The organism is Streptacidiphilus jiangxiensis (assembly GCF_900109465.1).
GTDB classification, from domain to species: domain Bacteria; phylum Actinomycetota; class Actinomycetes; order Streptomycetales; family Streptomycetaceae; genus Streptacidiphilus; species Streptacidiphilus jiangxiensis.
In genome coordinates this window covers 111,859-226,529 of record NZ_FOAZ01000008.1, presented here as the reverse complement: position 1 = coordinate 226,529, position 114,671 = coordinate 111,859, and the positions used below count along the sequence as shown (strand labels likewise).

102 protein-coding genes, 1 tRNA gene and 1 pseudogene (2 of these 104 only partly in view) are annotated in these 114,671 nt (G+C 72.6%); 37 read left to right on the top strand and 67 right to left on the bottom strand.

The genetic code is table 11. The features are described from left to right. The 7 genes from BMY61_RS17625 to BMY61_RS17595 form a co-directional block, all read right to left on the bottom strand. A protein-coding gene (locus BMY61_RS17625) for a type III pantothenate kinase (protein WP_042426914.1) crosses the window boundary here: on the bottom strand, positions 1-288 show its 5' portion. Its footprint begins 498 nt before the window's first position; only the first 288 of its 786 coding nucleotides appear in the window; the start codon lies at positions 286-288; the stop codon falls past the left edge of the window. Between the two features lie 52 nt (positions 289-340). After that, positions 341-1,291, bottom strand: coding sequence for a carboxylating nicotinate-nucleotide diphosphorylase (gene nadC / locus BMY61_RS17620; RefSeq protein ID WP_042452145.1), 951 nt, complete (start codon positions 1,289-1,291; stop codon positions 341-343). A gap of 158 nt (positions 1,292-1,449) precedes the next feature. Continuing rightward, positions 1,450-3,108 carry an L-aspartate oxidase gene (locus BMY61_RS17615; protein WP_042452146.1) on the bottom strand — a complete coding sequence of 553 codons (1,659 nt, stop codon included), beginning with the start codon at positions 3,106-3,108 and terminating at the stop codon, positions 1,450-1,452. Next, positions 3,105-3,551 carry an aspartate 1-decarboxylase gene (panD, locus tag BMY61_RS17610; protein WP_042452148.1) on the bottom strand — a complete coding sequence of 149 codons (447 nt, stop codon included), beginning with the start codon at positions 3,549-3,551 and terminating at the stop codon, positions 3,105-3,107. The genes BMY61_RS17615 and panD overlap by 4 nt, the downstream gene beginning before the upstream one ends. A gap of 50 nt (positions 3,552-3,601) precedes the next feature. Beyond that, the gene (gene panC / locus BMY61_RS17605; protein ID WP_042452150.1) at positions 3,602-4,453 is read right to left on the bottom strand and encodes a pantoate--beta-alanine ligase; all 852 of its coding nucleotides are present in this window, start codon (positions 4,451-4,453) and stop codon (positions 3,602-3,604) included. Further along, complete coding sequence (locus BMY61_RS17600) at positions 4,450-5,385, bottom strand: Rossmann-like and DUF2520 domain-containing protein (RefSeq protein ID WP_042452153.1); 936 nt, start codon at positions 5,383-5,385, stop codon at positions 4,450-4,452. Before BMY61_RS17600 ends, panC begins: the two co-directional genes overlap by 4 nt. Before the next feature lie 228 nt (positions 5,386-5,613). After that, positions 5,614-6,285, bottom strand: coding sequence for a lysophospholipid acyltransferase family protein (locus tag BMY61_RS17595; RefSeq protein WP_236656226.1), 672 nt, complete (start codon positions 6,283-6,285; stop codon positions 5,614-5,616). Between the two features lie 112 nt (positions 6,286-6,397). Here BMY61_RS17595 and BMY61_RS17590 point away from each other — a divergent pair, with 112 nt between their 5' ends. Next, on the top strand, positions 6,398-7,525 hold the full coding sequence (locus BMY61_RS17590; RefSeq protein ID WP_042452156.1) for a threonine aldolase family protein: 1,128 nt from the start codon (positions 6,398-6,400) through the stop codon (positions 7,523-7,525). Between the two features lie 29 nt (positions 7,526-7,554). On the opposite strand, the gene BMY61_RS17585 is transcribed toward BMY61_RS17590, so the two are convergent. After that, on the bottom strand, positions 7,555-8,232 hold the full coding sequence (locus BMY61_RS17585; protein ID WP_042452158.1) for a response regulator: 678 nt from the start codon (positions 8,230-8,232) through the stop codon (positions 7,555-7,557). Between the two features lie 29 nt (positions 8,233-8,261). Further along, the gene (locus BMY61_RS17580; RefSeq protein ID WP_042452161.1) at positions 8,262-9,437 is read right to left on the bottom strand and encodes a sensor histidine kinase; all 1,176 of its coding nucleotides are present in this window, start codon (positions 9,435-9,437) and stop codon (positions 8,262-8,264) included. A gap of 145 nt (positions 9,438-9,582) precedes the next feature. Here BMY61_RS17580 and BMY61_RS17575 point away from each other — a divergent pair, with 145 nt between their 5' ends. Together BMY61_RS17575 and BMY61_RS17570 are read left to right on the top strand one after the other, a co-directional pair. Next, positions 9,583-10,614: an SAM-dependent methyltransferase gene (locus BMY61_RS17575; protein WP_042452164.1), complete on the top strand. Its 1,032-nt coding sequence runs from the start codon at positions 9,583-9,585 to the stop codon at positions 10,612-10,614. Then, positions 10,611-11,780 carry an NADH-quinone oxidoreductase subunit D gene (locus BMY61_RS17570; RefSeq protein WP_042452167.1) on the top strand — a complete coding sequence of 390 codons (1,170 nt, stop codon included), beginning with the start codon at positions 10,611-10,613 and terminating at the stop codon, positions 11,778-11,780. The genes BMY61_RS17575 and BMY61_RS17570 overlap by 4 nt, the downstream gene beginning before the upstream one ends. Positions 11,781-11,842: 62 nt before the next feature. On the opposite strand, the gene BMY61_RS17565 is transcribed toward BMY61_RS17570, so the two are convergent. The 7 genes from BMY61_RS17565 to BMY61_RS17535 all read right to left on the bottom strand — a co-directional run bounded on the left by BMY61_RS17565 (position 11,843) and on the right by BMY61_RS17535 (position 18,029). After that, positions 11,843-13,060, bottom strand: a complete 1,218-nt coding sequence (locus BMY61_RS17565) for a hypothetical protein (protein ID WP_075003951.1) — start codon at positions 13,058-13,060, stop codon at positions 11,843-11,845. A gap of 80 nt (positions 13,061-13,140) precedes the next feature. Then, entirely contained in the window at positions 13,141-13,632 is a 492-nt protein-coding gene (locus tag BMY61_RS17560; RefSeq protein ID WP_042452170.1) for a DUF3180 domain-containing protein, read from the bottom strand. A 62-nt stretch (positions 13,633-13,694) separates the two neighbouring features. Continuing rightward, complete coding sequence (folK, locus tag BMY61_RS17555; RefSeq protein WP_042452173.1) at positions 13,695-14,282, bottom strand: 2-amino-4-hydroxy-6-hydroxymethyldihydropteridine diphosphokinase; 588 nt, start codon at positions 14,280-14,282, stop codon at positions 13,695-13,697. Positions 14,283-14,287: 5 nt separating this feature from the next. Next, positions 14,288-14,650 (bottom strand): dihydroneopterin aldolase, encoded by a 363-nt coding sequence (folB, locus tag BMY61_RS17550; RefSeq protein WP_042452176.1) that lies wholly within the window; start codon positions 14,648-14,650, stop codon positions 14,288-14,290. A gap of 190 nt (positions 14,651-14,840) precedes the next feature. Further along, positions 14,841-15,302: a nuclear transport factor 2 family protein gene (locus tag BMY61_RS17545; RefSeq protein WP_042452179.1), complete on the bottom strand. Its 462-nt coding sequence runs from the start codon at positions 15,300-15,302 to the stop codon at positions 14,841-14,843. A gap of 5 nt (positions 15,303-15,307) precedes the next feature. Continuing rightward, positions 15,308-16,174, bottom strand: coding sequence for a dihydropteroate synthase (gene folP, locus BMY61_RS17540; protein WP_236656228.1), 867 nt, complete (start codon positions 16,172-16,174; stop codon positions 15,308-15,310). 46 nt (positions 16,175-16,220) lie between these two features. Continuing rightward, a complete protein-coding gene (locus BMY61_RS17535) occupies positions 16,221-18,029 on the bottom strand; it encodes a phosphatidylglycerol lysyltransferase domain-containing protein (RefSeq protein ID WP_042452184.1) in 1,809 nt (602 codons plus the stop codon). 217 nt (positions 18,030-18,246) lie between these two features. On the opposite strand from BMY61_RS17535, the gene BMY61_RS17530 reads away from it, so the two are divergent. Together BMY61_RS17530 and BMY61_RS17525 are read left to right on the top strand one after the other, a co-directional pair. Further along, complete coding sequence (locus tag BMY61_RS17530; protein WP_042452186.1) at positions 18,247-19,404, top strand: alpha/beta hydrolase; 1,158 nt, start codon at positions 18,247-18,249, stop codon at positions 19,402-19,404. A gap of 27 nt (positions 19,405-19,431) precedes the next feature. Further along, the gene (locus tag BMY61_RS17525) at positions 19,432-20,619 is read left to right on the top strand and encodes an alpha/beta hydrolase (protein ID WP_143094400.1); all 1,188 of its coding nucleotides are present in this window, start codon (positions 19,432-19,434) and stop codon (positions 20,617-20,619) included. A 139-nt stretch (positions 20,620-20,758) separates the two neighbouring features. Here BMY61_RS17525 and folE read toward each other — a convergent pair whose 3' ends face one another. From folE to dacB, 6 genes are all read right to left on the bottom strand, one after another. Next, complete coding sequence (gene folE, locus BMY61_RS17520) at positions 20,759-21,367, bottom strand: GTP cyclohydrolase I FolE (RefSeq protein WP_042452190.1); 609 nt, start codon at positions 21,365-21,367, stop codon at positions 20,759-20,761. 92 nt (positions 21,368-21,459) lie between these two features. Continuing rightward, entirely contained in the window at positions 21,460-23,463 is a 2,004-nt protein-coding gene (gene ftsH, locus BMY61_RS17515) for an ATP-dependent zinc metalloprotease FtsH (RefSeq protein WP_042452193.1), read from the bottom strand. A gap of 239 nt (positions 23,464-23,702) precedes the next feature. Then, positions 23,703-24,257: a hypoxanthine phosphoribosyltransferase gene (gene hpt / locus BMY61_RS17510; protein ID WP_042452196.1), complete on the bottom strand. Its 555-nt coding sequence runs from the start codon at positions 24,255-24,257 to the stop codon at positions 23,703-23,705. A 98-nt stretch (positions 24,258-24,355) separates the two neighbouring features. Continuing rightward, the gene (gene tilS, locus BMY61_RS17505; protein ID WP_042452197.1) at positions 24,356-25,450 is read right to left on the bottom strand and encodes a tRNA lysidine(34) synthetase TilS; all 1,095 of its coding nucleotides are present in this window, start codon (positions 25,448-25,450) and stop codon (positions 24,356-24,358) included. A 166-nt stretch (positions 25,451-25,616) separates the two neighbouring features. Beyond that, positions 25,617-26,735, bottom strand: coding sequence for a zinc-dependent metalloprotease (locus tag BMY61_RS17500; protein ID WP_042452199.1), 1,119 nt, complete (start codon positions 26,733-26,735; stop codon positions 25,617-25,619). Between the two features lie 90 nt (positions 26,736-26,825). Then, positions 26,826-28,472, bottom strand: a complete 1,647-nt coding sequence (gene dacB, locus BMY61_RS17495) for a D-alanyl-D-alanine carboxypeptidase/D-alanyl-D-alanine endopeptidase (protein ID WP_143094399.1) — start codon at positions 28,470-28,472, stop codon at positions 26,826-26,828. Between the two features lie 63 nt (positions 28,473-28,535). On the opposite strand from dacB, the gene BMY61_RS17490 reads away from it, so the two are divergent. Then, positions 28,536-29,030 (top strand): inorganic diphosphatase, encoded by a 495-nt coding sequence (locus BMY61_RS17490; protein ID WP_042452205.1) that lies wholly within the window; start codon positions 28,536-28,538, stop codon positions 29,028-29,030. Between the two features lie 61 nt (positions 29,031-29,091). On the opposite strand, the gene BMY61_RS17485 is transcribed toward BMY61_RS17490, so the two are convergent. Together BMY61_RS17485 and BMY61_RS17480 are read right to left on the bottom strand one after the other, a co-directional pair. Further along, positions 29,092-29,310, bottom strand: a complete 219-nt coding sequence (locus BMY61_RS17485) for a hypothetical protein (protein WP_042452210.1) — start codon at positions 29,308-29,310, stop codon at positions 29,092-29,094. A 33-nt stretch (positions 29,311-29,343) separates the two neighbouring features. Next, positions 29,344-30,663, bottom strand: a complete 1,320-nt coding sequence (locus tag BMY61_RS17480; protein ID WP_042452214.1) for a UDP-glucose dehydrogenase family protein — start codon at positions 30,661-30,663, stop codon at positions 29,344-29,346. 224 nt (positions 30,664-30,887) lie between these two features. Here BMY61_RS17480 and BMY61_RS17475 point away from each other — a divergent pair, with 224 nt between their 5' ends. The 5 genes from BMY61_RS17475 (at position 30,888) to BMY61_RS17455 (ending at position 36,097) form a co-directional block, all read left to right on the top strand. Then, a complete protein-coding gene (locus BMY61_RS17475; protein WP_042452218.1) occupies positions 30,888-32,207 on the top strand; it encodes a glycosyltransferase family 2 protein in 1,320 nt (439 codons plus the stop codon). Further along, on the top strand, positions 32,200-33,438 hold the full coding sequence (locus BMY61_RS17470; RefSeq protein WP_075003949.1) for a glycoside hydrolase family 26 protein: 1,239 nt from the start codon (positions 32,200-32,202) through the stop codon (positions 33,436-33,438). The genes BMY61_RS17475 and BMY61_RS17470 overlap by 8 nt, the downstream gene beginning before the upstream one ends. Further along, on the top strand, positions 33,438-35,000 hold the full coding sequence (locus tag BMY61_RS17465; protein WP_143094398.1) for a glycosyltransferase family 39 protein: 1,563 nt from the start codon (positions 33,438-33,440) through the stop codon (positions 34,998-35,000). The genes BMY61_RS17470 and BMY61_RS17465 overlap by 1 nt, the downstream gene beginning before the upstream one ends. A 129-nt stretch (positions 35,001-35,129) precedes the next feature. After that, positions 35,130-35,579 carry a hypothetical protein gene (locus tag BMY61_RS17460; protein ID WP_236656237.1) on the top strand — a complete coding sequence of 150 codons (450 nt, stop codon included), beginning with the start codon at positions 35,130-35,132 and terminating at the stop codon, positions 35,577-35,579. 11 nt (positions 35,580-35,590) lie between these two features. Next, a complete protein-coding gene (locus tag BMY61_RS17455) occupies positions 35,591-36,097 on the top strand; it encodes an NUDIX domain-containing protein (RefSeq protein WP_042452221.1) in 507 nt (168 codons plus the stop codon). Here BMY61_RS17455 and BMY61_RS17450 read toward each other — a convergent pair. From BMY61_RS17450 to BMY61_RS17420, 7 genes are all read right to left on the bottom strand, one after another. Beyond that, the gene (locus BMY61_RS17450) at positions 36,063-37,214 is read right to left on the bottom strand and encodes a C40 family peptidase (RefSeq protein WP_075003948.1); all 1,152 of its coding nucleotides are present in this window, start codon (positions 37,212-37,214) and stop codon (positions 36,063-36,065) included. The two genes, BMY61_RS17455 and BMY61_RS17450, sit on opposite strands and share 35 nt — an antisense overlap. Positions 37,215-37,409: 195 nt before the next feature. Continuing rightward, positions 37,410-38,396, bottom strand: coding sequence for a hypothetical protein (locus BMY61_RS17445; protein WP_042448015.1), 987 nt, complete (start codon positions 38,394-38,396; stop codon positions 37,410-37,412). Beyond that, positions 38,396-40,060 (bottom strand): threonine/serine exporter family protein, encoded by a 1,665-nt coding sequence (locus tag BMY61_RS17440; RefSeq protein ID WP_052438721.1) that lies wholly within the window; start codon positions 40,058-40,060, stop codon positions 38,396-38,398. The genes BMY61_RS17445 and BMY61_RS17440 overlap by 1 nt, the downstream gene beginning before the upstream one ends. A 91-nt stretch (positions 40,061-40,151) precedes the next feature. Next, on the bottom strand, positions 40,152-41,465 hold the full coding sequence (gene efeB / locus BMY61_RS17435) for an iron uptake transporter deferrochelatase/peroxidase subunit (protein ID WP_042448014.1): 1,314 nt from the start codon (positions 41,463-41,465) through the stop codon (positions 40,152-40,154). Then, positions 41,465-43,534 carry an iron uptake transporter permease EfeU gene (efeU, locus tag BMY61_RS17430; RefSeq protein WP_042448012.1) on the bottom strand — a complete coding sequence of 690 codons (2,070 nt, stop codon included), beginning with the start codon at positions 43,532-43,534 and terminating at the stop codon, positions 41,465-41,467. Before efeU ends, efeB begins: the two co-directional genes overlap by 1 nt. Before the next feature lie 141 nt (positions 43,535-43,675). Then, on the bottom strand, positions 43,676-44,065 hold the full coding sequence (locus BMY61_RS17425) for a hypothetical protein (RefSeq protein ID WP_042448010.1): 390 nt from the start codon (positions 44,063-44,065) through the stop codon (positions 43,676-43,678). Between the two features lie 141 nt (positions 44,066-44,206). Then, entirely contained in the window at positions 44,207-44,590 is a 384-nt protein-coding gene (locus BMY61_RS17420) for a Zn-ribbon domain-containing OB-fold protein (RefSeq protein ID WP_042448009.1), read from the bottom strand. A gap of 134 nt (positions 44,591-44,724) precedes the next feature. Here BMY61_RS17420 and BMY61_RS17415 point away from each other — a divergent pair, with 134 nt between their 5' ends. Further along, positions 44,725-45,342, top strand: a complete 618-nt coding sequence (locus BMY61_RS17415) for a TetR/AcrR family transcriptional regulator (protein ID WP_042448006.1) — start codon at positions 44,725-44,727, stop codon at positions 45,340-45,342. 6 nt (positions 45,343-45,348) lie between these two features. Here the strand turns inward: BMY61_RS17415 and trxA are convergent, their stop codons facing one another. Together trxA and BMY61_RS17405 are read right to left on the bottom strand one after the other, a co-directional pair. Further along, entirely contained in the window at positions 45,349-45,906 is a 558-nt protein-coding gene (gene trxA, locus BMY61_RS17410; protein WP_082015039.1) for a thioredoxin, read from the bottom strand. Between the two features lie 115 nt (positions 45,907-46,021). Continuing rightward, entirely contained in the window at positions 46,022-48,856 is a 2,835-nt protein-coding gene (locus BMY61_RS17405; RefSeq protein ID WP_052438720.1) for an ATP-binding protein, read from the bottom strand. 258 nt (positions 48,857-49,114) lie between these two features. Between BMY61_RS17405 and BMY61_RS17400 the strand changes: the two genes are divergently transcribed. From BMY61_RS17400 to BMY61_RS17365, 8 genes are all read left to right on the top strand, one after another. Further along, entirely contained in the window at positions 49,115-50,140 is a 1,026-nt protein-coding gene (locus BMY61_RS17400; protein ID WP_042447998.1) for a terpene synthase family protein, read from the top strand. Between the two features lie 456 nt (positions 50,141-50,596). Beyond that, positions 50,597-51,535 carry an ABC transporter ATP-binding protein gene (locus BMY61_RS17395; RefSeq protein WP_042448188.1) on the top strand — a complete coding sequence of 313 codons (939 nt, stop codon included), beginning with the start codon at positions 50,597-50,599 and terminating at the stop codon, positions 51,533-51,535. Next, the gene (locus BMY61_RS17390) at positions 51,532-52,374 is read left to right on the top strand and encodes an ABC transporter permease family protein (RefSeq protein WP_042447993.1); all 843 of its coding nucleotides are present in this window, start codon (positions 51,532-51,534) and stop codon (positions 52,372-52,374) included. Before BMY61_RS17395 ends, BMY61_RS17390 begins: the two co-directional genes overlap by 4 nt. A 25-nt stretch (positions 52,375-52,399) precedes the next feature. Then, the gene (locus BMY61_RS17385) at positions 52,400-53,776 is read left to right on the top strand and encodes a sensor histidine kinase (RefSeq protein WP_042447989.1); all 1,377 of its coding nucleotides are present in this window, start codon (positions 52,400-52,402) and stop codon (positions 53,774-53,776) included. After that, positions 53,773-54,429 (top strand): response regulator, encoded by a 657-nt coding sequence (locus BMY61_RS17380; protein WP_042447986.1) that lies wholly within the window; start codon positions 53,773-53,775, stop codon positions 54,427-54,429. The genes BMY61_RS17385 and BMY61_RS17380 overlap by 4 nt, the downstream gene beginning before the upstream one ends. A gap of 97 nt (positions 54,430-54,526) precedes the next feature. Then, on the top strand, positions 54,527-55,192 hold the full coding sequence (locus BMY61_RS17375) for an ABC transporter ATP-binding protein (RefSeq protein WP_042447983.1): 666 nt from the start codon (positions 54,527-54,529) through the stop codon (positions 55,190-55,192). Continuing rightward, positions 55,185-57,254 (top strand): YhgE/Pip domain-containing protein, encoded by a 2,070-nt coding sequence (locus BMY61_RS17370; protein ID WP_236656022.1) that lies wholly within the window; start codon positions 55,185-55,187, stop codon positions 57,252-57,254. The genes BMY61_RS17375 and BMY61_RS17370 overlap by 8 nt, the downstream gene beginning before the upstream one ends. A 22-nt stretch (positions 57,255-57,276) precedes the next feature. Beyond that, positions 57,277-57,888 (top strand): TetR/AcrR family transcriptional regulator, encoded by a 612-nt coding sequence (locus BMY61_RS17365; RefSeq protein WP_042447980.1) that lies wholly within the window; start codon positions 57,277-57,279, stop codon positions 57,886-57,888. A gap of 225 nt (positions 57,889-58,113) precedes the next feature. On the opposite strand, the gene BMY61_RS48405 is transcribed toward BMY61_RS17365, so the two are convergent. Beyond that, positions 58,114-59,133, bottom strand: a complete 1,020-nt coding sequence (locus tag BMY61_RS48405) for a M56 family metallopeptidase (protein WP_052438719.1) — start codon at positions 59,131-59,133, stop codon at positions 58,114-58,116. Positions 59,134-59,144: 11 nt separating this feature from the next. Beyond that, positions 59,145-59,519 (bottom strand): BlaI/MecI/CopY family transcriptional regulator, encoded by a 375-nt coding sequence (locus tag BMY61_RS17355; protein ID WP_042447977.1) that lies wholly within the window; start codon positions 59,517-59,519, stop codon positions 59,145-59,147. Between the two features lie 114 nt (positions 59,520-59,633). Between BMY61_RS17355 and BMY61_RS17350 the strand changes: the two genes are divergently transcribed. The 3 genes from BMY61_RS17350 to BMY61_RS17340 all read left to right on the top strand — a co-directional run bounded on the left by BMY61_RS17350 (position 59,634) and on the right by BMY61_RS17340 (position 61,560). Beyond that, positions 59,634-60,266 (top strand): phosphatase PAP2 family protein, encoded by a 633-nt coding sequence (locus BMY61_RS17350; RefSeq protein WP_052438718.1) that lies wholly within the window; start codon positions 59,634-59,636, stop codon positions 60,264-60,266. Between the two features lie 128 nt (positions 60,267-60,394). Further along, entirely contained in the window at positions 60,395-60,907 is a 513-nt protein-coding gene (locus BMY61_RS17345) for a hypothetical protein (RefSeq protein ID WP_052438717.1), read from the top strand. Between the two features lie 89 nt (positions 60,908-60,996). Further along, positions 60,997-61,560 (top strand): TetR/AcrR family transcriptional regulator, encoded by a 564-nt coding sequence (locus BMY61_RS17340; protein WP_042447971.1) that lies wholly within the window; start codon positions 60,997-60,999, stop codon positions 61,558-61,560. A gap of 300 nt (positions 61,561-61,860) precedes the next feature. Here BMY61_RS17340 and BMY61_RS17335 read toward each other — a convergent pair whose 3' ends face one another. Then, positions 61,861-62,433, bottom strand: a complete 573-nt coding sequence (locus tag BMY61_RS17335; RefSeq protein WP_042447969.1) for a hypothetical protein — start codon at positions 62,431-62,433, stop codon at positions 61,861-61,863. Between the two features lie 254 nt (positions 62,434-62,687). Here BMY61_RS17335 and BMY61_RS17330 point away from each other — a divergent pair, with 254 nt between their 5' ends. Further along, on the top strand, positions 62,688-63,026 hold the full coding sequence (locus BMY61_RS17330) for a carboxymuconolactone decarboxylase family protein (protein ID WP_042447966.1): 339 nt from the start codon (positions 62,688-62,690) through the stop codon (positions 63,024-63,026). 58 nt (positions 63,027-63,084) lie between these two features. Here the strand turns inward: BMY61_RS17330 and BMY61_RS46260 are convergent, their stop codons facing one another. The 11 genes from BMY61_RS46260 to BMY61_RS17270 form a co-directional block, all read right to left on the bottom strand. Then, positions 63,085-63,231, bottom strand: coding sequence for a hypothetical protein (locus tag BMY61_RS46260; protein ID WP_161791256.1), 147 nt, complete (start codon positions 63,229-63,231; stop codon positions 63,085-63,087). Positions 63,232-63,510: 279 nt separating this feature from the next. Continuing rightward, a tRNA-Thr gene (locus tag BMY61_RS17320) sits at positions 63,511-63,584 on the bottom strand. 96 nt (positions 63,585-63,680) lie between these two features. After that, positions 63,681-64,376, bottom strand: a complete 696-nt coding sequence (leuE, locus tag BMY61_RS17315; RefSeq protein WP_042447960.1) for a leucine efflux protein LeuE — start codon at positions 64,374-64,376, stop codon at positions 63,681-63,683. A gap of 121 nt (positions 64,377-64,497) precedes the next feature. Beyond that, entirely contained in the window at positions 64,498-66,144 is a 1,647-nt protein-coding gene (locus tag BMY61_RS17310; RefSeq protein WP_042447957.1) for an alpha/beta hydrolase, read from the bottom strand. 107 nt (positions 66,145-66,251) lie between these two features. After that, positions 66,252-67,244: a hypothetical protein gene (locus tag BMY61_RS17305; protein ID WP_143094397.1), complete on the bottom strand. Its 993-nt coding sequence runs from the start codon at positions 67,242-67,244 to the stop codon at positions 66,252-66,254. A gap of 210 nt (positions 67,245-67,454) precedes the next feature. Beyond that, complete coding sequence (locus BMY61_RS17300) at positions 67,455-68,657, bottom strand: DNA polymerase III subunit delta' (protein WP_042447949.1); 1,203 nt, start codon at positions 68,655-68,657, stop codon at positions 67,455-67,457. A gap of 209 nt (positions 68,658-68,866) precedes the next feature. Continuing rightward, entirely contained in the window at positions 68,867-72,682 is a 3,816-nt protein-coding gene (tmk, locus tag BMY61_RS48400; protein WP_143094396.1) for a dTMP kinase, read from the bottom strand. A gap of 332 nt (positions 72,683-73,014) precedes the next feature. Further along, positions 73,015-75,801, bottom strand: a complete 2,787-nt coding sequence (topA, locus tag BMY61_RS17285) for a type I DNA topoisomerase (protein ID WP_042447944.1) — start codon at positions 75,799-75,801, stop codon at positions 73,015-73,017. Between the two features lie 515 nt (positions 75,802-76,316). Further along, positions 76,317-76,733 carry a DUF3592 domain-containing protein gene (locus tag BMY61_RS17280; RefSeq protein WP_143094395.1) on the bottom strand — a complete coding sequence of 139 codons (417 nt, stop codon included), beginning with the start codon at positions 76,731-76,733 and terminating at the stop codon, positions 76,317-76,319. A gap of 251 nt (positions 76,734-76,984) precedes the next feature. Next, positions 76,985-78,577, bottom strand: coding sequence for a DUF7059 domain-containing protein (locus tag BMY61_RS17275; protein WP_042448176.1), 1,593 nt, complete (start codon positions 78,575-78,577; stop codon positions 76,985-76,987). Between the two features lie 505 nt (positions 78,578-79,082). Continuing rightward, the gene (locus tag BMY61_RS17270; RefSeq protein WP_042447938.1) at positions 79,083-79,886 is read right to left on the bottom strand and encodes a hypothetical protein; all 804 of its coding nucleotides are present in this window, start codon (positions 79,884-79,886) and stop codon (positions 79,083-79,085) included. Between the two features lie 136 nt (positions 79,887-80,022). On the opposite strand from BMY61_RS17270, the gene BMY61_RS17265 reads away from it, so the two are divergent. After that, on the top strand, positions 80,023-80,910 hold the full coding sequence (locus BMY61_RS17265; protein WP_042447935.1) for an alpha/beta fold hydrolase: 888 nt from the start codon (positions 80,023-80,025) through the stop codon (positions 80,908-80,910). A 188-nt stretch (positions 80,911-81,098) separates the two neighbouring features. Here BMY61_RS17265 and BMY61_RS17260 read toward each other — a convergent pair whose 3' ends face one another. Further along, positions 81,099-83,555, bottom strand: coding sequence for a sodium-translocating pyrophosphatase (locus tag BMY61_RS17260; RefSeq protein ID WP_425314692.1), 2,457 nt, complete (start codon positions 83,553-83,555; stop codon positions 81,099-81,101). A gap of 216 nt (positions 83,556-83,771) precedes the next feature. On the opposite strand from BMY61_RS17260, the gene BMY61_RS17255 reads away from it, so the two are divergent. Continuing rightward, a complete protein-coding gene (locus BMY61_RS17255; RefSeq protein ID WP_042447932.1) occupies positions 83,772-84,197 on the top strand; it encodes a hypothetical protein in 426 nt (141 codons plus the stop codon). Between the two features lie 109 nt (positions 84,198-84,306). Here BMY61_RS17255 and BMY61_RS17250 read toward each other — a convergent pair whose 3' ends face one another. After that, positions 84,307-84,771, bottom strand: coding sequence for an ATP-binding protein (locus BMY61_RS17250; protein WP_042447929.1), 465 nt, complete (start codon positions 84,769-84,771; stop codon positions 84,307-84,309). Between the two features lie 118 nt (positions 84,772-84,889). Next, positions 84,890-85,231 (bottom strand): STAS domain-containing protein, encoded by a 342-nt coding sequence (locus tag BMY61_RS17245; RefSeq protein ID WP_042373473.1) that lies wholly within the window; start codon positions 85,229-85,231, stop codon positions 84,890-84,892. A gap of 131 nt (positions 85,232-85,362) precedes the next feature. Between BMY61_RS17245 and BMY61_RS17240 the strand changes: the two genes are divergently transcribed. Next, entirely contained in the window at positions 85,363-87,816 is a 2,454-nt protein-coding gene (locus BMY61_RS17240) for a DEAD/DEAH box helicase (protein ID WP_236656020.1), read from the top strand. After that, positions 87,813-88,682 (top strand): class I SAM-dependent methyltransferase, encoded by an 870-nt coding sequence (locus BMY61_RS17235; protein ID WP_042447927.1) that lies wholly within the window; start codon positions 87,813-87,815, stop codon positions 88,680-88,682. The genes BMY61_RS17240 and BMY61_RS17235 overlap by 4 nt, the downstream gene beginning before the upstream one ends. Positions 88,683-88,702: 20 nt before the next feature. Here BMY61_RS17235 and BMY61_RS17230 read toward each other — a convergent pair whose 3' ends face one another. The 7 genes from BMY61_RS17230 to ssd all read right to left on the bottom strand — a co-directional run bounded on the left by BMY61_RS17230 (position 88,703) and on the right by ssd (position 94,678). Further along, positions 88,703-89,149: an Rv3654c family TadE-like protein gene (locus BMY61_RS17230; RefSeq protein WP_052438716.1), complete on the bottom strand. Its 447-nt coding sequence runs from the start codon at positions 89,147-89,149 to the stop codon at positions 88,703-88,705. Continuing rightward, the gene (locus tag BMY61_RS17225) at positions 89,146-89,535 is read right to left on the bottom strand and encodes a TadE family type IV pilus minor pilin (RefSeq protein ID WP_042447924.1); all 390 of its coding nucleotides are present in this window, start codon (positions 89,533-89,535) and stop codon (positions 89,146-89,148) included. The genes BMY61_RS17230 and BMY61_RS17225 overlap by 4 nt, the downstream gene beginning before the upstream one ends. Beyond that, entirely contained in the window at positions 89,525-89,728 is a 204-nt protein-coding gene (locus BMY61_RS17220; protein WP_042448165.1) for a DUF4244 domain-containing protein, read from the bottom strand. Before BMY61_RS17220 ends, BMY61_RS17225 begins: the two co-directional genes overlap by 11 nt. 529 nt (positions 89,729-90,257) lie before the next feature. Next, on the bottom strand, positions 90,258-91,037 hold the full coding sequence (locus BMY61_RS17215; protein WP_042447921.1) for a type II secretion system F family protein: 780 nt from the start codon (positions 91,035-91,037) through the stop codon (positions 90,258-90,260). 64 nt (positions 91,038-91,101) lie between these two features. Further along, the gene (locus tag BMY61_RS17210) at positions 91,102-92,049 is read right to left on the bottom strand and encodes a type II secretion system F family protein (RefSeq protein WP_052438715.1); all 948 of its coding nucleotides are present in this window, start codon (positions 92,047-92,049) and stop codon (positions 91,102-91,104) included. A gap of 197 nt (positions 92,050-92,246) precedes the next feature. Then, a complete protein-coding gene (locus BMY61_RS17205; protein WP_082015037.1) occupies positions 92,247-93,512 on the bottom strand; it encodes a TadA family conjugal transfer-associated ATPase in 1,266 nt (421 codons plus the stop codon). Then, complete coding sequence (ssd, locus tag BMY61_RS17200) at positions 93,509-94,678, bottom strand: septum site-determining protein Ssd (RefSeq protein WP_082015036.1); 1,170 nt, start codon at positions 94,676-94,678, stop codon at positions 93,509-93,511. Before ssd ends, BMY61_RS17205 begins: the two co-directional genes overlap by 4 nt. Positions 94,679-95,067: 389 nt before the next feature. Here ssd and BMY61_RS17195 point away from each other — a divergent pair, with 389 nt between their 5' ends. Continuing rightward, positions 95,068-95,916 carry an HAD family hydrolase gene (locus BMY61_RS17195; RefSeq protein ID WP_042448158.1) on the top strand — a complete coding sequence of 283 codons (849 nt, stop codon included), beginning with the start codon at positions 95,068-95,070 and terminating at the stop codon, positions 95,914-95,916. A gap of 424 nt (positions 95,917-96,340) precedes the next feature. On the opposite strand, the gene BMY61_RS17190 is transcribed toward BMY61_RS17195, so the two are convergent. After that, positions 96,341-97,348: a Fic family protein gene (locus tag BMY61_RS17190; protein WP_042447917.1), complete on the bottom strand. Its 1,008-nt coding sequence runs from the start codon at positions 97,346-97,348 to the stop codon at positions 96,341-96,343. 291 nt (positions 97,349-97,639) lie between these two features. On the opposite strand from BMY61_RS17190, the gene BMY61_RS17185 reads away from it, so the two are divergent. From BMY61_RS17185 to BMY61_RS48395, 7 genes are all read left to right on the top strand, one after another. Then, positions 97,640-98,635 carry an ATP-binding protein gene (locus BMY61_RS17185; RefSeq protein WP_042447915.1) on the top strand — a complete coding sequence of 332 codons (996 nt, stop codon included), beginning with the start codon at positions 97,640-97,642 and terminating at the stop codon, positions 98,633-98,635. Between the two features lie 158 nt (positions 98,636-98,793). After that, positions 98,794-99,627, top strand: a complete 834-nt coding sequence (locus BMY61_RS17180; RefSeq protein ID WP_042447912.1) for a carbonic anhydrase — start codon at positions 98,794-98,796, stop codon at positions 99,625-99,627. A gap of 197 nt (positions 99,628-99,824) precedes the next feature. After that, on the top strand, positions 99,825-101,783 hold the full coding sequence (acs, locus tag BMY61_RS17175) for an acetate--CoA ligase (RefSeq protein WP_236656019.1): 1,959 nt from the start codon (positions 99,825-99,827) through the stop codon (positions 101,781-101,783). A gap of 193 nt (positions 101,784-101,976) precedes the next feature. Beyond that, on the top strand, positions 101,977-103,278 hold the full coding sequence (gene nhaA, locus BMY61_RS17170; RefSeq protein WP_052438714.1) for a Na+/H+ antiporter NhaA: 1,302 nt from the start codon (positions 101,977-101,979) through the stop codon (positions 103,276-103,278). A gap of 73 nt (positions 103,279-103,351) precedes the next feature. Then, on the top strand, positions 103,352-103,810 hold the full coding sequence (locus BMY61_RS17165) for a phage holin family protein (RefSeq protein WP_042447908.1): 459 nt from the start codon (positions 103,352-103,354) through the stop codon (positions 103,808-103,810). 144 nt (positions 103,811-103,954) lie between these two features. Beyond that, positions 103,955-104,890: an alpha/beta fold hydrolase gene (locus tag BMY61_RS17160; RefSeq protein WP_042447905.1), complete on the top strand. Its 936-nt coding sequence runs from the start codon at positions 103,955-103,957 to the stop codon at positions 104,888-104,890. A 184-nt stretch (positions 104,891-105,074) separates the two neighbouring features. After that, positions 105,075-105,206: a hypothetical protein gene (locus BMY61_RS48395; RefSeq protein ID WP_269083966.1), complete on the top strand. Its 132-nt coding sequence runs from the start codon at positions 105,075-105,077 to the stop codon at positions 105,204-105,206. Positions 105,207-105,368: 162 nt separating this feature from the next. On the opposite strand, the gene BMY61_RS17155 is transcribed toward BMY61_RS48395, so the two are convergent. The 9 genes and pseudogenes from BMY61_RS17155 to BMY61_RS17115 form a co-directional block, all read right to left on the bottom strand. Further along, entirely contained in the window at positions 105,369-106,067 is a 699-nt protein-coding gene (locus BMY61_RS17155; protein ID WP_042447901.1) for a metal-dependent hydrolase, read from the bottom strand. Positions 106,068-106,222: 155 nt separating this feature from the next. Next, the gene (locus BMY61_RS17150) at positions 106,223-107,401 is read right to left on the bottom strand and encodes a MarP family serine protease (RefSeq protein WP_042447899.1); all 1,179 of its coding nucleotides are present in this window, start codon (positions 107,399-107,401) and stop codon (positions 106,223-106,225) included. A gap of 410 nt (positions 107,402-107,811) precedes the next feature. Beyond that, positions 107,812-108,480: pseudogene (locus tag BMY61_RS17145) on the bottom strand (NUDIX hydrolase); the annotation flags it as partial. Next, a complete protein-coding gene (nth, locus tag BMY61_RS17140; protein ID WP_082015033.1) occupies positions 108,477-109,400 on the bottom strand; it encodes an endonuclease III in 924 nt (307 codons plus the stop codon). The gene nth and the pseudogene BMY61_RS17145, both read right to left, overlap by 4 nt. Before the next feature lie 141 nt (positions 109,401-109,541). After that, positions 109,542-110,204 carry an SDR family NAD(P)-dependent oxidoreductase gene (locus tag BMY61_RS17135; protein WP_042448147.1) on the bottom strand — a complete coding sequence of 221 codons (663 nt, stop codon included), beginning with the start codon at positions 110,202-110,204 and terminating at the stop codon, positions 109,542-109,544. A 91-nt stretch (positions 110,205-110,295) separates the two neighbouring features. Further along, positions 110,296-111,147: a metal ABC transporter permease gene (locus BMY61_RS17130; protein WP_042447896.1), complete on the bottom strand. Its 852-nt coding sequence runs from the start codon at positions 111,145-111,147 to the stop codon at positions 110,296-110,298. Between the two features lie 80 nt (positions 111,148-111,227). Continuing rightward, entirely contained in the window at positions 111,228-112,136 is a 909-nt protein-coding gene (locus tag BMY61_RS17125; protein ID WP_042447894.1) for a metal ABC transporter permease, read from the bottom strand. Between the two features lie 6 nt (positions 112,137-112,142). Further along, complete coding sequence (locus BMY61_RS17120; RefSeq protein WP_236656018.1) at positions 112,143-113,039, bottom strand: metal ABC transporter ATP-binding protein; 897 nt, start codon at positions 113,037-113,039, stop codon at positions 112,143-112,145. A gap of 8 nt (positions 113,040-113,047) precedes the next feature. Continuing rightward, a complete protein-coding gene (locus tag BMY61_RS17115; protein WP_042447891.1) occupies positions 113,048-114,034 on the bottom strand; it encodes a metal ABC transporter solute-binding protein, Zn/Mn family in 987 nt (328 codons plus the stop codon). A gap of 212 nt (positions 114,035-114,246) precedes the next feature. Here BMY61_RS17115 and BMY61_RS17110 point away from each other — a divergent pair, with 212 nt between their 5' ends. Continuing rightward, on the top strand, positions 114,247-114,671 hold the 5' portion of the coding sequence (locus BMY61_RS17110) for an HhH-GPD-type base excision DNA repair protein (protein ID WP_042447889.1). It continues 181 nt past the right edge of the window; the window shows 425 of its 606 coding nt (coding positions 1-425); its start codon is at positions 114,247-114,249; the stop codon falls past the right edge of the window.

Below are 114,671 nucleotides of genomic sequence, written 5' to 3'. Positions count from 1 at the left end.
GGTCTTGACGCCCGGCTCGACCAGCACGGCCGGGACGTCGCCGTAGTAACGCCGCGTCACCTCACGCAGCTCGTGCAGGACGGTGGGGACGGTGCAGCAGATCGCCAGACCGTCCACCTCCTCGTTCTTCAGCACCGGGTGCGCGCCCATCAGCCCCTGCATCAGCACCGCCAGCTCGTCGGCGGTCCGGCGCGGGTCGGTGGAGACGCGCCAGTGCTCGACGATCTCCTCGCCGTCGAAGATGCCGAGGACCGTCTGGGTGTTGCCGACGTCGATCGTGAGCAGCATGGGCGCGCGCCTTCTCTGGGTGTCGCAGCTTGGGGTCGTTGGGAAGGTGTGGCTAGCCGCGCAGGTCGAGGCCGATGTCGAGAACCGGCGAGGAGTGCGTGAGGGCACCGACGGCCAGGTAGTCGACACCGGTCTCGCCGACGGCGCGGGCCGTCTCCAGGGTCAGCCCGCCGGAGGCCTCCAGCTTGGCGCGGCCCGCGACCAGCGCGACGGCCTCGCGCAGCTCCTCGACGGTGAAGTTGTCCAGCAGGATCAGGTCCGCGCCGGCCTCCAGCACCGGCGGGATCTGCGCCAGGGTGTCCACCTCGACCTCGACCTCAAGCTCCGGGTAGGCGGCACGCACAGCCTTGAACGCCTCGGCGACACCGCCCGCGGCGACGACGTGGTTGTCCTTGACCAGCGCGGCGTCCGACAGCGCCATGCGGTGGTTGGCGCCACCGCCGCAGCGGACCGCGTACTTCTCCAGCGCGCGCAGGCCCGGCGTGGTCTTGCGGGTGTCGCGGACGACGGCGCCGGTGCCGTCCAGGGCCTTGGCCCAGGCGTTGGTGGCGGTGGCGATGCCGGACAGGTGGCACAGCAGGTTGAGCGCGGAGCGCTCCGCCGTGAGCAGGTCACGGGTCCGGGTGGTCACGCTGAGCAGGACGGTGCCCGGCTCCACGTGCGCGCCGTCCTCGACGTGCCGCTCGACGGAGAACTCCTCCTCGGCGACGAGGGAGATCACCGCCTCGGCGACCCGCAGGCCCGCGACGACGCCGGCCTGCCGCGCGACGAAGTCCGCGGTGGCGACGGCCTCGGCGGGCACGGTCGCGACGGACGTCACGTCCTCCCCACCGGCGAGGTCCTCGGTGAGGGCCATCATGGCGATGTCCTCCACCTCGACCGGGTCCAGGTCGGCGGCTTCGAGCAGCGCCGCGAGCTCCGGGTCGAGCCCGGTCTCGTACTCGCCGCAGGCGCAGTCGTCGCCGCAGCCGTCTTCGATGAGGGGCAGGTCTTCGTGGGACACGGTCCAACAATCCTTTCGTTGCACTACTCAGGGGCGCGAGGCTCTGCTTGTTAACTGCGTGCGCGACAAGCCACCCAGGGAGGGATTTCGCCGAACGAGCAGGGCCATCCGCACTGGGTGGTTGCTCGCGCAGTTCCCCGCGCCCCTGGGTGGTGCATTCATCCGACCTGCAGACGTCCTTCGTCCAAGGTCGTGGTCAGGTGCCTGCGCCAGTTCACGTCGTCGCGGTCCGGCGCGTCCTCGCGCCAGTGGCAGCCGCGCGTCTCCTCACGGAGCAGCGCCGCAGCGGCCAGGGCCGAGGCGACCAGGTGGAGGTTGGTGGCCTCCCACGTCTCGACCTGGGGGAACTCGTGCTTCTCGGGGTCCGGCTCCGACAGTGCGGCCAGTCCCTCCACGGCGGTGGCCATGCTCTCCGCCGACCGCAGCACGCCGACACCCCGCGTCATGACCCGCTGGATCTCCGCCCGCGCCTCCGCGGCCAGCAGCGGGACGACCTCGATCGGGCGGGTGGTGTCCTCGTGGCGCGGGGCGAGCTTGCCGAGACGGTCGCGCTCGATGATGTCCGCCGCGATCCGCTCCGCGAAGACCAGGCCCTCCAGCAGCGAGTTGGAGGCGAGCCGGTTCGCGCCGTGGACGCCGGTGCAGGCGGCCTCGCCGCAGGCGTAGAGGCCGGAGACGGAGGTGTGGCCGCGCAGATCGGTCCGCACGCCGCCCGAGGCGTAGTGCGCGGCCGGGGCGACCGGGATCAGCTCGGTGACCGGGTCGATGCCGTGGGAGCGGCAGGAGGCGAGGATGGTCGGGAACCGCTCCTCCCACATCGCCGCGCCGAAGTGGCGGCCGTCGAGGAACATGTGCTCCGCGCCGGTCTCGTGCATCCGCCGCATGATGCCCTTGGCGACGATGTCACGCGGCGCGAGCTCGGCCAGCTCGTGCTGGCCGACCATGAAGCGGACGCCCTCGGCATCGACCAGGTGGGCGCCCTCACCGCGGACCGCCTCGGAGATCAGCGGCTGCTGGCCCTCCGCGTCCGGGCCGAGCCACAGCACCGTCGGGTGGAACTGCACGAACTCCAGGTCGGCGACCTCCGCGCCCGCGCGCAGCGCCAGCGCGACGCCGTCGCCGGTGGAGACCGCCGGGTTGGTGGTGGCGGAGAAGACCTGGCCGAGGCCGCCGGTGGCGAGCACGACGGCCCGCGCGTGGACCGCGCCGACGCCGTCGCGCTGGCCCTCGCCCATCACGTGCAGGGTCAGGCCCGCGGTGCGGCCCTCGGCGTCCGTCAACAGGTCCAGCACCAGGGCGTGCTCGATCAGCTCCACGCCCTCGTCGTCGCGCACGTCGCGCACCGCGGCGACCAGCGCACGCGATATCTCCGCGCCGGTGGCGTCGCCGCCCGCGTGGGCGATGCGGCGGCGGTGGTGGCCGCCCTCGCGGGTCAGCAGGATCTCGCCCTCGTCGTCGCGGTCGAAGGCCGCGCCCGTGTCGATCAGGCGGCGCACCGCGCCCGGACCCTCGGTGACGAGCATCCGGACGGCGTCCTCGTCGCACAGGCCGGCGCCGGCGACGAGGGTGTCCTCCAGGTGCTGCTCGGGGGTGTCCCCCTCCCCCAGCGCGGCGGCGATGCCGCCCTGCGCCCAGCGGGTGGAGCCGTCGTCGAGCATCGCCTTGGTGACGACCAGCACGCGCAGACCCGCGGCGCGCACGCGCAGGGCCGTGGTCAGGCCCGCGATGCCCGAGCCGACGACGACCACGTCGGTGGTCGTCGTCCAACCCGGCGCCGGGGCGGCGAGTCTGCGCACAGAAGCGGTGCTGCTGCTCATTCGTGACTCCGTACAGCGAGGGCGGGGGCCGCGGCGATCGCGTCACCCCGCATCAGGCCGCTGCCCTCTGGAGCAGCGGCGGCGTCCGCGCCGGTGTGGGTGATCCGGTTGTCGCGGTCGACGAAGACGATACGCGGCGTGAAGGCACGCGCCTCGGCGTCCTCCATCTGACCGTAGGCGATGAGGATCACCAGGTCACCAGGGTGGACGAGCCGGGCTGCCGCGCCGTTGATGCCGATCACGCCGGTGCCGCGCCCGCCCGCGATGGTGTAGGTCTCCAGGCGCGCGCCGTTGTCGATGTCGACGATGTGGACCAGCTCGCCGGGCAGGATGTCGGCGGCGTCGAGCAGGTCCTCGTCCACCGTGACCGAGCCGACGTAGTGCAGGTCGGCCTGGGTGACGGTGGCGCGGTGGATCTTGGACTTCATCATCGTGCGGATCATGCTTGGTCACGTCTCCTGGTCGGGGTACATGCCGTGGGCGCTGACGGGCGTCAGAACCGGATGCGGACGTTGTCGATGAGGCGGGTGGACCCCACCTTGGCGGCGACGGCCAGAACCGCCTCGCCGGTGAAGTCCTCCCGGTCGATCTCGGTGAAGTCGGACGGGTCGATCAGGCCGAGGTAGTCGAGGGCGATACCGCTCCCCGCCGCCTCCAGAACAGCCTGGGCCGCCTTCTTCACCGCCGACGGGGCCGCGCCCGCCGCCCGGGCGTCACGCCCGGCGAAGAGCGCGCGGGAGAGCGCGAGGGCGCGCTCCCGCTCCTCGGCGGCGAGGAAGCGGTTGCGGCTGGACAGCGCCAGCCCGTCCGCCTCGCGGACGGTCGGCACGCCCGCGATCTCCACCGGGAAGTTCAGGTCGGCGACCATGCGCCGGATCAGCGCCAGCTGCTGGCCGTCCTTCTCACCGAAGAAGGCCACGTCGGGCCCGGTGAGGTGGAGCAGCTTGGCGACGACGGTCAGCATGCCGTCGAAGTGGCCCGGGCGCGAGGCGCCCTCGTAGCCGGTGCCCATCGGCCCGCCGGACAGCCGCACCTGCGGCTCGCCGCCCGGGTAGACCTCGTCGACGCCCGGCGCGAACACCACGTCGGCGCCGGCCTCGCTGGCCAGCATCAGGTCGGCGTCGAGGGTGCGCGGGTAGCGGTCCAGGTCCTCGCCCGCGCCGAACTGCAGCGGGTTGACGAAGACGGTGACGACGACCGTGCCGTCGGCCCCGGCACGCTCACGCGCGGTGCGGATCAGCGTGGCGTGGCCCTCGTGCAGGGCGCCCATCGTCATCACGACGGCGCGCAGGCCCGCCTTCGGCTGGGCTTCCAGCTCGCGCTTGGTGTGCACCAGGACGGTCATCGGTTGTTCTCCTCGGCGAGGGCGTCCAGCAGGGCCTCGGCGGCCTCGGGCTTGAGCGTTCCGTTGGCCAGCGCGCGGTCCGCGGTGGCCCGGGCCATGGCCCGGTAGGCCTCCAGCAGCTGCGGCGTGGTGCCGCGCAGCTGCTCGATGTGGGTGCGCACGGTGCCCGCGTCGCCGCGCGCGACGGGACCGGTCAGGGCGAGGTCCCCGGCGCGGAGCGTGTTGTCGAGCGCGGCGCCGAGCAGCGGGCCGAGCATCTGCCCCGGCTCGGCGACCCCGGCGCGCGACAGCAGCTCCATCGCCTGCGCGACAAGGGTGACCAGGTGGTTCGAGCCGTGGGCGAGCGCGGTGTGGTAGAGCGGTCGCCGCTCCTCGGGGATCCACTCGGGCTCACCGCCCATCTCGACGACCAACGCCTCCGCGACCGGTCGCAGCTCCTCCGGTGCGGTCACCCCGAAGGGGCAGCCGGCGAGACGGGCGACGTCGACGGCGGTGCCGGTGAAGGTCATCGCCGGGTGCAGCGCGAGCGGCAGCGCGCCCGCGCGGGTCGCGGGCTCCAGCACGGCGATGCCCTTGGCACCGGAGGTGTGCACGAGGATCTGTCCGGGCCGCACGGCGCCGGTCGCGGCCAGGCCGGCCACGAGGTCCTCGAGTGCGTCGTCCGGGACGGTGAGCAGGACCAGGTCGGCGGCGGCCATCACCTGCGGCGGGCTGACCAGCCGCACGCCCGGCAGCAGCGTGCTCGCGCGGCGCTGGGACGCGAGGGAGACGCCGGAGGCGGCGACGACCTTGTGCCCGGCGTACTGCAGCGCGGCGCCCAGGGCGGGGCCGACGCGCCCCGTCCCGACGACGCCGACGGCAAGGCGCCCGGGCCGGTTGTCCGGCGCGGTGGGGTCGGGATCGCCGAAGGCGGGCAGCCCGAGGTCGTCCATGGTGCGGTTTCCGTTCCAGTCCTCAGCAGGTACCAGACGTTCCCGGCAAGTTTACGGCCCCGAGGCGAGCACTCGCTGTGGCGCCAGCCACTATCAGGGAGGCGCAGCCTCCAGGGGCGCGAGGAACTGCGCGAGAAACCCACCCGAGGCGGACGGCCCTGCTCGCTCGGGATCTGACGGCACAGGGTGGCTTGTCGCGCAGTTCCCCGCGCCCCCAGCGTGTGCCGCCTACTCGTCTGCCTTCTGGTGCTCGTTGTAGACACCCGAAAGAGGCTGCGCCGACATCGCGTGGATCGCCTCCATGATCTCGTCCGTGATCGCCCGGCGGACCGGGCCCACCGGGGAGATCCCGATGCGGTCGGAGAAGTCCAACGGCTTGCCGAACTGCACCCTGATCCGCCGGATCCGCGGCATCAGCTTGCCCACGGGCTGGATCCGCTCGGTGCCGGTCAGCGCCACCGGGACCACCGGCGCGCCCGAGGCCAGCGCGAGCCAGGCGACACCGGTACGGCCCTTGTACAGGCGGCCGTCGCGCGAGCGCGTGCCCTCGGGATAGATGCCGAACGCGCCACCCTCCTGGAGCACGGACAGGCCCGCGTCCAGCGCGGCCTGGGCCGCCCTGTGCGTACCGCGCTCGACCGGGATGGAGCCCATGGAGGAGAAGAAGACCTTGTTGGCCCTGCCCTTCACACCCGCCCCGGTGAAGTACTCCGCCTTCGCCAGGAACGCCACCGGGCGCGGGGCGACCAGCGGGATGACCGCGCTGTCGATCGCGGCGAGGTGGTTGCTGGCGATGATCACCGGCCCGGTGCGCGGGACGTTCTCGCGGCCGATCACGACCGGGCGGTAGACGACCCGGGTCATGGGGGACAGCACCAGCTTGGCGAGCGCTTGGGACACGTGCGTTCCTTTGGTGCGTGGAAGGACGGGCGCTGCGGATCGTACGTCATCGGACCGGACGGATGAACTCACGTCCGGCGACGTGCGGGCCCGCGTCTGCGAGGCTGACGTCATGGCAAACGAACACTCGACCCCGATCGATCCCGCCTCCCGCCGCTTCGCGGCGCTGCGCGGCGCGGAGCGGCTGCTGTCGGGGCCTCGGCCGCGCAGCGTCGCGGAGCGCCTCGCCGAGCTGTCCGGCGAGGCCGGACACGCGGCCTACGACCTGGACGGTCGGCCCGACGTCTACTGCGACGGGATCGTCGCCGCCCTCGAGCAGTCGGTCGCCGGGCTGCTCGGCATGGAGGCGGCCGCGTTCTTCCCCACCGGCACGATGGCCCAGCAGGTGGCGCTGCGCTGCTGGACCGAGCGGACCGGCAACCCGCTGGTGGCCATGCACCCGCTGGCCCACCCCGAGGTGCACGAGCGGCACGCGTACGCCCAGCTGAGCGGGTTGCGCAGCGTGTGGCCGACCCAGGAGCCGCGGCTGCCGAACGCGGACGAGGTGGAGGGCTGCGCCGAGCCGTTCGGCACGCTGATGCTGGAGCTGCCGCTCCGGGACGCCGGATTCGTCCTGCCGAGCTGGGAGGAGTTGACCGACGCCGTCGCCGCCGCCCGCGAGCGTGACGCGGTCGTGCACTTCGACGGCGCGCGGCTGTGGGAGACGACCGCTCACTTCGGGCGCACCCTGCCGGAGATCGCGGACCTGGCGGACTCCGTCTACGTCTCCTTCTACAAGACCCTCGGCGGTGTCAGCGGCGCGGCCGTGGCCGGGCCGGCCGAGTTCGTGGCGCAGGCCAAGGCGTGGCGGCACCGCTACGGCGGCCAGCTGTGGCAGCAGTGGCCGGCCGCGCTGGCCGCGCTGATCGGGCTGGAGCAGGAGCTGCCGCGGCTGGACGCGTACGTCGCGCACGCCAAGGTGGTGGCGAAGGCGCTGGCCGCGGTGCCGGGCAGCCGGGTGCATCCGGGGGTGCCGCAGACGCACCAGTTCCAGTACTGGCTGCCCTACGCGGCCGACGCGCTCAACGAGACGACGCTGCGTCAGGCGGAGGAGACCCGGCAGGCGCTGTTCAGCGGCTGGCGCGCGGCGCCGGTGCCGGGCCACTCCTTCACCGAGATCACCGTCGCCGCTCCGGCGCTGGAGTGGTCGCCCGAGGAGATCGAGGACGCGCTCGGGCAGTTCCTGAAGATGCTGCGCTGACCGACCGTGCCGCGGTGGCGGCCCGGGAGTCAGCGCGACGCGCGGACCAGGCCGGTCTCGTAGGCGAGGACCACGGCCTGGACGCGGTCGCGCAGCTCCAGCTTGGTGAGGATGCGGCCCACGTGCGTCTTCACCGTGGCCTCGGACAGGCCCAGGCGCTCGGCGATCTCGCCGTTGGACAGGCCCTGGGCCACCAGCAGCAGCACCTCGCGTTCGCGCTCGGTCAGCCGCTCGAGCTCGGGGGTGAGCTTGGGCTCGGCCGCGGCCGGGAGCACGGCCGTGAAGCGGTCGATCATGCGGCGGGTGGTGGTCGGCGCGACGACCGCCTCCCCGCTGCTGACGGCGCGGATCGCGGCGACCAGCTCGGGCGGCGGGACGTCCTTGAGCAGGAAGCCGCTCGCGCCCGCCTTGAGCGCGGAGAAGGCGTACTCGTCCAGGTCGAAGGTGGTCAGGATGAGCACCCTGGGGCGGGAGGCCAGCGGCGTCGCCTCGTCGCAGATGCGGCGGGTCGCCTCGACTCCGTCCAGCCGGGGCATCCGCACGTCCATCAGCACCACGTCGACCTCGACGGTGGCGAGCACCTCCAGCGCCTGCGCGCCGTCGCCCGCCTCCGCGACGATCTCGATGTCCGGCTGGGACTGCAGCACCATCCGGAAACCGGTGCGCAGCAGCTCCTGGTCGTCGACGAGCATGATCCGGACGGTCACGCGGCTCTCCCTGCGGTGGTGGTGGGTGGCTAGCGGACGGAGCCGAGCGGCAGGACGGCCTCGATGCGGAACCCGCCGCCGACGCGGGGGCCGGCGTCGAGACTGCCGCCGACCATGCCGACGCGCTCGCGCATACCGATCAGACCATGACCGAAGCCGTCCTCGCCGCCGGTGGTGACCAGCTCGGCGCTGGCGCCGCGGCCGTCGTCCTCGATGACCATGGCCAGGTCGCTGTCATGGAAGCGGATCTTGACGGTGGCGCTGGCCTCCGGGCCACCGTGCTTGCGGGCGTTGGTCAGCGCCTCCTGCACGATCCGATAGGCCGTCAGCTCCACGCCGCGCGGCAGCGGTCGCGGGTCGCCCTCGACGCTGAACTCGACCGGCAGGCCGGCGCTGCGCACCTGCTCCAGCAGGTCCGGGAGCTGCTCGACGCCGGGCTGCGGCACGTACTCGCCGGTGGTCTCCTCGCTGCGCAGCAGGCCCAGCAGGCGGCGCATCTCGGCGAGCGCCTGACGGCCGGTGGCGGCGATGGTGCCCAGCGCCTCCTTGGCCTGCTCCGGGGAGGCGTCCATGACGTAGGAGGCGCCGTCGGCCTGGACGATCATCACCGAGACGTTGTGGGCGACGACGTCGTGCAGCTCCCGCGCGATCCGGGCGCGCTCGGCGGCGACGGCCACCTTGGCCTGGGCGTCGCGCTCGCGCTCCAGCCGGGCGGCGCGGTCCTCCAGCTCCAGGTAGTAGGCGCGGCGGATGCTGGTGAAGCGGCCCAGCACCCAGCTGAGCACGAACGGCGTGGAGGCGACGACGGAGAAGAACATCACCGACGGCTTGTCGATCCACGCGTTGGAGAACGCGACGAACGCCAGCGGCCCGGAGACCAGGCCGAGCGCCAGGGCCGCTCGGGACGTCCACTTGTTGCCGAACGCCGCCGCACCGTAGCCGAGGACCAGCAGGGCCATGTCGGAGACGTAGACGTTGTGCGCGAACCCGAGCTGCAGGAAGGCCAGCAGCGCGCCCGCCCACAGCGCGAAGTCGGGGTGGCGCCGGCGGAACGCCAGCAGCGTGCAGAGGGCGAGCGCGAGCAGCACCTGGCCGGGGCTGCGTTCGGCGTAGGCCTCCAGCAACGACAGCAGGAACAGCAGCACGGCCCACAAGGTGTCGGACACCAGGGGGCGGCTGCGGAACCAGCTGTAGAGGAGTTGCACGCTTCCAGGTTAGGCAGCGCGGAGAGGTCCGCCCTCCGTCGCCGGAGTGAGTCCGCTCTCCTCCGGAAGTCGGAGTTGGTTGCCGGGGCCAATCGTTCGTCGTGCCGACTGGTTCGGCCGTGATCCCCGCTGGAAGAGTGGGGCCATGAGCTATCTGCCCTGGCGGGACGCCATGGAGCGGGCCCTGTACGGCCCGGAGGGGTTCTTCGTGCGGGAGGGCGGCGGACCGGCCGCGCACTTCCGCACCTCCGTGCACGCCTCCCCGCTCTTCGCCGGGGCGGTCCTGGAGCTGGCCCGGCGGGTGGACGAGGCGCTCGACCGCCCGGAGCGGCTGACCGTCTGCGACGTCGGCGCGGGCCGCGGCGAGCTGCTGGTGGCGCTCGGCGCGCAGGCCCGCGCCGTCGATCCGGAGCTCGCGGACCGGCTGCGGCTCGTCGCGGTGGAGCGGGCCGCGCGTCCCGAGGGACTGCCGGCGTGGGTGTCCTGGGCGGACCGGATCGAGCCGGTGCCGGCCGGGCTGCTCTTCGCCAACGAGTGGCTCGACAACGTGCCCTGCGAGGTCGCCGAGGTGGACGAGGAGGGCGTCGCCCGCTACGTCCTGGTCGACCCGGCGTCGGGCGCGGAGCGGCCGGGCGAGCCGCTGGACGCCGCGGACGCGGCGTGGCTGCGGGACGCCTTCCCGCACCCGGTCGAGCGGGCCGAGCTGGGACGGTGGCGGGAGCAGGCCTGGTCGCAGGCGGTCGCCGCGGTCGGCGACGGCCTGGCCGTGGCCGTCGACTACGCGCACACGCGCACCGACCGCCCGCCGTTCGGCACGCTCACGGGATACCAGGGCGGCCGCCAGGTGGACCCCGTCCCCGACGGCTCCTGCGACCTGACCGCGCACGTCGCCCTCGACTCCTGCCTGGCCGCGGCGGCGCGGGCGAACCCGCGCGTCACCCACAGCCTGTGGACGACGCAGCGCGCCGCCCTGCACGAGCTCGGCGTGAGCGGCTCCCGGCCGCCCCTGGCGCTGGCGTCGAGTGATCCGGTCGGCTACCTGCGCGCCCTGGCGGGCGCGGGCGAGGCTGCGGAGCTGACCGCGACGGGCGGACTGGGCTCGTTCCTGTGGGGTGTCCAGGCCGTGGGATCGCTGCGAATGGTGTGGCCACAGGGATGGCAGACTCTGATGTCATGACGGAGACGACGGTCGGCATCGGAGCGGGCGCGGGCCTGGCGGGCAGCGGCACCGAGCTGGGCACCAGCGACATGGTGCTGAACATCGGCCCCCAGCACCCCAGCACCCACGGCGTGCTCCGGCTGCGCCTGCGCCTCGACGGCGAACGCATCAGCGAGGCCGAGCCGATCATCGGCTACATGCACCGCGGCGCGGAGAAGCTCTTCGAGGCGCGCGACTACCGCCAGATCATCATGCTGGCCAACCGGCACGACTGGCTCTCGGCGTTCTCCAACGAGCTGGGCGTGGTACTGGCCGTCGAGCGGATGCTCGGCATGGAGGTCCCTGAGCGTGCGACCTGGACGCGGACCCTGCTCGCCGAGCTGAACCGGGTGCTCAACCACCTGATGTTCCTCGGCTCCTACCCGCTGGAGCTGGGCGGGATCACCCCGATCTTCCACGCCTTCGACGAACGCGAGCGGCTCCAGTCGGTGTTGGAGGAGGCCTCCGGCGGCCGCATGCACTACATGTTCAACCGCGTCGGCGGCCTGAAGGAGGACCTTCCGGCGGGCTGGTACGAGCGCGTGCGGGGCGCGGTCGCGGCGGTGCGCGCCCGCGCCGACGTCTTCGACCGGCTCGTCACCGGCAACGAGATCTTCCGCGCCCGCACGTCGGGCGTCGGTGTGCTCGCCCCCGAGCTGGTGCACGCCTACGGCGTCAGCGGCCCGATCGCCCGCGCCTCCGGCGTCGACTTCGACCTCCGCCGCGACGAGCCGTACCTCGCCTACGGGGAGCTCGCCGAGGTCCTGCGGGTGCCGGTCCGTCAGACCGGCGACTGCCTGGCCCGCTTCGAGGTCCTGCTGGAGCAGCTCCATGTCAGCCTGGACCTCGCCGATGCGTGCCTGGACCGCCTCGCGTCCCTCCCGCAGGGGCCGGTGAACGTGCGGCTGCCGAAGGTGCTGAAGGCGCCGGAGGGCGCCACGTACGCCTGGACCGAGAACCCGCTCGGCATCAACGGCTACTACCTGGTCTCCCGCGGCGACAAGACGCCGTGGCGGCTGAAGCTGCGCTCCGCGTCGTTCAACAACCTGCAGGTCCTGAGCGAGATCCTGCCGGGCCAGCTGGTCCCGGACATGGTGGCGATCCTGGGGTCGATGTTCTTCGTCGTCGGAGACGTCGACAAGTAGCACGGGCTCGAGGACCATCGGCCCGTCCGTGGCTCGTCGCGCAGTTCCTCGCGCCCGTGAGGTCAGACCGCGCGGACGGCTCGCACGTCGATCGGCTCGGTCTCGTCCTCTGCCGTGAGGTCCACGATGGCGTGTTCCGTGCGCTCGTGGGCGTGCGTCGGGAGGACGGACGGGGCCTCGGGCGCGGCCACGTACCGGGCCTGGGCCGCGGCCGCCTCGTCGCCGATGACGTCCGCCGGGTCGTGGCCGATCGCGGCCTCCTGGCGGGAGAAGAAGTTGAACGCGCCCATGGTGCGCCCGGTGCCCTGGCGCGGCAGCGCCGGCGGGGGGACCGCCGCGGCCGGCCGCAGCGGCGGGAGCGCGGCGCGGGCCCACGCGGGGGCGCTCGCCGCGGCCTCCGCGGCCTGCGGCTGGGCCGAGGGCTGCATGTAGGGGGCCACCAGCCCGCGCTCCCGCGAGACCGCCACTGCGGCGCCACGGGCCTCCTGACGGGCCGGCAGCGCGGCCTCGGCGGGCTTCTCCGCCTCCGGCGCCGACTCTGCCTCCGCCTCCGCGGGGGCCTCCGCCTCCGCAGGGGCCTGCGCCTCGGGCTTCGCGGGCTTGACGAAGAACGAGCCCGCCTGCGCCTCGGGCTGACGCTCCTTGGGTTCCCCCTCCGCCTCGGCGACCGGCGGGGCCGGCTCCGGCACCGCCGGCAGCGCGGGCACCTGGGGCTGACGCAGGCTCAGCGTACGGCCGGACTCCGCCTGCTCGGCCTGCCGCTCCAGCGAGCGCAGCGTGTTCGCGGCCTTGAGGTAGGCGGCCGGAGTCGGCCGGACACCGCGCTTCGCGACCTCCAGGGCCTGCGCGGCGTCCGCCTCGCGCAGGGCCTGCTCGGCGGCGATGCGGGCGCGGTCGCGCAGGAGTTGGGCGTGCGCGGCCTCCGCGTGGGCGAGCTGGCTGCGCTGGGCGAGCACCCGCCGCTCCAGGCGCTTGACCTGCTCCTCGGCCATCTCGGCCTGGTACTCGAGCTCGGCGACCCGCTCCTCGAAGCGGGCCTCGTCGCGCCCGCGCGCGGCCTGCTCGGAGGCGAGCGCGGCCTGCGTGGCGCTCTCGCGCTGGCGCAGCAGCACCGCGGCGGCGCAGGCGCCGACGCTGACCGCCGCCACCAGGATTCGCAGCACCCCGAGACTGCTGGTCAGCATCGCTGCGGCGAGCGCGGCGACGGCCAGGACCGCACAGGCGAGCGAGGGGAGCGCCCGGCCGAGGCGCGAGGCTTGACGGTGGCGACCACGAGACATGGCCAGAAATCTAGCGTGATCGTCCGACTTATGTCAGGCGAGGGGTCAAGAACACCCTTGACAGATCAAAAATCAGCGCGTCAGCGGCGCTGCGTGGCCCGCTCGCGGTCCTCGTCCTCGTCGTCGGGCAGGCGACAGATGTGCTGGAGCCAGAGCCCGGCGGCCATCACGGCGATACCCGCGAGGACCGCGAACAGGGCCGTGAGGGCTTGGCCGCGGCGGGCCGGGGAGGCGTCGGAGAGGGTGAGCAGGAAGACGCCCATGCCGCCGTAGACGCCCGTCACCAGCGCCGCGACCAGCGCGCTGGCCTGGCCCAGCACCAGGGCCCGGGCGGCGAACAGCGGATCGACGGCCTTGGCGCCGGGCCGGCGTTCGCGCTGGGCCTGGAGCCGGCTGCGCAGCGTGATCGCGGCGGCGGCGAGCACCACCGCGATCACTGCGAGCACGATCGGGGCCGCGGCCGGGACGCCCGGCAGCGAACCGACCGAGTTCCACAGCCGGGCGCCGGCCCAGGACAGCAGCCCGGCGACGAGCGTTGTCACGGCCAGCACGAGCGGGCGAAGCGGCTTCACAGCAGTCCCTCCAAGCAGGATCTGATCCACCGTACCCGGCGCGGCGCCCGCCGTGCCGGTGGTCAGCGGGGCAGGTGCAGCGTGAGATCCTCGCGACGGCGCACACCCTGCTCGCTGACGGTGGTCAGCAACTCGGCGACCTTGCCGTGGCCCGGCAGCTCCGCGTCCGGGTCGGCGTCGTGCCAGGGCGCCAGCACGAAGCCGCGCTCGTGGGCGCGCGGGTGCGGCAGGATCAGCTCGGGGACGTCCTGTTCGACGCCCTCGTAGGCGACGATGTCGAGGTCCAGCGTGCGCGGACCCCAACGGACCTCGCGGACCCGGCCGAAGGCGTCCTCGATGGCGTTGGCGCGTTCCAGCAGCGACTGCGGCGGCAGGGTGGTCTTCAGCACCAGCACCGCGTTGAGGTAGGCGGGCTGCCCCTCCGGGCCGCCGACGCCGTCCGTCTCGAAGACGGCCGAGACGGCCTTGACCCGGACGCCGGGGGTGTCCTCCAGCAGGTCGACCGCCCCCTGGAGGGTCTCCAGGCGGTTGCCGAGGTTGCTGCCGAGGGCGATGACCGCGCGGCGGGGGTTGTGCAGGGTGGTGTCGGCCGAGTCCACCGTCTCCTTGATCTGGGACGGGACCGGCGTGGCGATGGGATCGGGAGACATGGGGCTCATCCGCGACTCCGAACGATAGTGATGGTGACGTCGTCGAACGGGACGGTGATCGGAGCATCCGGCTTGTGCACGGTGACCTCCACCTCCTGGACGGCTGCGTGGGTGAGGCACTGGTCGGCGATGCGCTGGGCGAGAGTCTCGATCAGGTCGACCGGATCGCCCGTGACGATGCCCACGACCTCTTCGGCGATGACGCCGTAGTGGGCCGTCGCCTCCAGGTCGTCGCCGGAGGCCGCAGGGCGGGTGTCGAGCCCGAGCACCACGTCGACCACGAACGTCTGGCCGAGCTCGCGCTCGCGCGGGAAGACGCCGTGATGTCCGCGGGCACGCAGGCCCTTGATCGCGATTCGGTCGAGCATGTGGCGAACACTCCCTGAGGGTCCTGCTCTCCAACTGCGTACCGGTACGGCGTACCGGGGCGGACGCACGGGGGAGCGGCGCAGGCATCATTGCCCACGGGCACCAAGCTACCTTGCATTACTGACAATCCCGTACGGCACCCTTTTGATTCCCAGGCGCCCTGACCTTCACCGGATGTTCCCCAAAAGATCACCCTTCCTCGTCGTCACCGCCGGTCAGCACCGGCGAACCGTGGTGGGACCACAGGCGCCAGCCGTCACCCGTCCGTCGGAACAGGTTCGTGGCGACCACCTTTCCCCCGACCAGGGGACCGAGCTGCCCCTCCTCCTCGGCCTCGCCGCCGGAGAGGATGTTCTCGGTGCAGGTGACGAGCGCCACGTCACCGAGGACCTCGACCTCGACGTCGGTCAGGAAGAACTGGATGTAGTCGGTGTGGGCCATGATCAGCGCGTAGGAGCGCAGCACGGAGGCGCGCCCGCGCAGCACCGGCCAGCCCGGGTGCACGCACACGCAGCCGTGCACGTCGTCCGCGTCCGCGCCGGAGACCCAGACGTCCGTCAAGGCGTCCAGGTCGCCCGCCTCCAGGGCGGCGTACAGGGCGCCGTTGGCGTCCAGCACCGCGGCGACCTCGGCCTCGCTCCCCTTCGGCACCCCCGTCACCGCTCCTCCCGCGCGGCCCGCAGCGCGGCCTCGACGCGCACGGCGTCCGCCGTGGCGCCGACCTCGTGCACCCGCACCGCCCAGGCCCCGGTGGCGGCCGCCAGCGCGGAGACCGCGGCGGTCGCGGCGTCACGCTCGCGCGCCGGGCGCAGCTCACCGGTCCGCTCGTCGGCCAACAGCGTCCCGAGGAAGCGCTTGCGCGAAGCGGCGACCAGGAGCGGGTGCCCGAGGCGGTTCCAGGCGTCCAGCCGGGCCAGCAGTGCCCAGTCGTCCTCGCGGGTCTTGGCGAAGCCGAGCCCCGGGTCGACGATCAGTTGCTCCGGCTTCACACCGGCCGCGACGACGGCCTCGGCCTGCGCCTCGACCTCCGCGACGACCTCACGGACCACGTCCTCGTAGCGGGCGAGCGACTCCATCTCCGTCGACTGACCGCGCCAGTGCATCACCACAAAGGGGACACCCGTCCCGGCCGCGACCTTGACCATGTCGGCGTCGGCCCGTCCACCGCTCACGTCGTTGATCACCTTCGCCCCCGCGGCGACGGACGCCTCCGCGACGGCGGCCCGCATGGTGTCCACGCTCACGACGACACCCGCGGCGGTGAGCCCGGTGATCACCGGGATGACGCGGCGCAGCTCCTCCTCCTCGGTGACCCGCTGGGCCCCCGGCCGGGTGGACTCCCCACCCACGTCGACGAGGTCGGCGCCCTGCCGCGTGAGCTCGATCCCGTGGGCGACCGCCTTGTCCGGATCGAGCCACAGCCCACCGTCGGAAAAGGAGTCCGGGGTCACGTTCACGATGCCCATGACCCCGCAGCGGCCCCAGTCGGGCAGTCCGGGAAGGTGTCGGTGCGGAGTAGCCATGCCCCGATTATCTCGCCGGGGGAAGTCGGGGTCCCCAGGGGCGCGACTACCGCTGGGCGGGCACCGTGATGGCGGCGTTCGGCTCCGGAGCCGCCTTCTGGAAGCGCCGCAGGAACTTCGGCAGCTCCATCACCAGGAACGCCTCCGCCTGCAGCGCGGCGATGCCGATCCGCGGCAGGTCCGTGCTGCTCGGGTAGACCAGGAACCGCGGCTCCCAGATCGGCCGGAACTTGGCGTTGAACTTGTACAGGGACTCGATCTGGAACCACCGCGACAGGAAGACCAGCAACCCGCGCCACGCCCGCAGCACCGGACCGGCGCCGATGCGCTCACCACGCGCCAACGCCGAACGGAACATCGCGAAGTTCAGCGAGACGCGGTTGACGCCCAGCTCGGGGCAGGCCTGCAGGGCCTTGACGATGAGCAGCTCGTTCAGGCCCGGGTCGGCGTCGCGGTCGCGGCGCATCAGGTCCAGCGAGATGCCGTCCTTGCCCCACGGCACGAAGTGCAGCACCGCGCGGATGTCCGAGGTCCCCTCGGGCGCGCCCTCGATGGCCTTGTGGGCGGTCACGACCACACAGCCCTCGTCGCGGATGTCGCCGAAACGGCCCAGCGCCATGGAGAAGCCACGCTCGGTCTCGGTGCCGCGCCAGGCGTCCGCCGCGTTGCGGATCGCGTCGCGCTCGCGGGCGTCGAGGTCCTCCACCCGGCGGACCCGGCACTCGTAGCCGGCCCGCTCGATGCGCTTGACCATCTGGCGGACGTTGCGCATCGCGCGGCCCTCCAGGGTGAAGTCGGCCACCTCGACGATCGCCTCGTCGCCGATCTCCAGCGCGTCCAGGCCCGCCTCGCGGGTCCAGACCTCACCACCCTGCTCGCTGCAGCCCATGACGGCCGGCACCCAGGCGTGCTTGTGGGCCTCCTCCATGAAGACCTTGATCGCGCCGGGCCAGGCCTCGACGTCGCCGATCGGGTCGCCGGAGGCGAGCATCACGCCGGAGACGACGCGGTAGGCGATGGCGGCCTTGCCGGTCGGCGAGAAGAGGACGCTCTTGTCGCGGCGCAGCGCGAAGTAGCCGAGGGAGTCACGGGCGCCGTGTTTGCCCAGCAGCTCGCGGACCTGCTGCTCCTCCGAGGCGTCGAGCACCGCGAAGGGCTTGGACGGGCGCAGGGCCAGCCAGATCGTGCTGACGGCGGTGAAGAAACCGAGGCCGGCCAGCGAGTAGTAGACCAGGTCGCCGGTGCGGTCCCCGGTGTAGTGGATCGGGCCGCCGATGCCGACCAGGCCCCAGAAGACCTCCCAGAACCGCTCGCGCAGCGTCGGGTCGCCGACGGTGGTCTTCGCGTGCGCGCTGACGATGATCATGCCGAGACCGAAGCTCAGCGCCAGCATCACCACGGCGTTGGCCGCCGCGCGCCAGCGGGTGCGCGGGTCGGAGAGGGCGTAGAACTCGCGGTGGTTGATCAGCAGCACGGCCCAGACCACCAGGGTGATCACCGCGGTGCCGGTGTGGTGCCAGCGCAGCAGCTCCATCACGAAGCCGACCGGCAGCAGCACCGCGACCGCGCGGAACGCGCGGGCCTTACGGCGGCGCAGCGCGTGCGCCAGCATGATCAGCACGATGCCGATGACGAGGGAGAGCGCGGTGGCGACCGTGGTGACGGTGCCCGGCAGCAGCGTCGCGAGCTTGTGGACCTTGCTCTCACGGATGTGCGGGGCGACGCCGGCGATGATGTCGAAGAGACCGATGAGCGCCGTGGCGTAGCCGACCGCTCGTGGCACCCAGGGACGGGAGACCTTGGGGATCGGCAGGCCCTTGCGGGTCGGTCGCTCGGTGGCCACGGGTTCACTCATGGGAGGACAGCGTAGACGTACTGGTAAGGACTTCGTTCCACGCGTGCGGCCCCCAGTGATGAAGCGAGCATGAATGGATCACACATACGACCGCTGATGCTGCTTCTCAGGCAACCCTCAGGCATGCTGGTACGTCGGACCCGGGCCACCACCCTCGGGCCCGCCCGTGCCGGTACCCCGGGGCGGGACGCAGGCACGAAGGCATAGGCAACGGGGCATGGGACTCACCAGCAAGAAACTGGAGCTGCTGATCGCGCTCCTGGCGCTCGCGAGCTTCGTCGGCACGGTCTACCTCTGGCCGCGTCTGAGCGGGCGCAACTGGAAGGCCATCCTCGGACGGGTGGGCACGCTGCTGGTGAGCCAGCTGCTCAGCCTGATGGCGCTCGCGCTGGTCGCGAACAACTGGGGCGGTTTCTACAGCTCCTTCAGCGACCTGTTCGGCACCGACCAGGGCCCGACCCCGACCATCGTCGACCACACCAAGCCGACCTCCGACGGCAAGGGCGGCGGCAGCGTCAGCATCCAGAACAGCAAGCCGGTCGCGCTGCAGCTGGGCGGCGCGGCGGCGGGCGCCGGCGGCGGAACGGTTCAGCAGGTCACCATCCACGGCGGCACCACGAACCTGACCGAGGACGGCTACGTCTACCTCCCGGCCGCCTACAAGGACCCGGCGTACAAGAACAAGAAGTTCCCGGTGGTGGTGGTGTTCACCGGGTACCCGGGCACCCCGGAGAACCTGATCTCCCGGATGAAGTACCCGACCATCGCCGCGCAGTCCATCTACCAGAAGAAGATGCCGCCGACGGTCATGGTGCTGCTGCGCCCCTCCGTCGCGATGCCGCGTGACAACGAGTGCCAGGACATACCCGGTGGCCCGCAGGCGCAGACCTTCTTCTCCAAGGACCTGCCGAGCGCCATGGCCTCCGCCTACAACGTCTCCACCGACGGCAAGGCCTGGGGCCTGATCGGCGACTCCACCGGCGGCTACTGCGCCCTGTCCCTGGCCATGCGCGAGCCGAACTCCTTCGGCGCCGCGGCCTCCCTCTCCGGCTACTACAAGGCCGCCGAGGACTCCACCACCGGTGACCTGTTCGGCGGCAGCCAGGACCTGCGCAACCAGGCCGACCTGATGTGGCGGGTCAAGAACCTCCCGGCCGTCCCGGTCTCCCTGCTGGTCACCAGCAGCAAGACGGAGGCGGACTACAAGGCCACCCAGGCCTTCATCAAGGCGGTCCAGGCCAAGCCCCCGTTCCAGATCTCCTCGCTCTACCTGCAGAGCGGCGGCCACAACTTCAACACCTGGAACCAGGAGACGCCGCTGGCGCTCCCGTGGGTCGCCGGCAAGCTGAGCGTCCCGGGCAACGCCTCCGCCTGACGCCGCTCCCGTTCCCCGCGTCCGTCGTTGAACTGGACGACGGACCGGCGCGACGGGAACGAGGGCCAGGCGCAGATGGAGCTGACCAGCGGAGCGCTGCTCTGGACGGTCCTCGGGCTCACCGTGCTGGTCACGGGCGCGACGGTGTGGCAGTGGCCGCGCCTGGCCCGGCCCGGCTGGACGTCCGTCCTGGCCCGGCTCGGCGCGCTGCTGACGGCCCAGCTGGGCCTGGTCCTGGTCGCGGCGCTGCTGATCAACGGTTACGGCGACTTCTACCCCACCTGGGACGACCTGCTCGGCTCCGACCAGCAGGTCACCTTCGGTCCCTCCACCGGCAACGCCGGTGACGCCCTCCCGACGGCCCACGGCTCCCGCCTGGTCCGTCCCGACGGCTCCTCCCCCGCGTGGCCGGCAGGCCGGCCGGCGTCCGTCGGCGCGCTGGCCTCCGTCCGCGTTCTCGGCCCGCGCACCGGCCTGCACCAGCAGGCGTACGTCTACCTGCCCCCGCAGTACTTCCAGCCGGCCTACGCGCGCACGCGCTTCCCGGTCCTGGTGATGATGACCGGTTACCCCGGCACCATCGCGACCACGCTGGACCGGCTGAACCCCCCACGGGAGGCTTCCCGCCTGATCACCGAGGGCCGGATGCAGCCGACGGTGCTGGTCCTGGTCTCGCAGAACGTGGCACTGCCACGCGACACCAACTGCGTCGACTCGGTGGGCGGACCGGCCGTGGAGACGTACTTCACCGACGAGCTCCCCACCGCCCTGCGCAGCGCGTACCGGCTGGCGCCGGGGCCCGACTCATGGGCGGTGGAGGGCTACTCCGAGGGCGGCACGTGCGCGCTCGCCTTCGGCCTGCGCCATCCGTCCGTCTACGGCGTCGTGGCCGATCTCGGGGGCGACTACGGCCTCTACGAGAACCGCCAGACGGGCACGCTGTTCGGCCCTCCCGGCCCGGACCGCGAGCACCTGCTCCAGCAGGCGGACTTCAACTGGCGGCTCACCCACCTGCCGCAGCCCTCGATCCGCGTCCTCCTCGGCACGGCGGTCAAGGACCGCGACTACCCGGCGACGAAGCGTTTCCTCGCCGAGGTGCGCGCTCCGCTGCGGGCGACCCCGATGCTGCTGCAGACCGGCGGCCACAACTTCGGCACCTGGGCCGTGGAACAGGGCCCCATGCTGGAGTGGATCAGCGGACAGCTGGCGCACTGAGGGTGCGTTGCAACCCCCAGGGGCGCGAGGAACTGCGCGACGAGCCACCGGTGAGCAGATGGTCCCCACCGAACAGGGCCATCCGCACAGGGGGGTTTCTCGCGCAGTTCCCCGCGCCCCTGGAGGGTGCAGCGAGCTGTCAGCGGCTGACGATCAGGGACATCGCCTCGGCGCGGGTCTTGCCGTCGCGGAGCTGGCCGCGGACCGCGGAGGTCATGGTCTTCGCGCCCGGCTTCCGGATGCCGCGCACCGACATGCACATGTGCTCCGCCTCGACGACCACGATCACGCCGCGGGCCTCGAGTATCCGCATCAGGGAGTCCGCGATCTGCGTCGTCAGACGCTCCTGCACCTGCGGTCGCCGTGCGAACACGTCCACCAGACGGGCCAGCTTCGACAGACCGGTGATCTTCCCGCTCTCGGCGGGGATGTAGCCGACGTGCGCCACGCCGTGGAACGGCAGCAGGTGGTGCTCGCAGCAGGAGACCAGCTCGATGTCCTTGACCAGGACCAGCTCGTCGTGGCCGAGGTCGAAGACCGTGGTGAGGACGTCCTCCGGCTCCTGGTAGAGCCCGGCGAAGATCTCCTTGTAGGCGCGGGCCACCCGCGCCGGCGTGTCCCGCAGGCCCTCGCGGTCGGGGTTCTCGCCGACGGCGATGAGCAGCTCACGGACCGCGTCCTCCGCGCGCTTCTGGTCGAACTCCCGGACAGCTCCGGTCGAACCCTCGACGGTCACCGGATCGATCATGAGTAGAGCTCCTCGAAGAAGTACGACAAAAAGACGCTGCCCCAAGGCTAAAGCCTTGGGGCAGCGTGCAATGTTTCAGGACCACGCAGCGGTCACAGCTCCGGCTGGTCCAGCGGGGACGGCGAGGCGTCCAGCGAGCCCACGGCGTCGGAGACGCCGTTGGTGAGGGCCAGCTCGCGCGGCGACTGCACCGGCGGGCGGGTGGACGGGGTGCGCCGGGGCGAACCCGTCCAGGCCGGACGCGGCGGACGCTTCACGATCGGGGCGAAGATCTCGGCGAGCTGCTCCTTGTTCAGGGTCTCCTTGTCGAGGAGCTCCAGCACCAGGTTGTCCAGCACGTCGCGGTTCTCGACCAGGATCTCCCACGCCTCGTTGTGGGCGTTCTCGATCAGCTTCTTGACCTCCTCGTCCACCAGGGCGGCGACCTCTTCCGAGTAGTCGCGCTGGTGGCCCATCTCGCGGCCCAGGAAGGGCTCGGAGGCGTCGGTCCCGAACTTGATCGCACCGAGGCGCTCGGTCATGCCGTACTGGGTGACCATCGCCCGCGCGGTGGCGGTCGCCTTCTCGATGTCGTTCGACGCGCCGGTGGTCGGGTCGTGGAAGACCAGCTCCTCCGCCGCGCGCCCGCCCATCATGTAGCCGAGCTGGTCGAGCATCTCGTTGCGCGTGGTCGAGTACTTGTCCTCGTCCGGCAGCACCATCGTGTAACCGAGGGCGCGGCCGCGGGAGAGGATCGTGACCTTGTGCACCGGGTCACTGTTCGGCGAGGCCGCCGCGACCAGGGCGTGACCGCCCTCGTGGTACGCGGTGATCTTCTTCTCCTTGTCGGACATGATCCGCGTGCGCTTCTGCGGACCCGCCACGACGCGGTCGATCGCCTCGTCCAGGGTGCTGTTGTCGATCAGCTTCTTGTCACCGCGGGCGGTGAGCAGCGCGGCCTCGTTGAGGACGTTGCTCAGGTCGGCGCCGGTGAAGCCGGGGGTGCGACGGGCGACGGCCATCAGGTCGACGTCCGGGGCGACCGGCTTGCCCTTCTGGTGGACCTTGAGGATCTCCAGACGGCCGGTGAGGTCCGGGCGGTCGACGGCGATCTGCCGGTCGAAACGGCCCGGGCGCAGCAGCGCCGGGTCGAGGATGTCCGGACGGTTGGTCGCCGCGATCAGGATCACGCCGCCCTTCACGTCGAAGCCGTCCATCTCGACCAGCAGCTGGTTGAGGGTCTGCTCGCGCTCGTCGTGACCACCGCCGAGGCCGGCGCCGCGGTGGCGGCCGACCGCGTCGATCTCGTCGACGAAGACGATCGCCGGGGCGTTCGCCTTGGCCTGCTCGAACAGGTCGCGGACACGGCTGGCGCCGACACCCACGAACATCTCGACGAAGTCGGAGCCGGAGATCGAGTAGAACGGCACACCCGCCTCGCCGGCCACGGCACGGGCCAGCAGGGTCTTACCGGTTCCGGGCGGGCCGTAGAGCAGCACACCCTTGGGGATCTTGGCGCCCACGGCCTGGAACTTGGCCGGCTCCTGCAGGAACTCCTTGATCTCCTGGAGCTCCTCCACCGCCTCGTCCGCACCGGCGACGTCCGCGAAGGTCGTCTTCGGGGTGTCCTTGGTGATCAGCTTGGCCTTGGACTTGCCGAACTGCATCACCCGGGAGCCGCCGCCCTGCATCTGGTTCATCAGCAGCAGGAACACGCCGACGATCAGAACGAAGGGCAGCAGGGAGATCAGAATGCTGAAGAAGGCATTCTGCTTGTCCACCTTGACCGTGTAGCTCTTCAGCTTGCCGTTGTCGACGGCCTGCTGGAGGTCGGTCTGCAGCGTCGCCGCGAACTGGTCGGAGGCGTAGGGGGCCTGGATCTGGTTCGTGCCGTCGACCTGCTGGCCGTCCTTCAGCTGAACCTTGATCATCTGGCTGTCGCCGGTCGTGACCTGGACCGACTGGGCCTGACCCGCATTGATCGCGCTGATGACTGCGCTGGTGTCCTCGGTCTTGTAACCCTGAGCCGAAGACACCACCTGCATCAGCACGACGATGGCGAGGACAGCCAGCACGATCCACATCACCGGCGCACGGAAGTATCGCTTCACGTCCATCCATGCGGGGCGACCCTGGCCGCCCCGTCCCTCCTGCCACTAAGTGCGGCACCTCCGGCCTCGCGACCGACGGTGCGTCCTATGTCTGTGTTTGTCCTCGACCGTCCCGATAGGAACAGCGAATTATTGGACGGTACCGCAGCCATTCTCCATGTGAACGGTTGCGTTCCCGTGTCAAACGGCTCTTCCCAGGGTCCAACGGAGGGAAACCGGGTGCTGTTCCCACCGCAGTGGACCAATCAGCCGCCGTAGACGTGCGGGGCGAGCGTGCCGACGAAGGGCAGGTTGCGGAACTTCTCCGCGTAGTCCAGCCCGTAGCCGACGACGAACTCGTTGGGGATGTCGAAACCGACGTACTTGACGTCGATCGACACCTTGGCCGCGTCCGGCTTGCGCAGCAGCGTGCAGACCTCCAGCGAGGCCGGGTTGCGCGACTGCAGGTTGCTGAGCAGCCAGGACAACGTCAGACCGGAGTCGATGATGTCCTCGACGATCAGCACGTCGCGGCCGGAGATGTCGGTGTCCAGGTCCTTGAGGATGCGGACCACGCCGGAGGACTTGGTGCCCATCCCGTAGGAGGAGACGGCCATCCAGTCCATGGTCACGTCGGAGTGCAGGGTCCGGGCCAGGTCGGCCATCACCATGACCGCGCCCTTCAGCACACCCACGATGAGCAGATCCTTGCCCGCGTAGTCGCGGTCGATCTGCGCACCGAGCTCGGCCAGCTTGGCGTCGATCTCGTCCTTGCTGATGAGCACCTTGGCAAGATCGGTGCCCATGTCCTTCTCGTCCACCCGCGCTACTTCCTCGAAGCTGGATTCCCGCAGAGTCGTCGTCCGTCGCCCCTGCGTCTGCGTCTGCGTTCCTCAACCTTACGGGAGGCGCGACGACGTCAGCTGCGGCGGAAGGCCAGGCGGCCCGCCTGGCGCCGCAGCCGGACGTTTCCGGGCAGATGGACCGGGCCCTGCCCGTGCCAGGCGGTCACCAGTTGGTCCATGGCCTCGACGTGCCGGGCGAACAGTTCGCCGCCCGGTGACCCGGCGGCCAGCGCGGCCCGGCGCAACACCCGGCGGCGGACCGCGGCGGGCAGCTCGGCGAGGCGGGCCGGGTCGAGTCCGTCCGGATGAGTGACTTCCGTCTCCACCTGCGCGGCCCAGACGTCGAGGGCGTCGGCGTCGTCACGGAAGAGCCGGGCGGTGCGGGCGAGGGCCTCGACCACGCCGCCGCCGAGGTGCTTCTCCAGCACCGGCAGCACCTCGTGGCGGACCCGGGCGCGGGTGTAGGCGGGGTCGGTGTTGTGCGGGTCGTCCCAGACGGGCAGGTCCAGCACGTGGCAGGCGGCGCGGGTGGTGGCCCGGTCCAGCTCCAGGAACGGGCGGCGGTAGCGGCCGGCGGTGGCCGCCATGCCGCTGAGCGAGCGGGTGCCGCTGCCGCGGGCGAGGCCGAGCAGGACCGTCTCGGCCTGGTCGTCGCGGGTGTGGCCGAGCAGCACGGCGCGGGCGCCGTGGCGTTCGGCGGCGGCCTCCAGGGCGGCGTAGCGGGCGTCCCGGGCGGCGGCCTCCGGGCCGCCGTGGCCGCGGGCGGCAGGAACGTTCACGCCGAGCGCGTCGACGGGGTCCAGCCCGAGGTCCCGCAGGCGCGTGGCGACCTCCACGGCGCGGGTGGTGGAACCCGTCTGCAGCCCGTGGTCGACGGTCACCGCACCGGCGCGGATGCCGAGCTTGGCGGCCTCGAAGACGGTGGCGGCGGCCAGGGCCATCGAGTCGGCCCCGCCGGAACAGGCCACCAGCACCAGTGGCGCGGAGGGCGCGGGCCTCGGACGGGGCCTGCGGAACTTCGCGTGCCGCGGGTCGACGTCACCCACGGAGCGGATGAACTGCGGGGGCACGGCGGGATTGGCGAACGTAGGCGGAACCTCGTCGGAGAACTCGGCGAGCACCCGGCGCACCGCCAGGCGTATCGCTGCTACCGCGGGATGGGGGCCCATGACCGATCACTCCTCAGGGCGGGTGGACTGCCGCATCGTCTCACACCCAGAGTGACCGTCAGGTTGCACATCGTCGCAGAAGACATGGACGACACGCGGGTGCGTCGTCGTCCCGCAGCAGCGCGTCCACCGGACGGGTGAACCGCGGTGAACCGCGGTCGACCGCTCAGCGGTGCATCCGGGCCACCCATGCGGCCGGGTTGTGGATCTCCTCCTTGGTGGGGAGCGTGTTCGGGGACGTCCAGACCTTGTTGAGGCCCTCCATGCCGACGGCGTCCAGCACCGCGTTCACGAAGACCGCCCCGTCCTGGTACTGACGCAGCTTCGCGTCCATGCCGAGCAGTCGGCGCAGCAGCTGGTCCATCCGGCTCGCGCCCTTGGCCCGGCGCTGCTGGAACTTCTCCCGGATCTCCGCGACGGACGGCACCACCTGCGGCCCGACCCCGTCCATCACCACGTCCGCGTGGCCCTCCAGCAGCGACATGACGGCCGTGAGCCGCCCGAGGATCTCCCGCTGCGCGGGCGTCTGCACCACCTCGGCGATGTTCTCCGGGGTGGCTCCCCCGCCGGTCACCGTCTCGCGCAGGCGCTCGAAGAGCGTGGCCGGGTCGATCTCGGTCTCGGCGAGGAAGGCCTGGATCTCCCCCTCGATGTGGTCGCGCAGCCAGGGCACCGCGGTGAACTGGGTCCGGTGGGTCTCCTCGTGCAGGCACACCCAGAGCCGGAAGTCGTGCGGGTCCACGTCCAGCTCCCGCTCGACGGAGACGATGTTCGGCGCGACCAGCAGCAGGCGTCCCGGCGGGGTGGCCGGCTCGCCCATCGCGGATAGGTCGGCGGGCACCTCCGCCGGGGCGAAGGTCTCGTACTGGCCGAGCACCTTGGTGGACAGGAAGGAGAGGACGAGCCCGAGCTCGACCCCCGTCATCTTGCTGCCGACCGCACTCATCGCGGCGCCGCCCGGGACGTTCGCCCGGCGGGCGGCGAGCTTGCCCGTCAACGGACTGATGACGGTGCGGAAGCCGGCCACGTTCGCCTTGATCCAGCCCGGCCGGTCCACGACCAGCACCGGGGTCCCGCCCGAGGGCGCGCCCATGCGGGTGTACTCGCGCACGTGCCCCTCCGCCTCGCGGGCGTGCACCCGCAGCTCGGCGACGACGGCGCGGGCCTCCTCGCGGGTCACCTCCGGGCCCGGCCGCACGAAACGCGTCGCCGTCGCGACCGCGAGGTCCCAGTCGATCATGTCCGTGCCGCTGCCGTTGCTGCTGCTCCCGCTGGCGCTCGTCATGCGCTCAACCGTACGTTGCACCACCCGGGGGCGCGAGGCTCTTCCCATATGCGGCTCCGCCGCGTCGGCGCGAGAAACCCGGCCACGGCACTAGCTGCAGCCGCAGGTGGCCAGTCGGCTCGCCAGGACGTCCAGGGCCGCGCGCGCCGCGTTCTGGTCGGAGCTGCCGTTGGACATGAAGGCGAAGGCGAGCAGCCGTCCGCTGCGGTCGACGACCAGGCCCGCCAGGGTGTTGACGGTCTGCAGGGAGCCCGTCTTGGCGCGGACCACGCCGAGGCCGGCCTCGCTGCCGGGGCCGCCGTAGCGGTTGTCCAGGGTGCCCGTGAAGCCCGCGATCGGCAGGCCGGAGAGGACGCTGCGCAGCTCCGGATGGGCGGCCGAGGAGTCCAGCACCAGCAGTTGGGTCAGCACGGCGGCAGGCAGCTCGTCCGCGTCACCGAGGCCGCTGGAGTCGGCCAGGTGCGTCGCGCCCAGCTGGATGCCGAGACGTGTCAGCTGCGCCTGGACGGCCTGCGCGGCCCCGGTGAACGTCGCCGGTCGGCCTGCGGCGATCGCGACGGCGTGGCCGACGGCCTCCGCGATGTCGTTGTCGCTGTCGGTCAGCATCCGCTCGACGACGTCGCTCAGCGGCGCGCTCCGGATCTGTGCGAGGAGCGGGGCGCCCGCGGGCGCGGTGCCGGTGACCGGGGAGGTGTCGACGTTCACGCCGTCCGCGGCCAGCGCGGCGGCGAAGACCGAGGCGGCGTGGGCGGCCGGGTCGGAGTAGCGCGGGGCGTTCTCGGTGCTGGTCGGGTCGAGGCGGCCCTCGTCCGCGGTGAGGGCCTGGACGAGGGCGATGTTGTCGTTGACGCCTATCGGGTGAAGCGCGGGCAGGGAGAAGAGCGACAGGTCGTAGTGGAGCGCGACCCGGTGGGCGGTGGCCGCAGGCGTCGCGCTCGGACTGGTGGTGCCGGGGCTCGCTGCCGCGGCCTTCAGCGCGGCCGCGGTCGCCGCGGCGAGCGCGGTGAGACTGTCCGCCCCGGTGGCGGCGGTGACCGTCGGATCGCCGCCGCCGACCAGGGTGAGGCCGGTGGTGGCGTCGCCGACGACCTTCGTGGTGAAGCGGTGGTCGGGACCGAGCAGGCTCAGCGCCGCGGTCGCCGTGGCGATCTTGTTGGTGGAGGCCGGCTGCTGGTCCTGGTCCGCGCCGGACGCGTAGAGGGTGTGCCCGTCGGCGACGTCCACCACCGAGGCGGTGACCCGGCCGAGCGCGGTCGCGCCGAGCGGGCCGGCCAGCGCGCCGGCGAGGCCCTGGGGGGTGGGCGCGGTGCCGGAGCCGCCCGCCGGGTCCAGCACGTCCGCCACGTCGTGCCAGGCGGGTCCGGCGGGCTTCGGCGTCGGCCTGCCGTGGTGGCCCGTGCCCGCGACGGCGTGGCCGCGGGCCAGGGCGGCGTCGCTCGCGCGTTGCCCACCCTCCCAGGGGCCGGCCGCCGCGATCGAGACGACGGCGAGCACCAGCCCGCTGCCGGCGGCGACGCCCACGACCCATCGGGTCGGCGCGTACGCGTAGGCGCGCCCGGCGCGCCTGGCCGAGCGCAGCGCGGACACCCGCGTCGGCTCGGCCCGCCGCGCCGCGGCCTCGGCTGCCTGCCGCGCGACCTGCACCGACTTCCGGGTCACGCGCAGCGCGGCCACCCTCGCCGCCGCGACCGACCGACTCCCCCGGTCCGCCCAGTTGCCCATCCGGCCCTTCCCCATTCCTGAGCACTCCACGCCGTAGGAGACACTATTGGCTGCAAGCACTGATATTGGAGGAGAGCTGTGGAGTTCGACGTCACGATCGAGATCCCGAAGGGTTCGCGGAACAAGTACGAGGTCGACCACGAGTCTGGTCGCATCTACCTCGACCGCATGCTCTTCACCTCGACCCGCTACCCGGCCGACTACGGCTTCGTCGACGGGACGCTCGGCGAGGACGGCGACCCGCTGGACGCGCTCGTCATCCTGGAGGAGCCCACCTTCCCCGGCTGCGTCATCAAGTGCCGCGCCATCGGGATGTTCCACATGACCGACGAGGCGGGCGGCGACGACAAGCTGCTCTGCGTCCCGGCCTCGGACCCGCGCTGGGAGCACCTGCGCGACATCCACCACGTCTCGGAGTTCGACCGCCTCGAGATCCAGCACTTCTTCGAGGTCTACAAGGACCTCGAGCCCGGCAAGTCCGTCGAGGGCGCGCACTGGGTCGGCCGCCAGGAGGCGGAGGAGGAGATCACCAACTCCATCAAGCGCCTGGCCGAGTCCGGCAAGTCGCACTGACCGCACCAGCGGCACCCCTGAGCCCGGCGGACCTCGGTCCGCCGGGCTCGGTTCTTGTGTGTCAGGCCTTGTACAGCCCGAGGTCGTCGTTGGTGAACAGGTGCACGTAGCCGCAGTTCCAGCAGATCAACCCGGTGGCCGACTCGTTCGCCCAGCCGAGGTTCATCACCTCCATGCCGGAGCTGTTCAGCTTCACCTCACGGTCGCGAAAGACATCGCCCCCGCAGAACAGGCAAGTGATCCACTTGTCCCCTATCGCCGCACGCACGGGCTTTGCCACGTCTTTCCGTCCTTCCTGGAGCGGGACCCCCGGTCAGGGCCTGCCGAGAGCACGGTAGGTCCAGCCGGCGGCACGCCAGACGTCGGGGTCCAGCGCGTTGCGGCCGTCGACCACGCACGGCCGCGCGACGACGCGGGCCAGCTCGGCCGGGTCGACCGTGCGGAACTCCGCCCACTCCGTGAGGTGCAGGACGAGGTCGGCGTCGGTCGCCGCGTCGACCGCCGAGGCGGCGAAGCCGAGGGCGGGGTGGGCCTTGCGGGCGTTGTCCAGCGCCTGGGGGTCGTAGACGGTGACGTCGGCGCCCTCGCGGTGCAGCCGGGCCGCGACGTCGAGGGCCGGCGAGTCGCGGATGTCGTCGGAGTTCGGCTTGAATGCCGCGCCCCACACCGCGATCCGGCGGCCGGCCAGCTCGCCGCCGGTCAGCTCGCGGGCCAGCTCGACGGTCCGCTCACGACGGCGGAGGTTGATCGCGTCGACCTCGCGCAGGAAGCCCAGCGCCTGCCCCGCGCCGATCTCCTCGGCGCGGGCGGCGAAGGCGCGGATGTCCTTGGGCAGGCAGCCGCCGCCGAAGCCGAGACCGGCGGAGAGGAACCGGCCGCCGATGCGGGTGTCGTGGGAGAGCGCCTGCGCGAGCAGGGTGACGTCCGCGCCGGAGGCCTCACACACCTCGGCCATGGCGTTGATGAACGAGATCTTGGTGGCCAGGAAGGCGTTGGCGGCGGTCTTCACCAGCTCCGCGGTCGGGAAGTCGGTGGTGACCAGCGGGACGCCGGCGTCCAGCACGGCCGCGTAGACGCGGCGCAGCAGTTCCTCGGCCGGTCCGCCGGTTCGGTCGAGGCCGAGAACGAGGCGGTCGGGGCGCAGGGTGTCCTCGACGGCGAAACCCTCGCGCAGGAACTCGGGGTTCCAGGCGAGGCGCGCCTCGGCGCCGACGGGCGCGAGCTCGACGAGGCGACGGGCGAGGCGTTCGGCTGTGCCGACCGGGACGGTGGACTTGCCCACGACCAGGGCCGGGCGCTCCAGGTGGGGCGCGAGCGAGTCGATGACGGCCTCGACGTAGCGCAGGTCGGCGGCCTGGGCGCCGGGCTGCTGCGGGGTGCCGACACAGGAGAAGTGGATCTCCCCGAATGCGGCAACCTCGGCGTAGGAGGTGGTGAACCTCAGCCTGCCGGACGCGACATGGGTGGTGATCAGCTCGTCCAGGCCGGGTTCGTAGAAGGGGAGCCGACCGGCCGCCAGCGCCGCGATCCGGTCCGGGTCGACGTCGAGACCGAGCACCTCGTGGCCGAGTTCGGCCATGCAGGCAGCGTGGGTGGCGCCGAGATAGCCGGTGCCTATGACGGTGACCCTCATGCGCGCGCTCCTCCTGACAGTCGGGTGGGCGCATCCTTCCAGGTAGTGAACAAAACGTGAAATGGCCTTCACCAGACCTTGTCACACATGCATAACAACTACTCATTGATGTCTGATTCGTGGACTTTTGGCCACGTCTGGGCCTGGCACCTGATCGCTAGCATCGATCGCCATCGGCACTCGTTCGAGCCACTGCCGATCCCTCAGCGATCAGGTGATAGCACTTGCTGGCTTTCTTGTTGGAGTGCCGACAGTGGTGGCGGGTGGGGACGGTCTACCCCTTCGCCGTCTTCATGGCCTCGATATGGCTCCTCTGGGTGGTCCGGATCATCCTGGCCCGGCGCTACCGGCCGTGGCTGCGGCCGTACGACACCACGACCTCGGTCATCATCCCCGTGGTGGACGAGCCGGAGGACCTCTTCCGCGACGTGCTCGGCCGGATCAGGGCGCAGCAGCCGACCGAGATCATCGTGGTGATCAACGGACCGCGTAACCCCGACCTGGAACGGATCTGCGACGACCTCGGGGTCTTCTGGAGCTGGACCGAGATCCCCGGCAAGCGCAACGCGCTGAAGGTGGGCCTGGACGCGTCCACCGGCGAGATCGCCGTCCTGGTCGACTCCGACACGGTGTGGACCGCGAACACCCTCTCCGAGCTGGTCAAGCCGTTCCGCGATCCCGAGGTCGGCGGTGTGACCACCCGTCAGCGGATCCTCGACCCGGGTCGCTCGGTGCTGACCCGCTGGGCCGACTGGCTGGAGAGCGTGCGCTGCCAGTACTCCATGCCCGCCATGAGCGCGCTCGGCACCGTCGGCTGCCTTCCCGGGCGCACCATCGCCTTCCGCAGCTCGATCCTCGCCGACTGCATGGACCGCTTCCTGGGCGAGAAGTTCCTCGGCGTCTTCCTCGAGGTCAGCGACGACCGTACGCTCACCAACTACACGCTGATGGCCGGGTACAAGACGGTCTACCAGTCCACCTCGCTGGTCTACACCGACGCGCCGCTGCAGCTGAAGAAGCTGACCAAGCAGCAGTACCGCTGGGCCCGCGGCTCGCAGTACAACACCCTGCGCATGCTCGGCTGGATGCTCGTGCACGCCCGGATGCTCTGCCTGTTCTACGTGGCCGACATCGCCGTGCCGTTCGTGCTGCTGGGCACCTTCGGCGCCTGGATCGGCGCCTTCTTCCAGGGCTCCCGTCCCGGTCTGTACGACCAGCTGCCGCTCCCGCACACCCCGTGGCAGGCGAGCCTGGTCATCGTCGGGCTCGCGGCGCTGATGTCGCTGCTGTCGATCGCCATCCGCTTCGGCCGCCACTTCGCCTACCGGCCCAGGGACATGGTCTTCCTGCCGGTCTTCATGCTGATCAACACGCTGCTGCTGCTCCCGGTGCGGCTCTTCGGCTTCTTCCGCTGCGCGCACAACGCCGGTTGGGGCACCCGGGCCGACAGCTTCGCCGGCGAGCGGACCCGCAGCCCCCTGGTCGCCGTCCCCTACGTGATCGGAGCGCTCATGCTGGCGGGCTCGGTGATGATGAGTGTCTGACTCGAATCTGACGCACCGCAGGGTGTGGGCGCCGTTCCGGCGCGGCAACGGCGTCCGGCTGCGGCTCTGGATGATCGTCAACGTGACCGCGCTCGCCCTGATCAGCTACGCGGTCTCCGTCGCCGTCACCCACAGCGCGGTCGCCGGCCCGGCCGGCAGCAGTTCGGACGCCGCGCATTCCACGCACGGCGTCCCGGCCGCCCACCGTGCGCCGATCTCGGTCATCCCCACCAAGCAGCAGCTGCTGAACCCCGGCGGCCTGTACTACGGCGTGGCCACCCCGAGCGCCCCGTGGTCGGGCGCCGAGGTGAAGAAGGTGACCGCGGAGAGCGGCGCCGCGCCGGACATGACCGAGTACTTCGTCAAGTGGACGCAGGACTTCGACCCGGCGGCCGTCGCCTCGGCCTACCGCCACGGCACCGTGCCGGTGCTGAGCTGGGAGCCGTGGAAGGGCCTGCCTGCCAGGAACGGCAGGAAGGGCACGCCGTCGTTCGACACCGACCAGCCCGCCTACCGCCTCGCCCGCATCGCCGGCGGCTCCTACGACGCCTACATCACCCGGTTCGCCCGCGCCGTCGCAGCGAGCAGGATGCCCCTGGTGCTGCGCTTCGCGCACGAGATGAACGGCAACTGGTACCCGTGGTCGGAGCAGACCAACGGCAACCACCGCGGCGACTACGTCAAGGCCTGGCGCCACGTGCACGACCTGTTCACGCAGGCCGGCGCCGACAACGTGATCTGGCTCTGGAGCCCGAACATCGTCCGGGCCCTCCCGGACGTCAGGCTCGCGCCGCTCTACCCCGGCAACGCCTACGTCGACTGGGTCGGCCTGGTCGGCTACGGCGCCGAGACCAAGGCCAAGGCCACCTTCGGCACGACGCTGACCCAGCTGCGCAAGGTCGCTCCGCACAAGCCCATCCTCATCACCGAGACCGGGGCGCTGCCGTCGGTCAAGTCCCGGTGGATCACCGACTTCCTGTCCTGGCTGCCGAAGAACAAGGACATCATCGGCTTCATCTGGTTCGAGAAGGACCCCTCGTCGGGCGGCACCGGCAACTGGCGCTTCGACGCCGACCCGGCGAGCCTGCGGGCGTTCCGGGCCGGGATCAAGGCCGACCTGCCCCGCCTGGCCCGGCCCACCACGGCATGGCCGCCCGCGGGCGCGAACCAGGACCCGGTCCCCGGCTCGACCCCGACACCGGCCTCGACCTCGACCCAGAAGGCGCCCTGATGGCCGAGACGCACGCCCGGGGCCACGAGCTGACGGACCACGAGCTGATGGACGAGGTCGTGGTCCGCCCTCGGTCACGGCGCCGCGGACACGACGAGGAACCCTCCCGCGAGCCCCTTCCGACGGTCTACTGGCTCACGCCGACCGTGCTCACGCTCGCCCTCGGCCTGATCGGCGTCGGCCACCGGCAGCCCTGGGAGGACGAGTACGCCAGCTGGTGGGCGGCCACCCTCTCCTGGAGCGACCTGGGCCACCTGCTCGACAACGTCGACATCGTGCTGGCGCCGTACTACGTCCTGCTGCACCTGTGGATCTCCGCGTTCGGCGACTCCGCCGCCGCGCTGCGCATCCCCTCGGTGCTGGCGATGGCCGGGGCGGCGGGACTGCTCGTCGCCCTGGGGCGCCGGATGTTCGACAAGCGGGTCGGCCTGGCGGCCGGGCTGCTCTTCGCCGTGATCCCCATGGTGACGCGCTACGCGCAGGAGGCCCGTCCCTACGCCTTCGCCGTCCTCGCCGCCCTGGCCGCGACGCTGCTGCTCCTCCGCGCACTGGACCGCTCCTCCGTGGCCCGCTGGGCCGGCTACGCGGTGCTGGTGACCTGTATGGGCGCCGTCCACCTGGTCACCCTGACGATCCTCGCGGCCCACCTCGCACTCGTGCTCACCACGCGGGGCGGGGGTGCGCGCCGCCTGCTGTCCTGGGCGGGTGCCGCGGCCGTCGGACTGCTGCCGGTGCTGCCGCTCCTGGTGCTCGGTCACGCGCAGAGCAGTCAGATCGCCTGGATCAAGGGCGGGCAGGAGACCCTGCCCGGTTACCCCCCGGACCTGTTCCACTCGGCGGTGGCCGCATGGGCGGTGATCGGCCTCGGGCTGGTCGGGCTGCTCCTCGTCCGCCGCGGCGGGAGCGGGACCGCCGTGGTGCTGCTGTGCTGGGCCGCGCTTCCGCCGGTGCTGCTCGCCGCCACGCAGAGCGTGCTGAACCTCTTCATCAGCCGCTACCTGCTCTTCACGCTGCCCGCGTGGTCCCTGCTGGCCGCGGCGGGCCTGTGTGCGCTGCTCGCCAAGCTGCCCGGCTTCGACACCTCGTCGGCGGCCTGGCGGGTGCCGCTCGCCGCGACCCTGGCGGCCGGTGCGCTCGCGCTCGGCACTCTCGGCGACGCCGGCACCGTCCGCGCCAACCCCCTGCCCGGCGAGCCGGACTGGCAGGCGGCCACCGCCTGGATGCTCAAGCACGTCGCCCCGGGCGACGGCATGGCCTTCAACGGCTACCGGGAACCCCGCCTCGCCCTCGCCTACCAGCTGCGCCACGACCCCACGCCCCCGCACGACGTGTTCGCGGCCCAGAGCGCGGTGTCGAAGGGCTGGTTCGACCCCTCGAACTGCCAGGTCCCGGCGGTGTGCGCGGCGGGCGTGACACGCATCTGGCTCTTCTCCACGACCCCGCAGGGGCACAGCTTCGACCAGATGCCGCCCGCCATCCGCGACCTGCTGGCCGGGCACTACCGGGTGAAGGAGGCTCAGGACTTCGCCCACGTGCGCGTACTGCTGCTGATCGCGCGCTGAGCCGCCCTGTCATGGCCCGGGTATGACAAATGTCCTGCCCGAGTCAGGATCGATGATTCTGCCGGGCCACCCCCTGGGCGCGAGAGGCTCGACCTGTTCGAGACGGACACTCTCAGGGGGACCACCACCATGGCGCTCAGCATCAGCACCGCGATCGGCTCCACGTTCGGCTCCAAGCAGCAGCCCGCCCTGCAGCAGGAGGACATCAGGCCTCTCTCCCCGTGGTTCTTCGCCTTCGAGGGACTGATGGGCGCGGCGTACGACGTGACCAGGCTCCACCCCGACGCGTGGATGGTGCTGACCGGGCTGGGCCTGGTCAACATGGTCGTCGGGTTCACCGTCTTCGGCCGACGCCGCAAGCTGCTGCGGGCGATGCTGAAGAACGGACGCAGCCGGAAGATCCTCGTCGGCCTCATCGCCCTCCGGGTCGGCGTCCACGGCCTGCTGGCGGCGCTCGGCACCCAGGTCGAGGGAACCGCCGGACACCTCGCGATGGCGGCCCTGATGACGGCCGCGACGGTCGGCCTGCTCTGGTACGACCAGCGCGTGACCTTCCGTGCGCTGGGCCTGGCCCAGTAGGTTCGCCCCCCATGGGGGAACAGGTGGAGCGGGTCGACGAGCACGACGAGGTCCTGGGGGTCGTCGACCGCGACGAGGCGATCCGCCGACGCTGGCTCCACCGGGTCGCGACCGTCGTCTGCCACGACCCCGCCGGACTGGTCCTCGTCCACCGCCGCCCCGAGGACGACATCCGCTTCCCGGGCCGGCTCAACTGGCTGCTCGGCGGGGCGGTCGGCGCGGGCGAGTCCTACGAGGCCGCCGCCGCGAGGGAACTGGCGGAGGAACTCGGCGTCGACGCCCGCCCGGGGTTCGTTCTGAAGTTCCGGTGCGACGGCGCCGTCAGCCCGTACTGGCTGGGCCTGCACGAAGCCCTCGTCAGCGGCGCCATCCACCCCGACCCGGCCGAGATCGCCTGGCACGCCTGGGTGACCGTGGACGAGCTCGACGCCCTGGTCCGCCGGCCGGACTTCCTCCCCGACGGCCGCGAGGCGTACGAGCGCTTCAGGGACGTGCGTAGAAGTCCGGGGTGCCCATGATCCACAAGGAGGCGGTCTTCACGACGTCGCCGGTGCGCGGGGCCTCGATGATGGAGTCGTCGCCGGTGTAGAGGGCGACGTGGTAGATGCCCTGCGGGCTGCCGTCGTGGGACCAGAAGACCAGATCGCCCGGCTGGAGCTGGCGGTAGGTCACCGGGTGGGAGTCCGCGTACTGGTCCGCCGCGTAGTGCGGGAGCTGGACGCCCGCCCGCTGCCAGGCGCGCATGGTCAGACCCGAGCAGTCGTAGTCCTGCGGACCCGCCCCACCCCAGACGTACGGCAGGCCGAGGGCCGCGCGGGCGAAGGCGAGGACGCCGCGGGTGTCGCCCGGCCGAGGCGCGGGCGGCTGCGGCGGCTGCTTGGCCAGCGCCGCCAGCCGGGCGGCCTCGGCGGCGAGCGCCTGGGCGTGGGCCTCCTCCAACCGCAGGGCGACGCGCTGGGCCTCGACGAGGCCGCCGAGCAGCGCGGTGTGCTGCGCGTCCAGCGCCGCGACCTGCGCCTGCTGGGCGGTCAGCTGCTGCTGCGCGGCCGTCCTGGCGGCGGCGAGCTTCGCGGTCGCCGCCGCGGCGGCCGCGGCGGCCCGCTGCGCGGCCCCGTCCGCGAGCGCCGCCTGCGTCGCGGTGGCGACCGCCTGCTGGAGCGCGCTCCGCGCGTCCTCGGCCGCGCCCAGGGCGGCCTGGGCCGCGAGTTCGGCGGCGTGCGGATCGTGCGCCGCGAGCAGGCCCGCGAAGCCGGCCAGCTGCGGCGAGCCCCCGTCCCGGTACTGCTGTGCGGCCAGCACGCCCACGACGTCCCGCGCGGCCCCCTCCGCGGCGTCCGCCCGGACGGACTGCGCCGCGGTCCCCGCGGCGAGGGCGGTGGCCCGCTGCTGGGCGACGGCGGCGCCGTCGTACGCCTCCACGGCGGTCTCCACGCGCACGTCCATCGCCGCCTCGGCGCTGCGCGCGGCGACGAGCTGCGCCTCGACCGCGTCGACCTGCGCCTGCGCGGCGCTCGTGGCGCTCTGCGCCGCCGCGAGCCGTCCTGCGGACGGCCCGGGCGGATTGTCAGCGGCCGCCTGCGGCGCGGCGAGCAGGACCACGACGGCGGCGACAAGGGTGGCGGTACGGCGGTTCACACTCCCCAGTCTGGCCCTCCGTCAGACGGCCGCACCGCCGGGAGAGCCACTGGAGTGACGGAGGGTCAGGTGCAACCCCCAGGGGCGCGAGGAACTGCGCGAGAAACCACCCTGTACGGATGGCCCTGCTCGTTGAGGACCATCGGCACGCCGGTGGCTTGTCGCGCAGTTCCTCGCGCCCCTGAGGTGGTGCAACTACAGGTGGCCCTTTGACCTTCCCGCCGCCACCGCGCGTCTGCGCTTCGCCGCGGCCCTGCGGCGCGCGGACTCGGCGGTGCCGGTGGAGGGTTTGGGGCCCCGCTTCGCGGCCAGGCGGTTGAGGTGGGCGAGTTTCTGGACGCGGGCCTGGTCCAGCGGGGTGTACGCCGCGTGTTCGAGGCGGGCCGCCATGCGGTGCGCCCAGCGTTCCGCGAACAGGTGGGCGCGGGAGGGGGCCTGGCCGGGGGACGTGGGCTTGCCGGCGATCAGGTCGAAGAACCACGTGCGGGCCACATCGTAGCGGCGGTGCCAGCGGGCGTCCCGGCGCCTCGCGCGAGCGAACTTGCGGGGGCGGCGGGTGTAGCGCCACCGGGCCCAGGGACTGCGCGGACGCGCCAGGCGGATGGCGGCGATCCACGACAGGCCCGGCACCATGATGCCGAGCATGCCGCTCCAGAACTTGCCCTTGAGCAGCGCCACGACCGTGAAGCACGCGTTGACCGAGATGACCCCGATCGCGCCCCAGCGGATCGGCGTGCCGGGGGTGACGCCCAGTGGCAGGTAGCCGACCAGCAGCAGCCCCGCGAAGAGGATGCCGACGATCACCGCGTCGACGGACTTGCGGCCCTGCTCGCTCCAGTAGACGTCCTCCAGATGCAGCAGCAGCGCGAACTCGTCCAGGACCAGCCCGCAGCCGATGCCGAACAGCAGTCCGGCGGCGTCGATCCACGGATGGGTGCCGTCCGTCGCGAACACGGTGAAGCCGGCCACGAGGAGGAAGAAGACCCCGAAGACCACGTGGTGGATGTGCAGGCCGCCGGGGGTGACGTTGCCGGGCCACCACCGCACGCCGCGCCGGATCATCCGCACGCTGAAGCGGATGAACAGGAACGAGCCGATGAACCCGACGAGCAGGAGGAAGAGCGGCTGCTTGCCCGGGTCCTGGATGTGGTGGACGTAGTAGCCCCAGCCGTGCTCGCGCATCAGAAGCCTCTGGTGCGCTTCGCCGCGCCGCGGACCGGCTTCGGCCCCTCGCCCTGAGGGATCTTCAGGAAGAGACGGGCCAGCTCCCCGCCGAGGTTGACGCCGACGGCCAGCGCGAGGGCCAGCGCGGCCGCGCGGATGACCGAGAGCAGGCCGGGGATCGGCTCGTTCTGGGTGAACGAGAGCAGGCCGAGGTAGATCACCGACCCGGGCAGCAGCGGGCCGAGCGCGGCGGTGACGTAGGGCAGCGAGGACGCGTAGCGGTAACGCGACGCCATCTGGCCGAAGAGGCCGACGAGGGTCGCGGCCACCGCCGTGGCGACGATCGCGGAGATGTTCGCCTCCCGCAGCACCCCGTAGGTGACCCAGCCGACGCCGCCCAGCACGGTGACGACCGGCAGCACCCGGCGCGAGGTCTGCAGCAGCACCGCGAAGCAGAGCGTCAGCGCCATCGCCGCCGGCAGCTGGACCAGCGGGGCCGCCTTCTGGGCGAAGGTCTGCTCGGGGTGGAGGCTGGCGCCGAAGTTGACCCCGATGTAGAGCACCAGCGTGACGCCCAGCACGATGCCGACGACGAGGTAGAGGACCTCCAGGAGGCGGGCCGCGGCGGTGATGTAGAAGCCGGTCAGCCCGTCGGCGACGGCCGCGACCAGGGCGCGGCCGGGCAGCAGCGCGTACAGGCCGCCGGTGATGACGACGGAGCCGCGCAGGCCGGAGCCGATCAGGGTGAGGCCGACGCCGAGGGCCGCGGCCGGGGTGGCGGCGACGACGAACTGGTAGAACTCCGGCAGGCCGCGGGTGGAGATCAGCCAGGCGAGCCGGTCGCCGATCACGGAGGCGACGAACGCGCAGAGCAGCACCAGCCAGGCCTGCCCGTCGACCCTGCCGCCGACCAGCAGCGTCGCCGCCCCGGCGAGCGCACCGGTGGCGATCGAGAGCAGCCAGGTCGGGTAGGGGTGCCGGTTGCGGCGGATCTCGGCAAGGCGGCCGTAGGCCTCCTCGACGCCGACCTTCTCGGACGTTATGTCGGCGACGAGCCGGTAGACGGAGGCCAGCCGGGTGTAGTCGGAGCCGCGGCGCCGCACCACGCGGGCGGAGGTGACGGGCGGCTCGACCAGCGAGGGCTGGTAGGTGATGGAGATCAGCGTGAAGGTGACCTGCGGCTCGCAACGGTCCAGGCCCAGCGCGTGCGAGACGCCCAGCATGGCCGCCTCGACGTCCTCGGCGGCCTCGCCGCTGGCCAGCAGGAGTTCGCCGATGCGGAGCGTCAGGTCCAGGACGCGTGCCACCTTGGGCGCGGTGACCTCGGCGGCCTGTTCCTCGGTCTCGGTGCGCTCGAACGCGGGCCGCTCGGACATCGGGGTGCGCAGCAGCGTCCGCATCCGGTCCGGCCAGGGCGCCTCGCCCGGACGACCGCGCCGCAGGTCGCGGCGGAGCGCCTCGACGGGGATGCCGGTGGTCGGGGTGTAGCCGAAGTGCGCCCAGTCGGCGTCGGAGCCCTCGTCGTCGAAGCCCGCAGTCTCCTCGTCGGAGGCCTCCAGTGAGGAGGGCGTGGTGCCGACCGGTTCGGAGGGACCGAGCAGCCCGGGGGTGACCGTCCGCTCCTCCTCGGCCTCCTTGGCTGGTTCCTGCTCCGGCTCTCCTGGCCGCACGCCCTCGGGCACCTACTGCTCCCCTCGTACTTCTGGCTCTTACCTTGCCTGATCACGAGGGGAGACGCACACTTCCGGCCACTTCCAGCCGCTTCCGGCCGGTTCAGGCCGACAGCAGGCCGCGGCCGAGCCAGTCCTTGTCGTCCTTGACGCCCGGTAGCGCGAAGAAGTACCCGCCGCCGGTCGGCGAGATGTAGTCGACCAGCGGCTCGTCGATCAGCCGGGTCTGGGTGCCCTCGAACTGGCGCACGACGTCCTGCTGGTAGCAGCAGAAGGCGAGGCCCATGTCGAGGTTGCCGACGCTGTCGACGCCGCGGTCGTAGTTGAAGCCGCGGCGCAGGATCCGGGAGTCGTCGGTCTTCGCCGTGCGCGGGTTGGCCAGGCGGATGTGGGCGTCCAGCGGGATCGCGTTGCCCTGGGGGTCCTTGGCGTAGTCGGGGATGTCGGTCTCGTTCGCGCCGTCCAGCGGGGCGCCGGTGTCCTTGCGGCGGCCGAACATCTTCTCCTGCTCGGTGAGCGAGACCCGGTCCCAGAACTCCACGAGCATCCGGATGATCCGGATCACCTGGTAGCTGCCGCCGACGGCCCAGGCCGGCTCACCGGCGCCGGGCTGCACCCAGACCAGCCGGTCCATCTCGCGGCCGGAGGCCACGTCGGGGTTGGCGATGCCGTCCTTGAAGCCGAGCAGGTTGCGCTGCGCGCCGGTGGGACGCGGCGCGGACTGGAAACCGTCGATGCGCCACTTGACCTGCATCAGGCCGCGGGTGTGCTTGGCGATGTCTCGCATCGCGTGCAGCACGGTGTCCTGGCGGGAGGCGCAGATCTGCAGGCTGAGGTCGCCGTGGCACTCGGCCGGGTTCAGGTTGTCGTTCGGGAACGTCCGCATCGGCGTCAGCTTGGCCGGGCGCTGCTTGGCCAGGCCGAAGCGGCCGTCGAAGAGCGAGGCGCCGACGCCGACGGTGACGGTCAGGTCGTCCGCGGGGACCTCCGGGCCGAGGATGCCGTTGTCGGAGGGCGGCGCGCCGACGCCGAGGTCCGGCGGGGTGCCGCCGGAGGTGAGGAAGCGGATCCGGTCGGTCAGGGTGCGCAGGAGCTGCTCCAGCCCGGCCTTGTCCGCGGCGATGACGGTGAGCGAGAGGAACGCCGCGAAGGCGGGCGCGGGAGTGGTGATGCCCGCCTGGTGCGCGCCCTGGAAGGTGACGGTTCCGGTGCTGAAGCCGTCGGAGGAGTCGGCGGCGGCCGGGGTGGCGGCGGCGCCGGTCAGCGTCAGCGCGCCGCCCGCGATCGCGGCACCGGCCGCGCCCGCGCCGAGCGCGGTCTTGACGAAGCTGCGGCGGGAGGAGCCGGGGTGGTCGCCCGCCGTGTAGCCGAACGGGCAGGAGCCGGTCACAGTCTGGTGGTCGGTCATGTCGCTCATCAGGCGGACTTCCGGATCTCGAGCAGGTCGGGAATGGGCGAGAGGTCTTCGAGCAGCTGGCCGAGCGAGCCGTTGAGCTGCGCGCGCAGCGTCGGGTCGAGCTGCTGCACCGGCGTCCACGAGCCGTTCGGCTGCTGGGCCTGCTTGAGCAGGCCCAGGAAGCGGGCCGTCTCGGCGTCGACGATGCCGAGCAGGTCGGGGCTGCGCTTGGCGATCAGCGGGCGGAGCAGCGTGAGCAGCTCCTGCGTGCCGGCGACGTTGGCCTGCGCGGTGGCCAGGTTGGTGCCGCTGCCCTCGTCGGTGTCGGCGGTGAGCTCGAACTGGAGGGTGTTCTCCAGGATCTCGTGGGTGCGCAGCGGCAGGTCCGAGGGGTCGAAGTCCTGGCTCGGGAAGGCCTTGCGCAGCCCGGTCACGTCGGTGGCCAGCTGGTCGGCGATCGGTGCCAGCACCGCCGCCGCCTGCCCGTGCCACAGGCCGTACTCGATGCGGTGGAAGCCGTGGAAGTCCGGGTCGTTCACGCCCTGCGGCAGGCCGTCGGCACGTCCGTTGATCCGCTTGTCGAAGTCCTGGAAGGTGCCGTACGCCGCGCCCAGCGAGGAGTACTGCAGGTGGGCGGTCAGCCAGTCCGCCTTGGCGGCGTCGAGTTTGCCGGCGTGCAGGTCGGCGGCGAGCCGGGCGGTCTGCCCCTGCAGTGTCGCGAGGCCCGCGTCGACGTAGCTCTTGTAGGCGGCGAGCGGCCCGGCCAGGTCCTGTTCGGAGACGGGCAGCACGGCGGCCACCGAGCCGCCGCCGGAGACGCTGACGGCCGCGGAGGTGACGGCCTTTCCGCCGGTCGGCACGCAGCGCCAGGCGTACTGGCCGGAGCCGATGGTGGCGACCAGCGCCCGGGTGGTGCCCGGCGCGAGGCCCTCGATCTCGCCGTAGACGGCGTTGGTGGCCGGGTTGACCAGGTAGACCTCGGAGGTCTGCGAGCCGGTGTTGTGCATCTGGAAGGTCTGCTGACCAGGTTGCGGGGCGGTGAAGCCCTGGCCGCACTGGGTCGGCGAGACCGCGACGGTCGCGGCGGCGGCCTGCTTGCCGTCGGAGCCGACGATCACGGCCCCGGCGACGACCGCCGGGACGGCGACCACGGCGGCGGGCACCAGCCAGCGGCGGTTTCGCGGCGCGGCCGCCTCGGCCTCTGCCGCCTCCGTCTGCTCCACGACGGAGGCGACCGGCTCGGGCTTGGGCGCGGCAGGCTTGGGCGCGGCGGGCTTGGGCGTGCGCAGACCGCGGACGAAGAGCGTCATGACGACGCCGAGGTAGACCACGTAGGCGACGACCTGGAGCCACGTCATCTGCGTGGTGAGGTTGAGGACACCCTGAACCAGCGTCGCGTACCAGGAGTTCTGGTCGATGCTGCCGCTCAGGTCCACCGCGAAGGCGGTCGCACCGGGAAGGATGCCGCCCTCCTGGAGGTCGCGCAGCCCGTAGGCGAGGACGCCGGCGGCGATGACGATCAGTCCGACGCCGGTGTAGGTGAAGAACTTCGTCAGGTTGATCTTCAGCACGCGCCGGTACAGGCCCCAGCACAGGGCCGTCGCCAGCACCAGACCGATCGCGGCGCCGATGAGGGGACCGGTGGACTCACCCGCCGTCTGCGCGGTGGTCCAGATGAAGAGCGCCGTCTCCAGCCCCTCGCGGCCGACGGCCAGGAAGCTGGTGACGATCAGCATGCCCGACCCCATGGCCAGGGCCGCGGTCACCTTCTCCTTGATCTCGCCGGAGAGGTTGCGGGCGTTGCGCCGCATCCAGAAGACCATCGCTGTGACGAAGGCCACCGCGATGACGCTGAGACAGCCGCCGAACGCCTCCTGGGCCTTGGCCGAGAGGTTGGCGGAGGTGAAGGTCAGCACCGCGCCGAAGCTGAAGGAGAGTCCGACGGCGGCCAGGACACCCGTCCAGACCTGTGGCAGCCGACCCTTCTCGTCTCCGCGGACGAGGGTCGCCACCAGGATGGAGACGACCAGGCCGGCCTCCAGCCCCTCCCGCAGACCGATCAGGAAGCTAGGGAACGCGTCGTTCCACATCCATGGCCCCTTCCCCGGGGCCATTCGCCCGGACGCACACGCACGGCAGCACTCAGCCGGCCACCCCTTGGTGGTTAGCTTAGGCATACCTTACTAGCGTCCTCAAGGGGGCCTCACGGCCCCCCCGGCTCCGCGCAGCGGTCAGCCCACGTGGACGGTGACGACCTGGGAGGTGCGGTCGACGACGAGATGCCCGTGGGCGTTGGCGGCGAGCAGCTGGGCGCGGAAGGCCAGCACCCCGGCCCGGCCCGCCCGGACGTCGGCGCGGACCGTCCCCTCGTGGCCACAGCTGACGATGTGCCAGGAACCACGGGTGCGCTCCTCCACGCAGAGACGGACCGGGGCGCCGCCGAAGTCGTCGGTGGCACCGGACGCGGTCAGCTGGACCCGCTCCCCCGGCACGACGCTGCGGGCGCCGGCATGGAGCCCGATCGAGGACTTGGCGAAGGCCGGCGCGGCGGCGGAGACCGCGAGACCGGTGGCCGCCAGAGCGGAGGCGGCGAGAAGCGCAGAGGCGCGACGTGCGGACATGACGATCCCTCGATCCGTCACAGACTGGTGGTGCTCGTGGCGCGCGTGCTTCCGACGCGCCGAGCGTGCCGAGAGTGACAGATCCAGGCGGGCGGGTTCAACCGGCCGAACGTCGGTCATCAGACGTTCGACTGGGGGTCGTCAGGCGGCCACCGGACGGAAGACAGGACGCAGGCCGCCGTCCTGCTCCGCGGCCACCTCCAACTGCACGGGGGCGCCGCGCCAGATCCGGTGGGCGGCGGTCGGCGCGAGCGTCGCGTGCATCCGGAAGCCCTCGTCGAGCTCGACCACCGCGGTGCACTCCCGCCAGTCGGCGGGGGCGGCGGTGCGCGGCAGGGCATGGATCCGTCCGTGCCCGCTGCTGCGCTCCCAGACGAAGTCGGTCCCGCCACAGGTGGCGCAGAGCAGGCTGACCTGCGAGAAGCGCGTCGCACACCACTGGCACCGCTGGTAGCGGAGCTCCCCGTGGGCGAGCCCCTCGCGGTAGAACTCGGCCGGATCGCTGGTCAGGGTGCTGCCCGTCATCAGTTGCCTCCTCCAACCTTCACGAACGATCGTTAAGCTAGAGGCGAATGCCGCCGCTGTCCAGTGGGCCCGCAGGGCAGAATCTGGGTAGGATCCCCGAACGATCGCTAAGTGCTGCAGTGAGGACAGGCCCGATGCGCCCTGCCGGCCAGAACGCCCTGCTCGAAGCCGCCCGGCAGGAGTTCGCCGAGCGGGGCTTCGGCAGCGCCTCGATCCGGAACATCGCCGCACGGGCCGGGATGAGCCTCTCCGCGATGTACCACTACTACTCGGGCAAGCAGGAACTGCTGCACGCGCTGCTGGACGAGGGCATGGACCGCTACTTCGCCTCGGTCGACGCCGAGCTGCAGGCGGTCGGGGGCGTCGACGCCGCCCCCGCCGACCGCCTCGGCGCGGTGGTCGCCGCGACCACGCGGTTCCGCGCGGAACACGCGGCGCGCAGCAACATCCTGCTGCTGGAGGAGCGCAGCCTGGAGCCGGAGCGGCTGGAGCGGTACAGCCGTCGGCAGGCGGATGCGACAAGCCTGTTCCGCGACCCGATCGAGGCCGGCATCACGGCCGGGGAGTTCCACACCCCCTACCCCGACGAGGCCCGCCGCGGCGTCATCGCGATGTGCAACGCCGTCGCCCAGTGGTGGCGCGCCGACGGCCCGCTGACGCTCGACGCGCTGGTCGACCGGCACGTCGAGCTGGCGCTCACGCTCGTGGAGTACCGGCCGCGCCGCAGCTTCGCCGCGCGCGGCCGGGCGTGACCCGGGTCAGGCCTCGTCGCCGCCGGCCTGCTGGGCCTGCTCCTCGGCGACCTTGGCGCGGACCTCGTCCATGTCCACGGCACGGGACTGGTTGATCACCTCGGCCAGCGCCGGGGCGGGCAGCGCGCCGGGCTGCGCGAAGATGACCGTCCGGTCGCGGATCACCATCAGCGTCGGGATCGACCGGATGTCGAACGCCGCGGCCAGCTCCTGCTGCGCCTCGGTGTCGACCTTGGCGAAGACCAGGTCCGGGTTCTCCGTGGCGGCCTTGTCGTAGACGGGAGCGAACTGCCGGCACGGACCGCACCAGGACGCCCAGAAGTCGATCAGAACGAAGTCGTTCTGCTCAACGATTTCGTTGAAGTTGTCCTTGGTCAGTTCGACGGTGGCCATGTTCTGCTCCCTGCCTTCCGGCCGTTTCTCGGCCTGTGTCCAGAACGGCGACGACCTCCAGGCTATTCCGAGGTTGCACCTCCAGGGGCGCGAGGCTCCGACATGGGCTGCTCCGCCGCCTGGGCGCGACAAGCCACCGACATGGAGATGGTCCTCAACGCGCAGGGTCATCCGCGCAGGGTGGTTTCTCGCGCCCCTCACTCGACCTCGGGGTCGTCCTTCAGCGTCTCGGCCAGGCCCTTCGCGTCCGTGCCCAGGGTGCGGTAGACGGCGGCGAGGAGCTCGCTCACGCGAGCGGGGCTGACCGAGAGGGTCTCCGCGATCTCGCCGCGGTCCTTGCCCGCGGCGGCCAGCTGCGCCGCGCGCAACTGCAGCGCGGTGAGGTCGCGCGACGGCTGCGGGCGCAGCCGGTGCGGGCTGACGCCGGAGGCCTTGAGCTCGCGGCGGGCGCGCTCCGCCAGACCCGACGCCCCGCAGTCGCGGGCGATGTCGAGGCCCTGCTCCAGCGCGGCGACCGCGTCCCGCAGCCGGCCCTCACGGCGCAGCGCAGCGCCGTAGTCGACCAGCGCGGAGGCGTGCTCGTAGGCGACCGGCGACTGCCCGAGCGCGGTGACCGCACCCCGCAGCAGCTCCAGCTCCTTCTCGGGCTCGGCGACCTTGGCCCAGACGTGCAGAGCCATGCCCTCCGCGGAGTTCGTCCCGGCCCGCAGGGCGCGTGCGTACGCGTCCCGGGCGAGGCTGCGGGCCCGCTCCGGCTCCGTCTCGGCCAGGGCCAGGGCGAGCGTGCTGAGCCAGGGCGACCAGACCGGGTTCTCCCAGCCGCGCTCGTCCAGGTCGCGGCCGTGCCGTGCCGTTCCAGCTCGGCCACCGCCTCGCGGGTGCGGCCCTGCGCCAGCAGCAGGCGGGCGACGAGGGTGGGCGCGTCCGGCATGACCGCCGCCGGCGGGTACTGGCCGGGGCGGATGCCCTGCTCCTCGGCGAGCTTGACCGCCTCCTCCGAGCGCCCCTGGGCGAGCAGGATGTCGCAGAGGGTGGCGACCACGTCCCACAGCAGCGGGTTGCCGGGGCCGAGCCGCTCCGCCTTGCGCAACAGCGTGGGGCGCAGCGCCTTCTCGGCGTCGACGAGCTTGCCCTGCCGGAACATGACCAGGGCCTGGAAGAAGTTGGCGAAGCCCAGGTGGCCGCCGCTCCAGCCCATCATCTCGAACTCGTAGGCCGCGTCCATGAACAGGCTGCGGGCACGGTCGAGACGGTCGTTGTAGATGTAGGTGACGCCGAGCATGACCGGGATCTCGAAGCCCAGCACGGTGTTGGTCCAGCCGAGGCCCTCCGCGGGGCGGCCGCTCTCGGTACCGGTGTCGGCCAGGGCCAGGGCGTCGGCGGCGCTCTCGCCGCGCAGGGTGAGGTCCCAGGCCAGCAGCACCTGGACGGAGCGCGCCTCCGGGTCGCGCCGCCCGCCCTGCTGCCCCACCAGCTCCGCCAGCTGACGTGAGGTCTCCCGGCCGTCCGGGTCGTTGCGGCGCAGCAGGCGCCACATGAACGACGCCGCCTGGAGGCGGGTCTTGGCGGGGCCGTCCGGCATCCGGCCGACCTCGTCGCGGGTCAGCTCGACGGCCTCGGTGACGCGGTTGCTGTGGGTGAGCGCCTGGCCGAGGCGGAGCACGGCGGACAGGCGACGCTCCGGCTCCAGGCCCGGGACCTCGTCGAGGGCCAGCTTGAGCTGGCGGACCGTGAGGTCCGGGTCGCGCAGCATGACGGCGCAGCCCAGCTCGTAGCGGACGTCCGCCACGTCCTCCTCGGCCGGGGGTTCGCGCAGCGCGCGTTCGAGGCAGCGCTTGGCGGCGTCGGGGGCGCCCATGGCGAGGTGCTCGTGGGCGGCCTGCCGCAACTGCTGGACCACCACCGGGTTGTCGTCCGGGTAGAGCTCGATCAGGTGACGCGAGGCGGCGGCCATGCCGCCCTTGCCGGAGGCGATGACCTCGTCCGCGGCCTTGCTGTGGATGCTTGTGCGCATCGCCGGGAAGGTGATCGACTGGTAGACGGCGCTGGCGACCGTCGGGTGCGAGAACTGGAACTCATGGCCGGTGCGGGTGAGGATCTGGTCGCCGACGAGCTTGTCGACGGCCGTCTGCGCCTGGTTGAACGGCAGGCCGGCCACCCGGGAGATCAGCTCGAGGTCGAAGGAGCTGTCCAGGACGGCCGCGGCGAACGCGGTGCGCTGCACGTCGGTGCCGAGGCGCTCCAGACGGCGGCCGATGTCGCGGGCGCCGCTGAGCGCGGCCAGCGCGCGCAACTGCTCCTGGTTCTCCTCGACCGGGTCGACCCGCTGCTCGCCCAGGCGGTCGATGAGGCTGGTGACGAAGAAGGGGTTGCCGTTGGTGATGGACCAGCAGGTGCGGCAGAAGACGTCGTCCGCCTCCTCGCCGAGACGGCTGCGGACCATGGCCACGACCGCGTTCGGGGAGAGCTTCTGCAGCTCGACGGTGTGACCGCGGGTGCCGAGCTCGCGCACCTCGCGCAGCAGCACGTCCTCCAGCGCCGGGTCGAGCTCGTCCCCGCGATACGCCAGGGCGACCAGCATCGGCAAGGGCTGAATCTGGCCGAGATAGCCCGCGAGCCACTGGACCGACTCCGCGTCGGCCCAGTGCAGGTCGTCGATGACCACCAGCAGCGGGCCCTGACGCACCGCCAGCTGCGTCATCACCCAGCTCAGCGCCTCCTGGACACCGGTCGGGTCGGCGGGAGCCCCGGCCGTGGCGGGGATCAGGCCGAGGGCGGGGGCCGCTATGTCGTACCAGGCGCCGAACATCTCCCGGCGGTCCGCCTCGTCCATCTTGGCGAGCGCCGGGTGCAGCAGGTTGCGGACCACGTGGAACGGCGCGCCCTGCAACTGCTCGGTGCCGCGGGCGGACAGCAGGAGCTGTGAGCCGCGTTCGGCGTTGGCGGCGGCGCGCAGACGGGCGAGCAGACTGGTCTTGCCGAAGCCGGCCGCACCCCGGTAGAGCAGCAGCCCGCCGGGGCCGGTGTCGCCCGCGGCGACGTCGGCCCGCAGCCGGTCGAGGGCGCGCACGCCCAGTCCGAGAGGTTCCTCCCGCTCGTAGAGCTGGTGACGCTCGTCCACGGCTCGCTCCGCTCCTGCCCGTTCTGCCCGCTGTGCTGCGCTCCACCTTCGAGGTTATCCAGCGCGAAGGGCGCGCGCTGGCGCATCGGAGGATCCCCGCACATTGGTCGGGGCGGATCGCTTAGGCCAACTCTGGTTGATAATTGAGCATATGACCGATCAATATCTAAACATGATTGATCAGTTCGGCTAGCGTCGTAACCGGTTCGTTCGGGGGGACCACCGAGCCGTCGCACCAGGGCAGAGGAGGACGAGCTGATGCACGAGCTACTGCACGGGCCCTTGCACACAGACGACGTCATAAGAATCCCGGGGCCGGTCCGCAGCAATCCGCTGGTGGACGCGGCCGCCCGGCACAATCTCCAGTGGCTGCGCGCCCACGGCATGCTGCGTGAGGACCGCGCCCGACGACTGTACGACCGCTGGTCGATCCCCGCCCTCGCGGCGACCAGCTTCCCGGGCGCGAGCCTGGCCGACCTCTGCCTCGCGGTCGACCAGTGCGCGTTCTACTTCCTTTTCGACGACCAGTTCGACGGCGAGCGCGGCGTGCAGCCGGCCGAGGTCGCCCGGATCTGCGAACCGCTGCTCACCACCCTGCACACCGGCCGTGCGCCGGCGGACCCCTCCCCCGTGGAGTCCGCCTTCGCCGACCTGTGGCGGCGCGGCAGCCAGGGCATGTCCGCACGCTGGCGGGCCCGCGCGGCGTTCCACTGGGAGGGCTACTTCATGGCCCACCCCAGCGAGGCGCTGGGCCGCCGCGGCGGCCCCGACGCCCACCCCGACCGCGACGCCTACCTCGTCCTGCGACGCGGCGCGTCCGGCGTCGACACCGTCCTGGACCTCGCCGAACGCATCCTCGGCGAGGTGCCGGCGGCGGCCTTCCACAACCCCCAACTGGCCCTGATGCGCCGGCTCGCGGGCGACGCACCGGCGGTCAACAACGACGTCTACTCCTACGCCAAGGAGGCCCCGCGCGGGGACGTCTACAACCTCGCCGTGATCACCCAGCGGGAACGCGACTGCAGTCGCCAACGGGCCTTCGCCCTGGTCCGGCAGGAGGCCCAGGACATGGTCGACGACTTCTTCCGCCTCGCCGAACGGATGCCCTCGATCTGCGTCTCCCTCGGCCTCGGCAAGGCGGAGGGTGCGGCGGTCCTGCGCTACGTCGACGGCATGGGCGACTGGATGCGCGGCTACTTCTCCTGGGAGGCGGCCACCCTCCGCTACCGCCCCGAGGGGGCACTCCCGGTGGACGAGCCGAACTACCTGGAAGAACTCCTGTAGTTGCACGACCCAGGAGGCGCAGCCTCCAGGGGCGCGGGGAACTGCGCGACAAGCCACCGACATGCGGTCAGATCCCGTGCGTTCAGGGCCATCCGCCTCGGGTGGGTTACTCGCGCAGTTCCCGGCGCCCCTCTAGGACGCGCAACCTCGTGATGGTCTGTCAGTGCGGGCTGCTAGGTTGCGCGCATGTCCGTTACGCGCCCGTCGGCGTTATCGATCAACCAACCCTCCGAAGCAGCAGAACCCGAGCCTGCCGAAGGCCTCCGGCCGATGCCGCCCACGTTCCCGCCCGTGATGCCCCCGCGTGCCGCCGGCGGGATGCCCGCCGTCCTGCGGAGGCTGCTCCGGCCTACCTCTCGCGGCTGAGGGGTGGGTGGTACCGCGGTACCACCCACCGCCACGGAACGGTCCCCACGTGCCGGGTCCGGCACGGAACGCGGTCGTAGCGTGCTGGCTGTGATCGAACTCCAGCACCTGGTCAAGCGGTACGGCGACAAGACCGCCGTCGACGACCTGCACTTCACCGTCAAGCCCGGCGTGGTGACCGGCTTCCTCGGCCCCAACGGCGCCGGCAAGTCCACCACCATGCGCATGATCCTCGGCCTGGACGCGCCCACCAGCGGCAGCGTCACCGTGAACGGCAAGCGCTACGCCCAGCACGCCGCGCCCCTCCAGGAGGTCGGCGCGCTGCTCGAGGCCCGGTCCATCCACCCCGGGCGCTCGGCCTACAACCACCTGCTCGCCCTCGCGCTGACCCACGGCATCCCGCGCCGCCGGGTCGACGAGGTGATCGAGCTGACCGGCCTCGGCAAGGTGGCCAAGAAGCGCGCCGGCGCCTTCTCGCTCGGCATGGGCCAGCGGCTGGGCATCGCCGCCGCGCTGCTGGGCGACCCGCAGACGATCATGCTGGACGAGCCGGTCAACGGTCTCGATCCGGAGGGCGTGCTGTGGATCCGCACGCTGCTCACCAACCTCGCCGCCGAGGGCCGCACCGTCTTCGTCTCCTCGCACCTGATGAGCGAGATGGCGCTGACCGCGACCAACCTGGTCATCATCGGCCGCGGCCGGCTGATGGCCGACACCACCGTCGCGGACTTCATCGAGCAGGCCGGCGGCGACAGCGTCAAGGTCGTCTCCGCCGACTCCGCGCGCCTGCGCGAACTGCTGCTCGGCCCGGACGTCACCGTCACCGGCGAGGCCGGCTCCGAGACGCTCGCCGTCTCCGGCCTCAGCGCCCGCGCGATCGGCCAGACGGCCGCCGACGCCGGCATCGCCGTCTTCGAGCTGACCCCGCAGGTGGTCTCCCTGGAGGAGGCGTTCATGACGCTGACCGGGGACACCGTCGAGTACCGCAGCAACGCCGGCGCCACGCCGGAAGGGAGCGTGGCCGCATGAGCGCCACCCTGACCGCGACGACGCAGACCTCCGCCGCGCCCACGCCGAAGCCCACCTACAAGGTGACCTTCGGCCGTGTGGTGCGCAGCGAGTGGTCGAAGTTCCTCTCGCTGCGCTCGACCTGGATCACCCTGGGCCTCGCCCTGGTGCTGCTGGTCGGCATCGGCGTCATGTTCGCGTACCGCTACAACCCCGCCGCGGTGCACGGCCCGAACGCCGACGTCCACGACTCCGTGACGATCGCCCTGCGCAGCACCGAGCTGGCGCAGCTGGCCCTCGGCGTGCTGGGTGTGCTGGCCACGGCCGGCGAGTACACGACCGGCCTGATCCGCTCCACGCTGACCGCCGTGCCCAAGCGCTGGCCGGTGCTGGCCGCGAAGGTGCTGGTCTACTTCGGCGTCGTGCTGGTCGTCGCCACCGTGGGCGCGTTCGCCTCGTTCCTGGGCGGCGAGCCGCTGCTGCACGGCCAGCCGGTCGCGCTGACCCTCTCCTCCCCCGGTGTGCTGCGCTGCCTGTTCGGCGCGGGCCTCTACCTCGCGCTGATCGCGGTGCTGGGTGCCGGGCTGGGCATGCTGGTCCGTTCGGTGGCCGGGGGCATCTCGCTGCTGGTGACCCTGCTGATGCTGATGCCGATCTTCCTGGACATCCTGCCGAGCTCCTGGAAGCCGGACGTCTCCCCGTACCTGCCGGGCCTTGAGGGCGGTGCGGGCGGCTCGATCATCGACCTGCACACGGCTCCCGGCGCGCTCAGCCCCGGTGCCGGCCTGGCCGTGCTGTGCGCCTGGGTCGTGGCCGCGCTGATCGGCGCGGCGTACCGTTTGCAGCGTTTCGACAGCTAGCAACAGGTCGACAGGTACCGACTCGATGAGCAGTGCAACACCCGGCACCGATCCCCTCTGGGACCACCTGGCCGACCATCCGGTCGCCCGCGGCTGGCTGCGCGTGCGCGCGGCGGACCGGGCGCACCCCCAGGTGCTGGACGGGTTCGTCGCCACGTTCGTGCTGCTCATCGGGCTCGTCGACCTCTTTCGGAACGGCGAGTACCGCAGCCTGTTCGGGTTGAACACCGAACCGACCTGGGTGCTCGCCCTGACCGCCGCCGCGCAGGCGCTGCCGCTCGTGCGGCGGCGCCGCGCGCCGCTCACCGTCTTCTGGGTGGTGCTGGCGGTCTGCGCGCTGCAGTGGGCGCTCGGCTTCGCGCTGCGCAGCGACCTCAGCCTGATGATCGTCCTCTACGGCGTGGCCCGGTACGCGCCGCCGCGGCGCCTGCCGTGGGTGGCGGCCGCCGTACTGCCCTGCATCACCGTGCTGGCCTGGCGGGTCGAGCCGCTCTCGCGTCGCCCCTGGACCGGCCTGTTCTTCATGGCCTGCGCGGCGACGGCCGCCGCCGCGCTCGGGCTGGCCGCCCGGATCCGGCAGGCCCAGCTCGCCGCGCTGGCGGACCGGGCGGCGACGCTGGAGGTGGAGCGCGAGCAGCGCGAGCGCCTCGCCACGGCCGACGAACGCGCCCGGGTCTCGCGCGAGCTCCACGACATCGTCGGCCACTCCCTCGCCGTCATCATCGGCCTCGCCGACGGCGGCGCCGCCCAGGCCGAGCTGCGCCCGGAACGCGGGCCCGAGGTGCTGCGGATCATCGCCGAGACGGGCCGCGAGTCGCTGGGCGAGCTGCGCCGCACCCTCGGCGCGCTGCGCGCCGAGGTGCCGGACGACGCGGCACCGGGCTCGGCCACGCCAGGTCATCAGGTCGGCGGTCCCGTGGTGGGCGGTCCGGTGGCGGGCGGGGCGATCGGAGGCGCGGAGCTGCATCCGCAGCCCGGCACGGCCGAGCTCGGCGTCCTGTGCGAGCGGCTGCGCGCGGCCGGGCCGACCGTCACCTACACCGCCTCCGGCCACACCGCCGCACTCCCGCCGGGCCTGCAGCTGGCCGTCTACCGGATCGTGCAGGAGGCGCTGACCAACAGCCTCAAGCACGCCGGCCCCGGCACCGACGTGCGCGTCTCGGTGGCGGCGGACCTCCGGGCAGCGGAGGTGCGGGTGCGCGTCGACGACAGCGGCGGCGAGCCGGAGACCACTCCGGCCGCGGGCAGCGGGCACGGCCTGATCGGGCTGCGCGAACGGGCCGCGCTGGCGGGTGGCAGTGTCACCGCCGGGCCGCGCCCCGGCGGCGGCTGGTCCGTCGCCGCGATCCTGCCGATGCCGCTGCCGGACGACCCGAGCGAAGCCGAGGAGGAGGACCGGTGACCACCGTGCTCATCGTGGACGACCAGCCGTTGCAGCGGCTGGGCTTCCGGATGCTGCTGGAGAGCAGCCCGGAGACCTCCGTGGTCGGCGAGGCGGCCCACGGCGCGGAGGCCGTCCGGCTGACGGCCGAACTGCGGCCGGACGTCGTGCTGATGGACATCCGCATGCCCGGCATGGACGGCATCGAGGCCACCCGCAGGATCGTCGCCGCGGGCGACCGCTCACGGGTGCTGGTGCTGACCACGTTCGACCTCGACGAGTACGCCTACGGCGCGCTGCGCGCGGGCGCGAGCGGGTTCCTGCTCAAGGACGCCCGCCCCGACGAGCTCCTCTCCGGCATCCGCGCGGTCGCGGGCGGCGACGCGGTGGTCGCCCCCGCGATGACCCGCCGCCTGCTGGACGCCTTCACCTCCGGCGTCCCCCCGCGCGAGCCCGACACCGACCCCCGCATCACGCTGCTCTCGCAGCGGGAACGGGAGGTGCTGGAGGCGATCGCCCAGGGACTGACGAACAGCGAGATCGCCACCCGCCTGGTGCTGTCGGAGTCCACGGTGAAGACCCATGTCAGCCGCGTTCTCGCCAAGTTGGGCGCGCGGGACCGGGTCCACGCCGTGATCATCGCCTACGACGCGGGCCTCGCCCGTCCGTCCTGAGATCCGTCACCTCCCTGCGGGTGGGCGGTGAGCGCGTGCTACCTTTTTGTACTGACTGGTCAGTCTAAAAGACTGCAAGGCAGTGGGGAGGGCGAGGATGGGCGACTACGAAGGCGCCCCCGTCGCGGCGGTGGACCTGACGTTGCGCGGACCGCGCGGGAACGTCTACCAGGACGTCAGCTTCAAGGCGGAGCCAGGGCAGTTGGTGGCCGTGGTCGGCCCCGACGGGTCCGGGCGGACCTCGCTGGTGCTGACGCTCGCGGGCCGGATGAAGCCAGGCTCGGGGAGCGCCGCCGTCGCCGGCCTGCCGCTGCCGAGCCGCGCCGCGGCCGTGCGGCGGATCGTCGCGCTCGGCGCGGTCGCCGGGGTGAACGACCTCGACGGCGGCCTGACCGTCGAGGAGCACCTGACCGAGCGCCTGCTGCTGCGCTCGCACGGCCCCAAGGCGCACCGCCGGGTGGCGGGCGCACTCGACGCGGCCGGGCTCACGGCCGCCGAACTCCCCATGCGCGCGGACACGCTCTCCGCCGAGCAGGCGTTCCGCACCGCCCTCGCCGCCGCGCTGCTGGCGCGCCCGCGGGTCCTCGCGGTCGACGACGTGGGCGACCGGCTGACCGTGGCCGAACGCGACGCCCTCTGGGCCACCCTGCGCGTCCTCGCGGACAGCGGCCTGACCGTCCTCGCCGCGACCCGCGAGGCACCGCCGCAGGCGGACGTGACAGTCGATCTCAGCGGGACCAACGGGGGCCACGACGATGAGTAAGCTCTCCCGCCCGCGCCCGCTGCGGGCGCTCTCCCTCGGCTCGCTCGAACTGCGCCGGTTCCGGCGCGGCTCGCTGCCGCGCGCCGCCGTCGTCGCCGTGGCGCTGCTGCCGCTGCTCTACGGCGCCCTGTACATCTGGTCGTTCTGGGATCCGTACGGCCACTTCGACCGGCTGCCCGTCGCCATCGTCGACCAGGACAAGGGCGCCGAGGTGAACGGCAAGCCGCTCGACGCGGGCCGCGACCTCACCACCGAACTGCTGGACCGGCACACCTTCGACTGGCACGAGGTCAGCGCCGCCCGCGCCGACGAGGGCCTGCGCAAGGGCGACTACTACATGACGCTGACCATCCCCGCGGACTTCACCGCGCGGATCGCCAGCGGCGGCGGCGACCACCCGGTCGACGGCCTGTTGGAGGCGCGCAGCAACGACTCCAACAGCTACCTGAGCGGCATCATCGCCAAGACCGCCTTCTCCGAGATCCGCGCCGCCAGCTCCAGCAGCGCCGTGCGCGGCTACCTCGACCAGATCTACGTCTCCTTCGGCGACCTGCACGACCAGACCCTCCAGGCCGCGGGCGGCGCCGGACAGTTGGCGCAGGGCGCGCACTCCGCGCAGGACGGTGCCCAGCAGTTGGGTGACGGCCTGAAGCAGGCACGCACCGGCAGCGGCCGACTGGCCGACGGGCTGGACCGCCTGCACACCGGCGCCGCCCAGGCCGCGGCCGGGACGGCGCAGTTGGACGCGATGGTGCACGGCGTCACCGACAGGCTGACGCCGACGCTGCGCAGTCGGGCGGGCGACATCCAGCAGGCCGCCCAGGCCGTCGCGACGGCCGCAGGCGCGGTGCAGGAGATCGCCACCGCCCTGCCGGCCGACTCGGCCAAGGCACTGGCCGACGCCAAGGCGGCCGAGGCGCAGCTGCAACAGGTCCACGACCAGCAGTGCCCCGCCACCCGGTCGGGCACCGCGGAGTGCACCGCGCTGCAGACCGCCGTCGAGGCCGCGCAGCGCACCGTCGCCGTCGCCGCCTCCGTGGACCAGGCCGTCGCGGCGGACCAGGCGCAGCTGACCCGGCTGGCCGCCGACGCGGGCACCGTGCGCGGCTACGCGCAGCAGCTCGCCGCCGACGCGCCGCACCTCGCCGACCAGGTCGACGCGCAGGTCGCGAAGATCGACCAGCTGAACGCGGGCGTCGCGCAGCTCTCCTCCGGCAGCGCACAGCTCGCCACGGGCGCCCGCAGTCTGGACGACGGCCTCGGCACGCTCGCCTCCGGCGCGGACCGGCTGAACAGCGGCCTGTACAAACTGGCCGGCGGCTCCGACCAGTTGGCCGGCTCCCTGCACGACGGCGCCGCGAGGATCCCGGACCTCTCGGCCCAGGACCGCGCGGACCGAACCGGCGTCATGAGCGACCCGGTCCAGCTGGCCCTCGGCACGCTCAACAAGGCCGCGAACTACGGCACCGGGCTCTCGTCGTACTTCATCCCGCTGGCCCTGTGGGTCGGCATGATGGTCGCCTACATGCTGCTGCGCCCGCTCAACGCACGGCTGCTCGCCGCGGGCATCCCCTCCTGGCGCGCGGCGCTGGCCGGCTGGCTGCCGGCGGTCGCGATCGGCGTGGCCCAGGTCGGCGCGCTGCTGGCGGTCCTGCACTTCGCCCTCGGCCTGCAGCTGGCCCGTCCCGCCGCGGCGATCGCGTTCCTGCTGCTCACCTCCGCGAGCTTCGCGGCGCTGCTGCAGTGCGTCAACGCGGTCTTCGGCACTCGCGGCCGGGTCATCGGCCTCGCGGTGCTGATGCTCCAGCTGACCTCCGCCGGCGGCACCTACCCCGTCCAGACAAGCCCCGGCTTCTTCGGTGCGATCCACCCCTACCTGCCGATGACCTGGGTCGTCGACGGCCTGCGCCGACTGATCAGCGGCGGCGACCTGACGGTGGTGTGGCAGGGCGTCGGGGTGCTGACGGCCTTCCTCGTCGCCTCCCTGGCCGGCACGGTGCTGGCGGCCCGCCGACGGCAGATGTGGACCGTGGCGTCGCTCCACCCGGAGCTGGTGCTGTGACCCCGTGCGGGAGGATGACGGCATGACCAGTACGAGAGCGGGTGGCGGCGGCCGCCGCGAGCAGACCCGGCAGAAACTCTTCGTCGCGGCCCAGCAGCTGATCGCGGAGCAGGGCTTCTCGGCGACCTCGGTGGACGAGATCGCGGAACGCGCGGGCGTCGCCAAGGGCACGGTCTACTACAACTTCAAGAACAAGAACGAGCTGTTCGAGGAGCTGCTGCGCCATGGCGTGGGCCTGCTGAACGCCTCGCTGCGCGAGGCGGGAGCCGGACGCGAGGGCGCACCGATCGACCAGCTGGACGCGATGATCCGCGCCGGCCTGGCCTTCATCGAGCAGTACCGTGCCTTCGCCCGGCTGCTCCTGTCCGAGCTGTGGCGCACCAACCGCGCCTGGCAGTCGACACTCACCCTCCTGCGTGAGGAGGCCGTCTCGGTCGTCCGCGGCGCCCTGGACGACGCCGTGGCGGCCGGCGAGCTCCGCGAGGACCTGGACACCGGGCTGGTCGCGGCGGCGGTCTTCGGCATGGTCCTGGTCGTCGCGGTGGACTGGCTGACCTTCCAGCCGGAGCGCAGTCTGGACGACGTCCACGCGGTGCTGTCGACCATGGTCCGGGGCAGGCTGGCGGCGGAGTAGATCGCACTCCCCGGGGCGCGGGGAACGGAGCATCCACGCGCCCGGGTCCTGATCCACACCGGTACGACCCGGCCGTGCGCCAGCCGGGCTGAACCGCCGACGCCCCGGGTCGACTCCGGTTCCGGGCCGCCGCCCCAGCTGCCATCCACCCGCCTGCCGAGCCTCCCTCCCCAAGCGGGACGTCGTCCCGGGGCCCGCACCTTTGAGCCGCCCGGTGTGCTCCGATCAGCCGCGCGGGTCGAGCAACAGGTGGATGTCGTGGGCGGCCGTGAACGCGCACAGCGCGCTCGTGGTGATCAGCAGGCCCGTCGCCAGCACCGGGAGCCACGGGACGCCCCACGGCAGCGCCCAGGGCAGGCCCCGGTGTGAGCGCGGCGCCGGGGCGAGGAGCGCGGCCACGCGCCGGGGAACCGGCCCCGCCCTGCGGATGCGGCCGCCGCCGCGAATGCCGAGTGCCGTCGCCGGGTTCCGCACGGGCGCGTGCTTCGCCGCGAGCGCGGCCTTGCCCACGGCCTGCGCCGCGCAACGCCGGTCGCCGCAGGCCGCCGCCGCGGACTCGTCCGCCCAGCGTTCCACCGTGTAGGCGACGGCCGCGCCCACCGGGCGCAGCAGCGGGTTGGCCGCCGCGGCCAGGTGCGCGGCGGCGACGAAGGCGTAGTGGTGCGCCCGCAGGTGTGTGCGCTCGTGCGCGATCAGCACCTCCCGCTCCTGTTCGTCCAGCGCGGCGAGCATCCCGGAGGAGACGACGATGCGGCCCGGACGGCCCGGGTGGCCGGGGAGCGCGTACGCCTCGGGCGCGGGGTCGTCGACGACGACGTACTCCCCGGCGCCGGGGAGGCAGGCCGCCTCGAAGCCGGCAGCAACCAGCGCGCGGACCCGACGGCGGACCAGCCGCACCGCGGTCACCACCACGACGGCCAGCAGCACGGCGGCGAGCACCGCCTCCGCCTTGGAGACGGGATCGGCCTGCTGGACCGAGCTCAGCGACCAGTGGCCGAGCAGCGCGGCCAGCGGCACCCGGATCAGGCCCGCCAGGGTCAGCACGCCCAGGGCGATGGTGCTGCCGCCGGCCAGGACGGTGGCGGTGCCGGCCAGCAGCCAGGTGGCGACACGTGGTTCGAGACGGTCGGCGAGACGCGGCGCGGCGAGCCCGAGCAGGCCCGGGAGGAGCAGCGGCAGGTAGAAGAAGAGGTGCAGCGCGTCCACGCTGTTCGCGAGGTCCGCCAGGGCGCCGAGGTGCAGCATGGTCCGTCCCCTCAGTCCTGTCGCGGCGGGACCCAGGAGCCCAGCAGGCCGCGCAGGATCTCCTCGTCGCCGAGGGTGAGGTCGCCGACGAAGCGGGCGAGGACGGCACGGCGGTCCGGGTCGGCGTCGAGCACCTGGCGCATCCGACGGGCGGTCAGGCCGTGCCGGTCGGCGATCGGGCTGTAGGCGAAGGCGCGCCCCTGCTTGACCCGGCTGAGCAGGCCCTTGTCGTGCATCCGGGTCAGCACGGTGACGACGGTGCTGTAGGCGAGGGTGCTGCCGAGGCGTTCCAGGACGTGGCCGGGGGTGAGCGCCTCGGGTGCGGCGGACTGGAGCAGTTCCAGGACCTCCGCCTCCAGCGCGCCCATCTGCCGCCTCTCGTTCATCTTCCGGCCATCTTCCCTTCACCTGCTACGGTCCTGTAGAACTTCGTGCAGCCGAAGTCTGCCACGGCCTCCCCCGCGAAAACGAGAGACTCGAACGTAGAGATGCATGCATCCATGCACCAGTACCTGGCCTTCGACGGCTCCGGCATCGACGGCGGCCTCTTCGGCTCCATCACCGGCATCGCCCGGGACACCCGGTGGCTGAACACCCCGATGCACCTGTGGACCAACGCCGGCCTCGCGGTCTTCGCCGTGCTCATGGTCCTCGGCTTCCTGCGGGCCCGACGCCGGGACACCGCCGCGATGACGCTGGCGCTGGCCGCGCCCGTCGCCGTGGTCGGGGCCTTCGCCGTGGCCGAGGTCGCCAAGAAGCTGGTGGCCGAGGTCCGGCCCTGCTACTCGGTGCCGCACGCCTACTTCGTCGACGCCTGCCCGGTCCGCACCGACTACGCCTTCCCGAGCGGCCACACCACCACCGCCGCCGCGACGGTCGCGGCCCTGTGGCTGCTGGACCGGCAGCTCGCCAAGATCGCGATCGGCTTCGCCCTGCTGGAGGGCTTCAGCCGGGTCTACCTGGGCGACCACTACCCGCACGACGTGCTGGGTGCGGTGGTGTTGGCGGTGCCGGTGGCCTACCTGGTCAGCAAGGTGCTCGGCCGTTCCGCCCAGCCCGTCGTCGCGCGGCTGCGCACCGGAACGCTGGAATCGGTGCTGACCAACCGTCGCGGCGCCCACGCCGCCCGCTGAGGAACCGCTGAACCGCTGAACCGCTGAACCGCTGGGGAACCATGGCGGGGGGTTTGCACGTATCCCTGACTGGCGGTCCGTCGGATTCCTGACGGACCGGCGTGCAACGTTCGGCTTTGGGAGTTTCAGTGACCTGCTTCTTCGACCCCTCGCACGGCTACGGCGCGGTCAACGTGGTCTGGCAGCCGCAGTGGGGCGTCCCGCGCCCGGTGCAGTCCTGCCAGGCCTGCGCCCAACGCATCCAGACCACGCCCCCGCCGTTCTACACACCGCCGCAGCCCGCCGCCGGCTACCCGCAGCAGGGCGGCTACGTCCCCGGCGGCTACCCCCAGCAGGGTGGCTACGCCCAGCAGGGTTACGGACAGGGCTACGCCCAGCCCGGCTACCCGCAGGCCGGGTACCCGCAGCAGCCGCGACAGGGCCACAGCACCGGCGCCGTCGTCGGCGCGGGTGTCGCGGGCCTCATCGGCGGCGCCCTCATCGGCGAGATGATGAGCGACGACGACGGCGATCGCGAGCGCCGCGAGGGGTTCGAGGAGGGGCGCGAGTACGAGGAGCGCCGCGACTTCGACAACGGCGGCTTCGGCGGGGGCGACTTCGGCGGCGGGTTCGACAACAACGACGACGGCGACTTCTTCTGATCGGTGGCGCCCGTCGCCCGCGTCGGCGCGGCGGGCGCTTTCCTATGACCCATAGGCTATGAGGATGCGGTCATAGGATCGGAGGAAGCATGGCACGAGCCGGACTGAGCGCCGAGCGGGTCACCCTGGCCGCCGCGGATCTTGCGGACGAGATCGGCCTGGAGCACATCACCATCGCCGCCCTCGCCCGCGGCTTCGGCGTGAAGGACCCGAGCCTCTACTCCCATGTCAAGAACGTGACCGAGCTGCGGGCCCGGGTGGTCGCACTGGCCACGGCCGAGTTCGCGGACGCGCTGGGCGAGGCGGTCGCCGGGCGGTCGGGGTACACGGCACTGGAGGCGTTCGCCAACGCCTACCGGGAGTTCGCGACGCACCGGCCGGGCCGCTACGCGGCCTCCCAACTGCCGGTCGTCACCGACGGCGGCGCGCGGATCGTCGCGACCTGCGCCGCGCTGCTGCGCGGGTACGCGCTCGAGGAACCGGGGGCGACGGACGCCGTCCGGTTGGTACGCAGCACCCTGCACGGCTGGGCCTCGCTGGAGGCCTCCGGGGCCTTCCGGGCGTCCCGGGAGGTCGAGGCCTCGTGGCAGGCCGCCCTCTCCGGCCTGGACCGGCTGCTCTCCGACTGGCCGAAGGATCAGCCGACCCGGTAGTGGGTCACCGGCGCCCCAGGACGTAGCAGCCCTGGACGGCCATGCGCTCCCGATCAGCCCGGCTGCGGCCAGCCCGCCTGCGGTTAGCCCGCCTGCGCCATGCAGGAGTGGAAAGCCTTCTGGCACCTGGTCACCGCATCCGCCTGGCCGAGCTGCCGGAGAGCCGGATCACTGCTGCTCGAATCGGGCCACGTCGGCTGAGCGGGCCGAGCGGGCCGAGGGCGACGAACCCGCGCGTCCAGCTCGCGGAGGGCGGCGCTGCTCCCGACGAGACCGCGGCCGGAAGCAGCGCCAGGGCGGCTATCGCAGGACCGTGATCGTCTGCAGGTGCCAGCCCTCGCCCTTCAGGATCGCCGACGTCCCGCGCCCGGACGCTGTCGTGAGCTCCCAACTCTGCGGAGCGACGGCTTCGAGGGTCCAGCGGCCCAGCTGCACGGTCCTCGCAAAGGTGATCCGGGCATAGATGTGGTTCCACACACCGGAGGGCACCTTCACCTCGGGCCCGGCGGGGGTGAGCAGCTGCTCGGAGCCCTTGTCCAGCTTGAGGTCGCTGGGGACCCACTTCTTCGTGTTCGGGTCCAGCCAGGTCACGGTGACGCCCGGGGCGGACGACCCCCACTTGTTGACGCCGGCCGGGTTCCAGATGTCGAAGGCGTATCCGCCGACATGCAGAACGTACGGGGAGGTCTGCTTGAACCAGAGCTCGACGGTGATGGTCTGGCCGCGGTGAACGGTGGTCGGGACCCCGGTGGTCCAGCCGCGGTGGAGTGTGCCCGCGTAGGTGGTGGCGTGGGCCGTTCCACCGACGGCCGGGATCGCCAGGAGCGCGGCGGCAGCGGCGAGTGCCCCGGTGGCTCGCTTGTTGAGCTTCATGTCCCCCTCCTTGTTGATCAGAGGGCGCGAGCCTACCGGTGGCGCCGATCGCCCGCTCCGCATGGGCGCCCCGGTTCCCGAACGTCTGTCAGGACGGCCCCTGCCGCCGCTCTGCCGCCCGTCACAGGCTCTCGCCGCGCGCCTCGCCCGGAAAGCGTCTAGCGTCATTAGCGCCGGCCGCCGACGCATCGGATCACCGATGCCGCTGCGGCATCGTGCCATCGGCCACGCGCACACCGGGAAGGCAACCTCTCATGACCGCAATGTCCGAAACGCCCGTCCTTGACACCCTCGCTGCCATGACCATCGACTCCCTCGAGCGCTGCGGTCTGGACGAGAAGACGCTCATGTGCACCCGCATCGCCGCGCTCGCGGCGATGGACGCCCCGGCGATCTCGTACCTCGCCCACATCGGCCCCGCCATGGAGGCCGGCATGACGGCCGAGCAGCTCCAGGACGTTCTGGTTGCCGTCGCGCCCATCGTCGGCACCGCGCGGGTGATGGCCGCCGCGGGCCACATCACCCAGGCGCTGGGTATCGCCATCGCCGTGGCCGACACCGACATGACCGGGAACGGCTCGAAGTCGAGCTGATCGCTCGTTCCTCGCGCCATGACACGGTGGCCCCGCCGGCCCGTCCGGCGGGGCCTCGTCATGCTCCGCGGGACCCGGCCGACGCCGGTCGACTGCGCAGGCCGGACATTGCCTCCGCCTCGTTCAGCCAGTCCATGGACCAGCGGGCCAAGGTCAGGGACAGACCCTCGGCGTCGACCACGGGGGCGAGGTCGACCTCGTCCACCCGGTCGTCGGCCCACCTGTCGCCCCGCCCGGGGCCACTGACGACCAGCCACTGCCGGGCGGCACATCCCGTGGGGACAGCATGATCGCCCCCGCCGAGCGATCCGGGGACCACACCAGCTCTCCCACTGCACTTCCCACGCCCTGTGCGCCGCGTGCGCCGCGTGCGCCGAACGTCGAAGTCGTCGCCGCCCCCGAACTCCTCCGGGAGTCGCAGGCCGATCTGACGCGTTGAACCCAAAGGCCCCGGTCGCAGTGACTGCGACCGGGGCCTCGAAGGAGCCGCCTTCGGGATTCGAACCCGAGACCTACGCATTACGAGTGCGTTGCTCTGGCCAACTGAGCTAAGGCGGCGAACGGGGATTAGTCTACACAGGTCGGAGGGGTGCTCCTGCACGCATTCCGATCACGACATGATCACCGCGCCGGCCGACCGCCGTCAGCCCGCCGTCAGCCCGCCGCGGAGGCGGTCGCGAGCTTGGCGGCGAAGCCGATGAAGAGGGCCGCGACGCCGGTGGTGAGGCCGGCCGAGAGGCGGCGGCGGGCGCGGAAGACGGCGGCGAGGCGGTGGCCCGCGAGGATCAGCGTCGAGAGGTAGAGGAAGCTGAAGAACTGGACCGTGCCGCCCAGGACCGCGAAGGACAGGCCGGTGTGCGCGTAGGACGGGTCCACGAACTGCACGAAGAAGGAGAGCAGGAAGAGGATCGCCTTCGGGTTCAGCAGGCTGATGAGCAGGGCCCGGCGGAACGGTGAGGTGCTCCCCTGCTCCTCGGCGGCCTCCGCGGCCTCGGCGGTCGCGGCAGCGGTCTCGGCGCTGGCGGCCGCCGTCGGCGCGGCGTGGCGGTCGCGCCACAGGTCGCGGGCCGCCTTGAGCATGCCGTAGCCGATCACCAGCAGGTAGACCGCGCCGATCAGCTTCACCGCATCGAAGACCACGGGGGTCGTCCGCAGCAGCGAGGCCGCGCCGAGGGAGGTGAGGGTGATCAGGACGGTGTCTCCGAGGAAGACGCCGCAGGCGGCGCGGTAGCCGGTGGCTATGCCGGCGCGGGCGGCGGTGGAGAGCACGTAGAGCGAGTTCGGGCCCGGCAGCAGGACGATCAGCAGGGCGCCGAGGGCGTACGTGGGGTAGTGGATCACGCCGAGCACGGCGACTGCCTTTCATCGAGCCATCGGGGGTCCCGGAGGGGGCCCGATGAAAGGATCGTGGAGGGCAGTCACTCCTGACAACCGCCCTGCGCGTGTCGATCACCTCACTCCGGATCCGGCATCAGTGGCAGACCGTTCCCTTCGGCGGGACGGTGCCCTGCAGGAGGTAGCGGTTGACCGCCTCGTCGATGCAGGCGCTACCGCCGGGGTTGCGGGCGTAGGCCGTGTGACCGTCGCCGACGAAGGTCAGCAGCGTGCCGGTGTCGAGCTGCGCCGCCAGGCCCTGCGCCCAGGCGTACGGGGTGGCCGGGTCGCGGGTCGTCCCCACCACCAGGATCGGCGCCGCGCCCTTGGCCGGGATCACGTGCGGCGACCCCGTCGCCGCGACCGGCCAGTACGCGCAGGTCAGGCCGCCCCAGGCCAGGCTCGCGCCGAACTGCGGCGAGGACTTCTCGTACGCGGGCAGCTGCTGCCGCACCTGGTCCGGGCCGGTCGCCGCCGTCGGCAGGTCCAGGCAGTTCACGGCGGCGTTCGCGTACATCAGGTTCGCGTAGTGCCCGGTGGGGTCGCGCTCGTAGTAGTTGTCCGACAGCGCCAGCAGCTCCTTGCCGTTGCCGTTGTTGATCGCGTCGGCGAGGGCGAGGCGCAGGTCGGGCCACTGCTCCGGGTCGTACATGGCCGAGATGACACCGGTCATGCCCAGCGCCTCGACGAGCTTGCGCGGGTCACCGGTCGGCAGGGGGTTCGCGTCCAGGGACTTGAAGAACGCGTCCAGCTTCGCGTCCGCCTGCGGCACGCTCCCGTTGCCGAGCGCGCAGCCAGGGCGCTTCACGCAGTCGGCGGCGAAGGCGTCGAACGCCACCTGGAAGCCGCCCGCCTGCTGGGCGTTGAGCTCCTGGGCGTTCAGGGAGGGGTTCATCGCCCCGTCGAGCACCATCGTGCCCACCCGGGTGGGGAAGAGCCCCGCGTAGGTCGCGCCCAGGAAGGTGCCGTAGGACTTGCCCAGATAGTGCAGCTTCTCGTCGCCGAGAAGGGCGCGCAGCACGTCCATGTCGCGGGCCGAGTCCACCGTGCTGACGTGGCTGAGCAACTGGCCGGAGTGCTTCTGGCAACCCTGCGCGAAGCTCTTGTCCGCCGCCACGAGCGCGTCCACGCCCGACTGGTCGGTCGGGGTCGTGTCGACGGCCGTGTAGGCGTCCATCTGGGCGTCGGTCAGGCACTGCACCGGTGCGCTGCGGGCGACACCGCGCGGGTCCACGCCGACGATGTCGTACGCCGCCCGGACCACCGACGGGTAGGTCATCGCCGCGTACTCGGCGTAGTCCACCGCCGAGCCACCCGGTCCGCCCGGGTTGACCAGCAGCGACCCGAGCCGCGGCACGCCCTGCCCCGTCGCCTGCTTGCGCACCACGGAGAGGGTCAGGTCCCCGCCGCCGGCCGCACCCGGGTGGTCGTAGTCGAGCGGCACCTTGAACGTCGTGCACTGGAACCCGGAGTCGCAGGCCTGCCAGGACAGCTTCTGGCCGTAGTACGACTGGAGATCGGCCGGGACCGCCGTCGGCAGCGGCTGCAGCGGGGTGGCCGTGCCGCTCGACGCCGTGTCCGTGGAGGACGGCCCGCCGGACGCCGACGAGCCGGACGCCCCTCCGCTCGGCGCGGCGGCGGACGGCCCGGAGGAGCTGCAGCCGGCGGCACCGGCCACCGTCAGCCCCAGCGCCGTCAGCGCTGCGGCGGCCTTCGCGGCCTTCGAGATGCGCGTTCTCTTCATGCTCTCCCCAGGGTGGGCCGTGCGGGGCGCCGCGACGACGCTCGAAGGCACGGGTGAAGCGAGTTCCGATGACGAGTTCGACGGTTCCGGTGATGGGGGGTGGCGCGTCAACGGCGCGCAGCCGCAGCGAACTCCTCAGTCACATAGTCTGCCGCCAAACGGACCAGACGAAAGCGTTCCCGCCCCGCTGTCGCGTCGCGGACCACCGACGACAAGCGCACCGCCGTGTCCGGCACGCCCTGCAGCGCCGCCCTCAGGCGGCCCGCCTCGGCCTGCGCCGCCGTGTCGCGGTGCGCCTGCGCGAGCAGCAGCCGGACACCCGACGGGCCGCCCGCCGCCGGATGCGGCAGGGCGCCGCCCAGGGCCGCGGCTCCGGCGTAGGCGTCGGGGTGCGCCAGCTCCGCCGAGACCGCGCAGGCCGACCCCGCGTCCACGCCCAGCTCAGCCCAGGAGCGGGGCCGGGACGCCACCCGGAACTGCGCGGCGACGGCCCGCCGCAGCGCAGCGTCGTCGGCGGCAACCGCGCACGGGTCGGCGGGCGCGACGGCGACGAAGGGGTTCGCGTGCCCGGCCACGACGGCGCCGGCCAGCCCCTCCCACACCTCCGCCAACTCCCCCTCGGGCGCGCGCACCACCACCGCCTGGAGGGCGGCGCTGGTGGCGGCCGTGTGGGCCGCGTACTGGGACGGCACCCAGATCCGCACCTGCCCCGCGACCCCGGGCACCGTGCCCTGGTAGAGCCGCCCGCCCTGCGGCTGCCCGACCAGGGTCAGCGGGGCGGGCGCGGCCTTGTGCGCGCGGTCGGAGTCCGGCCGCGCGGCAGCCGGCGCGGGCACCCGCCCAGCGGCGGCGACCGCCGCCACCGCAGGGGCGGGACCGCGCCCGCCGTCGCCGAACGCCGCGACGACCCCGCCGACCGCCGCGGCGACGAGCGCGAGCGCCGCCACCAGGGCCCGCCCGGCGACGCGCAGGTACCGCGGCGTCAACTCGTACACCCGCCCGGCTCGCTCCTCCCGCCAGGCCCCGAGTGCACTGCCGGCCAACCCGACGCCGACCGTCGCCCCGGCAGCGATCAGCGCTGCGCTCCACCACAAGGTCATCCTGACCGGATCCCCCACCGGGCGAAGCTTGATCAAATCCCCTGCCATTCCCACCCGAAGGAGGGAACCCGCAGCAGGGGGCGCACCCGCCCGGCGCGGAGCCCGGGACGCACGCGGGCCCAGGACGCGCGCGGGCCCAGGACGGGACGGCTCGCGAAGGGAGGCTCGCGAAGGGAGGCTCGCGAAGGGAGGCTCGCGAAGGGACGGGGGTCAGCCCGCGCGGAGGATGACCGCCATGGCCTCGACGGCGAGGAGCGGGGCGACGTTGCGGTCGATCGCGTCACGGCAGGCCAGCACGGCCTCCATGCGCCGCAGGGTCGTCTCCGCCGTCGACCCGCCGGCGACGCGCTCCACGTTCGCCCGCAGGTCCTCGTTGGCCAACTCGGCCGCCGCACCGAACTGGACCGCCAGCACGTCGCGGTAGAAGCCCACGAGATCCACCAGGGCCAGGTCCAGGCTGTCGCGCTGGATGCGCGTGGCCCGTCGCTTCTGACGATCCTCCAGCTCCTTCATCGCGCCCGCCGTGCCGCGTGGCATCCGACCGCCGACACCTGCCGCCGCGCCGAGCGCCGCACGCAGCTCCTCGGTCTCCTTCGTGTCGACCTCCTCGGCGACCTGCTTGGCCTCCGCCGCGGCCGCGTCCACCAGCGCCTGGGCGCCGGCCAGGCACTTGCCGAGGTCGCCGACCACCATCGGCAGCCGCAGCACCTCCGCCCGACGGGTGCGCGCCACCTCGTCCTGGGCCAGGCGCCGGGCCCGCTCGATGTGCCCCTGCGACGCCCGCGCCGCGAACGCGGCCAGTTCCGGCTCGACACCGTCGCGCCGCACCAGCACATCCGCGACCGCACCCACGGACGGCGTGCGCAGCACCAGCAGGCGGCAACGCGACCGGATCGTCGGCAGCGCGTCCTCGACGCTCGGCGCGCACAGCAGCCACACCGTGCGCGGGGCCGGCTCCTCGATCGCCTTCAGCAGAACGTTGGCGGCGCCCTCGGTCAAGCGGTCCGAGTCCTCCAGGAGGATCACCTGCCAGCGGCCGACCGCCGGCGACATCGAGGCGTTGCGGACCAGCTCGCGGGTCTCCTTCACGCCGATGCTGAGCACGTCCGTCCGCACGGTCTCGACATCCGCGTGACTGCCCACCAGCGCCGTGTGGCAGCCCTCGCAGAAGCCGCAACCCGGCACACCACCGAGATCCAGATCCGGCGAGGTGCACTGCAACGCCGCCGCGAAGGCGCGCGCCGCCGCGCCCATGCCGGAGCCGGGCGGACCGGTGAACAGCCACGCGTGCGTCATCCCCGTCGCCCCGGCGGCGGGTGTCTCCCCCGCCACCACGGCGCGAGCCGCCCGGGCCGCGGAGACCAACTGCTCCACCACCTGGTCCTGCCCGACCAGGTCGTCCCACACGCTCACATCACGCCGCCGCTCGTCATCACTGCGTCCACTGCTTCACTGCACTCACTGCTTCACTGCTTCACTGCTCGGCAGCCTAGCCGCCGCCACCGACAACCGGCGCCCGAACCGGGCCCGCCCACGGCTGACCCCGGGCAGGGCCCGGGACGCGTCGGCGCCGGGGCCCGCGGCCGAGACCTCTCAGCCCCCGGCCCTGCCCGCGCGCGGCGTCAGCCGCGGCGGCCGTGGCCGCCCGGGCCCTGCTCCTCGTCCGGGTTGTCCGAGTGCCACTGGGCCCACTCCTCGCGGGTGCCGAGCAGCTGGTCGGTGAGGGACGGGAGGTCGTCCAGCGGGGTCTCCTCCGCCCAGTCGTAGCGCCCGCCCCGGCTCGGCGTCGCCTCCACGTCCGGCTCGACCGCCGGGTTCTGCGGCACGGAGGGAATCTGCGCCACCGGAGGGATCTGGGTGGTCGGCGCCTCCGACCCGGCCGGCCCCTGCTCGGGCCGGAAGAGCCAGTCGGGCACCCTGTCCTGCACGCTCTCGGAGCTGCGCGGCGCCGCCTCTCGCCAGGACCTCGGCAACGGCTGCTGCGCACCCGGCTCGACGACGGGGAGCACGGCGGTCTCGTCGGCCGCCGGCGCAGGGGTGACGGCCGCGTCGGCCGACCCCTCGGGCTGCCCCGCGGCCTTACGGCCGAACCGCGGCAGCCGCGGCTTCTTCGGTGCCTCCGGCTCGACCGGCGCGGGCAGCGAGGTCGGCCCTCCGACGACCGGCGGCCGCGCCGGCATCGGCGGCAGCACCATGGTCTCGTCCGCGGCCCCACCGGCAACGCCGGGCGTGCTCTTCGGTGCCCGCGCGGCGCGCGGGCCGGCACCGGCGTCCACGACGGGCAGCGCGGCCGTCTTCTCGACCTCACGCTCCGCCGTCGTGCCCGTGTCCGTGTCCGTGCCCACGCCCGTGTCCGGGGCGGCCTTCGTCGGCCCGCCCGACGCGCCCGACTCGCGGGCAGCGTCGCGGCCCGCGGCGTCGTCGGCCCGGGAGCCCTCGACGACGCGCGGCAGCACCGCCGTCTCGTCCGCGGCAGCCGCCCCCGTGTCGGCCCCGGCGAAGCGGGGCAGTTCCGCCGTCGACTCGACCGCGTCCGGCGCCGGGGTGGCGTCCGTGACGCGCGGGAGGACCGCCGTCCGGTCCGAGGCACCGTCCGAGGCGCCACTCCTGGTCGGGTCGAAGCGCGGCAGCTCGGCGGTGGCGGCAACCCCGTCCGCGTCATCGTCCTCGGCCGTCGCCGGGACGCGCGGCAGCACCGCCGTCTCGTCGGCGGCGGCCGACCGCGGCGCGGACTCGCCGCGGGCCGTGGCTATGTGGTCCGCCCCGCCGTCCCGCGACTCGGACGCGCGAGCGTCCGCGCCCGCCGCGCCCGCTGCTGCTGCTGCTGCTGCGGCGGCGGCCTCGGCGGCCAGACGGGACTCCTCGGCGCGCTGGAGCGCCTCCTCGGCCCGGCGACGCTCCTCCGCGCGCTTCTCGGCGCGCTGACGCTCGAGCTCGGCGAGGCGGGCCGCCTCCGCGAGGGCCGCGACGCGGGCGGCCTCCTCGGCGCGACGACGCTCGGCCTCCTCCTCGGCGCGGCGCGCGGCCTCCGCCTCGGCGGCGGCCCGGGCGGCTTCCGCCGCCTGGCGTGCGGCCTCGGCCGCCTTGCGGTCCTCCTCGGCCTGGCGGGCCTTCTCGGCCTCCTCGGCCTCCAGGCGGAGCCGCTCCAGCATGGCCTGGCGCTCGCGCTCGGCGCGCTCCTCCTCGGCCTTGCGGCGGGCCTCCTCCTCCAGACGGCGGGCCTCGGCCTCACGGGCCAGACGCTCGCGCTCCGCCAGGGCCGCCTTCTCCTGCTCCGAGAGCGGCAGCTCCCGGTCGAGACGGTGGCGGATCGAGGTGGTGACGGCGTGCGGGGGACGGCCCGCGTCGACGATCAGGTAGCGGGCCGGGTCGGCCGCGGCCAGCGCCAGGAACGCCGAGCGGACCCGCTGATGGAAGGCCTCCGGCTCGGACTCCATCCGGTCCGGCGCGTCGGTGAAGCGCTCCCGCGCCGCCGAGGGTGCGACGTCCAGCACCACCGTCAGGTCCGGGACCAGGCCGCCCGTGGCCCAGCGGTTGAGCCGGGCGATGTCCGCGGCCGCCAGGTCGCGGCCGGCGCCCTGGTAGGAGATGGAGGAGTCCATGTAGCGGTCGGTGATGACCACGGCGCCGCGCTCCAGCGCGGGCAGGATCACCGAGTCGACGTGCTCGGCCCGGTCGGCCGCGAAGATCAGCGCCTCGGCCCGGTGCGAGATGCCGGTGTTGGCCACGTCGAGCAGCATCGCGCGCAGGCGCTGGCCGATGGCGCTGCCGCCGGGCTCACGGGTGAGCACGACCTCGTGGCCCTTGCTGCGGATCCACTCCGCCAGCGCCTGGGCCTGGGTGGACTTGCCGGCGCCGTCGCCGCCCTCCAGGGCGATGAAGAAGCCCGTGCCCGCCCGGTACGCGGGCCGTTCCGACCCGGCCGTCAGGGCGTCCCAGACATCGCGCGGCAGCGGTGCGACGCCCTTGCGGTCGTCGGCGCGCAGCAGCACGACAACACCCGCGATCACCAGCAGCAGCCCGGCGAGCGCGACCGCGAGGCCCGCGCCGCCGTGGTCGAAGGTCAGCGTGGTGCCGCCGAACTGCTCCGGACCGAAGGCCGCGCCGATCAGCGGCGAGGCGAGCAGCGCGAGGGCGACCGCCACCCGCAGCATCGCGTGCAGGTGCTCGTCGACCTTGGGCTGACGGGCCTCCTCGGTCTCCTGTCGCAGCAGGTCCCGCGCGCCGCGGAAGGCGACGCCGCCCGCGATCCCGGCGAGGCTGAACAGGACCAGCGCCAGCACGTAGTCGCGGACCAGGCCCCCCAGCACCAGGCCGAGCCCGGCGACGACCATCGCCAGCGGCAGCAGCCGACGCCGGCTCAGCGGCGGCAGGACGCTGCGGCTGACCCGCAGCCCGAGCAGCAGCCCCGCGGTCAGCGCCAGCACCAGCAACCCGAAGCCGATCTCACCGGCGAGCAGGTCGAGAGCGTGGACGTAGGCGACGGCCGCCGCGGCGGCGATCGCGGCAGCCGTCGAGCAGGCCGCGAAGGAGAAGGTCAGCGACGAGCCGGTACGCCCGCGCGCCCCCAGCCCCGGCGTCACGTCGGCCGGGGCCCGCAGATTGGTCAGCGGCGATCGCGGCTCGAACGACCGGGCTCCCTCCGTGTCGGCGTCCGGCAGCTCCTGTCGGAAGTGCAGCACGCCCGCGAAGACGAACAGCGCGGCCGCGCCGAAGCCGGACAGTGCGAGCGGGTGCGCGGAAAGCCACGCGACGCCCTGCCCGACGCCCTGGTTCAGCAGCATCATCACGATGAAGCCGAGCGCGGCGAGCGGGATCGCGACGTAGCCGGTCCACAGGTCGATGTGTCGCAGCACCGGCCGCTGGTCCACGGCCGGGTGCCCCGGCGCGGCGCTCGGCAGCAGGGCCTCGGCGAACGACTCGCGGGTGACCGTCACCACGCGCTCCAGCGTGGCCGTCAGGAAGACGGTGACCAGCAGCCAGATCCACGCGCGCGTCCCGGCCCAGGTGACCCAGAAGAGCGAGCAGCCCAGCAGCGCGGCGCGTGCCGCCTCGGCACCGAGCAGCAGCTGCCGCCGGTCCAGACGCCGCGTCAACTGCGCGAGCGGCGACAGCAGGACGGCGCCGAAGAGCAGCGTGCCGAGCAGCCGCGCCCCGAAGGCCGCGGCGAGCGCGAAGAGGGTCGCGGCGTAGCCGCCGCTGAGCGCCTGCGCCCCTATGACGGCGCGGACGGTCAGCACCAGCAGGGTCAGCAGTGCGAGACGGTCCCCCAACGTCCCCACCGCCTGGGCGCGCCAGGCGCGCCCGTAGGCACGTCCGCGCAGCAGCGCGCGGGCACGATCCGTCGGGCTGACGCCGACGGACGCTCCGCTGCTGCGGTCCTGCGGGGTGGGACTCTCCGGGGCCTCGCTGGTGGGCTCCTGCGACTCGGCGCTCATACGGCCAGCCTAACCGGAGCCCCCGACACCCCGTCCGCCTGTTGGCAGACGGTTACCTTCCAGTACCGGAAGCGGTGCACTCCACGCCTGGTGGAGACGACCTCAGGGACGCGAGGCTCGACCGGTCCGCGGCTCCGCCGTGTGAGTGTGAGTGTGCGTGCGAGCGGTCGCGATCGGCTCGCACAGCGAGGTGTACGACTCAGGGGCGCGAGGACTGCGCGCCGAGCCAGCGACGAGCAGATGGCCCCGGTCAGCAGGGCCATCCGCCTGGCGTGGGTGACTCGCGCAGTCCTCGCGCCCCTGGAGGGTGCAGCTACCTGCGGCAGCGAAAGCTACGCGCTGGTGGTCTTCTTGGCCGCGGCCTTCTTGGCGGGCGCCTTCTTCGCGGCCGTCGTCGTCTTCTTCGCTGCGGCCTTCTTCGCCGGGGCCTTCTTCGCCGCCTTCTTGGCGGGCGCCTTGGCCCGCTTCTCGGCGAGCAGCTCGAAGCCGCGCTCCGGCGTGATCTCCTCGACGGAGTCGTCGCGCCGCAGCGTCGCGTTGGTCTCGCCGTCGGTGACGTACGGGCCGAAGCGCCCGTCCTTCACCACGACCGGCTTCTCGCTGACCGGGTCCACGCCCAGCTCCTTCAGCGGAGGCTTCGCCGCCGCGCGGCCGCGCGCCTTCGGCTGGGCGTAGATCGCCAGCGCCTCCTCGAGGGTGACGGTGAACATCTGGTCCTCGGTCTCCAGGGAGCGCGAGTCCGTGCCCTTCTTCAGGTACGGCCCATAGCGGCCGTTCTGCGCGGTGATCTCGACGCCCTCGGCGTCGGCGCCGACGACCCGCGGCAGGCCGAAGATCTTGAGGGCGTCCTCCAGCGTCACCGTGTCCAGGTCCATGGACTGGAGCAGCGAGCCCGTCCGCGGCTTGACCGCGTTCTTGCCCGTCTTCGGCGTGCCCTCGGGAAGGATCTCGGTGAAGTACGCGCCGTAGCGGCCGCTCTTCGCGACGATCTGGTTGCCGTTGTCGGGGTCGTTGCCGAGCACCCGCTCGCCGCTGGGCTTGTTCAGCAGCTCCTCGGCCAGCTCGACGGTCAGCTCCTCCGGCGGCAGGTCGTCCGGAACGTCCTGCCGCTTCTCGCCGCGCTCGACGTAGGGGCCGTAGCGGCCGACGCGCAGGGTGATGCCGGAGTCGCCCAGCGGGAACGAGCTGATCTCGCGGGCGTCGATGGCGCCGAGGTCGGTGACGAGCTCCTTGAGGCCACCGAGATGGTCGCCGTCGCCGTTGCCCGCGTCGGCCGCGGATGCCGCCGCGCCCTCCACGCTGCCCTCGCCGAAGTAGAAGCGGCGCAGCCACGGCACCGACTCGGCCTCGCCGCGCGCGATGGCGTCGAGGTCGTCCTCCATCTTGGCGGTGAAGTCGTAGTCGACCAGGCGGCCGAAGTGCTCCTCGAGCAGCCGAACCGCGGCCAGCGCGACGAAGGACGGGACGAGCGCCGTGCCCTTCTTGAAGACGTATCCGCGCCGGATGATCGTGTCGATGATCGCCGCGTACGTCGACGGGCGGCCGATCTCGCGGTCTTCCAGCTCCTTGATCAGCGAGGCCTCGGTGTAGCGGGCCGGGGGCTTTGTCGAGTGGCCGTCGGGGGTGATCTCGTCGGCGGTGACGCCGTCGCCCTCGGCCATCGGCGGCAGCCGGCGCTCACGGTCGTCGAGCTCGGCGTCCGGGTCGTCGCGGCCCTCGACGTAGGCCTTGAGGAAGCCGTGGAAGGTGATGATCTTGCCGGAGGCGGAGAACTCGACGTCCCGGCCGTCGGCGGCGCGGCCCGCGACCTTGACCGAGACGGACTGGCCGACGGCGTCCTTCATCTGGGAGGCGACGGTCCGCATCCAGATCAGCTCGTACAGCTTGTACTCGTCGCCCGCGAGCCGGGTCTCGGCCGGGGTGCGGAAGCGGTCGCCGGAGGGGCGGATCGCCTCGTGCGCCTCCTGGGCGTTCTTGACCTTGCCCTGGTAGGTGCGCGGCGCGTCCGGCAGGTACTCGCGACCGTAGAGCTGCTCGACCTGGGCCCGGGCGGCGGTGATCGCCGTGTCCGAGAGCGTGGTCGAGTCGGTACGCATGTAGGTGATGAAGCCGTTCTCGTACAGCTTCTGCGCCACGTCCATGGTGCGCTTGGCACCGAAGCCGAGCTTGCGGCTGGCCTCCTGCTGGAGCGTGGTGGTGCGGAACGGCGCGTAGGGGGACCGCCGGTACGGCTTGGACTCGACGCTGCGGACCTGGAAGTCGGTCGCGGCGAGCGCGGCGGCCAGGCCCCGGGCGGCCTCCTCGTCCAGGTGCAGCACCTGGCCGGTGGCGCCGGCGCCACCCTTGATCTGCCCGAGCGAGTCGAAGTCACGGCCGGTCGCGACGCGGCGGCCGTCGACGGCGCTCAGCCGGGCGCCGAAGGTGCCGGGCTCGCCGGCGGCCGCGGCCCGACCGGCCTCGGTGGCGAAGACCGCGGTCAGGTCCCAGTAGGAGGCGGAGCGGAACGCCATGCGCTCGCGCTCCCGCTCGACGACGAGGCGGGTGGCGACGGACTGGACGCGGCCCGCCGAGAGCCGCGGCATGACCTTCTTCCACAGCACCGGGGAGACCTCGTAGCCGTAGAGGCGGTCGAGGATGCGGCGCGTCTCCTGTGCGTCGACCAGACGCTTGTTCAGCTCGCGCGGGTTGCGCACGGCCTCCTGGATGGCGTCCTTGGTGATCTCGTGGAAGACCATCCGGTGCACCGGCACCTTCGGACGCAGCACTTCCTGCAGGTGCCAGGCGATGGCCTCGCCCTCGCGGTCCTCATCGGTGGCGAGGAAGAGTTCGTCGGCTTCCTTCAGCAGCGACTTGAGCTTGGAAACCTGGGCTTTCTTGTCCGGATTGACCACGTAGATCGGCTCGAAATCGTGGTCCACGTCGATACCCAGGCGGCGGACGTCGCCGGTGTAGCCCTCGGGGACCTCGGCGGCGGTGCCCGGAAGGTCGCGGATATGCCCGACACTCGCCTCGACCACGTATCCAGGGCCCAGGTAACCCTTGATCGTCTTCGCCTTGGCCGGCGACTCGACGATGACGAGTCGACGTCCGTCGCGTGCGGTCTCGCTGGTCGGGGACACCTTCGCTCTTCTCTCCCGGTCGATGAGGGGGTGGTCGCCGCAAGCCTCGCGGTGACACGGTCCTGAATGCGGAGTGTGACCGCACCCCGGTGCCCCTTGTCAAACGGACGGATCCCGACATGTCACCGGCGGAAGCCCTCCGCTGCCACTCGAACGGTAACCCGAGGGAGCGTGTTCCCGCTGTTCGGGCGGGATCGTACGGTGGGTCGTACGTGGTCACACGAATGCACGATCAGGTCTGCGAACAGGTCGCGGACACCCGGCGAGGACGTGGGCCCGTCGCACGGGTCCGCACCGGACAGCCGGATCATAGGACCGGCCGTCGGAAATCCGGCGCGGAATCCAACCCGTTCGGCGTGTCTCTGCCCATCCGGACGCATGGACATGCACCGTTCTGATAAGTCAGTCGGCCCACGCGGATCGGGCAGATCGCGCGGATCGGACGGTTCGGGCGGTTCGGGCGGTTCGCACGAACACGGCTGATCGGCACGAGCGGCAAGGAATCGCGGCGTGGATCAGAACGCGGTTGCGAGCAGCGTCACACCGCAGGCGGCGAAGGCGAGGCCGAGCAGGAGCCAGAACAGGTCGCTGCGGCTCTGGGGCACACCGTCCAACGCGACCCTGGTCGGCTGCTGCGGGTCGTAGGCGATCGGGACCAGCGTGCCGACCGCGAGGGCGGAGGAACGCCGGATCGAGGTCCAGCCGCGCGGGCGGGTGACCACCTCACCGTGGCCCTCGACCTCGAAGCTGAGCATCGGCGCGTTGTCGGCGTGGTCGAGCTCCGGCCCCTCCGGCACCTCGCCCGCCGGAGCACCGTCCTCGGTCGTCCCGCCCGGGCCCACGGCGACGGACGACTGGACGCGTTCGATCTCCTCCGCCGCCACGACGCGCGCCATGCCGCTCACGCCGACGCGCCGCAGGGTGCGCCGCAAGCGCACCTCCGCGGCGCACCACCAGACGACAGCGCCTCCGAACAGGGAGAACCACACCCCCGTGAACAGACTCAGTGGTGTCCCCACGTTCGCACGCCCCCGCCAAGCTCTGCCGTCTGATGGTCGATCACGTGATCGGTCGCGGCAGCAGGCTGTCAGCGCGGCGGCAACTGCAGGCCTACGTACGGATAAAGCCAGGCAAACCCCGGATGAACGACACGTTCACCCGGGCATGTGTCCCGGCGGCGCGGTCACAGCGGCAACAGGAAGCCCTGCTCCACCAGGAGGCGGATCTGCCCCGGCGCCCGGTCGCGCAGGACCACCGGGTCCTCCTCCAGCAGCCGGGCGATGGCGTCCAGGATGTCTCCGGCGCGCAGCGAGCCGTCGCAGGCCCCCGCGAAGCCCGCACCCACCGTGTCGACCTTGGTCGCCCGCCGCATGCCACGGTTCTGACGCAGGATCACGTGCTCCGGGTCCTCCTCCCCCGGAGCGCCGACCTGCTCCTGCACGACCCCGTCCGCCAACCGGTAGTGGGCGCCCAGCAGGCCGGCGTCGTCGTGCGCCCGCAGGAAGTCCTGACGGGCGAACCACTGCTCGATCACCGGCCCGAGCGGCTGCTCCACCGGGTGCGGCCACTCCTCCGCGAGGACCACCGGCTCGGCCCCCTCCGGTGCGCGGCGCAGCGTGATCCAGCCGAAACCGACCCCGTCGACCTTGGCCGCCTCGAACGCGTCCAGCCACTCCCCGTAGCGCCGCTCGTACTCCTCCCGGGGCCCGCGGTGGTCACCGCCGTCGCGCAGCCACAGCTCCGCGTAGGTGGTCGGATCCTGCACGTCGCGCTGCACGATCCAGGCGTCGCAGCCCGTCCCGGCGACCCAGGAGGCCACCCGGTCCCGCCAGTCCTCGCCGCGCACGTGCTGCCAGTTGGCCAGCAGCTGGCAGTAGCCGCCCGGGGCGAGGTGCTCACCGGCCCGGGCGACCAGGCTGCGGCACAGGTCGTCGCCGGCCATCCCGCCGTCACGGTAGGTGAAGCGCCCGCCGGGCGAGATCACGAACGGCGGGTTGGAGACGATCAGGTCGAACCGCCCGGCGTCGTCGTCCCCGCCGTTGGCCTCGGTGACCGGCTCGAACAGGCTGCCCTCGCGTACCTCGATCCGCGCCCCGAAGCCGGAGAGCTCGGCGGAGAGCCGCGCGAAGTGCAGCGCCCTCGGGTTCACGTCCGTCGCGACCACCTGCGCGGCGTGGCGGGCGGCGTGCAGCGCCTGGATGCCGGAGCCCGTCCCCAGGTCCAGCGCCCGGCGGACGGCGCGGCGCACGGTGATGTTGGCCAGCGTGGTCGACGCCCCGCCCACACCCAGCACGAGCTCGCCGCGCGGCACACCCTGGTCCGTCGCGGCACCGGATCCGATGCCGCCGGCCCCGCCGACCGCGCAGCCGAGGTCCGAGACGATCCACGCGTCGGCGGCCTCGGACTCGCCCGCGATGTCGTTGGCGTAGGGCCGGACGTCCACGGTCGCCCGCACGCCGCCGTCCACCGTGCGGGTCAGCCAGCCGTCCGCCAGCGCCTCGTCCACGGGCAGCGCCAGCGCGGCCTGCGGGTAGGACACCTCCCGCTGCAGCAGGAACATCCGCACCAGCGTCGCCAGGGCCCCCGGTCCCGCGGTCGCCCGCAGCGCGGGCACGCTCTCGCTCCGCGCGAGCGCGGCATAGGCCGCGCCCCCGAGCAGCTCCAGGCAGCCGTCGGCGGTGTAGCCGGCCGCCACGAAGGCCTCCCGCAGCCGCGCGATCCGCGCCGCGTCCACCACGGGCAGGGCTGCGGCGCTGGCCGCGGACGCCTCCGGCATGTCGGGTACCTCGGGCATGTCGGGCATCTCGGGGGAAGAACTGGTCGTCACGCCGCCATTCTCCCCGACACCACCCCTCGACTCGCCGCCATCGCGCCTGCGCCGCGTCAACTCCGGCGCACTCCGGCACCTGAGGCCCCACGCACCGGCCCGCACACGGGCGGCGGCGTAGGCCCCGCCGGGCCGGCCAGCGACGGCGCGCACGGGCCGCGCTGATCCGATCAGCGCCAAGCAGGTCGGCGCTAGGCAGGCCAGCGCCAAGCAGGTCAGCGCCAAGCAGGCCAGCGGCGGGCACAGGCCACGCCGAGCCGGTCAGCGACGGGCAGGTCAGCGCCAAGCTGGTCAGCACCAGGCAGGCCAGCGCCAAGCTGGTCAGCACCAGGCAGGCCAGCGCCAAGCTGGTCCGCGCTGGGCCATCGTGCCTGGGGCCTCAGGCCGTGGTCGGCAGGCGTAAGGCGCTGCGCGACAGGCGGCGGACCCAGGCGGCGGGGTGAGGCGTGGGGCGTCAGTGCGTGGCGGAGGCGGAGGGCTTCGTGGACGCCTTGCCGCTCGGCTTGCCCGAGCTGTGCGCCGAGGACCCGGCGGACGCGGATCCGGACGCTGCCGCAGCGCCGGAGGACGAGGCGCCCGGCGCGGCCGTCGAAGCGTCGGCCGTCGGGCTTCCGCTCGGCGCCGCGCAACCCGACTGGCGGCCGAGCGCCGCGCCGAGGTCTCCCGACTGGAGCTGCTGCAGCGCCGTCGAGGACTGCGTGGAGAGCTGGCCGATCTGGTCGGAGACGCCGCGCAGCTCGGCCGCGAAGCGGGCCTGGTCGCTGACCGGCAGGGACTTCACCGTCTGCTGGACCTTGGTGAAGCCCCCCGCAGCCTGGTTCAGCTCGCTGACGGCGTCCGCCTGCGTCTGCGCGCCGTTGGTGGTCTGCGGCGCGCCCGCCGCCTGAACCGCCTGCGCTATCTGCTGGTTCGCTGCCGCCAGCTTGCCCATGTCGGTCGCAAGGCGGACCTGGAGCTGGGTCGGGGTCTCCCCCGGAATGATCTTTCCGGTGTCGGCCTTCGCGTCCGACACCGCCTGGATCGGCGTGGCGATGCCACCGCAGACGCTCTTGGCCCAGGCGTCGAGCTTGGAGCTGCTGTCACTGCCTCCGCACGCGGCCGTGGCGAGTCCCACGAAAGTGGCCGCCAGGGCGGCGACCACGACCCGGCCGACGGTGCGGCCCGCCGTACCTCCCCGCGACGCGGCGGCCTCGCGGCCTGTCCCCGCACCCGCAACGGGCTCCTGCTCCGACGCCGCCACCAGCTCCGACCAGCTCACCGGGTCCCCTTCCCACGCTTTGACCCAGCTTGGGAACCTACACTGTCGCCCTTTTCCGGCGCAGGTCTCCCTCGATACCGTGCCCGAGCAGACGCCGAACACCTCGGCTCCGAACGCGTCAGACACGGAGGGCCACATGCCCCGCGCTCAGGTCAACGGAATCGAGCTGGAATACGAGACCTTCGGCGATCCGGAACACCCGACGCTCCTGCTGATCATGGGGCTCGGCGCTCAGATGATCGCCTGGGACGAACGGCTCTGCCGTCGTCTCGCCGTCGAGGGCTTCCACGTGGTCCGTTACGACAACCGTGACTCGGGGCTCTCGACCTTCCTCGACACCGTTCCGCAGCCCGACCTCGGCGCGATCTTCGGCGGTGACCCCTCCAGCGCGCCCTATCTGCTCTCGGACCTGGCCGACGACGCGCTGGCCCTGCTGGGCGTCCTGGGCGTGGACCGGGCCCACGTCGTCGGCGCCTCGATGGGCGGCATGATCGCCCAGCAGCTGGTGATCGATCACCCCGAGCGGGTGCTGAGCCTGTGCTCGATCATGTCGCGCCCCGGCGACCCGACGACGGGCCAGCCCAGCCCGGAGGCGGCGGCCGTGCTGATGCGCCCTCGCGCGATCGACCGCGCGACCGCGATCGAGTCCAACGTGCAGGCGTCCAGGACCATCGGCTCCCCGGACTACCCGCGTGACGAGGAGGAGCTGCGCGCCTACGTCGCCCGCGCCTACGACCGCAGCAGCCGTTCGGACGGCTTCGCCCGCCAGCTCGCGGCGATCGTCGCCTCGCCGGACCGGACCCCCGGGCTCGCCGAGGTCGTCGCGCCGACGCTGGTCATCCACGGGGAGGCGGACCGCCTCGTCGACGTCAGCGGCGGCCGGGCCACGGCCGCGGCCGTGCCCAAGGCCGAGCTGCTCACCCTCGAGGGCATGGGACACGACCTTCCCGCCGCGCTGTGGCCGCGGATCGTGCCGGCCATCGCCGCCAACGCCCGCGCCGGCGAGGCGCTGCAGGCGGGCTGACGGCGAACGCCCCCGCCTCGGGTGGGGGCTCGCGCACGTGCCGCCCGGGGCGGGCCCGCTTCTCCAGGCCCGCCCCCGGGCCGCCCTTCGTGGCCTCGGGTTCCGGTTCGGTCCGTTCCCGGTCGGCCCGGGGCCGCCGGGGACGCCGGGGACGCCGAGGCCGCCGCGGCACCCGGCGGGTGGTCGGATCAGCGCACGGTCGAGGCCACCCCCGCATCCGGCTGCTGCGGGATCGCCCCGCCCGCCGCCACGCCCTCCCGGCCGTCTGTGGACGACGTGCCGGAGCCGTCCCCGCCCTCCGCCTCGGCGCCCATCGCGACGCCACGTCGCTTGGACAGCCACACGGCACCCACGATGACGGCCAGGCACAGCACCGCGATGCCGATCCGCAGCGGAGCGTTGGCGTGGGCCCCGAAGCCCAGCTTGACGATCGCGGTCGCGATCAGCAGCGAGACCAGGTTCATCACCTTCAGCAGCGGGTTGATCGCCGGGCCCGCGGTGTCCTTGAACGGGTCGCCGACGGTGTCGCCGATGACGGTCGCAGCGTGGGCCTCGCTGCCCTTGCCGCCGTGGTGTCCGTCCTCGACGAGCTTCTTCGCGTTGTCCCAGGCGCCGCCGGAGTTGGCCAGGAAGACCGCCATCAGCGTGCCGGCCCCGATCGCCCCGGCGAGGTAGGAACCGAGCGGGCCGACGCCGAGCAGGAAGCCGACGGCGATCGGTGCGAGGACCGCGAGCAGGCCGGGCGTGGCGAGCTCGCGCAGGGCGTCGCGGGTGCAGATGTCGACCACCCGCCCGTAGTCGGGCTTCTCGGAGCCGTCCATGATCCCGGGCCGGGAACGGAACTGCTCGCGCACCTCGAAGACCACCGAACCGGCGGAGCGGGAGACGGCGCTGACGGCGAGTCCGGAGAAGAGGAAGACGACGGCTGCCCCGAGCAGCAGGCCGACGAGGTTGTTGGGTTGGGAGATGTCCAGGCTGAGGCTCAACCCGTGCGCCGCGGAGCCGATCTGCGTCTCGGCCGTACCGATGGCGTCGGTGAACGACCCGAACAGCGCTGTCGCGGCGAGCACGGCGGTGGCGATGGCGATGCCCTTGGTGATGGCCTTGGTGGTGTTGCCGACGGCGTCCAGCTCCGTCAGCACCTGGGCCCCGGCGCCGGTCACGTCGCCGGACATCTCGGCGATCCCCTGGGCATTGTCGGAGACGGGGCCGAAGGTGTCCATCGCGACGATGACGCCGACGGTGGTGAGCAGGCCGGTGCCGGCCAGTGCGACGGCGAAGAGGGAGAGCGTGAGCGATCCGCCGCCGAGCAGGAAGACGCCGTAGACCGCCGCTCCGATCAGGACCGCGGAGTAGACCGCGGACTCCAGGCCGACGGAGATGCCAGCGAGGATGACGGTGGCGGGGCCGGTCAGCGAGGTCTTGCCGATGTCCTGGACGGGGCGCCGGTTGGTCTCGGTAAAGTAGCCGGTGAGCTGCTGGATGGCGGCGGCGAGCACGATCCCGATCGCGACGGCCACCAGGGCGAAGACGCGCGGGTTGCCGCTGTGGGTGGCGATGGTCGGGGAGACGCCCTTGAGCTCGGCGAAGCTTCCGGGCAGGAAGGCGAAGACCGCCACGGCCACCAGGGCCAGGGAGACGACGGCGGAGAGGAAGAACCCGCGGTTGATCGCCGTCATCCCGGAGCGGTCGCCGCTGCGCGGCGAGACGGCGAAGATCCCCAGTACGGCGGTGACGACGCCGATGCCCGGAACCAGCAGCGGGAAGGCGAGCCCGTGGTCCCCGAACGCGCTGACGCCGAGGATGAGCGCGGCGACGAGCGTGACGGCGTAGGACTCGAACAGGTCCGCGGCCATCCCGGCGCAGTCGCCCACGTTGTCGCCGACGTTGTCGGCGATCGTCGCGGCGTTGCGCGGGTCGTCCTCGGGGATGCCCTGCTCGACCTTGCCGACCAGGTCGGCGCCGACGTCGGCGGCCTTGGTGAAGATGCCGCCGCCGACACGCATGAACATCGCGAGCAGGGCGGCACCGAAGCCGAACCCCTCCAGCACCTTGGGTGCGTTCTCCCGATAGATCAGCACCACGACGGACGCCCCGAGCAGGCCGAGACCGACGGTGAACATGCCCACGACGCCGCCGGTGCGGAACGCGATCCGCATCGCGCGGTGCGACACGGCCCGCACGTCGGGTGCCTGCGTCTCGCCCTCGGCAGGGGTGGCGGCCCGCGCCGCGGCGGCGACGCGCACGTTGCTGCGCACGGCGAGCTGCATGCCGACGTAGCCGGTGACCGCCGAGAAGGCGGCGCCGACGACGAAGAAGAGCGAGCGTCCGATCCGCTGCGACCAGTCGTCGGCCGGCAGTACCAGCAGCAGGCAGGGCACGACGACGGCGAAGGCGCCGAGCGTGCGGAACTGCCGGGCCAGGTAGGCGTTGGCGCCCTCCTGAACGGCGGCGGCGATCTGCTTCATGGTGTCGGTGCCCTGATCCGCTGCCAGTACCTGACGGACCAGCAGCCACGCGACACCCAGCGCGGCTACGGCGACGACGGCGACGATGACGACCACGACCCGGTCCGACCCGGTGAGCACGGCCGTCACTCCTGATGGAGCGCCGGAGAGATAGAGCCCGGCCATTCGTCCTCCCATGACGTCTGGCTCGTGCGCCAAGCGGAATCCCGGGGTCATGGGGCCGGGGGAAGGCGCGGACCGCTCGGCAGCGCGGGCAAGTGGCAGGCCGCGATTGTAGGAATCCGCCGCATGATCAAAACAGGGTATGTGCGGCAATTAGTACAACAAATGAAAACTGTGATGGAAGTGACGAGAGGGACTTTCCTCCGTCATTGGACCGTCCCTGGCGAACAGTTGGACGGTTTTCAGCCACCCGCCCGCCGATGGCTGGGCTACTACGGCGAGGCGCCCACGCCCACCTCGTACTTCCCGCTCGCACCGGCACACGTGCTGGACACGCGCTACGCCGTCGGCGCGCCCAAGGGACAGCTCGACGGCGGCAAGGTGCTGCGGCTCAAGGTCCTGGGCGTGGCCGGAGTCCCGGTCGGCGCCAGGACGGTGCTGCTGAGTCTCACCGCACTGAACGCCACGGCCAACACCGCTGTCACCGCCTTCGCCGAGAACACCGCGCGTCCGGCGGGCGCGGCGGTCGAGGCGGGCCGTGGCCTGCCGGCCACGGTCAGGGTGGAGGTACCGGTCGGCAGCGACGGCTACGTCGACCTGTACAACCAGGCCGGCAGCATGGATCTGCTGGCGGACGTCCAGGGCTACTACGCCTGACGACCGTCGTGAACCGATGTGGCAGACGTGAGCAGACGGACGAGGGCGGCCCGGGAGATCCCGGGCCGCCCTCGGCGTCTCGTGGCGTGGCCGACAGGTCCGACTCGGACTACAGCTCGTCGTCCGCGGGGTCGGCGATCGGCCAGCTCATACGGATGATGCCGCCGTCGTCGTCGTGGCCGATGACCAGGTCGTCGACCAGGCCGCTGATCACGGCCAGACCCATGGTGTCGTCGGCCTGCTCACCGCCGCCGTTGCCGCCGGCACCGGCGGCGAGGCTGAGGGCCTCGGCCGCGCTGCTGTCGGCGTGCGCGGTGACCGGCGTCGGCACACCGTCGCCGACCTCGATCAGAAAGCGCTTCTCCTGCTGGGTCAGCTTGACCCGCACGGGATGTGAGACTCCGTTGCGCACGTGCAGACCGACCGCACGCGAGCATGCCTCGCCCACGGCGAGGCGAACCTCGTCGAGGACCGAATCGTCGACCCCGGCCTGACGTGCGACCGCAGCCGCGACCAGCCGCGCCGTTCGCACGTGCGACGGGAGCGCGCTGAAGCGCAGTTCGACGGTGGCCATCAATGTCCCCCTCGAAAGGTTCTGGTTCCAGACCGGCCCCGGGAGCCGGGACGCGCGAAACCCGCGCGCCGACACCGCTCCCGGGTGCACCGCCGCTCAGAGAGAGCCCGGCACGAGCTCAGTCGTTGGCGGCGACAGCCTCGTCCACGGAACCGTGGATGGGGAACACCTTCGTCAGTCCGGTGATCCGGAAAATCTTGAGGATGCGCTCCTGGTTGCAGACCAGACGGAGCGAACCCTCGTGGGCCCGCACCCGCTTGAGCCCTCCGACGAGCACGCCCAACCCGGTCGAGTCCAGGAAGTCCACACCTTCCATGTCCACGATCAGGTGGTAGTGACCCTCATTGACGAGCTCGACGAGCTGCTCACGCAGCTTCGGGGCGGTGTACACATCGATCTCGCCCCCCACCTCGACGACCGTGCGGTCGCCGACGGAACGGGTCGACAGGGACAGGTCCACGGAACCTCCAGCACCTTGCCTTGCTTCCATGCCGATGGCGGGGACCCTGGCCCCGTTGCACGGCCGCGTAGGCATTCAACCACTTATCGCCTGGCCAGCACGACGCCTTGGGGCGAATCTCCATCGGCGTGATGACAGACTGGGGCCCGATGAAGCCGCGTCCTGACCCGCCCAAAGCCGCTCTCGACCGCCTGACGGGCGCCTCCGGGCGGCAAGATCGGCTCACTCATACGGAGCACATCCCGGCCCGCCCCGCCCGTTATGCGGACTGGCCCGGGGGGCTGCGCCCGGAGGTTCTGGCGGCGATCGGGGCAACCGGCATCGAGCGGCCATGGACACATCAGGCCGAAGCGGCAAATCTGACGATAAGCGGACAAAATGTGGTGATCGCCACAGGGACCGCCTCGGGCAAGTCGCTCGCCTACCTGGCCCCCGTCCTCAGCGCGCTGCTGGACGGCACCGAGGCCAAGAACGGCCGCGGCGCAACGGGCCTGTACCTCGCGCCCACCAAAGCGCTCGCCGCCGACCAGCTGCGCCGCCTGGGCGAGCTGCGAACCGCCGCCGACCAGGCCGGCCCGGAGGCGGCAGGACTGACCCGGGTCCGAGCCGCCGTCTACGACGGCGACACGCCCTTCGAGGAGCGCGAGTGGGTCCGCCAGTACGCGGCGTACGTGCTGACCAACCCCGACATGCTCCACCGGGCGATCCTGCCCGGCCACGCCCGCTGGGCCTCCTTCCTGCGGTCGTTGCGGTACGTCGTGATCGACGAGTGCCACACCTACCGGGGCGTCTTCGGCTCCCACGTCGCCCAGGTGCTGCGCCGGCTACGGCGCCTGTGCGCCCGCTACGGCGCCGACCCGGTGTTCCTGCTGGCCTCGGCCACCGTCGCCGAGCCGGGGCACAGCGCCGAACGGCTGACCGGCCTGCCCGTCGCCGAGGTGACCTCCGACGGATCCCCGCGCGGGGAGACCGTCTTCGCGCTCTGGGAACCCCCGCTGACCGAGCTCTCCGGCGAGCACGGCGCGCCGGTGCGCCGCTCGGCCACCGCCGAGGCCGCCGACCTGCTCACCGACCTGGTGCTGGACGAGACCCGCACCGTCGTCTTCGTCCGCTCACGGCGCGGCGCCGAGCTGGTCTCGGTCATCGCCCAGGAACGGCTGGCCGAAGCCGCGGGGGATGCGGTGGCCCGCCGGGTCGCCGCCTACCGCGGCGGCTACCTCCCCGAGGAACGGCGGGCCCTGGAGCGCGCCCTGCACTCGGGCGCGCTGCTCGGCCTGGCCTCCACCAGCGCGCTGGAGCTGGGCGTGGACGTGGCCGGTCTCGACGCGGTGCTGCTGGCCGGCTACCCGGGCACGCGCGCGTCCCTGTGGCAGCAGGCAGGCCGGGCCGGACGCGACGGCGGGGGCGCGCTGGCCGTCCTGATCGCCCGGGACGACCCGCTGGACACCTACCTGGTGCACCACCCCGAGTCGCTGTTCCGCCGACCCGTCGAGTCGACCGTGCTGGACCCGGACAACCCGCACGTCCTCGCGCCGCACCTGTGCGCGGCCGCCGCCGAGCTGCCGCTGACCTCTCCGGGTGACCTGGAGCTGTTCGGCCCGTCCGCGCCGATACTCCTGCCCCAGCTGGAGCGACGCGGCATGCTGCGTCGGCGCGGCGAGAACAGCTGGTTCTGGACCCGTCGCGAGCGTGCCGCCGACCTGGTCGACATCCGCGGCGAGGGCGGCTCCCCCGTACGGGTCGTCGAGGCGGACACCGGCCGCCTGCTGGGCACCGTCGACGCCGGCTCCGCACACACCGCCGTGCACACCGGCGCGGTCCATCTGCACCAGGGCCGCACCTACCTGGTGCAGGAGCTGGACCTTGAGGACTCGGTGGCCCTGGTCGCCCAGGCGAACCCGCCCTACAGCACCGTCGCCCGCGACACGACGCACATCGCCGTGCTCGGCACCGACCGCCAGGTCTCCTGGGGCGAGGCGACCCTGAACTTCGGCTCGGTCGAGGTGACCAACCAGGTCGTCTCGTTCCTCAAGCGCCGCCTGCTGACCGGCGAGATCCTCGGCGAGACCAAACTCGACCTCCCGCCACGCACGCTGCGCACCCGGGCCGTGTGGTGGACGGTGACCGAGGAGCAGTTGGAGGACGCCGGCCTGCTGCCGGACGAGCTCCCCGGCGCCGCCCACGCCGCCGAGCACGCCTCGATCGGCCTGCTCCCGCTCTTCGCCACCTGCGACCGCTGGGACATCGGCGGCGTCTCGGTCCCCCTGCACCCGGACACCGGGCTGCCCACGGTCTTCGTCTACGACGGCCACCCGGGCGGCGCCGGCTTCGCCGAGCGCGGTTTCGAGCGGGCCCGTGAGTGGCTCTCGGCCACCCTGCAGGCCATCACCTCCTGCGAGTGCGAGCGCGGCTGCCCGTCCTGCATCCAGAGCCCCAAGTGCGGCAACGGCAACGACCCGCTGGACAAGCACGGCGCCGTCCGCCTGCTGAGGCTGCTCCTCGCAGGCCGCCCGGACACCGGGGAGTCCGGGCCGGCACAAGCCGGTGGTGCGCCGCCGGACGATCCCCATAGGGTCCGCCGGTGAACACGCAGCAGACAGCCCCCAGCCCCGGAGCGCAGGCCGCCGAGAGTTACCTCCGGGCGTTCCACGACAACACGCCCGGACTCCAGTCGCAGGGCGTGGAGGCCCACCGGGCCGAGGACGGCCGCACCAGCTACGAGGTGCTGGCCGACCGGGTCGGGCCCGTACGGCGGGTTCTTGACCTCGGGTGCGCTGACGGCGCACTACTGGCGCTGTTCGCCGGGCGCGGGGCGCAGGAGCTCGCCGGCGTGGACCTGTCGTCCGGTGAACTGGAGATCGCCCGGCGCCGCCCCGAACTGGCCGACGCCCACCTCCACCACGGCAGGGCCCAGCAGCTGCCCTTCCCGGACGACCGCTTCGACGCCGTCGTGTCGCACATGGCGTTCATGCTGATGGCCGACGTCGACCAGGTCGCCGCGGAGGCGGCCCGCGTCCTGGCCCCGGGCGGCACGCTGGCCGTGGCGGTCGGCGGCGGGCCGCTCGGCGGCGACGGGATGGACCTGTTCCTCGACCTCGCCCGGCCGTACCTCGACGCCACCCCGAAGCCGCAGGGCCGCCCCCGCTTGGGCGACCCGCGCAGCCGCAAGCGCGAGGGGCTCGACGAGATCCTCACCCCGTTCGGCTTCGCGCCCGTGGAATGGCTGCCGTTCGCACTCAGGATGGACGGCACCCCCGAGGAGGTGTGGCAGCGCATGCTCGACACCTTCTACGACGTGACCCAACTCGACGCGACGTCCCTGGAACGGCTCCACCAGGAGTTCCTCGACGCCGCGGCCGCCCAGGTCGCACCGGACGGGCGGCTGCCCAGCGGGCTGCGGATCAACCTCGCCACAACGCGACTGGCTGCCGTTCAGGACCGCCTGGGCTGATCGGGTCGGCCCGGGGCAGGTCAGAACGGCGCTGTCACCGGGCCCGCCCTGGCTCGGCCGTGGGCGGGAGGCAGGCCGGGGATCAGACCACTCGGGGAGGGGACGGACACGTCGACCTCGACGCTGTCCTCCATGGCGTCCGCTCGGATCGTGCAGGCGCGGAGCGTGGCGCCCTGGGCCGAGGCGATGGCGGCCGCCTCGGCACACGCCTGGCCCGGATCGAGGAGCAGTCGGCCCGCCGCAGCCAGGGCCGCCAGGTCCGCAGCGGACTCCGCCCGGTGGCGGGCCGCGATCGCGCCCGCCACCGCCAGCGCGGCCGTGGCCGCCAGCGCGACCAGGGAGAGCAGCGCGACCAGCCAGATGGTGGCCGCCCCCGTGTCCCCACACTGCCGGCGAGGTGGCCGGAACCGCCCGCCACGTCGCCCGGGCCGCCCCCTGCGCGGCTCGGGCCGCCGAGGCGGCCTCACGGCCGGGCCCCCGGCTCGCCGGGCTCGCGTTCGGCCACGGCCGTCGCCGAGACGCGGAAACTCAGCAGTCCGCCGGGCCCGCCGCTGAGCGCCGACACCTCGGCCCGCACCCGGTCGCCTGCAGCGCTGACCGACACCGACGCACCCTGCGGTGCGGCGGCCTGGCCCAGCGCCGCAGCCGCCGGATCGCCCCTCGCGGCCGCGCGGGCGGCCTCCCTGGCCGCGTCCACGCACCGCACCTGGGCCGATCCGACCAGCACGGCCCACAGCAGCATCGCGCTGACCAGTACGAGCGCCGGCAGGGCGACTGCCGCCTCGGCCGTCGTGTAGCCCGCGTCACCGTCGGGCCGCCCCGCACCGGGCGGCTGGCGACGCTCAGACGGCACCGAGGGCTCGCCGGATCAGGCCCTGCAGCGCCGAGGAGACGGCGCCGCTGGTGACGACCTTGTAGAGCAGGGCGGCGAAGCCGCACGCCGCCACCGTGCCGACGGCGTACTCCGCCGTGGTCATGCCGTCGTCGGCAGCGAGACTCCCGAAGCGGGCACGCAGTCGGCAGCGCAGCACATGGGCGCCGTGCATCAGCCAGACCTGGACCACGCAGGCCAGCAGCCCGAGCGCGGCTCGTGGGCGACGCAGGCAGAGCCTGGCGAAGGGCACTGGCGCGGGGGCGGCATCGGACCGAGCCGGCTTTTGCGGCGGCTGGTCGGGCGCCGGCTGACGGGGCGTCGGCGGGGCGGTCGGTTCCGGAAAGGCGGTCTCGGACTGAACGTCAGCAGAGGGAATGCGCAGAGATTTGGTCACGGTGACTCCTCGGGTCGTGAACAGGCGGACAGAACGGTCGTCGGAACAGATGGGGTGGGGCGGCGTCGGGACCGAGGGCGGTCCTGGGCGGTGGCCGCTCCCGGAACGGCGCCGCCGACGGGTGAACCTCCGGGCCGGACCGGCCCGGAGGGCGCCGAGCGAAGGGCGGACCCCGGCGAGGGGCTGGGCCAGGCAACGGGGCGGGGCCAAGCGAAGAGGCAGGGTCAAGCGAGGAGACGGGCCGGCCCGACCGATGTGCAGGTCCGGTCACCGGACCGGACGGGTCAGCCCGGAGCCGGACTCCAACTCAGAGGCGGCCCAGGAAGATCCCGGCAAGGCCGGTGACCACCGGGACGACGCCGACCAGGACGAAGGCGGGCAGGAAGCAGAGCCCGAGCGGCGCAGTCGCCAGCACTCCCGCCCGGCGGACCCTGGCCTGGGCCTCGCGGGCCGCCGAGACCCGTTCCGCGCCGGCGAGCCTGGCGAGACCGGCTGCCGGGGGCGCCCCGCTGGAGGCCGCCCTGGCCAGGCACCGACCCAGTGGCGCAAGCACCGGGTCGGTCGCCGCGAGCCGCTCCCAGCAGGACTCCGGGTCGGCCCCCATGGAGAGCTGGACCCCTGCGGCCACGAGGCGTCCGGCCATCGGCTCCGGCATCGCCTCGGCGACGGCGCCAAGGGCGACGTCCGGCGGGCACCACGAGGCCATACAGCCGGCCAGCAGTTCCGCCGTCAGTGGGAGTTGGGAGCGCAGCAGGGCGGACTCCCGCCGCCGGGCCCGTTCGGCGGGCCCCGGCGGGGCCGGCAGGTAGCGGAGCCCGAGCGCCGTCAGCGCCACCCCGAGCACCCACCCCGCCGCCCCGCCGACCAGCGCCACCGCACCGGCTCCGAGCGCAAGGGAGGCCGCACGTGGCAGCAGGCGCTCCCCGCCCGGGCGTGCGCGGCGCACCTCCCGGCGACGGACGGGATCGACGCCCACCCGCCGGGCCCGGCGCAGCGCCCTGCGCCGACGCACGTACAGGACCGTCCCGGTCCCCATGGCGGTCGCCCCGCTGAGCAAGGCCGCCACCGTGACCCATCCGGCGTTCACTCCGCGGCTCCTGCGGAGGAGGAACGTCGTTCGAGGGGTGACGCGGACCGTACCCCGCGCCCCCTCATGCGGTGCGCTCCGCCGCGCGGGCGATGCGGGCCGTCCAGACCAACCCCGCGTACTCGAGGAGGCCGCCCACCAGCAGACACACCAGACCTGACGTGGTGTGGAGCAACACCTGCAGCGGATCGGCCCCGAGGGCCGCGCCCAACGCCAGGCCAAACACGGGCAGGAGAGCCAGGAGCACCGCCGTGGAGCGCGGGCCGGCCAGTTCCGCCCGGACGGAGTCCCGCAGAGCCCGCTCGGAGCGCAGGCCCTCGGCAACCCGGTCCAGTCCCTCGGCCAGGCCCGCCCCACTGGCGGAGGTGACCCGCCAACAGGCGGCGGCGCCCCTGGCGCCTTCGGCTCCTGGCGTCTCCGCCAGGAGGGTCAGCGCCCCGTCCACCGAGCCGCCCAACCGGACGGCGGCCAACAGGGCGGTCGAATCGATCGCGTCCCCGTGCGGGAGGCCCTCGACGGCCATCTCGACGGCCTGGTACGGCGTTGCCCCGGTGCGGAGCTCGCCCGCCAGTGCCGCGCAGAGCTCCACCACGGCGGCTTGGCGGTCCTCCCTGGCCCGCAACGCCCGCCGTCGGCGGCGGAGCCGGATCGTCGGCCACACGGCCGCCGCTGCCACCAGGGCGGGGACGGGCGAGGCCGCCAGCCAGGCGCTGACGGCGCCCAGCGGGAGGAGCAGCAGCTCCACCGGAAGGAGGGCACGCATCCGGTGCACGTGCCGCCGCCAGGCTCCGGAGCGCTGTTCCCCGACGCCCGGACAGAGCCGGACGAGGCGCCGGGTCATCCGGTCACGCCGCGTCAGCCACCAGGCACCCAGCCCGAGCAGGGCCATGACGGCCGCCGTCGCCAGCGCGTGGACGGAGGGCCAGACGAGTCCCAGCTCGGCCTGTCCAGGCCCGGACGTACCGCCGCCCCCGCCGACCGGACCCGTGCCCATCGCCGCCATGGCCGTCATCGCATGATGCGAGCGATGCGCCCACCCGGAGCCGGACCAGCCGGGCCCAGGCCAGGTGGGCACGGGCCAGAGATGGGCAGCTCCGCGGGGCGTGGCTGGGGTGTCCCCCGGCGCCTGGGCCCCGATCGGATGCGTCCCGCCCCACGGCCCCTGCCGCAGGCCGGCTCCGGGCAGGCACGCCGGCATCGACCGGCCCGTCACTTGGGCCGGGCCCACGGAGCCCGGAGCCCGCCGCAGCGCTCGGCGAGTCGGGGCCACCCCGGGCCGGGCTCCTGCCCGCCCGCGGCAGGGAACCGAACGGCCGGGAGGGCCGTCACCAGGCCGTCCGCGCCCCGTTCAAGGACGCAGACCTCGGCGACCCGGCGCTGTCCTCCGGGTGCTCGGACGAGGTGGACCACCGCGTCCAGCGCGGCGGCGAGCTGACTGTGCAGGGCGGCACGGCCGAGCCCCGCCGTCGCCGCCAGCGCCTCCAGCCTGGCGGGGACGTCCACGGCCGCGTTGGCGTGGACCGTCCCGCAGCCACCCTCGTGACCGGTGTTCAGGGCGGCCAGCAGATCCAGGACCTCACTGCCGCGGACCTCGCCGACGACCAGGCGGTCCGGGCGCATCCGCAGCGCCTGCCGGACCAGATCACGCAGGTCGATCCCGCCGACTCCCTCCTGGTTGGGCGGGCGCCCCTCCAGCCGGACGAGATGGGGGTGGTCGGGCTGGAGCTCCGCCGAATCCTCGACGACGACCAGGCGTTCGCTCGTCGGGACCAGCCCGAGCAGGGCTGCCAGGAGGGTGGTCTTGCCGGTGCCCGTCCCGCCTGAGACCAGGTACGCCACCCGGGCCCGGACCAGGGCCTGCAGCAGCCCTGCTCCCCAGTTGGTCAACGAGCCCGAGGCCACCAGCTCCTCGAGGGTGAAGGGGCGGGGACGGCTGACGCGCAGGGAGATGAGGGTGCCGCCGACCGCGACCGGCGGGAGCACCGCGTGCAGCCGCACACCCTGGGGCAGCCGGGCGTCAGTCCACGGCCTCGCGTCGTCGAGACGGCGGCCCGCGGTGTGGGCGAGCCGCTGAGCCAGGCGGCGCACCGACGGCTCGTCGGTGAACTTGACGTCCCTGGCCCGTTGCAGGCCGTGCCCGCGATCGACCCAGACCTCGCGTGGGCCGTTCACCAGGACGTCGGTGACTTCGGGATCGCTGAGCAGCCGGTCCAGGGGACCGGCGCCGACCATCTCGGCGCGCAGCTCACGGACGATCTCCAGCACCTCGGTGTCACCGTAGGGGCGGCCCTGGGCGCGCAGGGCGGCTGCGACGCCGGTGATGGTGGGCTCCGCCCCGGACTCGGCCAGGCGCAGCCGGACCGCGTCCAGCAGCGCTGCGGAGACCGCTCCGGCGGAGGCGGACGACACGGATGCCGACCGCCCTGCCGTGCCCGCGCCCGCGTGAGCGCGATGGGTGCTCGTGCTCCTCGTCATGCCGCCACTCCCCCACCGTCCGTGAGGCCGGCACCTGCCAGGGCCTCCGTCAGAAACGCGGTACAGAAACGGCCCAGGGGGCCTTTGGGCCGGGCGCCCGGCGGACGGCCGCACTCCAGGTCGGCGGCCAGGCCGGGCTCGGGGGCCAACTCCCCGGCGAGCGGCAGCCGCAGGCCGTGGGCGACCTCGGTGGCGGTCATCCCGCTCGGGGAGGGACCGCGCACCACCGAGCGCAGATCCGACAGTCGCATCGACACCGCGGCGGCGACCCGACTGGAGGCCGTCATGGCCCGCAGCTCGGCGGGGACCACCAGCAGGCCAAGATCGGCCTGTTCCAAGGCCTCGGCCGCGGCGTCGTCGATCCGGCGGGGGAGGTCGAGCACCACCACCCCTCCACGCCGCCTGGCGGCGCCGAGCACCGTCCGAACGGCTTCGACGGGGATGCTCAGGGTGTCCCCACGATCCCAGCTGAGCGCGGCGAGACGGTGCAGCCGGGGCAACGACTGTTCCAACTCGACTGCGTTGACCCGCCCTCGGGACGAGGCGAGGTCGGGCCAGCGCAGCCCCACCACCTCCTCGCCCCCGAGGAGCACGTCGAGCCCCCCACCGAGGGGATCGACGTCGATGAGGACCGTCCGATGGCCCTCCCGGGCGGCGGTGACGGCGAGGGCGCAGGCCAGCGTCGAGGCGCCGGCCCCGCCGCGCCCGCCCATGACGGCGACGGTGAGGGCGGGCGAGCCGACTCCTTCGGCGGCGTCGGCAACCCGGTCGAGCAGCCAGGGTTCGCTGTCGGGGAGGAACACCACATGCTCGGCCCCGAGGGCGACGGCCTGCTGCCAGACCGTGGCGTCGTCGAGATCCGCCCCGACCAGCAGCACCCCTGGACGCCGGGTCAGCGTCGCCATGCGGTCGGCCACGTCGGCGCCGACGAGGACGAGCGCCGCGGCCTCCCAGGCCTGGCGCGGCGGCGGGGCCCCGCACACGACGTGCGGGGTGGCTCCGGCGGCGGCGCACAGCTTGAGCAGGGCGTCGATCAACTCGTCGTTCTCGGTGACGATCAGTGGCCCGGACCGCGGCTCCCATCCGTCGAGCGACGGGACGGACGGGCCTCTGGGCGGGACCGGGGGAGGCCCGGCGGGTGGGTCGACGGGCGGGCGTGCGGCCATGACGGCTCCCTCACGGAGTGCTGGACGCGCCCCTTTCGGCGCGGACACCACACTGCGCCGAATTCGCAAGTGACCGGCGAACCGGAACCGAATCTGTGGATAAACCGGGGGGTGTGGAAAACACGGCCACGCGTGAGAGTGGATAAACGAACAAACGGTTGACGCATCCCCTGTGTTCGTCCGTAAATAGCACCGCAGCGCCTGGCTGCCGACATGCGACGACCCCCGCCGGGGGGGAGAGCGGGGGTCGTCCTCCACAGCCCGACTCGGGGGGGGAGGAGTCGAGCTGGGTTAGCACGGTCGCGAACGATCCGTGACTTCCATGGTGTACCCGAAGCCCTTCTCAAGCAAACCCACGCGCCGGGCCTTGCGCCGAATGGTTGGCACTTATCCTCGACCTCGTGGAAAACCACTCGCAGCCCCGCCCAGCACGCCAGGCAGCCTTCTTCGACCTGGACAAGACCGTGATCGCGAAGTCCAGCGCGCTGGCCTTCAGCCGCCCCCTGTACCGGGGCGGCCTGATCAACCGCCGCGCGGTGCTCAAGAGCGCGTACGCGCAGTTCGTCTTCCTCGCCGGCGGCGCCGACCACGACCAGATGGAGAAGATGCGCGAGTACCTCTCCTCGCTCGCGCGCGGCTGGAACGTCGCCCAGGTACGAGAGATCGTTGCCGAGACCCTGCACGACCTGATCGACCCGCTGATCTACGACGAGGCCGCCTCGCTCATCGAGGAGCACCACGCCGCAGGCCGGGACGTCGTGATCGTCAGCAGCTCGGGCTCCGAGCTGGTCGAGCCGATCGGCGAGATGCTCGGCGCCGACCACGTCATCGCCACCCGTATGGCCGAAGCGGACGGCTTCTACACCGGCGAGATCGACTTCTACGCCTACGCGGAGAACAAGGCCGTCGCCATCCGCGAGTTGGCCGCGCTCGAGGGCTACGACCTCGCCCGCTGCTACGCCTACAGCGACTCGGCCACCGACCTGCCGCTGCTGGAGGCCGTCGGTAATCCGCACGCGGTCAATCCGGACCGGGCGCTGCGCCGGGAGGCCCAGGCCCGCTCCTGGCCGGTGCTGGTCTTCACCCGCCCGGTCCAGTTGAAGGAGCGCAGCGCCTCCCTCTCGGTGACCAGCCGTCCGATGCTCGCCGCGGCCGCCTTCGGTGCCGCGGTGACCGCGGCGGGCCTGGTCTGGTACGTGGCACGGCGCTCCGGACGCGCTGCCGCAGCGGTCGGCTGACAGCCGCGTTCCGCCCGCCCGCGCGGAACGCCGGACAAAGAACCGAGTCCTTGGGTTCCGCTTCCGGGCGTTCCGCGCTACAAAGGAGGTACGGCCCGCGAGACCGGATGGCACACCTCAGACGGCGACGTCGAAAGGAACCATCGACGCGTCAGGCCCCACGGACCGCGCACAGCCTCCGGGCACCCACGTGCAGCCGACCCACGATCTGGGCCGCCACACCCGGCGAACGGGCAGAGATCCCCGCCGGATGGGCAAAGAGCAGGCGCACGCATGGTCACTCGGACCCTGTGCCAGCGGCGGCACCCTTCTCGGATGCCGCCGCAACCCTTTTGCCGCCGGGCCCCCGCTGGCCGCCGGAACCCTGTTGCCGCGCGGCCCTTCGCCATGGAATCCGCCGGTAGGCCGCGCCCGGTCGGACAGGTCAGGCCATTCCGCGCTGCATGGCCTCGCAGACCGCCGTGCTCTCGCGGACGCCGAGGCGCAGCGCCTGGGCGCAGTGCGAGATCCAGGCGGCCATGCCGGCCCGGGTGCCCGAGGCGTAGCCGGAGAGTGCAGCCGCGTACGCCTCGGTGCCGAGCTCGGCGAGGCCGACCTCCATCGGGCAGATGGCCTTCGGATCGAGCCCCTCGGCGATCAGCACGATCCTGGTTGCGGCGCGGGCCACCAGGCCGTTCGCGCTGGTGAAGGGGCGCAGCGCGAGCAGTTCGCCGTGGACGACGGCGGCCACGACGAGTGCGGGGGCCGTTCGCTCGTTCGGGTGCTTCGTACCGCCGCGGCTGGCCAGCAGTTGCGCGAGGGTGTCCAATCGTGCTGAGACCTCGGCGGCCGACGGCGCCGGGGGCAGCGAGAGGCCCGGGGTTCCCTCCAGCGCGGAGAACTCCGTCTCGGCCTTCTCCGTCGCGGCCACCTGGTGCCGGAAGAGCACCTCGGCGGGTTCGTCGGCCCGCCGCGGCCGCCCCACGACAGACGCGTCGACTCGACCACCGGTGCCCACACCGTCCAGGCCGCCGCCTTCGGCATCGGCGCCGTCGGCCGCCTCCCCTTCTCCGACGGCGAGCAGGTGCAGGCGCGCGAGGACCTGGAGCGGGGAGTGCCGCCAGGTGCCGAGCAGCTGCCCGACCTCGGCGTTCAGGCGCAGGGCACCGCCGACCGTACGGGCCTCGGCGTCACGGCCGAAGTCGCTGCGGCGACGCACTTCCTCGAGCGGCCAGTTCGCACCGTCCAGCGCCGCGGAGGCGCGGGCGCCGCGCAGGGCGGCCTCGGAGGTGACCTCGGCGGCGCGGCGACGCATCACCCGGTGGCCGTAGAGGCGGTCCACGGCCTTGCGGGTCTCGGCGACCGCCTCGGGAACGCCGGGGAGTTCGCCCAGGGGCGCCAGCGGGTCCGCGGCTCCGGGAGCGGGGGACGAGGAAGAGGGGCTCGTGCTCACCGCATTGACATTACGGAACTCGTGGACGGCTCGGGTCCACAGGGGACGTGTGGTGCGTCACCCGAAAGTGTCAAGGATCGGTGAAACCGGATCTCCGAACTCCTGGGCGTCGCTACGATGAACGCAATCGGTGACGATAACGGTTGCCAATAAGCGGCAATCGGCCGAGCGGCAATCGGCTGGTGGCCCGGCAGTCGTCGGCGAGCTGCCACCGGAACGCCGCATCACGTCGCACCGCTTCTCTCGCAAGGCATCAGCCAAGGCACCGCCCATGTCCCGTCCGGAGCTCCCATGAAGATCGCCTTTGTCGGCAAGGGCGGCAGTGGCAAGACCACGCTGTCCTCCCTGTTCGTCCGCCATCTCGCCGTCGCCGGGAGTCCGGTGGTCGCGGTGGACGCCGACGTCAACCAGCACCTGGGGGCGGCCCTGGGGCTCACCGACGAGGAGTGTGCCGCACTGCCCTCGCTCGGCGCCGAGCTCCCGGCCATCAAGGAGTACCTGCGCGGGGAGAACCCCCGCATCGCCGACGCGGCGTCAATGATCAAGACAACGCCGCCCGGTCGGGGCTCCCGATTGCTGCGGATCGTCGAGGACAACCCGGTGTACCGGCTCTGCGCCCGGCCGGTCACGGTGGACGGAGCATCGCTGCGGCTGATGGCAACGGGCGCGTTCAACGAGGAGGACCTCGGTGTCGCCTGCTACCACTCGAAGGTGGGCGCGGTCGAGCTCTGCCTCAACCACCTGGTCGACGGGCCGGGCGAGTACTGGGTGACGGACATGACGGCCGGCGCCGACTCCTTCGCCTCCGGCCTGTTCACCCGCTTCGACCAGACCTTCCTGGTCTGCGAGCCGACGCGCAAGGGCGTGGCGGTCTACCGGCAGTACCGCGACTACGCGCGCGACTTCGGCGTCCGGCTGCACGTGATCGGCAACAAGGTCGAGAACGAGGACGACCTCGCCTTCCTCCGGGAGGAGTTGGGCGACGCCCTACTGGCGGGGTTCGGCCGGTCCGGCTGGGTACGCCGGACGGAGCAGGGGCGCACCCCCGCCTTCGACGAGCTGGAGCCGGCCAACGCCGCGGTGCTGCGCCTCATGCAGGAGACCGTCGACGCCTCCTACGCCGAGCGCGACTGGGAGCGGTACACCCGGCAGCTGGTGACCTTCCACCTTCGCAATGCGGAGAGTTGGGGGAATGCCAAGACCGGCGCCGACCTCGCCGCCCAGGTCGATCCGGGCTTCGTCCTCGGCGAGCACCTGACCGGTCTGCCGGAGCCGCTGGCGGTCTGACCTGGCCCGTCTCCACCGCCGGCGTCCGCTCTCACGGGTGAACTTGGACCACCGGAAGAGCCAGCAAGGTAAAGAGTTCATTACTCTTCATTTACCGATTCTTGGCTCTTCCGTGGCACACCCCGCCGCGCCGTCCTACCCCACAGGAGACGCGACCCATGAACAGCACGCCGAGCACCGCGCCAAGCCCCCAGGGCCGAACCAGGGCCCAGTCCCGAACCGCGTCACAGGCCCGAGCGACGTCAGAGGCCGGAACCAGCACGCAGACCCGCCCGCTGTCCCCACCGTCCGCGCTGTCCCCCCAGCCGGCCACGCTGCCCCCTCCCCCGGCCACGACCGCACCGGACGCCCTCACCGGCGTCCGGGCCTTCCAGCGGCACACCGCGCCCCTGCTCCGTCCCGAGCTGGCGCGGCTGGCCCGGGAGGGGCAGTCCCCCTCCCAGCTCTTCATCACCTGCGCCGACTCGCGGGTGGTCCCCAATGTGATCACCAGCAGCGGCCCGGGAGAGCTGTTCACCGTCCGCAACATCGGGAACCTGGTCCCGCCCACTACCGACGACAGCGTCTTCGCCGCCGTGGAGTACGCCGTGGACGTCCTGGAGGTCCGCGACATCACGGTCTGCGGCCATTCCGGCTGTGGGGCCATGCAGTCCCTGCTGCACGGTGCCCACCGACGCGACGGGCTGGCCGGGACGCCGCTGACCCGCTGGCTGCGCCACGGGCAGGACTCCCTGCACCGGGTCCGACACGCCCCCGCCCGCTTCTACGGCCGGGCAGCCTCGACGGACCCACTGGAGCGGCTGTGCCTGACCAACGTGGTCCAGCAGCTCGACAACCTCCGCGCGCATCCGAGCGTCGCCCGGAAGGCTGAGGCCGGCCTGATCCGATTGACCGGGCTCTACTTCGAACTGGCGACCGCTCAGACCTACTGGTGGTCACCGGCCGGCCGGGGCTTCCTGCCGGTCCGCCCGCGCGTGGGCACGGCGGCCTGAAGTCCCGGGCGCCCTCGCGGGGCGCCGGTCGCCTTCGGGCCGGTCGGTGGAGCGGCCCGTTCGCTGGTCGGGCGGGTCCGATTGGACATCGACCGATCAAAGGTCTACACCAATTTCACGCGGGGCCTTGTCAGCACACCCATCGACCTGGTGAGCTATCTCACGAAACCGGGACGTAATCGATGAGGAGTGTTGCGTTGAGCAGCAATGAGAGCCTGGCGAACCTGCTGAAGGAGGAGCGGCGGTTCGCCCCTCCCGCAGCGCTCGCCGCAGCCGCCAACGTCACCGCCGACGCCTACGGCGAGGCCAAGGCCGACCGCCTCGCCTTCTGGGCCGAGCAGGCCCGCCGCCTGAACTGGGCCAAGGAGCCCACCGAGACCCTCGACTGGTCCAACCCGCCGTTCGCCAAGTGGTTCGCCGACGGCGAGCTCAACGTCGCCTACAACTGCGTGGACCGGCACGTCGAGGCCGGCCTCGGCGACCGCGTCGCGATCCACTTCGAGGGCGAGCCGGGCGACACCCGGACCATCACCTACGCGCAGTTGCACGAAGAGGTCTCCCGCGCCGCCAACGCCCTGCTGGAGCTGGGCGTCGCCAAGGGCGACCGGGTGGCGATCTACATGCCGATGATCCCCGAGGCCGCCGTCGCGATGCTGGCCTGCGCCCGCATCGGTGCCCCGCACTCGGTGGTCTTCGGCGGTTTCTCCGCCGACGCCGTGTCCTCCCGCATCCAGGACGCGGACGCCAAGCTGGTCATCACCGCCGACGGCGGGTACCGCCGCGGCAAGGCGACCGCGCTCAAGCCGGCCATCGACGAGGCCGTGCAGTCCTGCCCGCAGGTCGAGCACGTCCTGGTGGTGCGCCGCACCGGCCAGGAGACGGCGTGGACCGAGGGTCGGGACGTGTGGTGGCACGAGATCACCGAGCGTCAGTCCGCCGAGCACACCGCCGAGGCGCACGCGGCCGAGCACCCGCTGTTCATCCTGTACACCTCGGGCACCACGGGTAAGCCGAAGGGCATCCTGCACACCACCGGCGGCTACCTGACCCAGGCCAGCTACACCCACAACGCGGTCTTCGACCTCAAGCCGGAGACCGACGTCTACTGGTGCACCGCCGACATCGGCTGGGTCACCGGCCACTCCTACATCGTCTACGGGCCGCTCTCCAACGGCGCCACCCAGGTCATGTACGAGGGCACGCCGGACACCCCGCACCAGGGCCGGTTCTGGGAGATCGTGCAGAAGTACGGCGTCACGATCCTCTACACGGCGCCGACCGCGATCCGCACGTTCATGAAGTGGGGCGACGACATCCCCGCCAAGTTCGACCTGTCCTCGCTGCGCGTGCTGGGCAGCGTCGGCGAGCCGATCAACCCCGAGGCGTGGGTCTGGTACCGCGAGCACATCGGCGGCGGCCGGACCCCGATCGTGGACACCTGGTGGCAGACCGAGACCGGCGCGATCATGATCAGCCCGCTGCCGGGCGTCACCGAGACCAAGCCCGGTTCGGCGCAGGTCCCGCTGCCCGGCATCGCGGCCACCGTGGTCGACGACGAGGCCCACGAGGTACCCAACGGCTCCGGCGGCTACCTGGTGCTGACCGAGCCGTGGCCGTCGATGCTCCGCACCATCTGGGGCGACGACCAGCGGTACATCGACACCTACTGGTCGCGTTTCGAGGGCCGCTACTTCGCCGGCGACGGTGCCAAGAAGGACGAGGACGGCGACATCTGGCTGCTCGGCCGGGTGGACGACGTGATGCTGGTCTCCGGCCACAACATCTCCACCACCGAGGTCGAGTCCGCCCTGGTCTCGCACCCGCAGGTGGCGGAGGCCGCGGTCGTCGGCGCCACCGACGCCACCACCGGCCAGGCGATCGTCGCCTTCGTCATCCTGCGCGGCACCGCGCAGGACAGTGACGAGCTCACCGCCGAGCTGCGTGACCACGTGGCCAAGGTGCTCGGCCCGATCGCCAAGCCCAAGCGGATCCTGACCGTCAGCGAGCTGCCCAAGACCCGCTCCGGCAAGATCATGCGACGCCTGCTGCGCGACGTGGCCGAGAACCGCGAGGTCGGTGACGTCACCACGCTGGCGGACACCACCGTCATGGACCTGATCCAGAGCAAGCTCCCTGCCGCTCCCAGCGAGGACTGAGCGAGGACTGAGCGAGCACTGACCCGGATCAGCCGAAGGTCCTGACCACGGCCCGTCCCCAGCCGTCATCCGGCCGGGGGCGGGCCGCCGTCGTCGGCGGGCCGCAGCCTTCGGCGCGCTTCTGTCGTACATCCGTAGCATGTGACAAAACGGATGCAAACGGTCGTAACTGACAGAAGTGAGGTGCCCTCGCGTGAGCAGCGAGCCGACGCCGACGCCGCGCCGCCAGTTCCTTGCCAGGCTCCCCCTGCCGGAACGCGCCTTCATCGCGGACGCCCTGCGGGCGGAGACGGTCGGCGGCATCCTGCTCCTGGTGGCCGCGGTGGTCGCACTCGTCTGGGCGAACGCGTGGCCCGGTTCCTACGAGAGCGTCAGCAACTACACGATCGGCCCGAGCACGCCGCTCCACCTGAACCTGACGCTCGCCGACTGGGCCAAGGACGGCCTGCTCACCGTCTTCTTCTTCGTGGCCGGCATCGAGCTCAAGCGCGAGCTCGTGGTGGGCGAGCTGCGCGATCCGCGGGCCGCCCTGCTGCCGGTCGCCGCCGCGGTGTGCGGAGTCGCCCTGCCGGCCGTCATCGACGTCCTCATCAACAGCGGGCCCGGTGGTCACCTGGGCGGCTGGGCCATCCCCACGGCGACGGACATCGCCTTCGCGCTGGGCGTGCTGGCCGTCGTCGGCTCCCACCTGCCCTCGCCCCTGCGGGCCTTCCTGCTGACCCTGGCGGTGGTGGACGACCTGATCGCGATCCTGATCATCGCGATCTTCTACAGCCACGGCGTCAAGCCCTGGGCACTGGGGCTCGCGCTGCTCGGCCTGATCCTCTTCTACGTGCTGCACCGGGCCCGGGTGCACGGCTGGTACCTGTACGTGCCACTCGCCGTGCTGATCTGGGCGCTCATGCACGAGGGCGGCGTGCACGCCACGGTGGCCGGCGTGGCGATGGGGCTGATGCTGCGGGTGACCAAGGACCCGGGCGAGGAGCACGCGCCGGGCGAGCACATCGAGCACCTGGTCCGCCCGTTCTCGGCCGGCTTCTGCGTGCCCGTCTTCGCGCTCTTCGCGGCCGGCGTCTCCATCAGCCCCCATGCCCTCGGCCAGGTCTTCACCGAGGCTGCGCCACTCGGTGTCGTGCTCGGGCTCGTGGTGGGCAAGACCTTCGGCGTCTTCGGCGGCACCTGGCTGACGGCACGGTTCACCCGGGCGGAGCTGAATCCCGAACTGGCCTGGGCCGATCTCTTCTCGATCTCGGTGCTCTCCGGTATCGGCTTCACCGTCTCGCTGCTCATCGCCGAGCTGGCCTTCTCCGGCAATCCCGAGCTCACCGAACGCGCCAAGGCGGCGGTGCTGGTGGGCTCCGTGATCTGCGCGGTGGCGGCGTCCGTCCTGCTGCGGATGCGGAACCGGAAGTATCAGCGACTGTGTGACGAAGAGGACTCGGAGGACGGCATAGTGTCCGGTGGTGACGTACCGTCCGGTAGCGGCATGATCTGATAGAGCAACAGCGGTCGTGCGAGAGCGTCGCACCGACCGCCCACGGGGATCGCGCGAGATGAGGAGAAGCGAGATGGCCGCTCCCGAAACCGGGACCGAGCGCACGGTGGGGCAGCTGTTCGCTTCCGCGACCGCGGATCTGTCGGCGTTGGTGCATGACGAGATCGCGCTGGCCAAGCAGGAGATCAAGAAGGATGTCGTCCGCGGCGCCTCGGGCCTCGGCTCGATCGGCGCCGCTGCGGTGATCCTGCTGGCCTCCATCCCGATGTTCAGCTTCGCGGCCGCGTACGGGATCCACTCGACCGGCCTGGGTCTGGTCTGGTGCTTCCTGATCATCGGCGGTGTCTACGTCGTGCTCGCCGTGATCGCGGCACTGGTCGCGATCCGCTTCTTCAAGAAGCTGTCCCCGCCGGAGCGCACCATCGCGGGCGCCAAGGCGACGGCGGACGTACTGAAGTCCGCCAAGCCGCACCCGGGCCCCGTGGTCGGCGCCGTGGTGTCCGGTGACGGCCACAAGGCACTGACGCGCTGACCCCCGTCCCGTCCGCGCGCTCGTCCGGACGCGTGGACGCGTGGGCGCCCGGACGCGTGGACGGGTGCCGGCGGCCCGGCGACCGGACGCGCGGACGGGTGCCGGAGGCGGCGTGCGGGGCCCGAGGTGTGACACGCTCTTCCCATGGCCTTCGACCCTGCCGCCTCCAGCGCTGACGCCTTCGATCCCCGGATCGAAGGTCCGTGGACGCACCGTGACCTCGCCGCGAACGGGGCACGGTTCCACATCGCCGAGCTCGGCGAAGGGCCGCTGGTGCTGTTCGTGCACGGCTGGCCGCAGTTCTGGTGGACGTGGCGGCACCAGCTGACCGCCCTGGCGGGCGCCGGCTACCGCGCCGTCGCGGTCGACCTCCGCGGCGTCGGCGGCAGCGACCGGACGCCCCGCGGATACGACCCCTCCAACATGGCGCTGGACCTGACCGGGGTGATCCGGTCCCTGGGCGCCTCCGACGCGACCCTGGTCGGGCACGACTGGGGCGGCTTCCTTGCCTGGACCGCGGCCGCGATGCGGCCCGCCCTGGTCCGGCACCTCGTCGTGGTCTCCAGCGCGCACCCGCGCAGCCTGCGGCGCGCACTGCTGACGGACCGACGCCAGATTGTCGCCGCCGACCACCTGCTGGGGTTCCAGCGCCCGTGGATGCCCGAGCGGCAGCTCGCCGCGGGGGATGCGGCCCTGGTCGGCGACTACCTGCGGGACTGGTCCGGCCCCGGGCACCGGCCGAGCGAGAAGGAGCTGCTGACGTACCGACAGGCCATGCTCCTGTCGAACACCCGGCACTGCTCGATCGAGCCCTACCGATGGCTGATGCGCTCCATGGGCCGCCCCGACGGTTTCCAGTTCTCCCGGCGCATGAACCGCAAGCTTCGTGTGCCGACCCTGCACGTACACGGTGAGGCCGACCCGGTGCTGCTGCCGGAGACCGCCCTCAGCTCCGGCGCCTACGTCGACGCGCCCTACGACTGGCGTCCGCTCGACGGGATCGGCCACTACCCGCACGAGGAGGATCCCGACGGGTTCTCCGCGCTGCTGCTGGAGTGGTTGAAGGGCCACCAGAGGTGACCGGCGGGGCGCCACCCGTCGAGTGAATGCGCCCCTGGCATAAGCCAATTGGAACTCGTGCTCGGGATTATCCGGCCTCCGGCGCGGGCACCTTCGGAGTATGAGCTGGATGCACGACCGCGCCTCCACGTCCCGAAACCGTCGCCGCTCCCCGTCGGGCCCGCCCACGGGCTCGAGGAGTGCCATGAACGCCGCTCCCACCCTGCTGGAGCGCGCTGAGCCCCTGGAGCCCTCGGAGCCCGCCGACCATGTCGGCTTCCCCCGCCTGATCGGCCGTCGCGCCCGCTGGGTCACCTCCCGGCTGCGCCAGCGCTGAGCCGACGCTGATTCCAACGCCGGACGGGTCGACCCCGAAACCCGAGGCCGACCCGTCCGACGTGTACCCGTTTCCCGCGCGCTCGTGAATCCCTGCGAATCCCCGCCCATCCCCGCGAATCCCCGCGATGTCAGGCGCAGGATCGCGGGGTGTTCGCGAAGGCTAGAGCTTGTGCGGCGAGAGCGCGGTGAACCAGAGCAGGGCGATCGTGCCGACGCCCATCAGCGGGACGAGTATCTCCGTCTCCAGCTTGTTGCCACTGCTCTTGATGATCTCGATCTCGTAGCGGGTCTTGATCGGCCACAGCCACGGAGCGCCCATCTTGGTGATGGAGTCGCCCATCAGGTGGGCCAGGCAGCCGAGCCCGACCGCATAGGGCAGCCAACCCGGCGCCGAGGGGATGAACTTGGCGATCACGGCGGTGCCGATGGCGGCCTCCGCCACGATGGTGCCCCAGGCGTTGAAAGCGTGCCCCGGCGGGCAGAGGTTGAGCGCGCGCACGGCCATGGCCAGCAGGAAGAAGGTCATGCCGAGCGTGAAGCCGCGCCCCACGTAGGTCACCCCGGCCCAGGTGCCGGCGGTCATCAGGGCCACGAAGAAGAGCGAGTGCGTGGCGTGCCGGTGTCCGCCCGAGATCCAGGCGACGAAGCGGCACAGCAGCTTGCTCACCGGGCCGAGGAAGTTGGCGATGGTGCCGTCGTGGTGGTCGAGGTCCGGCAGCAGGGCGGCCCCGGCGCACAGGATCGTGCCCATCAGGATCTCCTGCGGCTTGAGGTGAGCGTGCATCACCAGCGGCGGCAGGAAGGACGAGGTGGCCGCGAAGAGCAGCGCCCCGCTCACCGCATGCGAGTGGCCCATCATGACTGGTCGTCCTCCTGGTTGCTGACGTGATCTCACGCTCGGCCAGACCGTACCAGGAAGGCACGTCACCAGGAGAGGCCCACTTCGGTCGCGCCCGACGCCGAGCACGCCGAGCGCGCCGACCGGGCCCGGCGCAACCGCCGGGCCCGCCGGTCCTACAGCGCGCAGGCGTCGGTGCTGACCGGCGCGGTGAGGTCGGCGGCGCGCTGGGCGTCGGCGCGGACCTCGTCGACGGTGAGTGCGTAGCCCGTCTGCGCGTCGTCCAGGGACTTGGCGAAGACCACGCCGTAGACCTCGCCGTCCGTCGTCAGCAGGGGTCCGCCGGAGTTGCCCTGGCGGACGGTGGAGCGGATCGAGTAGACGTCCCGGCTGACGTTGCCGCGGTGGTAGATGTCGGGGCCCTCGGCCTGGATGCGGCCGCGGATGCGGGCGGCCTGGACGTTGAACGGACCGTTCTCGGGGAAACCGGCGACGATGGCGTCCGCACCGCTGTGGGCGCTGCCCGCAAAGGTGAGCGTGGGCGCGTGCAGGCCCGGCACGTCCAGCACGGCGAGGTCGCGCTGCCAGTCGTACAGGACCACGCGGGCCTGGTAGGTGCGGTCGCCCAGCCGCACGGTCGGGTCGGTGACACCGCCGACGACGTGGGCGTTGGTCATGACGCGCTGGTACGCGTAGACGAAGCCCGTCCCCTCGATGACCTTGCTGCACGAGGGGGCGGTCCCGATCACCTTCACGATGCTCTGCCGTGCGGTGCGGACCGCGGGCTCGTTGACCAGGGCCGGGTCCGGCGGCGGCACGTTGGTGATCGGCTCGTTCTGGAACGGGTCGAAGACCTGCGGGAAGCCGTTGCGGGCCAGGGTGGAGGTGAAGTCCGAGAACCAGCCCGGGGCGTCGGCGGGCAGCATGTCCTGCACGCCACCGAGCACCTTGGAGCTGCGGACCTGGTGCGCGACGGTGGGCAGGGAGGTGCCCGCGAGAGCGGAGCCGATGAGCCAGGCGACCAGCAGCATCGCCACGACGTTGACCAGCGCGCCGCCGATCGCGTCGGGGACGCGCGCCCGACTGCGGCTCACGCGGCCGCGCAGCTTCCAGGCCCAGTGCGTGGTGAACGCCTGCCCGAAGGCCGCGAAGACGATGACGACCACGACGGCGATGACAGAGGTGACCACGCCCGGGGAGAGATGGGTCAGCAGCAGCGGCAGCAGCTGCACCGCGATCACGCCGCCACCGAGGAAGCCGAGCACGGAGAGCGCACCCACCACGAAACCCTGCCGGTAGCCGCTCACGGCGAATCCGACGGCGGCCAGGATCAGCAGGACATCGAGGACGTTCACCCGGCTACCTTGCCATGCTGGCCCGAGTGGGCGCAGTCCCCTCTCCTCGCCTGTGGACAACTCGTGACACGCCCGGACGGGACACCTCGCCCTCGTCCGGGCGGCACGCCTCGCATTCGTCCGGGCGGCACGCCTCGCCCCCGTCCGGGCGGCACGCCTCGCATTCGTCCGGGCGGCACGCCTCGCATTCGTCCGGGCGGCACGCCTCGCATTCGTCCGGGCGGCACGCCTCAGCCACGTCCGAGGTCGTCACGGCTGTCGCGACCACCAGCGGCCCCAGCACCGTCCCGACTCCCAGCGGCGTCCGTGCTCTCAGCGCCCTCGCCGTCGGGGCCCGGCAGTGTGCCTTCGCGCATCAGCGCGAGCGCCCTGGCCTGTTCCTCTTGCGAGGCGAAGACCGACGGGTCTCCGAGCTCGATCTCGCGGGCGCCGTCCCAGGGGCGCTCCCAACCGGCGTGGTGAAGCAAGCGGTCGATCACACCCGCCGTGAAGCCCCAGACCACATGACCGTCGATCTGGAAGGCCGGGCCGCGGAAGCCGCTGGGGTGCTTGACGCGGGCTCGGTTGGCCGGGTCGGCGAGACGGGCGACCGGGACGCGGAAGACCTCGGCCACCTCGCCCTCGTCCACCGGGGCCACCGGGGTCGGCGTGTGCCACCAGCCGAGGACCGGGGTGACCACGAAGTCGCTGACGGGGATGTAGAGATCCGGCAGGACGCCGAAGACCTGTACCCCGGCCGGGTCCAGCCCGGTCTCCTCCTCGGCCTCGCGCAGCGCGGCGCGGATGCGGCCCTCCCCGGCAGGGTCGCCGTCGACGGGGTCCAGGGCGCCGCCGGGGAAGGACGGCTGACCGGCGTGTGAACGCAGCCGTCGCGCCCGCTCGATCAGCAGCAGGTCCGGGCCCTGCCCGCCGGGCGCCTCGCCGAAGAGCACCAGCACCGCGGAGCGCCGACCACCCTGCGCGGGCGGCAGGAACCGGCTCAGCTGCCGCGGCTGCACGGACTCGGCGACCTGGCGGACGGGGACGAGCCAGTCCGGGATGCCTTCCCGCTGCACCCCGAGGGCTGCCGAGGCACTCACGCGCCCACCCCCTCGGCGGCGTCGGCGGCGACATCAGCGGCGGCATCGACATCGACATCGGCGTCGGCGGCGTCGGCGGAGTCGACGGTCCCGCCCGTGGCCCGGGCGGCGGCCTCGCCGGGGTAGTCGGCCGGGGGCTTGAGCCGCTGGCCGGGAGCGCCGCCCTTCTCGTACTTGAGCAGCTTCTCGGCCTTCACCGGGTCGGTCTCGCCCTCGCCGTAGGAGGGGCAGAGGCGGGCGATCGGGCAGGCGCCGCAGGCGGGACGGCGAGCGTGGCAGATACGGCGACCGTGGAAGACGACCCGGTGCGACAGCATGGTCCACTCGCTCTTCTCGACCAGCTCGCCGACCTCCTGCTCGACCTTGACCGGGTCGTCGGACTCCGTCCAGCCGAAGCGCTTGGCGAGGCGGCCGAAGTGGGTGTCCACCGTGATGCCGGGGACCCCGAACGCGTTGCCGAGGACGACATTGGCCGTCTTGCGGCCCACGCCGGGCAGGGTGACCAGATCCTCCAGCCGCCCCGGCACCTCACCGTCGAAGTCGTCACGCAACGCCTTGGACAGGCCCAGCAGAGATTTCGCCTTGTTCCGGAAGAAGCCCGTCGGCCGGATCAGCTCCTCCAGCACCTCGGGGTCGGCGTCCGCCATCGCCTCCGCCGTCGGGTACTTCGCGAACAGCGCCGGCGTCGTCTGGTTCACCCGGAGGTCCGTCGTCTGTGCCGAAAGCACCGTGGCCACCAGCAGTTCGAAGGGCGACTCGAAGTCCAGCTCCGGATGCGCGTACGGATACACCTCCGCCAGCGCCCGGTTGATCTTCCTTGCCGCTCGCACCCTCGCGATGTGCGTCTTCGGGAACGGTGCCTTCTTGAAGCCCGGCCCACCAGCAGCCCCAGCGGTCACGGACACGCCACTCTTCGCCATACCCGCCAGACTACGACCCGGCACGGACGCTCAAGCCCCATCCGACGCACCCACCAGGGCAGGCCGCCCCGGTGGACGCGTCGGTGGGTCGCACCGGAGGACGGCCCCCGACGGCCCGGGGCACGGCGGCGACGCGCGCGGTCAGGCGTAGAGGTGCTCCGCCTGCCACTGGTCCTGCGGATGCTGGTGCAGCTCGACGTAGACCCGGGCGATGGCCGCCGGGTCGAAGCGGTCGTCGCCCGCGTTGATGAAGCCGCCGATCGTCACCGTGGTCACGTGCACGCCCGCGTCGCGCTGGTCCTCGTGCAGGGCCTGGGCGTAGGCGCGCAGGGCGGCCTTGCCGACGGAGAGCGTGGCGTAGACGGGGGACGGTGCGAGGGCGAAGCCGCCGCCGGTGAACAGAACCGTGCCGCGGCCGCCGCGGAGGGCGGGGATCACGTGGCTCGCCGCCACTGTGGCGCCGACGACGTTGACGGCCAGACCGGCCGTCCAGTCCTCGGGGCTGACGCCCGTCGGGGTGTCGGGGCGGGCGAGGGCGGCGTTGTAGACGAGCACCTCGGGTGCCCCCAGCTCGGCGACGGCAGCGTCCAGCACGGACCGCAGTCGTGCCGGGTCGGCGGCGTCCGCCTGGTAGGCCTGAGCGGTGTGGCCCTCGGCGTGGAGCTGAGCGGCCAACTCCTTGAGCTTCGTGTCGGTCCGGCCGATCAGTGCCACCGGGTGACCTGCCTCGGCGAACGCGCGGGCCACGGCGACGCCCAGGCCCGGGCCGACACCGACGATCAGAGCACTGCCCTTGTCCGTCATGAACACTCGCTTTCCTGTGATCGTTTCGGTCGATCAACAGTAACTGGCTTGCGCCGCAAGGGAGGTGATCTCGGCCCGACCCGCGGCCGGTTCAACCGCGGGCCACCACCAGCGAGGAGCGGGACGCCCGGCGCGGCCGCAGCCAGGTCGCGGCGTAGACCGCCGTGGCGGCGGCCATGACGGCGAAGCTCGGCGGGCACTGCGGGATCCACGCGGAGAGGGCGAGGCCCGCCCACATCTCGCCCACGGCGAGGCCCGCCGCGAGGGCGAGGCCGTGGAAGGGGCGATCGGTGAGGCGGACCGCGGCGCCTGCCGGGGCGGCGAGCAGCCCGAGCAGGAGCAGGGAGCCCACCGCCTGGGTCGCTTCGCCGGCCGTGACGCCGACGAGGACGAGGAAGCCGAGGCCCAGCGCTTTGACCGGGACACCGCGTGCGGCGGCGACGTTCTCGTCGAGGGTGGCGAAGAGCAGCGGGCGGGCGATCAGCAGCACGGCGACGGCGACGGCGAGCGCGACCAGCACGGCGACCAGCGCCTGTCCGCCGTCCAGGCCGAAGATGGAGCCGAAGAGCACCGAGGTGCCGGCGCCTCCGTCGCCGAGACCGCTGGCCGAGGTGGTGTAGAGGGTCAGGAAGAACGAGCCGAGGCCCAGCACCCAGGCGAACGCGCTGCCGATGACGACGTCGTCCGCCTTGCCGCGGCGACCGACCCCGGCCAGCAGCAGGGCGACCAGGACGCAGCCCACGAACAGACCGAGCCGCAGGTCGTAACCGCCGGCGAGGGCGGCCATGGCGCCGGTGAAGGCGACGTGGCTGAGCGCGTCGCCGGTGAAGACCTGGGCGCGCAGCACCAGGAAGTAGCCGACCAGGCCCGCCGCGAGGGCGATGAACGTGCCTGCGAGCAGCGCGTGGTGGAAGAACGGCTGGGCCCAGACGGACGTCGTCATGCCGGACGCGCCGGACGTGGCAGCGGACGCAACGGACGCAGAGGCGGACGCAGAGGCGGACGCAGAAGCCAGGAGGGCGTTCATGCGGCGCTCCCCACGAGAACCGGCCGGCCCGACTCGGCGCGACGGCGCTCCCGCGCGCGGGCGACGGCGCGGGCGCCGTGCGCGAGCAGGAACAGCGCGAAGGCGAAGGAGGTCACGAAGAATCCGAGCGGATAGGGCTGGTAGAAGGCGGCGACCAGACCGGCCCAGGTGACGGCGAACCCGATGGCCACGGTCAGCAGCAGGCTGAGGCCGGGCCGGGCGGTGAGCACCTGGGCGGTCGCCGCCGGAAGCACCATGAGGGCGAAGACCAGCAGCGCGCCGGTGATCTGCGCGGCCTCGGCCGTGGCGGCGCCGAGCAGGACGAGGAATGCGACGGAGAGCAGCCGCACCGGCACCCCGCGCGCGGCCGCGACCTGCGGGTCGACGGAGGCGAACAGGAGCGGGCGCCCGATCGCCGCGAGGGCGGCCAGGACCACGACCCCGGCCACGGCAAGCACCGTGACCTGCCCACCGGTGATCCCGAGGAAGCTGCCGAAGAGCAACGACTGCGGTCCCTCCAACAAGCCCTTGTAGAGGGCCATGAACAGGTAGCCGCAGGCCAGCAGGAACGCCTGGACGGTGCCCGTGGCGGCCGACTCCTCCGAGCCGCCGGGCTCGCGGCCGCGGCGCAGGGCCGCGACCGCGAGCGCGGCGGCGATGCAGAAGCCGAAGTAGCCGAGGCTCAGGCTGAATCCGGCGAGCGTCGCCAGGGCGGCGCCGGGGAAGGCGACGACGGACAGCGTGTGCCCGGCGAAGGTCTGGCGGCGCAGCACCATGAACCAGCCGACGGCCCCGGCGACGACGGCGACGATCGCGCCGGCGCGGAAGGCGTTGACCATGAACGGGTAGGACCACATGAGCTGGAAGTCGTCGAGGAGGTTCCAGGAGAGGACCGGTGAACCCATGTCAGTTCACCCCGCGTGCCGGTCGCTGTGGACGGCGGGCGCCTCGGGCTGGCCGACCACGACGAGGCGTCCGTCGCGGGTGCGCAGCACCTCCACCGGGGTGCCGTAGAGGCGGGTCAGCGTGTCGGAGTCGATGACCTCGTCGGGCGTGCCGGAGACCGCGCCGCCCTCGGCGATGTACACGACCCGGTCGAGGTGGTGCAGGATCGGGTTGACGTCGTGGGCGACCATCACCACGGCGACGCGCTCCTGATGGCAGATGCGGCCGATGAGCGCCGCGACGGCGCTCTGGTTGGGCAGGTCGAGGCTGTCGAGCGGCTCGTCGAGGAGCAGCACCTCGGGGCGGCGCACGAGCGCCTGGGCGATCAGCAGCCGCTGCTGCTCGCCGCCCGAGCACTGGCCGATCGGGCGGTGCGCGTAGGCGCTCGCGCCGACCAGTTCGACCACTTCGGCTATGCGCTCCCGCTCGTCGCGGCGGGTGCGGGAGAACGGCAGGGGGACGCCCCAGCGGTCGCCGTCGAGGCCGAGGCGGACCACGTCGATCCCGCGGATGCGCAGGTCCGGGTCGAAACTCCGGCGCTGCGGCAGGTAGCCGACGCGGCTGCCCGCCTCACCGGGACGGCGGTCGAGCACGCGGATCTCACCGGACGCCGCGGGCACGATGCCGAGCAGCACCTTGACCAGCGTGGACTTGCCGACGCCGTTCGGGCCGAGCACGGCGGTGAACTCGCCCGCGCGGACGTCGAGATCGACACCCGACCAGAGCGTCCGGCCGCCGACGCGAACGGCCGCGCCGCGCAGGCCGATGACGGGGGCCGGTGCCCCGGAGGCCCCGGAGGCCCCGGAGGCCGCGGAGGCCGAGGGCGCCGAGGGCTGCGAAGTGGGGGCGACGACAGGGTTCACGTGGGTTCTCACTTCCCGGTGGCCTGGTGGAGGGCCTGCTCGATGCCCTGGAGCTCGGTGGTCTGCCACTGCTGGAAGGTGTCGCCGGCGGGCGCGAGGGTCTCGGTCACGGTGGCGACCGGAATGCCCTCGGACTTGGCCAGCTTCACCTGGGCGACGACGTCGGGGGTGGAGTTCTGGCTGTTGTAGACGTAGACCTTGATCTGCTTGGTCCTGATCTGCTGGTCGATCAGCGCCTTGTCCGCGGCGGTCGGGTCGGTGCCCTCGCTCATCGCGTCGAGGAAGGTCTCCGGCGTCGCCATCTTCAGGCCCAGGCCCTCGGCGAGCGGCGTGACGATGGACTCCGACGCGCCGATCGGCGTGCCCGCGTACTTCGCCCTGATGTCGGAGATCAGCTGGTTGTACCGGGCCAGCGTCTGCGTCTCGAACGTCTGCTTCTGCTGGTCGAACCAGGCCGCGTCGGCAGGGTCGATCTTCTTGTAGTCGGCCGTGATCTGCTCGATGACCTGGTGCACGTCGGTGGGCGAGTACCAGCGGTGCGGGTTCCCGCCGGGCTGGATCCCGACCAGGTCGCCGACCTTGAGCTCGGTGCGGCCGCTGCCGGGGTTGGTGGCGAGCAGCTTGTCCGCCCAGGCGTCGTAGCCGATGCCGTTGACGATCGCGTACTGGGCCGTGGTGACGGTGCGCGCGTCGGCGGCGGTCGGTTCGTAGGAGTGCGGGTCCGTGTCCGGGTTGGTGATGATGCTGGTCACGTGCACGTGCGAACCGCCGAGCTGGGCGGCTATGGAGCCCCAGAAGTTCTCCGCGGCGACGACCTGGATCACCTTGCCGCCGGCCGCGGCGTCGGCGCCCGAGCCGTCAGTGGCGCGGGATCCGGCCGGGGCCGTGGTGGCGCACGCGCTGACCGTCGCCACCAGGGCGATCGCCGTACCGCCGAGCACCGTACGGGCCAGGCGGCGGTGGGTGGTCGGACGGGACGGGACGGACGAGCGCATGGTGCTGGACCCCCTGGGGCAGTCGCGGCGAAGCTGACTCCTTCACGTTAGGTGGAAATGGTTTTCATCACTAGCCCGAATGAGTACGAGATGAAAACCATTACCAAATCTTGACCTGTCGCCACGGCTCCCCGTGCTGCGTGTCACCGGGCGGCGGCGGGGCGCGGCACGGAGAATGGGCAACGCGCACGAACGTCCCGAAGGAGGGCGCCATGGCGACCGATCTCCACCTCGCGCAGAACCGCGACGCGGACGCCCTGCTCAGTCGCAGCCCGCTGGCCGCTCTCATCGGCATGCTGCTGGACCAGCAGGTACCCATGGAGTGGGCCTTCAGCGGCCCCGCCACGCTGCTCGAACGCCTGGGCGGAGACGATCTCGACGCGCACCGGATCGCCGACCACGACCCGGACGCGTTCGCCGCGCTCTGCGCGGAGAAGCCGGCCATCCACCGCTACCCGGGATCAATGGCCAAGCGGATCCAGCAGCTCTGCGCCTACCTCGACGCCCACTACGACGGCGACGCGGAGGCCCTGTGGCGGGACGCGTCGAGCGGCGACGAGCTGCTGGACCGTCTCGTGGACCTGCCGGGCTTCGGCCGGCAGAAGGCACAGATCTTCCTGGCGTTGCTGGGCAAGCA

Coding starts and splice junctions, on each gene's coding strand:
- BMY61_RS17615 (WP_042452146.1), bottom strand. CDS start 3,108: ATGAGCAGCAGCACCGCTTCTGTGCGCAGACTCGCCGCCCCGGCGCCG.
- panD (WP_042452148.1), bottom strand. CDS start 3,551: ATGATCCGCACGATGATGAAGTCCAAGATCCACCGCGCCACCGTCACC.
- panC (WP_042452150.1), bottom strand. CDS start 4,453: ATGACCGTCCTGGTGCACACCAAGCGCGAGCTGGAAGCCCAGCCGAAG.
- BMY61_RS17600 (WP_042452153.1), bottom strand. CDS start 5,385: ATGGACGACCTCGGGCTGCCCGCCTTCGGCGATCCCGACCCCACCGCG.
- BMY61_RS17590 (WP_042452156.1), top strand. CDS start 6,398: ATGGCAAACGAACACTCGACCCCGATCGATCCCGCCTCCCGCCGCTTC.
- BMY61_RS17575 (WP_042452164.1), top strand. CDS start 9,583: ATGAGCTATCTGCCCTGGCGGGACGCCATGGAGCGGGCCCTGTACGGC.
- BMY61_RS17570 (WP_042452167.1), top strand. CDS start 10,611: ATGACGGAGACGACGGTCGGCATCGGAGCGGGCGCGGGCCTGGCGGGC.
- BMY61_RS17565 (WP_075003951.1), bottom strand. CDS start 13,060: ATGTCTCGTGGTCGCCACCGTCAAGCCTCGCGCCTCGGCCGGGCGCTC.
- folK (WP_042452173.1), bottom strand. CDS start 14,282: ATGTCTCCCGATCCCATCGCCACGCCGGTCCCGTCCCAGATCAAGGAG.
- folB (WP_042452176.1), bottom strand. CDS start 14,650: ATGCTCGACCGAATCGCGATCAAGGGCCTGCGTGCCCGCGGACATCAC.
- folP (WP_236656228.1), bottom strand. CDS start 16,174: ATGGCTACTCCGCACCGACACCTTCCCGGACTGCCCGACTGGGGCCGC.
- BMY61_RS17535 (WP_042452184.1), bottom strand. CDS start 18,029: ATGAGTGAACCCGTGGCCACCGAGCGACCGACCCGCAAGGGCCTGCCG.
- BMY61_RS17530 (WP_042452186.1), top strand. CDS start 18,247: ATGGGACTCACCAGCAAGAAACTGGAGCTGCTGATCGCGCTCCTGGCG.
- folE (WP_042452190.1), bottom strand. CDS start 21,367: ATGATCGATCCGGTGACCGTCGAGGGTTCGACCGGAGCTGTCCGGGAG.
- ftsH (WP_042452193.1), bottom strand. CDS start 23,463: ATGGACGTGAAGCGATACTTCCGTGCGCCGGTGATGTGGATCGTGCTG.
- tilS (WP_042452197.1), bottom strand. CDS start 25,450: ATGGGCCCCCATCCCGCGGTAGCAGCGATACGCCTGGCGGTGCGCCGG.
- BMY61_RS17500 (WP_042452199.1), bottom strand. CDS start 26,735: ATGACGAGCGCCAGCGGGAGCAGCAGCAACGGCAGCGGCACGGACATG.
- dacB (WP_143094399.1), bottom strand. CDS start 28,472: ATGGGGAAGGGCCGGATGGGCAACTGGGCGGACCGGGGGAGTCGGTCG.
- BMY61_RS17480 (WP_042452214.1), bottom strand. CDS start 30,663: ATGAGGGTCACCGTCATAGGCACCGGCTATCTCGGCGCCACCCACGCT.
- BMY61_RS17465 (WP_143094398.1), top strand. CDS start 33,438: ATGGCCGAGACGCACGCCCGGGGCCACGAGCTGACGGACCACGAGCTG.
- BMY61_RS17460 (WP_236656237.1), top strand. CDS start 35,130: ATGGCGCTCAGCATCAGCACCGCGATCGGCTCCACGTTCGGCTCCAAG.
- BMY61_RS17455 (WP_042452221.1), top strand. CDS start 35,591: ATGGGGGAACAGGTGGAGCGGGTCGACGAGCACGACGAGGTCCTGGGG.
- BMY61_RS17445 (WP_042448015.1), bottom strand. CDS start 38,396: ATGCGCGAGCACGGCTGGGGCTACTACGTCCACCACATCCAGGACCCG.
- efeB (WP_042448014.1), bottom strand. CDS start 41,465: ATGAGCGACATGACCGACCACCAGACTGTGACCGGCTCCTGCCCGTTC.
- efeU (WP_042448012.1), bottom strand. CDS start 43,534: ATGTGGAACGACGCGTTCCCTAGCTTCCTGATCGGTCTGCGGGAGGGG.
- BMY61_RS17425 (WP_042448010.1), bottom strand. CDS start 44,065: ATGTCCGCACGTCGCGCCTCTGCGCTTCTCGCCGCCTCCGCTCTGGCG.
- BMY61_RS17420 (WP_042448009.1), bottom strand. CDS start 44,590: ATGACGGGCAGCACCCTGACCAGCGATCCGGCCGAGTTCTACCGCGAG.
- BMY61_RS17415 (WP_042448006.1), top strand. CDS start 44,725: ATGCGCCCTGCCGGCCAGAACGCCCTGCTCGAAGCCGCCCGGCAGGAG.
- trxA (WP_082015039.1), bottom strand. CDS start 45,906: ATGACCCTGCGCGTTGAGGACCATCTCCATGTCGGTGGCTTGTCGCGC.
- BMY61_RS17400 (WP_042447998.1), top strand. CDS start 49,115: ATGCACGAGCTACTGCACGGGCCCTTGCACACAGACGACGTCATAAGA.
- BMY61_RS17390 (WP_042447993.1), top strand. CDS start 51,532: ATGAGCGCCACCCTGACCGCGACGACGCAGACCTCCGCCGCGCCCACG.
- BMY61_RS17385 (WP_042447989.1), top strand. CDS start 52,400: ATGAGCAGTGCAACACCCGGCACCGATCCCCTCTGGGACCACCTGGCC.
- BMY61_RS17375 (WP_042447983.1), top strand. CDS start 54,527: ATGGGCGACTACGAAGGCGCCCCCGTCGCGGCGGTGGACCTGACGTTG.
- BMY61_RS17370 (WP_236656022.1), top strand. CDS start 55,185: ATGAGTAAGCTCTCCCGCCCGCGCCCGCTGCGGGCGCTCTCCCTCGGC.
- BMY61_RS17365 (WP_042447980.1), top strand. CDS start 57,277: ATGACCAGTACGAGAGCGGGTGGCGGCGGCCGCCGCGAGCAGACCCGG.
- BMY61_RS48405 (WP_052438719.1), bottom strand. CDS start 59,133: ATGCTGCACCTCGGCGCCCTGGCGGACCTCGCGAACAGCGTGGACGCG.
- BMY61_RS17355 (WP_042447977.1), bottom strand. CDS start 59,519: ATGAACGAGAGGCGGCAGATGGGCGCGCTGGAGGCGGAGGTCCTGGAA.
- BMY61_RS17350 (WP_052438718.1), top strand. CDS start 59,634: ATGCACCAGTACCTGGCCTTCGACGGCTCCGGCATCGACGGCGGCCTC.
- BMY61_RS17340 (WP_042447971.1), top strand. CDS start 60,997: ATGGCACGAGCCGGACTGAGCGCCGAGCGGGTCACCCTGGCCGCCGCG.
- BMY61_RS17335 (WP_042447969.1), bottom strand. CDS start 62,433: ATGAAGCTCAACAAGCGAGCCACCGGGGCACTCGCCGCTGCCGCCGCG.
- BMY61_RS17330 (WP_042447966.1), top strand. CDS start 62,688: ATGACCGCAATGTCCGAAACGCCCGTCCTTGACACCCTCGCTGCCATG.
- BMY61_RS17310 (WP_042447957.1), bottom strand. CDS start 66,144: ATGAAGAGAACGCGCATCTCGAAGGCCGCGAAGGCCGCCGCAGCGCTG.
- BMY61_RS17305 (WP_143094397.1), bottom strand. CDS start 67,244: ATGACCTTGTGGTGGAGCGCAGCGCTGATCGCTGCCGGGGCGACGGTC.
- tmk (WP_143094396.1), bottom strand. CDS start 72,682: ATGAGCGCCGAGTCGCAGGAGCCCACCAGCGAGGCCCCGGAGAGTCCC.
- BMY61_RS17275 (WP_042448176.1), bottom strand. CDS start 78,577: ATGCCGGAGGCGTCCGCGGCCAGCGCCGCAGCCCTGCCCGTGGTGGAC.
- BMY61_RS17265 (WP_042447935.1), top strand. CDS start 80,023: ATGCCCCGCGCTCAGGTCAACGGAATCGAGCTGGAATACGAGACCTTC.
- BMY61_RS17260 (WP_425314692.1), bottom strand. CDS start 83,555: ATGGGAGGACGAATGGCCGGGCTCTATCTCTCCGGCGCTCCATCAGGA.
- BMY61_RS17250 (WP_042447929.1), bottom strand. CDS start 84,771: ATGGCCACCGTCGAACTGCGCTTCAGCGCGCTCCCGTCGCACGTGCGA.
- BMY61_RS17240 (WP_236656020.1), top strand. CDS start 85,363: ATGACAGACTGGGGCCCGATGAAGCCGCGTCCTGACCCGCCCAAAGCC.
- BMY61_RS17220 (WP_042448165.1), bottom strand. CDS start 89,728: ATGCACGGCGCCCATGTGCTGCGCTGCCGACTGCGTGCCCGCTTCGGG.
- BMY61_RS17210 (WP_052438715.1), bottom strand. CDS start 92,049: ATGACGGCCATGGCGGCGATGGGCACGGGTCCGGTCGGCGGGGGCGGC.
- BMY61_RS17205 (WP_082015037.1), bottom strand. CDS start 93,512: ATGACGAGGAGCACGAGCACCCATCGCGCTCACGCGGGCGCGGGCACG.
- ssd (WP_082015036.1), bottom strand. CDS start 94,678: ATGGCCGCACGCCCGCCCGTCGACCCACCCGCCGGGCCTCCCCCGGTC.
- BMY61_RS17185 (WP_042447915.1), top strand. CDS start 97,640: ATGAAGATCGCCTTTGTCGGCAAGGGCGGCAGTGGCAAGACCACGCTG.
- BMY61_RS17180 (WP_042447912.1), top strand. CDS start 98,794: ATGAACAGCACGCCGAGCACCGCGCCAAGCCCCCAGGGCCGAACCAGG.
- BMY61_RS17165 (WP_042447908.1), top strand. CDS start 103,352: ATGGCCGCTCCCGAAACCGGGACCGAGCGCACGGTGGGGCAGCTGTTC.
- BMY61_RS17160 (WP_042447905.1), top strand. CDS start 103,955: ATGGCCTTCGACCCTGCCGCCTCCAGCGCTGACGCCTTCGATCCCCGG.
- BMY61_RS48395 (WP_269083966.1), top strand. CDS start 105,075: ATGAACGCCGCTCCCACCCTGCTGGAGCGCGCTGAGCCCCTGGAGCCC.
- BMY61_RS17155 (WP_042447901.1), bottom strand. CDS start 106,067: ATGATGGGCCACTCGCATGCGGTGAGCGGGGCGCTGCTCTTCGCGGCC.
- nth (WP_082015033.1), bottom strand. CDS start 109,400: ATGGCGAAGAGTGGCGTGTCCGTGACCGCTGGGGCTGCTGGTGGGCCG.
- BMY61_RS17135 (WP_042448147.1), bottom strand. CDS start 110,204: ATGACGGACAAGGGCAGTGCTCTGATCGTCGGTGTCGGCCCGGGCCTG.
- BMY61_RS17130 (WP_042447896.1), bottom strand. CDS start 111,147: ATGACGACGTCCGTCTGGGCCCAGCCGTTCTTCCACCACGCGCTGCTC.
- BMY61_RS17125 (WP_042447894.1), bottom strand. CDS start 112,136: ATGGGTTCACCGGTCCTCTCCTGGAACCTCCTCGACGACTTCCAGCTC.
- BMY61_RS17115 (WP_042447891.1), bottom strand. CDS start 114,034: ATGCGCTCGTCCGTCCCGTCCCGTCCGACCACCCACCGCCGCCTGGCC.